96 protein-coding genes (2 of these 96 cut by a window edge) are annotated in these 115343 nt (G+C 65.2%); 44 read left to right on the forward strand and 52 right to left on the reverse strand.

Going from position 1 to position 115343, the window contains the following annotated elements:
• Positions 1 to 538, reverse strand: partial view of a tyrosine--tRNA ligase gene (gene tyrS / locus BLR66_RS14660; protein WP_093288583.1) — the start only. 671 nt of this gene lie to the left of the window's left edge; the window shows 538 of its 1209 coding nt (coding positions 1-538); it begins with the start codon at positions 536 to 538; the stop codon falls past the left edge of the window.
• Positions 539 to 723: 185 nt separating this feature from the next.
• Between tyrS and BLR66_RS14665 the strand changes: the two genes are divergently transcribed.
• Both BLR66_RS14665 and BLR66_RS14670 read left to right on the forward strand, forming a co-directional pair.
• The gene (locus BLR66_RS14665) at positions 724 to 2175 is read left to right on the forward strand and encodes a M23 family metallopeptidase (RefSeq protein ID WP_093288586.1); all 1452 of its coding nucleotides are present in this window, start codon (positions 724 to 726) and stop codon (positions 2173 to 2175) included.
• Between the two features lie 265 nt (positions 2176 to 2440).
• Positions 2441 to 3547, forward strand: a complete 1107-nt coding sequence (locus BLR66_RS14670; protein ID WP_093288589.1) for an anhydro-N-acetylmuramic acid kinase — start codon at positions 2441 to 2443, stop codon at positions 3545 to 3547.
• Between the two features lie 130 nt (positions 3548 to 3677).
• On the opposite strand, the gene BLR66_RS14675 is transcribed toward BLR66_RS14670, so the two are convergent.
• The 3 genes from BLR66_RS14675 to BLR66_RS14685 are packed head-to-tail and all read right to left on the reverse strand — an operon-like array spanning position 3678 to position 6099.
• Positions 3678 to 3905, reverse strand: a complete 228-nt coding sequence (locus tag BLR66_RS14675; RefSeq protein WP_093288592.1) for a hypothetical protein — start codon at positions 3903 to 3905, stop codon at positions 3678 to 3680.
• The gene (locus tag BLR66_RS14680; protein WP_093288595.1) at positions 3902 to 5299 is read right to left on the reverse strand and encodes an AmpG family muropeptide MFS transporter; all 1398 of its coding nucleotides are present in this window, start codon (positions 5297 to 5299) and stop codon (positions 3902 to 3904) included. The genes BLR66_RS14675 and BLR66_RS14680 overlap by 4 nt, the downstream gene beginning before the upstream one ends.
• Positions 5296 to 6099 carry an exodeoxyribonuclease III gene (locus tag BLR66_RS14685; protein WP_093288599.1) on the reverse strand — a complete coding sequence of 268 codons (804 nt, stop codon included), beginning with the start codon at positions 6097 to 6099 and terminating at the stop codon, positions 5296 to 5298. Before BLR66_RS14685 ends, BLR66_RS14680 begins: the two co-directional genes overlap by 4 nt.
• A gap of 127 nt (positions 6100 to 6226) precedes the next feature.
• On the opposite strand from BLR66_RS14685, the gene pyrE reads away from it, so the two are divergent.
• Positions 6227 to 6901, forward strand: a complete 675-nt coding sequence (gene pyrE, locus BLR66_RS14690) for an orotate phosphoribosyltransferase (protein WP_093288604.1) — start codon at positions 6227 to 6229, stop codon at positions 6899 to 6901.
• Positions 6902 to 6977: 76 nt separating this feature from the next.
• Positions 6978 to 7604: a hypothetical protein gene (locus BLR66_RS14695; RefSeq protein ID WP_176943944.1), complete on the forward strand. Its 627-nt coding sequence runs from the start codon at positions 6978 to 6980 to the stop codon at positions 7602 to 7604.
• 109 nt (positions 7605 to 7713) lie between these two features.
• On the opposite strand, the gene BLR66_RS14700 is transcribed toward BLR66_RS14695, so the two are convergent.
• Genes BLR66_RS14700 through coaBC form a run of 3 tightly spaced genes read right to left on the reverse strand, consistent with a single transcriptional unit; the run spans position 7714 to position 11759 of the window.
• Positions 7714 to 10044, reverse strand: a complete 2331-nt coding sequence (locus BLR66_RS14700) for a phosphomannomutase/phosphoglucomutase (RefSeq protein ID WP_093288613.1) — start codon at positions 10042 to 10044, stop codon at positions 7714 to 7716.
• 15 nt (positions 10045 to 10059) lie between these two features.
• Positions 10060 to 10545 (reverse strand): dUTP diphosphatase, encoded by a 486-nt coding sequence (gene dut / locus BLR66_RS14705; RefSeq protein WP_093288618.1) that lies wholly within the window; start codon positions 10543 to 10545, stop codon positions 10060 to 10062.
• Positions 10542 to 11759, reverse strand: a complete 1218-nt coding sequence (gene coaBC, locus BLR66_RS14710) for a bifunctional phosphopantothenoylcysteine decarboxylase/phosphopantothenate--cysteine ligase CoaBC (protein ID WP_093288622.1) — start codon at positions 11757 to 11759, stop codon at positions 10542 to 10544. Before coaBC ends, dut begins: the two co-directional genes overlap by 4 nt.
• 96 nt (positions 11760 to 11855) lie before the next feature.
• Here coaBC and radC point away from each other — a divergent pair, with 96 nt between their 5' ends.
• The 6 genes from radC (at position 11856) to BLR66_RS14740 (ending at position 17227) form a co-directional block, all read left to right on the forward strand.
• Positions 11856 to 12530: a RadC family protein gene (gene radC / locus BLR66_RS14715; protein WP_093288627.1), complete on the forward strand. Its 675-nt coding sequence runs from the start codon at positions 11856 to 11858 to the stop codon at positions 12528 to 12530.
• Positions 12531 to 12683: 153 nt separating this feature from the next.
• Positions 12684 to 14372: an arginine--tRNA ligase gene (gene argS / locus BLR66_RS14720; RefSeq protein ID WP_093288632.1), complete on the forward strand. Its 1689-nt coding sequence runs from the start codon at positions 12684 to 12686 to the stop codon at positions 14370 to 14372.
• A 15-nt stretch (positions 14373 to 14387) separates the two neighbouring features.
• Entirely contained in the window at positions 14388 to 15179 is a 792-nt protein-coding gene (locus tag BLR66_RS14725) for an SPOR domain-containing protein (protein WP_093288637.1), read from the forward strand.
• Positions 15176 to 15598: a hypothetical protein gene (locus BLR66_RS14730; protein ID WP_093288641.1), complete on the forward strand. Its 423-nt coding sequence runs from the start codon at positions 15176 to 15178 to the stop codon at positions 15596 to 15598. The genes BLR66_RS14725 and BLR66_RS14730 overlap by 4 nt, the downstream gene beginning before the upstream one ends.
• Before the next feature lie 19 nt (positions 15599 to 15617).
• On the forward strand, positions 15618 to 16205 hold the full coding sequence (locus tag BLR66_RS14735; RefSeq protein WP_255402637.1) for a methyltransferase family protein: 588 nt from the start codon (positions 15618 to 15620) through the stop codon (positions 16203 to 16205).
• Positions 16206 to 16477: 272 nt separating this feature from the next.
• Positions 16478 to 17227 (forward strand): SDR family NAD(P)-dependent oxidoreductase, encoded by a 750-nt coding sequence (locus BLR66_RS14740; RefSeq protein ID WP_093288646.1) that lies wholly within the window; start codon positions 16478 to 16480, stop codon positions 17225 to 17227.
• A gap of 3 nt (positions 17228 to 17230) precedes the next feature.
• Here the strand turns inward: BLR66_RS14740 and BLR66_RS14745 are convergent, their stop codons facing one another.
• Positions 17231 to 17977: a type 1 glutamine amidotransferase domain-containing protein gene (locus BLR66_RS14745; RefSeq protein WP_255402638.1), complete on the reverse strand. Its 747-nt coding sequence runs from the start codon at positions 17975 to 17977 to the stop codon at positions 17231 to 17233.
• Positions 17978 to 18101: 124 nt separating this feature from the next.
• Here BLR66_RS14745 and BLR66_RS14750 point away from each other — a divergent pair, with 124 nt between their 5' ends.
• Entirely contained in the window at positions 18102 to 19004 is a 903-nt protein-coding gene (locus tag BLR66_RS14750) for a LysR family transcriptional regulator (protein WP_093288649.1), read from the forward strand.
• A gap of 6 nt (positions 19005 to 19010) precedes the next feature.
• Here the strand turns inward: BLR66_RS14750 and speA are convergent, their stop codons facing one another.
• Positions 19011 to 20900 carry an arginine decarboxylase gene (gene speA / locus BLR66_RS14755; RefSeq protein ID WP_093288653.1) on the reverse strand — a complete coding sequence of 630 codons (1890 nt, stop codon included), beginning with the start codon at positions 20898 to 20900 and terminating at the stop codon, positions 19011 to 19013.
• Positions 20901 to 20961: 61 nt separating this feature from the next.
• Positions 20962 to 22818, reverse strand: a complete 1857-nt coding sequence (locus BLR66_RS14760) for a M48 family metallopeptidase (RefSeq protein ID WP_176943899.1) — start codon at positions 22816 to 22818, stop codon at positions 20962 to 20964.
• A gap of 103 nt (positions 22819 to 22921) precedes the next feature.
• On the opposite strand from BLR66_RS14760, the gene speE reads away from it, so the two are divergent.
• Together speE and BLR66_RS14770 are read left to right on the forward strand one after the other, a co-directional pair.
• The gene (gene speE / locus BLR66_RS14765; RefSeq protein WP_093289881.1) at positions 22922 to 23773 is read left to right on the forward strand and encodes a polyamine aminopropyltransferase; all 852 of its coding nucleotides are present in this window, start codon (positions 22922 to 22924) and stop codon (positions 23771 to 23773) included.
• Positions 23774 to 23941: 168 nt separating this feature from the next.
• Positions 23942 to 24211, forward strand: coding sequence for a DUF7710 domain-containing protein (locus BLR66_RS14770; protein WP_093288663.1), 270 nt, complete (start codon positions 23942 to 23944; stop codon positions 24209 to 24211).
• A gap of 193 nt (positions 24212 to 24404) precedes the next feature.
• Here the strand turns inward: BLR66_RS14770 and BLR66_RS14775 are convergent, their stop codons facing one another.
• Complete coding sequence (locus BLR66_RS14775) at positions 24405 to 24743, reverse strand: P-II family nitrogen regulator (protein WP_093288668.1); 339 nt, start codon at positions 24741 to 24743, stop codon at positions 24405 to 24407.
• A gap of 206 nt (positions 24744 to 24949) precedes the next feature.
• On the opposite strand from BLR66_RS14775, the gene BLR66_RS14780 reads away from it, so the two are divergent.
• The 4 genes from BLR66_RS14780 to BLR66_RS14795 all read left to right on the forward strand — a co-directional run bounded on the left by BLR66_RS14780 (position 24950) and on the right by BLR66_RS14795 (position 29571).
• A complete protein-coding gene (locus tag BLR66_RS14780) occupies positions 24950 to 25225 on the forward strand; it encodes a ubiquinone biosynthesis accessory factor UbiK (protein WP_093288673.1) in 276 nt (91 codons plus the stop codon).
• 12 nt (positions 25226 to 25237) lie between these two features.
• Positions 25238 to 26752, forward strand: a complete 1515-nt coding sequence (locus BLR66_RS14785; protein WP_093288676.1) for a YifB family Mg chelatase-like AAA ATPase — start codon at positions 25238 to 25240, stop codon at positions 26750 to 26752.
• Between the two features lie 186 nt (positions 26753 to 26938).
• Complete coding sequence (locus BLR66_RS14790) at positions 26939 to 29023, forward strand: S9 family peptidase (protein ID WP_093288679.1); 2085 nt, start codon at positions 26939 to 26941, stop codon at positions 29021 to 29023.
• Positions 29024 to 29160: 137 nt separating this feature from the next.
• On the forward strand, positions 29161 to 29571 hold the full coding sequence (locus tag BLR66_RS14795; RefSeq protein WP_093288683.1) for a GFA family protein: 411 nt from the start codon (positions 29161 to 29163) through the stop codon (positions 29569 to 29571).
• Positions 29572 to 29638: 67 nt separating this feature from the next.
• On the opposite strand, the gene BLR66_RS14800 is transcribed toward BLR66_RS14795, so the two are convergent.
• Positions 29639 to 30811: a putative peptide maturation dehydrogenase gene (locus BLR66_RS14800; protein ID WP_093288686.1), complete on the reverse strand. Its 1173-nt coding sequence runs from the start codon at positions 30809 to 30811 to the stop codon at positions 29639 to 29641.
• 114 nt (positions 30812 to 30925) lie between these two features.
• Between BLR66_RS14800 and BLR66_RS14805 the strand changes: the two genes are divergently transcribed.
• The gene (locus BLR66_RS14805; RefSeq protein ID WP_093288689.1) at positions 30926 to 31255 is read left to right on the forward strand and encodes an NHLP-related RiPP peptide; all 330 of its coding nucleotides are present in this window, start codon (positions 30926 to 30928) and stop codon (positions 31253 to 31255) included.
• Here BLR66_RS14805 and BLR66_RS14810 read toward each other — a convergent pair.
• From BLR66_RS14810 to aceB, 4 genes are all read right to left on the reverse strand, one after another.
• Entirely contained in the window at positions 31210 to 33816 is a 2607-nt protein-coding gene (locus BLR66_RS14810) for a putative peptide modification system cyclase (protein ID WP_093288694.1), read from the reverse strand. The two genes, BLR66_RS14805 and BLR66_RS14810, sit on opposite strands and share 46 nt — an antisense overlap.
• A 19-nt stretch (positions 33817 to 33835) precedes the next feature.
• Positions 33836 to 34867: a GGDEF domain-containing protein gene (locus BLR66_RS14815; protein ID WP_093288699.1), complete on the reverse strand. Its 1032-nt coding sequence runs from the start codon at positions 34865 to 34867 to the stop codon at positions 33836 to 33838.
• 117 nt (positions 34868 to 34984) lie between these two features.
• Positions 34985 to 36277 (reverse strand): isocitrate lyase, encoded by a 1293-nt coding sequence (gene aceA, locus BLR66_RS14820; protein WP_093288705.1) that lies wholly within the window; start codon positions 36275 to 36277, stop codon positions 34985 to 34987.
• Between the two features lie 115 nt (positions 36278 to 36392).
• Positions 36393 to 38000: a malate synthase A gene (gene aceB, locus BLR66_RS14825; protein WP_093288710.1), complete on the reverse strand. Its 1608-nt coding sequence runs from the start codon at positions 37998 to 38000 to the stop codon at positions 36393 to 36395.
• Between the two features lie 243 nt (positions 38001 to 38243).
• On the opposite strand from aceB, the gene BLR66_RS14830 reads away from it, so the two are divergent.
• The gene (locus tag BLR66_RS14830; protein WP_093288714.1) at positions 38244 to 39212 is read left to right on the forward strand and encodes a LysR family transcriptional regulator; all 969 of its coding nucleotides are present in this window, start codon (positions 38244 to 38246) and stop codon (positions 39210 to 39212) included.
• Positions 39213 to 39466: 254 nt separating this feature from the next.
• On the opposite strand, the gene BLR66_RS14835 is transcribed toward BLR66_RS14830, so the two are convergent.
• The 4 genes from BLR66_RS14835 to BLR66_RS14850 form a co-directional block, all read right to left on the reverse strand.
• The gene (locus tag BLR66_RS14835; RefSeq protein ID WP_093288719.1) at positions 39467 to 39688 is read right to left on the reverse strand and encodes a hypothetical protein; all 222 of its coding nucleotides are present in this window, start codon (positions 39686 to 39688) and stop codon (positions 39467 to 39469) included.
• 19 nt (positions 39689 to 39707) lie between these two features.
• Positions 39708 to 40070, reverse strand: coding sequence for a VOC family protein (locus BLR66_RS14840; protein ID WP_176943900.1), 363 nt, complete (start codon positions 40068 to 40070; stop codon positions 39708 to 39710).
• 88 nt (positions 40071 to 40158) lie between these two features.
• The gene (locus BLR66_RS14845) at positions 40159 to 40536 is read right to left on the reverse strand and encodes a hypothetical protein (protein WP_093288727.1); all 378 of its coding nucleotides are present in this window, start codon (positions 40534 to 40536) and stop codon (positions 40159 to 40161) included.
• 157 nt (positions 40537 to 40693) lie between these two features.
• Entirely contained in the window at positions 40694 to 41302 is a 609-nt protein-coding gene (locus tag BLR66_RS14850) for a GyrI-like domain-containing protein (RefSeq protein WP_093288731.1), read from the reverse strand.
• 366 nt (positions 41303 to 41668) lie between these two features.
• Here BLR66_RS14850 and BLR66_RS14855 point away from each other — a divergent pair, with 366 nt between their 5' ends.
• From BLR66_RS14855 to BLR66_RS14870, 4 genes are all read left to right on the forward strand, one after another.
• Positions 41669 to 50275, forward strand: a complete 8607-nt coding sequence (locus BLR66_RS14855) for a GH36-type glycosyl hydrolase domain-containing protein (RefSeq protein ID WP_176943945.1) — start codon at positions 41669 to 41671, stop codon at positions 50273 to 50275.
• Positions 50276 to 50331: 56 nt separating this feature from the next.
• Entirely contained in the window at positions 50332 to 50502 is a 171-nt protein-coding gene (locus BLR66_RS14860) for a hypothetical protein (RefSeq protein ID WP_255402642.1), read from the forward strand.
• Positions 50503 to 50639: 137 nt separating this feature from the next.
• Complete coding sequence (locus BLR66_RS14865; RefSeq protein WP_143014663.1) at positions 50640 to 51104, forward strand: hypothetical protein; 465 nt, start codon at positions 50640 to 50642, stop codon at positions 51102 to 51104.
• 1 nt (position 51105) lies between these two features.
• A complete protein-coding gene (locus BLR66_RS14870) occupies positions 51106 to 52332 on the forward strand; it encodes a M64 family metallopeptidase (RefSeq protein WP_176943901.1) in 1227 nt (408 codons plus the stop codon).
• 92 nt (positions 52333 to 52424) lie between these two features.
• Here BLR66_RS14870 and BLR66_RS14875 read toward each other — a convergent pair whose 3' ends face one another.
• From BLR66_RS14875 to arfB, 7 genes are all read right to left on the reverse strand, one after another.
• The gene (locus BLR66_RS14875) at positions 52425 to 55634 is read right to left on the reverse strand and encodes an efflux RND transporter permease subunit (protein ID WP_093288747.1); all 3210 of its coding nucleotides are present in this window, start codon (positions 55632 to 55634) and stop codon (positions 52425 to 52427) included.
• Complete coding sequence (locus BLR66_RS14880) at positions 55624 to 56877, reverse strand: efflux RND transporter periplasmic adaptor subunit (protein ID WP_093288750.1); 1254 nt, start codon at positions 56875 to 56877, stop codon at positions 55624 to 55626. Before BLR66_RS14880 ends, BLR66_RS14875 begins: the two co-directional genes overlap by 11 nt.
• The gene (locus BLR66_RS14885) at positions 56874 to 58154 is read right to left on the reverse strand and encodes a TolC family protein (protein WP_093288752.1); all 1281 of its coding nucleotides are present in this window, start codon (positions 58152 to 58154) and stop codon (positions 56874 to 56876) included. The genes BLR66_RS14880 and BLR66_RS14885 overlap by 4 nt, the downstream gene beginning before the upstream one ends.
• A gap of 53 nt (positions 58155 to 58207) precedes the next feature.
• Positions 58208 to 58585: a DUF2946 family protein gene (locus BLR66_RS14890; RefSeq protein WP_093288755.1), complete on the reverse strand. Its 378-nt coding sequence runs from the start codon at positions 58583 to 58585 to the stop codon at positions 58208 to 58210.
• A 276-nt stretch (positions 58586 to 58861) separates the two neighbouring features.
• Positions 58862 to 61009, reverse strand: a complete 2148-nt coding sequence (dcp, locus tag BLR66_RS14895) for a peptidyl-dipeptidase Dcp (RefSeq protein WP_093288758.1) — start codon at positions 61007 to 61009, stop codon at positions 58862 to 58864.
• 211 nt (positions 61010 to 61220) lie between these two features.
• Positions 61221 to 61823 (reverse strand): lysophospholipid acyltransferase family protein, encoded by a 603-nt coding sequence (locus BLR66_RS14900; protein WP_093288760.1) that lies wholly within the window; start codon positions 61821 to 61823, stop codon positions 61221 to 61223.
• Positions 61820 to 62254 (reverse strand): alternative ribosome rescue aminoacyl-tRNA hydrolase ArfB, encoded by a 435-nt coding sequence (gene arfB / locus BLR66_RS14905; RefSeq protein ID WP_093288763.1) that lies wholly within the window; start codon positions 62252 to 62254, stop codon positions 61820 to 61822. Before arfB ends, BLR66_RS14900 begins: the two co-directional genes overlap by 4 nt.
• 117 nt (positions 62255 to 62371) lie before the next feature.
• On the opposite strand from arfB, the gene BLR66_RS14910 reads away from it, so the two are divergent.
• Positions 62372 to 62920: a DUF2059 domain-containing protein gene (locus BLR66_RS14910; RefSeq protein WP_093288766.1), complete on the forward strand. Its 549-nt coding sequence runs from the start codon at positions 62372 to 62374 to the stop codon at positions 62918 to 62920.
• An 88-nt stretch (positions 62921 to 63008) separates the two neighbouring features.
• On the opposite strand, the gene ung is transcribed toward BLR66_RS14910, so the two are convergent.
• The 5 genes from ung to rhlB form a co-directional block, all read right to left on the reverse strand.
• On the reverse strand, positions 63009 to 63716 hold the full coding sequence (gene ung, locus BLR66_RS14915; RefSeq protein ID WP_093288769.1) for a uracil-DNA glycosylase: 708 nt from the start codon (positions 63714 to 63716) through the stop codon (positions 63009 to 63011).
• 80 nt (positions 63717 to 63796) lie between these two features.
• Entirely contained in the window at positions 63797 to 64639 is an 843-nt protein-coding gene (locus tag BLR66_RS14920) for a response regulator (RefSeq protein ID WP_176943902.1), read from the reverse strand.
• 5 nt (positions 64640 to 64644) lie between these two features.
• The gene (gene ftsX, locus BLR66_RS14925) at positions 64645 to 65598 is read right to left on the reverse strand and encodes a permease-like cell division protein FtsX (protein WP_093288773.1); all 954 of its coding nucleotides are present in this window, start codon (positions 65596 to 65598) and stop codon (positions 64645 to 64647) included.
• A complete protein-coding gene (gene ftsE / locus BLR66_RS14930) occupies positions 65595 to 66281 on the reverse strand; it encodes a cell division ATP-binding protein FtsE (protein ID WP_093288777.1) in 687 nt (228 codons plus the stop codon). Before ftsE ends, ftsX begins: the two co-directional genes overlap by 4 nt.
• 104 nt (positions 66282 to 66385) lie before the next feature.
• Positions 66386 to 68071: an ATP-dependent RNA helicase RhlB gene (rhlB, locus tag BLR66_RS14935; protein WP_093288780.1), complete on the reverse strand. Its 1686-nt coding sequence runs from the start codon at positions 68069 to 68071 to the stop codon at positions 66386 to 66388.
• A gap of 217 nt (positions 68072 to 68288) precedes the next feature.
• On the opposite strand from rhlB, the gene trxA reads away from it, so the two are divergent.
• Both trxA and rho read left to right on the forward strand, forming a co-directional pair.
• The gene (gene trxA / locus BLR66_RS14940) at positions 68289 to 68636 is read left to right on the forward strand and encodes a thioredoxin TrxA (protein ID WP_093288782.1); all 348 of its coding nucleotides are present in this window, start codon (positions 68289 to 68291) and stop codon (positions 68634 to 68636) included.
• A gap of 260 nt (positions 68637 to 68896) precedes the next feature.
• Positions 68897 to 70672 (forward strand): transcription termination factor Rho, encoded by a 1776-nt coding sequence (gene rho / locus BLR66_RS14945; RefSeq protein WP_093288785.1) that lies wholly within the window; start codon positions 68897 to 68899, stop codon positions 70670 to 70672.
• A gap of 64 nt (positions 70673 to 70736) precedes the next feature.
• Here rho and BLR66_RS14950 read toward each other — a convergent pair whose 3' ends face one another.
• The gene (locus BLR66_RS14950) at positions 70737 to 71600 is read right to left on the reverse strand and encodes an energy transducer TonB (protein WP_093288788.1); all 864 of its coding nucleotides are present in this window, start codon (positions 71598 to 71600) and stop codon (positions 70737 to 70739) included.
• Positions 71601 to 71727: 127 nt separating this feature from the next.
• Complete coding sequence (locus tag BLR66_RS14955) at positions 71728 to 72576, reverse strand: energy transducer TonB (RefSeq protein WP_093288790.1); 849 nt, start codon at positions 72574 to 72576, stop codon at positions 71728 to 71730.
• 127 nt (positions 72577 to 72703) lie between these two features.
• Between BLR66_RS14955 and BLR66_RS14960 the strand changes: the two genes are divergently transcribed.
• Positions 72704 to 74521, forward strand: a complete 1818-nt coding sequence (locus BLR66_RS14960; RefSeq protein ID WP_093288792.1) for a monovalent cation:proton antiporter-2 (CPA2) family protein — start codon at positions 72704 to 72706, stop codon at positions 74519 to 74521.
• Between the two features lie 144 nt (positions 74522 to 74665).
• Here the strand turns inward: BLR66_RS14960 and BLR66_RS14965 are convergent, their stop codons facing one another.
• Both BLR66_RS14965 and BLR66_RS14970 read right to left on the reverse strand, forming a co-directional pair.
• Positions 74666 to 77911, reverse strand: a complete 3246-nt coding sequence (locus BLR66_RS14965) for an ankyrin repeat domain-containing protein (RefSeq protein WP_093289884.1) — start codon at positions 77909 to 77911, stop codon at positions 74666 to 74668.
• 49 nt (positions 77912 to 77960) lie between these two features.
• On the reverse strand, positions 77961 to 78233 hold the full coding sequence (locus tag BLR66_RS14970) for a YcgL domain-containing protein (protein WP_093288794.1): 273 nt from the start codon (positions 78231 to 78233) through the stop codon (positions 77961 to 77963).
• A gap of 281 nt (positions 78234 to 78514) precedes the next feature.
• Between BLR66_RS14970 and BLR66_RS14975 the strand changes: the two genes are divergently transcribed.
• Genes BLR66_RS14975 through BLR66_RS14995 form a run of 5 tightly spaced genes read left to right on the forward strand, consistent with a single transcriptional unit; the run spans position 78515 to position 83325 of the window.
• Complete coding sequence (locus BLR66_RS14975; RefSeq protein ID WP_093288796.1) at positions 78515 to 79717, forward strand: beta-ketoacyl-[acyl-carrier-protein] synthase family protein; 1203 nt, start codon at positions 78515 to 78517, stop codon at positions 79715 to 79717.
• 11 nt (positions 79718 to 79728) lie between these two features.
• Positions 79729 to 80541: a beta-ketoacyl synthase chain length factor gene (locus BLR66_RS14980; protein ID WP_093289885.1), complete on the forward strand. Its 813-nt coding sequence runs from the start codon at positions 79729 to 79731 to the stop codon at positions 80539 to 80541.
• Positions 80534 to 81361 (forward strand): glycosyltransferase family 2 protein, encoded by an 828-nt coding sequence (locus BLR66_RS14985; RefSeq protein ID WP_093288800.1) that lies wholly within the window; start codon positions 80534 to 80536, stop codon positions 81359 to 81361. Before BLR66_RS14980 ends, BLR66_RS14985 begins: the two co-directional genes overlap by 8 nt.
• Complete coding sequence (locus tag BLR66_RS14990) at positions 81358 to 82977, forward strand: NAD(P)/FAD-dependent oxidoreductase (protein ID WP_093288803.1); 1620 nt, start codon at positions 81358 to 81360, stop codon at positions 82975 to 82977. Before BLR66_RS14985 ends, BLR66_RS14990 begins: the two co-directional genes overlap by 4 nt.
• Positions 82978 to 83037: 60 nt before the next feature.
• A complete protein-coding gene (locus BLR66_RS14995) occupies positions 83038 to 83325 on the forward strand; it encodes a GIY-YIG nuclease family protein (protein ID WP_093288806.1) in 288 nt (95 codons plus the stop codon).
• Between the two features lie 91 nt (positions 83326 to 83416).
• Here the strand turns inward: BLR66_RS14995 and fabG are convergent, their stop codons facing one another.
• From fabG to BLR66_RS15035, 8 genes are all read right to left on the reverse strand, one after another.
• Positions 83417 to 84151, reverse strand: coding sequence for a 3-oxoacyl-ACP reductase FabG (gene fabG, locus BLR66_RS15000; RefSeq protein ID WP_093288809.1), 735 nt, complete (start codon positions 84149 to 84151; stop codon positions 83417 to 83419).
• A gap of 132 nt (positions 84152 to 84283) precedes the next feature.
• Positions 84284 to 84712: a hotdog family protein gene (locus BLR66_RS15005; RefSeq protein ID WP_093288812.1), complete on the reverse strand. Its 429-nt coding sequence runs from the start codon at positions 84710 to 84712 to the stop codon at positions 84284 to 84286.
• Complete coding sequence (locus BLR66_RS15010; RefSeq protein ID WP_093289886.1) at positions 84699 to 87038, reverse strand: MMPL family transporter; 2340 nt, start codon at positions 87036 to 87038, stop codon at positions 84699 to 84701. Before BLR66_RS15010 ends, BLR66_RS15005 begins: the two co-directional genes overlap by 14 nt.
• Positions 87038 to 87697 carry a LolA-related protein gene (locus tag BLR66_RS15015; protein ID WP_176943903.1) on the reverse strand — a complete coding sequence of 220 codons (660 nt, stop codon included), beginning with the start codon at positions 87695 to 87697 and terminating at the stop codon, positions 87038 to 87040. Before BLR66_RS15015 ends, BLR66_RS15010 begins: the two co-directional genes overlap by 1 nt.
• Positions 87642 to 88649 (reverse strand): LpxL/LpxP family acyltransferase, encoded by a 1008-nt coding sequence (locus BLR66_RS15020; protein ID WP_093288815.1) that lies wholly within the window; start codon positions 88647 to 88649, stop codon positions 87642 to 87644. The genes BLR66_RS15015 and BLR66_RS15020 overlap by 56 nt, the downstream gene beginning before the upstream one ends.
• Positions 88646 to 88939 (reverse strand): ApeI family dehydratase, encoded by a 294-nt coding sequence (locus BLR66_RS15025; protein ID WP_093288818.1) that lies wholly within the window; start codon positions 88937 to 88939, stop codon positions 88646 to 88648. Before BLR66_RS15025 ends, BLR66_RS15020 begins: the two co-directional genes overlap by 4 nt.
• 492 nt (positions 88940 to 89431) lie before the next feature.
• The gene (locus BLR66_RS15030; protein ID WP_176943947.1) at positions 89432 to 90115 is read right to left on the reverse strand and encodes a COG4648 family protein; all 684 of its coding nucleotides are present in this window, start codon (positions 90113 to 90115) and stop codon (positions 89432 to 89434) included.
• Between the two features lie 34 nt (positions 90116 to 90149).
• Positions 90150 to 90419 carry a phosphopantetheine-binding protein gene (locus tag BLR66_RS15035; RefSeq protein ID WP_093288824.1) on the reverse strand — a complete coding sequence of 90 codons (270 nt, stop codon included), beginning with the start codon at positions 90417 to 90419 and terminating at the stop codon, positions 90150 to 90152.
• Between the two features lie 143 nt (positions 90420 to 90562).
• Between BLR66_RS15035 and BLR66_RS15040 the strand changes: the two genes are divergently transcribed.
• Complete coding sequence (locus tag BLR66_RS15040) at positions 90563 to 91957, forward strand: NAD(P)/FAD-dependent oxidoreductase (protein ID WP_093288827.1); 1395 nt, start codon at positions 90563 to 90565, stop codon at positions 91955 to 91957.
• Complete coding sequence (locus tag BLR66_RS15045; RefSeq protein WP_176943904.1) at positions 91954 to 92961, forward strand: chorismate transformation FkbO/Hyg5 family protein; 1008 nt, start codon at positions 91954 to 91956, stop codon at positions 92959 to 92961. Before BLR66_RS15040 ends, BLR66_RS15045 begins: the two co-directional genes overlap by 4 nt.
• 63 nt (positions 92962 to 93024) lie before the next feature.
• On the opposite strand, the gene BLR66_RS15050 is transcribed toward BLR66_RS15045, so the two are convergent.
• Positions 93025 to 94392, reverse strand: a complete 1368-nt coding sequence (locus tag BLR66_RS15050) for an AMP-binding protein (protein WP_093288829.1) — start codon at positions 94390 to 94392, stop codon at positions 93025 to 93027.
• A 206-nt stretch (positions 94393 to 94598) separates the two neighbouring features.
• Here BLR66_RS15050 and BLR66_RS15055 point away from each other — a divergent pair, with 206 nt between their 5' ends.
• From BLR66_RS15055 to hemF, 5 genes are all read left to right on the forward strand, one after another.
• A complete protein-coding gene (locus tag BLR66_RS15055) occupies positions 94599 to 96977 on the forward strand; it encodes a S9 family peptidase (protein ID WP_093288831.1) in 2379 nt (792 codons plus the stop codon).
• A complete protein-coding gene (locus tag BLR66_RS15060; RefSeq protein ID WP_093288833.1) occupies positions 96974 to 97576 on the forward strand; it encodes a hypothetical protein in 603 nt (200 codons plus the stop codon). The genes BLR66_RS15055 and BLR66_RS15060 overlap by 4 nt, the downstream gene beginning before the upstream one ends.
• The gene (locus BLR66_RS15065) at positions 97573 to 97881 is read left to right on the forward strand and encodes a putative quinol monooxygenase (protein WP_093288836.1); all 309 of its coding nucleotides are present in this window, start codon (positions 97573 to 97575) and stop codon (positions 97879 to 97881) included. Before BLR66_RS15060 ends, BLR66_RS15065 begins: the two co-directional genes overlap by 4 nt.
• A gap of 171 nt (positions 97882 to 98052) precedes the next feature.
• A complete protein-coding gene (locus BLR66_RS15070; protein ID WP_143014664.1) occupies positions 98053 to 99618 on the forward strand; it encodes a hypothetical protein in 1566 nt (521 codons plus the stop codon).
• 235 nt (positions 99619 to 99853) lie between these two features.
• Positions 99854 to 100765: an oxygen-dependent coproporphyrinogen oxidase gene (gene hemF, locus BLR66_RS15075; protein ID WP_093288842.1), complete on the forward strand. Its 912-nt coding sequence runs from the start codon at positions 99854 to 99856 to the stop codon at positions 100763 to 100765.
• Between the two features lie 121 nt (positions 100766 to 100886).
• On the opposite strand, the gene BLR66_RS15080 is transcribed toward hemF, so the two are convergent.
• Both BLR66_RS15080 and polA read right to left on the reverse strand, forming a co-directional pair.
• Positions 100887 to 101381, reverse strand: a complete 495-nt coding sequence (locus tag BLR66_RS15080; protein WP_093288845.1) for a DUF421 domain-containing protein — start codon at positions 101379 to 101381, stop codon at positions 100887 to 100889.
• A 379-nt stretch (positions 101382 to 101760) separates the two neighbouring features.
• Entirely contained in the window at positions 101761 to 104520 is a 2760-nt protein-coding gene (gene polA / locus BLR66_RS15085) for a DNA polymerase I (RefSeq protein ID WP_093288847.1), read from the reverse strand.
• A gap of 118 nt (positions 104521 to 104638) precedes the next feature.
• Here polA and BLR66_RS15090 point away from each other — a divergent pair, with 118 nt between their 5' ends.
• Complete coding sequence (locus BLR66_RS15090) at positions 104639 to 104938, forward strand: DUF2782 domain-containing protein (protein WP_093288850.1); 300 nt, start codon at positions 104639 to 104641, stop codon at positions 104936 to 104938.
• A 95-nt stretch (positions 104939 to 105033) separates the two neighbouring features.
• Here the strand turns inward: BLR66_RS15090 and BLR66_RS15095 are convergent, their stop codons facing one another.
• Positions 105034 to 106581, reverse strand: coding sequence for a hypothetical protein (locus tag BLR66_RS15095; protein ID WP_143014665.1), 1548 nt, complete (start codon positions 106579 to 106581; stop codon positions 105034 to 105036).
• Positions 106582 to 106817: 236 nt separating this feature from the next.
• Here BLR66_RS15095 and BLR66_RS15100 point away from each other — a divergent pair, with 236 nt between their 5' ends.
• The 4 genes from BLR66_RS15100 to BLR66_RS15115 are packed head-to-tail and all read left to right on the forward strand — an operon-like array spanning position 106818 to position 112054.
• A complete protein-coding gene (locus BLR66_RS15100) occupies positions 106818 to 108305 on the forward strand; it encodes a trypsin-like serine peptidase (RefSeq protein WP_176943905.1) in 1488 nt (495 codons plus the stop codon).
• Positions 108306 to 108315: 10 nt separating this feature from the next.
• Positions 108316 to 110010, forward strand: a complete 1695-nt coding sequence (locus tag BLR66_RS15105; protein ID WP_093288858.1) for a S8 family peptidase — start codon at positions 108316 to 108318, stop codon at positions 110008 to 110010.
• Positions 110007 to 110666, forward strand: coding sequence for a hypothetical protein (locus tag BLR66_RS19015; RefSeq protein ID WP_143014666.1), 660 nt, complete (start codon positions 110007 to 110009; stop codon positions 110664 to 110666). The genes BLR66_RS15105 and BLR66_RS19015 overlap by 4 nt, the downstream gene beginning before the upstream one ends.
• 5 nt (positions 110667 to 110671) lie before the next feature.
• The gene (locus tag BLR66_RS15115) at positions 110672 to 112054 is read left to right on the forward strand and encodes a matrixin family metalloprotease (RefSeq protein WP_093288864.1); all 1383 of its coding nucleotides are present in this window, start codon (positions 110672 to 110674) and stop codon (positions 112052 to 112054) included.
• A 70-nt stretch (positions 112055 to 112124) separates the two neighbouring features.
• On the opposite strand, the gene lepB is transcribed toward BLR66_RS15115, so the two are convergent.
• From lepB to BLR66_RS15135, 4 genes are all read right to left on the reverse strand, one after another.
• Positions 112125 to 112754 carry a signal peptidase I gene (gene lepB, locus BLR66_RS15120; protein ID WP_093288867.1) on the reverse strand — a complete coding sequence of 210 codons (630 nt, stop codon included), beginning with the start codon at positions 112752 to 112754 and terminating at the stop codon, positions 112125 to 112127.
• 154 nt (positions 112755 to 112908) lie between these two features.
• The gene (locus BLR66_RS15125) at positions 112909 to 113922 is read right to left on the reverse strand and encodes an aromatic ring-hydroxylating oxygenase subunit alpha (RefSeq protein ID WP_093288870.1); all 1014 of its coding nucleotides are present in this window, start codon (positions 113920 to 113922) and stop codon (positions 112909 to 112911) included.
• Positions 113919 to 115043 carry a GNAT family N-acetyltransferase gene (locus BLR66_RS15130; RefSeq protein ID WP_255402661.1) on the reverse strand — a complete coding sequence of 375 codons (1125 nt, stop codon included), beginning with the start codon at positions 115041 to 115043 and terminating at the stop codon, positions 113919 to 113921. The genes BLR66_RS15125 and BLR66_RS15130 overlap by 4 nt, the downstream gene beginning before the upstream one ends.
• Positions 115025 to 115343, reverse strand: the final stretch of a protein-coding gene (locus tag BLR66_RS15135; RefSeq protein ID WP_093288876.1) for an ATP-grasp domain-containing protein. 839 nt of this gene lie beyond the right edge of the window; 319 of the gene's 1158 nt are visible here — the last part of the coding sequence; the start codon falls outside the window, past its right edge; it ends in the stop codon at positions 115025 to 115027. Before BLR66_RS15135 ends, BLR66_RS15130 begins: the two co-directional genes overlap by 19 nt.

Below are 115343 nucleotides of genomic sequence, written 5' to 3' on the forward strand. Positions count from 1 at the left end.
TCAACGCCACCGAGTCGTAGCCCTGGACCAGCGGATAGAGGAATTCATGGATGGCGATGGACTGCTGGGCGGCATAGCGCTTGGCGAAGTCGTCGCGCTCCAACATGCGCGCCACGGTGTGCTGGCCCGCCAGCTTGATCAGATCGGCGGCCGACATCTGCCCGAACCATTCGGAATTGAAGCGCAGCTCGGTCTTTTCCCGGTCCAGCACCTTGAACACCTGATCTGCGTAGGTGCGGGCGTTGGCCTCGACGTCTTCGCGGGTCAGCGGCTTGCGGGTGACGTTCTTGCCGCTGGGGTCGCCGATCATGCCGGTGAAGTCGCCAATCAGGAAAATCGCCTGGTGACCCAGGTCCTGGAACTGGCGCATCTTGTTCAGCAGCACGGTGTGGCCGATGTGCAGATCCGGGGCGGTGGGGTCGAACCCGGCTTTGATGCGCAAGGGCCGGCCCAGCTTGAGTCTGGCTTCCAGTTCCTCGCGCTTGAGGATTTCGTCGGCGCCGCGGCCGATCAGTTCGAGTGCTGCTGCATGTGGCAAGAGAGGGCTTCCGATTAATGAACAGGCGCGAGGGCCTGCTGACAAAGGTGAATCTAAAGTTAAACCAAAGTTAATCGTGACGCCAGTCAAAAAAGTCAATTGACTCAAGGGTTTGACGCAGACAATTCGCGTGATTATGGTACCCCGATTGGACTCGCCGTCTTGGGTCCGGGGGAAGTCGATAGATGCACACTCACGGTGACGGCCCCGGCCGCAATCAGCGTTTCAAAGAACGCTTGGAAATACTTCGCGACTCGGCTTTGCATCATCAAGTGAGAGAGCACCTTTCGGCAAGGCGCTGGACGCGGCGGCAGTGGATCCACGCCAGCCTGTTCACCGCTATCGGCGTCATGGTCGCCACCATCGTGCCGGGCTTCTCCACTGTCGTGCAGACTCCGGCGGCCGCTCCGCATGCGGTGCTTGCGCTGGACCTGCCCGAGCTCTCCAAGGAGCGGCAGGAAGGCACCGCCGGCGACAGCTGGCAGATCGTCAAGGTCAGGCCGGGGCAGACCCTGGGTTCGCTGTTCAAGGAACTGGGCATTCCCCGCGAGACCATGCAGCGCATTCTCAAGAACGCCGACGCCAAAGCCACGCTGACCAAACTCAAGCCCGGCACGGAGCTGGCTTTCGACCTTCCCGTCAGCGGCAGCCTGCGCACGCTGCGCTACGACCGCGACGCCGACCATCGCGTCGAGCTGTCGCTGGCCGGCGATACCCTGAAGGAAAAAGTGGTGGCGCGCGAAAGCACCACCCGCACTGTCGTGCTCAGCGGCAAAGTGGGGCGCTCGCTCAACCGTTCGGCGCGCAAGGCCGGGCTGACTTCGGCCAATATCAACTCGCTGACCGACGAGATCTTCAAGTACGACATCGACTTCGATTCGGACCTGGACGCAGACGACCGCTTCAGCGTGGTGGTCGACCAGACTTGGCGCGAAGGCGAACTCATCAGCACCAGTCCGGTGCTTGCCGCCACCTTCACCGTCGACGGCAAGCTGCATTCGGGCTTCCGCTTTTCGCGTCCGAACAGCAAGCCCGAGTACTTCACCGCGCAGGGCCGGCCGCTGAAGAAGACCTTCATCCGCATGCCGATTCCCTACGCGCGCCTCAGCTCCAAGTTCGGCGCGCGCAAACATCCGGTGCTGGGCACCATGCGCATGCACAAGGGCGTGGATTACGCCGCCTCCACCGGTACGCCGATCATGGCCGCGGGCGATTCGCGGGTGGAATTCATCGGCTGGCAGCGCGGCTACGGCAACGTGGTGATTCTCAACCACGGCCGCGGCTACACCACCCTTTACGGACACATGTCGCGTACCGCCAAGCTGCGCAGGGGCCAGTCGGTTCCGCAAGGCACGGTGATCGGCTACGTGGGCTCCACCGGCCTGGCCACCGGCCCGCACCTGCATTACGAATTCCGCGTCAACGGCGTGCACCGCAATCCGCTGTCCATCACCATGCCGCCGCCGGAACCGCTGGCGGGCGCGCAACTGGCTGCATACCGCACCTACACGGCCAACGCGCTGGCCCGCATCCGCACGGTGGAAAACATCATCTACGCCGATGTGGAGCCGACACCGGCCGCGGCCAAACCGGTGATGGTCGCAGCGAAGCCGAAAGCCACTGCGAAGAAAGGCTGATGGGAATCTTGATTGGCGATTTCCGCCGATCATGATAATGCGGCAGTGCTCTCCAAACGACGCGTAAACCCGTAACCGTTCGTGGTGAGCTTGTCGAACCACGCTGTTCGCGGGAATCAGGATCGCCTCGAATGGGATGCCCATGCCAAGAGCGTGGTTCGACAAGCTCACCACGAACGGGAATCTAGACGGACTCACCATGAGCCAACCCCCTGGACCGGGAGTTCGTGCAAACTTGCGGAGTCTTCCTGGCCACTCTCACTCCATGTCCTCACCCGATCTCTATCTGGGTCTCATTTCCGGCACCAGCGCCGATGGCATCGATGCGGCGCTGGTCCGTTTCGAGCCGCACTGCGAACTGGTGTTCGGCCGTACCTATCCCTGGGACGAAACGCTGCGCGCGCGTCTGATCGCGCTGGGGCAAGGCGGCGAAGCGACTTCTCTGGACGAGCTGGGCGAGCTGGACACCACCTTGGCCCGCGCCTTCGCCGATGCGGCGACGCAGGCGATCGCCGATTCGGGAACCGACCGGAACCAGGTGCGCGCGATCGGTTCGCACGGGCAGACGGTGCGCCACCGGCCCGAGTCGTCCGCGGCCTTCACCTGGCAGATGGGCGACGGCAATGTCATCGCCGAACGCAGCGGCATTACCACCGTCGCCGATTTCCGCCGTCGCGATGTGGCGGCCGGCGGCCACGGCGCGCCGCTGATGCCTGCCTTTCACGCGGCGATGCTGCGCTCGCCGGACGAAGATCGGGCGGTGCTGAATCTGGGCGGCATCGCCAATTTCACCCTGCTGCCGCGCGCCGGCGAAGTCCGCGGCTTCGATACGGGCCCGGCCAACGCGCTGATGGATGCCTGGTACGAGCGCCATACCGGCCAGGCCTTCGATGCCGGCGGCGCATTCGCCGCCAGCGGCACGGTCGATACGGGCTTGCTGACACAGTTGCTGGAAGATCCCTGGTTCGCGCTGCCGCCGCCGAAGAGCACGGGGCGGGAACAGTTCCACCTTCGCTGGGTCGAATCGCAGTTGGGTGCCGTGACGGTATCGCCCGCGAATGTGCAGGCGACCTTGCTTGAGCTGAGCGCGATCACCATAGCGGACGCATTGCGCGCCACCCAACCCGGCACGGCACGCGTGCTGGGGTGCGGCGGCGGTGTGCGCAACGCGGCGCTGATGGCGCGGATCTCGGCGAATCTACCCGGTGTGGTGGTGGAGTCCACTGCGGCGCATGGGCTGGACCCAGACTACGTGGAAGCGATGGGCTTCGCCTGGCTGGCGCGGGAAACGCTGGCCGGACGGCCGGGCAATCTGCCCAGCGTCACCGGAGCGAAAGGCCCCCGGATACTGGGAACGGTCTATCCAGCCTGACGTAGGTCGGGGCTACGCCCCCGACGCACGCGAACCCGGAAAGAATTCGCGAATCTGATGGCACGGATTCCCGGACACATTATGTCGGCCACGCAGAGCCTGCCCCGTACTTGATACGGGAGCCGACCTACTAGAATCCGTGTCCCTGCGGTACGTCTTTTAAAGCGGTGATGGCGGCCGACAGCACGTCCACTTCACGGTCGTTGAAGCCGCTGCGCACTTCGGCCTCGGTGGCGAACAGGCCCTGTTCCAGCAGGTGGAACAAGGTGTCGTGCATGTTCCAGCCGCGCGCCTCGGCCACGCGGCGGATGCGGTCGGCCAGAACCGGGTCTATGTCCTTCATCACGATGTCGGTCATGTCGCTCTTTGGGACCCCGTCCCGCCATCCTCCGGCCCATATTTACGCGTGACCAGACGAATGCACAACAGCAGGGCCGGAATGCCTATCACGGCCGTCCCCACAAAAAACAAGGAATAAGCCTGCAGCAAGGTGCGTCCCGTCTCGAGATGCTCCACCGCCACGCCCGAGAATCCCTTGAATACCTTGCCAAGCAACGCATAGAACGAGCTCAACAACGCGTATTGGGTTGCGGTATAGCCCACGCTGGTCAGGCTGGACATGTAGCCCACCAGTGCCACACCAGCGAATCCGTTGCAGAAGTTATCGATAACCATCGCAGCAGTGAATACGCCGGCGTCGGCGCCGTGCAGGGCGAGGTAGGCGAAAGCCAGATTGGAGCCTGGACCAAGCACTGCGCCAGCCAGCAGCGTGGGAACGAAGCCGAAGCGCACCGCGCACAGTCCCGCCACCGCGATGCCGACGATGGTCGCGATCAATCCGACCGAGCCGCGCACCGCACCGACGGTTTCCTTGGCGATGCCGAGGTCGGCGTAGAACGGATTAGCCATCGGCCCCATCACGAAGTCGGGCAGGCGATACAGGCTGATCGTCAGCAGCATCAGCAGCGCCCAGCTGCCGTGCTGGCGGAAGAACGCCAGGAACGGCCCGATCACCGCATCGAACAAACCCTGCGGAGTGAACAGCGCCGGATGCGGCGTTGTCGCCGCCATCACCGTCGCCACCGGTTCGCGCGCCAACAGCGTGGCGACGACGCCAACGCCCAGCAGCAGCGCCATCACTTGATACGAGAGCGACCACCCTATGCTGGCGGCGAAGATAAGAATCAGCGAATCGGTGACCAGCAGCGCACCGCGATAGCCCAGCGTCGAGGTCGAAGTCAGCAGGCCCTGCTGCTCATTGCTATCGGCGCTTTCGATGCGCCAAGCGTCGATCACGATGTCCTGTGTGGATGAAGAGAACGCCACAATCAGCGCCAAAATTCCGAACACCACCAACTGGTCGAGCGCAAAGCCGGCGAGCATGAGCTGCCCTTCGACCGGTTGCACCAGGGCCATGCCGATCAAACCGGCGGCGGCGACAAGTTGCGAAAGCAGCATCCAGCCGCGGCGGCGCCCCAGCCAGCGGCCCAGTAGCGGCGCATCGAGCTTGTCGACCAGCGGCGCCCACAGGAATTTCAGCGAGTAAGCCAGACCCACCCACGACAGGAAACCGATGGTGGACAGCTCAATACCGTTCTCCCGCATCCAGAAGCCCAGCGTGTTGCCTACCAGGTAGATCGGGATGCCCGAGCTGAAGCCCAGTAACAACATCACCAGCACTTTGGGCTGGCGCAGGTTGATCAGGACTTGCCGCCAGCCCGGATGCTTGGGTTTCGTAGTGACTTCGCTCACAGCGCGTAGTCCACAATAAACGGCGCATGATCGGAGAATCGCGTGGCGTTGTAGATCGAGCACGCCTTCAGCTTCTCGCGCAACGACGGCGTGACGATCTGGTAGTCGATGCGCCAACCCACATTGTTGGCGCGCGCAGCGCCGCGATTGCTCCACCAGGTGTAGTCCTGGCCTTCGGCATGCAGCGCGCGGTAGGCGTCGACCCAGCCGCGGCTTCCGTCGGGGTTGCTGTCGATGCACAGGCCGTTGAGCCAGTCGCGCTCGGCCGGCAGGCAGCCGGAGTTCTTCTGGTTCGAGGTCCAGTTCTTGATGTCCAGCCGCGAGCGCACGATGTTCCAGTCGCCGCACAGCACGTAATCGCGCCCGCTGTTGCGCCACTCCTCCAGGATCGGCGCCAGCCAGTCCATGACCTTGAACTTGAAGCCCTGGCGCAGCTCGCCCGAAGAGCCCGACGGAATATAGAAAGACACCACGCTCAGATTGCCGAAGCGCGCCTCCAGGTAACGTCCTTCCTCGTCGAACTCCTCCCAGCCCAGCGCGGTGCGGATTTCATCCGGTTCGCGCTTGCTGTAGATCGCCACGCCGCTGTAGCCCTTCTTGGTGCTGGCGTCGCGGAACCAGGCCTTGTAGCCCTTGGGCAGGAATTCTTCGTTCAAGCCAGCGGGGCCGGCCAGCTGATGCTCCTGGGCCTTGGTCTCCTGTACGCACAACACATCGGCCTTCTGCGCCGCGAACCAATCGAAGAAACCCTTGCTGGCCGCCGAGCGCAACCCATTGGCGTTGAAACTGATGATTCTCATTAAAACGGTTGCCCGCAGATCAAAACCGGATTGTGCCCGAACTGCGCCCATCCGGTGGCCGGGCGCGGCAGCGATGGGCTAGGCTTGCAGGCATTCCACCGCAGAACACGCACATCAGAGCACGCACATGAGCGATCACAGAAGCCGCTTCCTGCAATTGGCCCTGCATTCCCAGGCCCTGCGCTTCGGCGAATTCACCCTGAAATCCGGACGTCTCAGCCCGTATTTCTTCAATGCGGGCCGTTTCGACAGCGGCGCCAAGCTGGCGGACCTGGCTGCCTGTTATGCCGACGCGGTGGAAGCGTCAGGCGTGCACTTCGACCTGCTGTTCGGCCCGGCCTACAAAGGCATTCCGCTGGCGACGGCGCTGGCCTGCGAATTCGCGCGCCGCGGCCGCGATCTGCCGGTGGCCTTCAATCGCAAGGAAGCCAAGGCCCACGGCGAGGGCGGCATGCTGATCGGCGCGCCGCTGGAAGACCGGCAGGTGCTGATCGTCGATGACGTGATCACCGCCGGGACGGCGATCCGCGAAGCCCTGGCGATGATCCAGGCCGGCGGCGGCCGCGTGGCCGGAATAGTGGTAGCGCTGGACCGGCAGGAAGTGCTGGGCGAGATTGCCGAGGCCGGCGCGGCGCGGCGTTCGGCTGCACAATCGGTGGCGGCGGAAACGGGGGCGCCCGTGATTGCGGTCGCAAACCTGCACGACCTGCTTGCTTTCGCCGGCGAAAGCGCTGAACTTGTATCCCACCGCGACCGCCTGCTCGCCTACCGTGCCAGCTATGGCAGCAGCGCGTCCGATTAAGGCTTGGGGGCCTGCGACGATGCCGAAACGCAAATTACTGCTGCTAGCCCTGTGCGCGGCGCTGGCGCCTTTGGCCATGGCACAAAAGGCCGAGGGTCCCGCCAAGAAACTCTATTGCTGGAACGAGAACGGCCAGCGCGTGTGCAGCGATGCGCTGCCGGCCGAGGCGGTCAACCGTGCGCGCGAAGAGATCAGCGCACGCAGCGGGCTGCGCACGGGTGGCGTGGACCGCGCGATGACCGAGGAAGAACGCGCGCTGGCGGCCTCGGACGAACAGCAACGCCAGGTCGACCAGGCCGCCGCCGACACCCGCCGGCGCACCGAGCAGGCCCTGCTGTCGTCCTACCAGAGCGAGGAAGAACTGCGCCGCGTGTTCAACGAGCGCACCGGCATCGTCGACAACAGCATTCGGACCGCACGCTACAACGTGACCAGCCTGCGCGAGGGTCTGGTCAGCCTGCTGCGGACCGCCAGCGACCAGGAACTGGCGGGCAAGCCGGTGGCGCCGAAGATCGCCGACAGCATCGGCAGCCGCCATCGCGAGCTTCAGCGGCAACGGCTGCTGCAGGCCAGCTTCGAGCGCCAACGCGTGGAACTGGATACGGAAATCGCCGATATCCTGCGCCGTTACCGGGAATTGAAAGGCACCCAAGCCGTGGCTGCGGACCCAGCGGCGACTGTTGCCAGCGCTCCCGCAAAATAGACGTTGCAAGCGTGGGAGCGGCGTCCCGCCGCGAGCTTCTGACTTTGCTCGACTACCTGAGCTAAAAGCTCGCGGCGGGACGCCGCTCCCACATAATTTCAACTAGCAATTAGAACGTTGCAGTGATTTCCGGCGCCACTTTCGACAGATGCGCGCGGAATTCGTCCTTGATGCGGGCCAGCGCTTCCTTGTTGTCGGCCTCGAAACGCAGCACCAGGATCGGCGTGGTGTTTGACGCGCGCACCAGCCCCCAGCCGTCTTCCCAGTCGGCGCGCAGGCCATCGATGGTGGTCAGGCGCGCGCCCTCGAACTGCGCGCTGGCGACGAACCGCGCCACGACCTCATGCGGACTGCCGGACACCGGCACCTTGATCTCCGGCGTGGACAGCGCGTTGGGCAACGCGTTGAGCACTTCGCTGGGCGTCTCGGCACGGGCGGCGAGGATTTCCAGCAATCGCGCGGCCGAATACAGGCCGTCGTCGAATCCGTACCAGCGTTCCTGGAAGAAGAAGTGCCCGCTCATCTCGCCGGCCAGCTCTGCGCCGGTTTCGCGCATCTTGGCCTTGATCAGCGAGTGCCCGGTCTGCCACATCAGCGGCGTGCCGCCATGGCTCAGGATCCAGCCCTGCAGCTTGCCGGTGCACTTGACGTCGTAAATGACCAGCGCGCCCGGGTTGCGCTCCAGCACGTCTGCGGCGAACAGCATCAGCAAGCGGTCCGGGAAGATGATCTCGCCTTCCTTGGTCACCACGCCCAACCGGTCGCCGTCGCCATCGAACGCCAGGCCGAGGTCCGCATCGAAGCGCTTCACGGTCTGGATCAGATCTTCCAGATTGTGCGGTTCGCTGGGATCGGGATGGTGGTTGGGGAAGGTGCCGTCCACTTCGCAATACAGCGGGATGACCTCGGCGCCGATGGCTTCCAGCAAGCGTGGGGCGATATCGCCGGCCACGCCGTTGCCGGCATCGACGACGACTTTGAGCGGGCGATCCATCTGCACGTCGTCGGCGATGCGTTGCACGTAGTCGTTGTCCACTTCGCGCTGCTGCAGCGTGCCGGGCGTGGCGGCCTGGTGCAGGCGGTTTTCGCTGATGCGCGTATACAAATCGGTGATGGCGTCGCCGGACAAGGTCTGTCCGCCGACCACGATCTTGAAGCCGTTGTAATCCGGCGGATTGTGGCTGCCGGTGACCGCCACGCTGCTGCCGGTGCGCAGGTGGTAAGCGGCGAAATAGGCGACCGGCGTGGGCGCCATGCCGATGTCGATCACGTTGCGGCCGGCCTTGCGCAGCCCCTCGATCAAGCCCGCGGAAAGCTCGGGACCGGACAAACGCCCGTCGCGGCCAACCACTATGTCGGTCAGTCCCTGCTCTTCCAGCACGGTGCCGATGGCCTGGCCGATGCGTTCGGCCACCTCCACGCTCAGCGTTTCTCCCACCACGCCGCGGATGTCGTAGGCGCGGAAAATGCCGGGGTCGATTTCGATGTGCTTGTTGTTGCTGGTGGTCACTGCATCTGGGTCCTTGTCGGGAGCGGTCTGCCGGGCCGGCGTGCTTGGCAACGGCTCGCGTTGCAGGGCCTGGACCAACGTGGGCTCGTTGTCGTCGGCAGCGCCGGCGTGCTTGGCACGCGGGTTCAAATTCAACCTGCCACGCGCGACCAGCAGCATCAATACTGCCAGCACTCCGCTTAACGCTGCCGCGACCAGACTGGGAATCGCGCCCAGGCCCAGAGGGCCTTCCGTACCATCCGGCGTGGCCGCGACCACCCGCATGCCGGTTTCCCCTATCGGCCGGGCCAGACTCTCGGCTCCGCCGGTCAGATTGCGGTCGCCGGCTTCGCTTATGGTGTAGTCGCCTTGCCTTATCGCGACATAGGCCTGCGTCGGAACCGCTGCCTGATCCAGGCTGCCGGTCAGCAAAGTCAGCGGGACCACCAGGTAGGCGACTCCATCGCCGGCAGGCGCGGCCAGGCCGAGCTGGCTTTGCTTGCCTTCGCGTACCACGCGCGCCACCGGCTTGTTTTCGCTGAGCGCCGCTTCCAGCAGGGCCAGCTTGCTGAAGCCGAACTCCGCCGGCGCTGCATACGCAGCCTCAAGGCCGGCAGGCAATACCTGCGCAGCGCTGGCTTCTTTCCAGCCTTCGCCGATAGCCCGGGCCGCGGCCGCGCTATCGCCGGCCCGCAGCGCCGTCTGCACTGGCGCCGCGGCAACCCTGTCGGCCAGCTGCTTGAGCTGTCCAGCAAGAGTCTGCTGACTGACCGACAGCACCGAATCGCGCGCCCGCTGCAGGTCTTCTTCCAGACGCGCATCGCGCCATTGCTGCACTCCGCCCCATCCCAGCCAGAGAGCGAGTAAGGCGAACAACGCCGCCAGCATCGGCAGCGCGCGCTTCAGGTCCGCAGTCGATGATTGCGACTTGCGTGGTTTTTTCTCAGCCATGGTGTATCGCCTTTTTCAGCGGACGCCTGTGTGGCCGAAGCCCCCTTCGCCACGCGCGCTGTCCGCAAAAGTATCCACTACCTGCAAGCTTACGCGCGTGATGGGCAACACAACTAGCTGAGCGATGCGGTCGCCAGGCTGGATGGTGAAGCTTTCCTGGCTGCGGTTCCACACGCTGATCAGCAAGGGTCCTTGATAATCCGCATCGATCAGGCCGGTGCCGTTGCCCAGCACGATGCCGTGGCGGTGGCCAAGGCCCGAACGCGGCAATACCACCGCGCACAGATGCGGATCAGCCAGGTGGATCGAGATGCCGCTGGGAATCAGGGCGGTATCGCCCGGCGCCAGGGCAAGCGGCGCCTCCAGCGCGGCGCGCAGGTCCATGCCGGCGCTGGCTTCGGTGGCATAGGCCGGCAGCGGCCATTCATCGCCGAAACGCGGATCCAGCAGTTTCACCTCAATGGTTTGCAGGGAAGCGGACTTCGCGGAAGTTGGGCTCATGCGTTCAGACGCTCCACTATCAGTTCGATCAGGTCGTCGGCCAGCCTGGTTTTGGCGCCCGGGTTGAACACACGCTCGCCGTCCTGCCAATAAGCGGTCATCGCGTTCTGGTCGCTCTCGAAGCCTCCGTCGGCCACGCCGACCCGGTTGGCCACGATCAGGTCCAGGTGTTTGGCCACCAGCTTGCCGCGCGCGTAACCGGCGACGTTCTCGGTTTCGGCGGCAAAACCGACCACCAGCTTCAGCCCCTGGGTCTGCGCGGCGACCTCGGACAGGATGTCCGGCGTACGCACTAGGTCCAGCGCCAGCGATTCGTTCGACTTTTTGATCTTGTTGGCCGCCGGTGCGCGCGGCGTGTAGTCGGCTACGGCCGCCGCGCCTATGTAAATGTCGGCCGGAAACGCGGCGAACACCGCCTCACGCATCTGCGCGGCCGAACGCACGTCCACCCGCTTCACCCCCGCCGGAGTGGCCAGATGCACGGGGCCGGCGATCAGCACGACTTCGGCGCCCCGCCTTCTTGCGCTGTCGGCAACTGCAAAGCCCATCTTGCCGCTGCTGCGGTTACCCAGGTAGCGCACCGGATCCAGATCTTCATAGGTGGGCCCGGCGCTCACCACGACTTTCAGCCCTTTCAAAGCCTGGTCGATGGCCACCGCAGATTCCGCCTGCGGTGACAGCGCCGCCACGATCGCACCGGGTTCGCTCAGACGCCCGGGACCCGATTCGCCTTCGGCCAGCGGGCCGTCCTCGGGCCCGATCACCTGCACTCCGCGCGCGCGCAGGGTCGCTATATTGGCCTGCGTGGCCGGGTGGCCCCACATCCGATGGTTCATGGCCGGCGCCACCGTGATCGGTGCGGTCGTGGCCAGGCACAGGGTGGTGACCAGATCGTCGGCGAAACCGTGCGCCAGCTTGGCCAGCAGGTCGGCGGTGGCCGGGGCGATCAGGATCCGGTCGGCCCAGCGCGCCAGTTCGATATGGCCCATCGAGGCCTCGGCCGCGCTGTCCCACAGGGTGGTGCGGGTCGGGCTGCCGGACAGCGCCTGGAAGCTCAGCGGAGTGACGAAATGCTGGGCGCCCGCGGTCATCGCCACCTGCACCTGCGCCCCCGCCTCGCGCAGCCGGCGCACCAGTTCCAGTGCCTTGTAGGCGGCGATGCCGCCGCCGACGCACAGCAATACGCGCTGGCCCTTCAAGTTATCGTCCGCCACGTCGGGGAATTCCTATCGCCGTACAGGCACTTAGCTTACCCGATGCATATGCCTCGCCTTATGCCCGGCAGGCATGAGCCAAGGCAAGCTGGTCCTATGCACATACGCGACTGGCCCTTGGAAGAACGACCCCGTGAAAAGCTGCTGGCCCGCGGCGCCGGCGCACTGTCGGACGCCGAACTGCTGGCGATCTTCCTGGGTTCTGGCCTGCGCGGGCAGGATGCAGTGCAGACTTCCCGCGAACTGCTGGCCGCCCATGGCCCGCTGCGCACCCTGCTGGAAAACGACGCGACCCAGATGGCGAAACTGCCAGGCCTGGGTCCGGCCCGGGCCTGCAAATTGACGGCGGCGCTGGAGCTGGGCCACCGCCACTTGGCCGCAGCGCTGGAACGCGGCGAAGCGCTGACCGACCCCACCTCCGCCGGCCGCTATTTCGCCCAGCGCCTGCGTGGACGCGGAAGCGAGGTCTTCGCCGCCCTGTTTCTGGACACCCGCCATCGCGCGCTGGCATTCGAGGAGCTGTTCCAGGGCACGGTCGATTGCACCGAGGTGCACCCGCGCGAAATCGTGCGCCGGGCCCTGGCCCACAACGCCTCGGCTGTGATCGTCGGCCACAACCATCCCTCGGGAGATGCCGAGCCCTCTTCCGCTGATCGTGCCGTCACCGCGCGCTTGAAGCAGGCCCTGGCCTTGATGGAGGTCCGGCTGCTGGATCACTTCGTGGTGGGCGACGGGCCGCCGGTATCGCTGGCGTCGCGGGGCTGGGTGTAGGTCGGGGCAACGCCCCCGACACACGGAAATCCCGTTTCCCGCATGTCGGGGGCGTAGCCCCGACCTACGTGATTTTGCCGAGTCGGGGACGTAGCCCCGACCTACGGGCCGCGGTCGGTTAAAATCGCCGACCCGCATCGCCAGCAGAACTCCGTGAAATCCCAACTCCGCGCCCTGATCGCCCAAGGCATCGACGCCTTGCGTAGCGCCGGCACCTTGCCGGCCGATACCGCCACCCCGGATTTCGTGGTCGAACGCCCCAAGACCCGCGAGCATGGCGACTTCGCCAGCAATGCGGCGATGCTGCTGGCGAAACCTGCGCGCAGCAATCCGCGCGCGCTGGCCCAGGCGCTGGTCGCCGCGCTTCCCGCCAGCGACGACATCGCCAAAGTCGAGATCGCCGGACCGGGCTTCATCAATTTCCACCTGGCCCCGGCCGCCTATCAACGCGAAGTCGCAACCGCCCTGCAGGAGGGCGCCGCTTACGGCCTCAACACTTCCGGTGAAGGGAAGATGGCCGGTGTGGAGTACGTCTCGGCCAATCCCACCGGCCCGCTGCATGTCGGCCACGGACGCGCCGCCGCCATCGGCGACTGCATCGCCCGCGTGCTGCAGGCCAACGGCTGGAACACGCGCCGCGAGTTCTACTACAACGATGCCGGCGTGCAGATCGAAAACCTCGCGTTGTCCGTGCAAGCGCGCGCCAAAGGCCTGAAGCCCGATGAAGCGGGCTGGCCGGAAGCCGGCTACCGCGGCGACTACATCCAGGACGTCGCCGACGCATATCTGCGGGGCGAGACCGTGGAATCCGACGGCCACGCCATCGTCGGCGCCAAGGACGCGGACGACCTGGACGCGATCCGCCGCTTCGCCGTGGCCGCTTTGCGTCGCGAGCAGAACGGCGACCTGGCCGCTTTCGACGTGTCCTTCGATACCTACTTCCTGGAAAGCTCGCTGTACGACGACGGCAAGGTGACCGAAACCGTGCAGCGTCTGGGCGCCACCGGCCATACCTACGAGGAAGGCGGCGCGTTGTGGCTCAGGACTACCGACTTCGGCGACGACAAAGACCGCGTCATGCGCAAGTCCGACGGCACCTTCACCTATTTCCTGCCGGACGTGGCCTACCACCTGTCCAAGTGGCAGCGCGGCTACAAGCGCGCCATCACCGAGCTGGGCGCCGACCACCATGGCTCGCTGGCGCGCGTGCGCGCCGGTCTGCAGGCGCTGGATGTGGGCATTCCGCAAGGCTGGCCCGAGTACGTGCTGCACCAGATGGTCACGGTGATGCGCGGCGGCGAGGAAGTGAAGCTTTCCAAGCGCGCCGGCAGCTACTTCACCTTGCGCGACCTGATCGAAGAGGCCGGGCGCGACGCCACCCGATGGTTCCTGATCGCGCGCAAGCCCGATTCGCAACTCACTTTCGACATCGACCTGGCGCGCCAGCAGAGCAACGACAATCCGGTGTTCTACGTGCAGTACGCGCACGCCCGCGTCTGCAGCCTGCTGCGCCAGGCGGTGGAAAAGGGCTACGCCTACGACCAGGCCAATGGACTGGACCATCTCGTTTTGCTGAGCGACGAGAACTCACAATTGCTGATGGTCGAGCTGTCGCGTTTTCCGGAAGTGGTGGAGAACGCCGGACAGCTGCTGGAACCGCACCTTATCGCGCAATACCTGCGCGAACTGGCCTATGCTTTCCACACTTGGTACCACGCCACGCCGGTGCTGGTGGAAGAGGCCGCCACGCGCGATGCGCGCTTGGCGCTGGCCTGCGCGGCGCGGCAAGTGCTGATCAACGGGTTGGCATTGTTGGGCGTCAGCGCCCCTGAAAAGATGTAACTGGAGAGTAGTTAGATGGCGGCAAGACGCAACAAGTCGCAGGCGCGGCGCAACTCGGGCAACGGTACGCCCGGCTGGGTGTGGCTGATCGCCGGCCTGGTGCTGGGCGCGGCGGCGTTCTTCATCGTGCCGGGGCTGATGAAGAAGGACGGCGACGGCTTCTTCCGCCCGCAGCCCAATCCCGATGCGTTGCCAGCGCAGGTGGCCGATGCCGACAGCAACGGCGACGACATCGCCCCGGAAACCTCCACCGCCACCTCGCAACCCGACGCCAAGACCGGCGACGACGCGGCCAAGGAAACGCAATACGACTTCTACACCCTGCTGCCCGGCAAGGAAGTGCAGATGTCCGACGCCGAGCTGGCCGCCAGCGCGCGCGAGGAAAAAGCGCGGGAAGCGCGCGCGCAGCAGGCGGCTGCGGCGACGGCAGCAGCGACACCGACCGTAAGCACCGCGACCGATAATCCGAAACCTGTTTCGGAAACACCAGCCAATACAGACACGACGACGGCCGCCGTGGCCGCCAGCGCAACCACGACGGCACCGGCAGCCTCCAGCGCACCGGCCAGCAAGGATGCGCGCTACATTCTGCAGGCAGGCGCATTCGGCGCATCCGGCGATGCCGAATCCACCAAGGCCAAGATCGCAATGTTGGGCCTGTCGGCGCGCGTGGAATCGGCGCAGATCGGCAGCAAGACCGTCTACCGCGTGCGCATGGGTCCCTACGGCAGCGCCAGCGAATTGGCCGAAGCCAAGCAGAAACTCGCCAGCGGCGGCTTGCCGGCTATGGCTATCAAAGCGCAATGAAAAGAACCGACCTCGCCGCCCCGAAGCGCTTGCTGGTCGCCACACTGGCCGCCACCCTGCTGTTGTGGCTACTTGGTTTTTTGACCTCCCTGATCACCGGACCCGGTGGAACCAACCTGGGGACATTCCTGGGATACCTGGACCCCCTGAATCTGCTGGTGACCGCAATCGCCATGGGTGTCGGCGGCTATCTGGAAGGCAAAAGGTTCATCGGCATGGCGCTGTTGATCATGGTGGTCTTCTGGATAGTCACCGTGGCCATACTGCTGCAGATCGCAAAACCCCTGCAGGATGCGCCGCTTGTACCGATCCTCGCCTTCAACCGCATGCAGATGGCGTTCTCCGCACTGGCCGCCTGCGCGGGCGCGGCGATCGGCGCCTGGCTGCGGATGAAACGGCCGCCGCGCGCTTTTACGTGAAGCTCTCGCTGCCCGGCGCATGATCGATATCGCTACCCTGCCGGGGCAGCTGTTCGGCGCGCTCATCGCGGTCTGGGCATGCAGCGAACTCTGGCTGGGATGGTCGCGCCGCTCGCAGGACCGCTCGCGCATGCGCGACCGCGGCACGTTGCGGCTGCTATTGGCGACCGTCTACCTGTGCATCGGTCTGGCGGTGTGGCTGTCGTACCAGGCGGCCGGGCGCATCGGAAATGAAGACCTTCGCATTGCCCTGCTCTGGGCCGGCCTTGCGCTGATGGCTGGCGGTTTGGCCCTGCGATTCTGGGCGATCCGCGTGCTGGCGCGCTTCTTCACCGTGGATGTGAATATCCAGGAAGGGCACGAGCTGATCCGTCGCGGCCCCTATCGCCTGCTTCGCCATCCTTCCTATACCGGTTCGCTGATGACCTTTCTGGGTTTCGGACTGGCGCTGGGCAATGTGTGGTCGTTGCTGGTGCTTTTGGCGCCGGTGATCCTGGCATTCGTCTGGCGGATGCGCGTGGAGGAGCGGGTGCTGGCCGAGGCGTTTCCTACGCAATATCCCGACTATGCGCGGCAGACCAAACGGCTGATTCCGTTCGTTTGGTGAGGGTGTGCGAACGCCCCGCTCGTGGCGGATTTGTCAAAGATCCCGTTCGTGGTGAGCTTGTCGAACCACGCTTTTCGCGAATCAGTTCAATGTGCTGCTTACAGACTGCGCCAACAACGTGGTTCGACAGGCTCACCACGAACGGGATCTAGGGCGAGCTCGCCGCGAACAGCATTTAGGGCCGGCTCGCCACGAACAGGATTTTAGACAGGCTCGTCGCTAACAAGACTAAAGTAAACGTCCCCACTCACTCTCACCACCGAAAAGCCCCCATGACCAAAACCGTTCTCATCACCGGCGCCACCTCCGGCTTCGGCGCCGCCGCCGTCGAGCGTTTCGCCGGTGCGGGCTGGCGCGTGATCGCCACCGGCCGCCGTGCCGAGCGCCTGCAGCCTCTCGTCGAGCGGTTCGGCGCCGACAAGGTGCATGCCGCCGCCTTCGACGTGCGCGACGAAGCCGCAATGGAAGCCGCGCTGTCCGCGCTGCCGGAAGACTTCCGCGGCATCGACGTGCTGATCAACAACGCCGGCCTGGCGCTGGGCACCGCGCCCGCGCAGAACGCCAGCCTGCAGGACTGGCGCACCATGATCGACACCAACATCACCGCACTGGTGACGCTGACCCACCGCCTGTTGCCCGGCCTGATAGAGCGCAAGGGCGCGATCATCAACATGAGTTCGGTGGCGGCCAGCTATCCGTACCCGGGCGGCAACACCTACGGCGGCAGCAAGGCCTTCGTGAAGCAGTTCTCGCTGGGACTGCGCTCGGACCTGCACGGTACCGGCGTGCGCGTGACTTCGATCGAGCCCGGCATGGCCGAAACCGAATTCACCCTGGTGCGCACGCATGGCGACCAGTCCGCATCGGACAAAATGTACGGCGGCGCCAATCCGATGACCGCCGAAGACATCGCCGAACAGCTGTACTACATCGCCACCCTGCCGCCGCACCTCAACATCAACCGGCTGGAGATCATGCCGGTGACGCAGTCGTTCGCGGGTTTCCAGGTCGATCGCCGATAGCCTTCAAGGACTCAGCAGCAGATCGCGCACCGCTTCGGCGGTGCCCGTGGCCGATTGTGGATTCTGGCCCGTCACCAGACGGCCATCCACCACGACCTTGGGCGTCCAGTCGGGTGCGGCCTGGTGTTGCGCGCCGCGCTGGGTCAGGGTGGTGGCCAGCAGGAACGGCACTACGCTCTCCAGCTTCACCGCACGCTCTTCATCGTCGGTGAAGGCGCTGACCCGCTTGTCCGCGACGAGATAGCGGCCATCGCTCAGGGTGACATTCACCAACGCCGCAGGGCCATGGCACACCGCTGCCACCACGCCGCCCGCTTCGTAGAGTTGGCGAGTCAGTCGCTGCACCGCCGGGCTGTTCGGAAAATCCCAGACCGCGCCATGGCCGCCGGCATAGAACACGGCCGAATACCGGCCCGCATCCACTTGATCCAGCGCCGGCGTGGTGCGGATCGCCTCACGAAAAGCCGGATCCTTCCAGTAGCGCGCATTGGTCGCGTCGTTCAAATCCAATCCGTCCACCGGCGCTTCGCCGCCCTGGATGGAGGCGAATTCGACTGGAATGCCCGCAGCGTCGAATACCGCCAGCGGATGGGTGACTTCGCCCAGGTAGAACCCGGTCGGCTCGCCGGTGGTTCCCTTCACGGCATGGCTGGTCAGCACAATCAGTACGGGCTTGATGTTGTCCGGTGCGACGTGGTCGGTGGGCGCGGCGGCGGACATGCCCATGACCGCGGCAAGCAGAAGATTCATTTCTCACTCCAAATGTGGGTAGCGCCGCCGGACACCTTGCCCAACGGCAGGACGCCACTGTATTTTCCTTGTTCCCGGCGATAAACCGGTCTTAAAACAAAACAATTTTGCTAAACAGGCATCAATGCCGCGCCGATTCGATCACCTCGATGATGTCGAAGCCTTCGTCCAGACCCTGGAGCGCGGGTCGCTGACTGCGGCCGCGGCAGCACTGGAGACCACGCCCTCGGTGATCAGTCGCGCCATTTCCCGGCTGGAACAACGCCTGGGCGTGCAACTGCTGCGACGGACCACGCGTCGGCTGGGCCTCACCGATGCGGGGCGTTTGTATCTGGAACAGGCGCGCCAGGCTTTCGGATTGATCGACGACGCCGAGCGCGCCATCCAGGGCCACGGAGATCACCTGAGAGGAAAAGTGCGGCTTAGCGCACCCACCACTTACGGGCACTACCGTCTACCGGCATTACTGCAGGGCTTCCTGCGCGCGCACCCGCAGGTGGAAGTGGAGCTGAGCATCGCCAACCGCAACGTGGACCTGGTGGCGGGAGACTACGACTTGGCCATTCGTGGCGGCGAACTGCCGGACAGCGGACTGGTCGCCCACACTCTGGAAGACGCGTCGCTGTGCCTGGTGGCGGCGCCAGGCTACCTCGAGCAAGCGGGCACGCCGCAAACCCTCGCCGAACTGGCGCAGCACGCCTGCCTTTCTTTCCTGATGCCAAGCACCGGTCGGATTGCTCCGTGGGCGCTATTTGCCGACGGCAAGGAGGTGCAATGGACGCCTTCCGCAGCGATCCGCATGTCCGACGACGTACTGGGCGTGGTGTCGCTGGCCGAAGCCGGTATCGGCATCTGCCAGACCTACGACTTCATCGTTGCCCAGCGCGTGCAACAGGGCGCACTGGTGGAGGTGCTGCCGCAGACACGCGGACGCTCGCGCAGGTTCTCGGTGGTGTACTCGCCGCACCGGCGGATGTCCGCAGCGTCGCGCGCCCTGATCGAAGCCTTGCGCGGCAATCCGCGCTGACAGGCTTCAGGCCAGAGGTTCGTCCGAAAGGTAGGTGTAGCCGGTAAGCCCTGCTTCCAGCGCTTCGGCCAGCAATTTCGATTCTTCCGCAGGCAGTTGGGCCTTCGCCACTCGTTCGGCATAGGCCGCGCGCAAATCGGCCAGTCCGTAACCCACATAATCCAGCATCACGTCGGTGGTATCGCCGCTGCGTTGCTGGCTGATGCTGAAACCATCGCCAGCGCGCTTCACTTCGATCGTGTCGGTGTCGCCGAACAGGTTGTGGATGTCGCCCAGGATCTCCTGGTAGGCGCCGACCAGGAAGAAACCCAGCCGGTAGCTCTCGCCCGCGTTCAACCCATGCAGCGGCAACGAGGAGTCCAGGCCTTCGTTCTCCACGTAAGTCTTGACCATGCCATCCGAATCGCAGGTCATGTCGGCGATCACGCCGCGGCGTAGCGGCGCTTCGTTCAAGCGTTCGATAGGCAGGATCGGGAACACCTGGTCGATGGCCCACACATCGGGAATCGATTCGAACACGCTGAAATTGACGAAATATTTATCGACCAGGCGCTCGTTGAGTTCGTCCAGCAGATCGCGGTGATTACGCTCGTCGCTGCTCAGTCGCGCACGCACGGCGTGGGCGATGGCGTAGAACAGATCGTCGATGCGCGCGCGGTGGGTCAGGTCGATCTGGCCCAGCGCGTACAGGGAAAGGCCTTCGCTGTGGTGGTGCTGGGCGTCGTGGAAAAGCTCCACCGCCGGACGCGAATCCAGTTCGTCGTGGATCTCGCGCAAGTGGCGGATCACGGCCGGCTCGTCCGCGTGCGCAGGCGGCACGCGGCCTTCGGGGGCCTGTTCGACTTCGGACACATTGGCGATCAGCACCGCGTGATGGGCGGTCATCGCACGGCCGCATTCGGTGACGATGCGCGGCGGCGCCAGCTTGTGCTCTTCGCAGGCTTCGGCCAGCGGCTGCACGATATTGGAGGCGTACTGGTTCAAGCCGTAATTGATCGAGCAGTAGCTGCGCGAACGGGTACCTTCGTAATCGATGCCCAGGCCGCCGCCGACATCGACATGGCTGATGGTCGCGCCCAGCTTGGACAGTTCGACGAAGTAACGCGTGGCCTCGCGCATGCCGTTGGCGATGTCGCGCACGTTGGAAATCTGCGAACCCATGTGGAAATGCAACAGACCCAGCGAGTCCTGCAGGCCGTTGTCGCGCAACTCCTTCCACAGATCCAGCACCTGGCGCGGCGACAGGCCGAACTTGGCCTTGTCGCCGCCGCTGTTCTGCCACTTGCCGGCGCCCAGCGAGGCCAGGCGCATGCGCACGCCCAGGCCAGGCTTCACGTTCAGCGCCTTGGCTTCCTCGATCACCAGCGCCAGCTCGGACGGCTTCTCGATGACGATGAAGGTCTGCAGGCCCAGCTTGCGGCCGATCAGCGCCAGGCGGATGTATTCGCGATCCTTGTAGCCGTTGCACACGATCAGCCCGCCCGGCCGCGACAGCGCCAGCACCGCCATCAGTTCGGGCTTGCTGCCCGCTTCCAGGCCGAAGCCTTCGCCGGCGTGCGAAGCCAGCGTACCGGCGACGCCGCGATGCTGGTTGACCTTGATCGGATACACCGCCGTATAGCCGCCGGCGTATTCCCATTCCCGCATGGCCTGGCCGAATGCAGCCTGCAGCTTGCCCAGGCGATCGCCCAGGATGTCGGGGAAGCGCACCAGCAGCGGCATGCGCGCACCGTTGGCGCGTGCGCTGTCCACCACCTGGGGCAGCGAGATCGAAGGGCCATCGGCGCCCTTCGGACTGACCACCACATGGCCGGCCGCATCCACGTCGAAATACCCTTCCGCCCAATGCGGGATGGAATAGGTCTTGCGGGCTTGGTCTTGGGACCAGCTGGACATGGGGCGGGCTCTGGTGGCGAAAACGGACGCGCATTCTAACGCCGTCGTTGTGCCGCTCCGGTTACGGCCGCCGGTAGGCCGGCTCGCCCATGGCTTGCCTGATCCGCCGCGCCAGCGCCGCTTCGCTGCTGAAGGTGAGTACGGTGCAGGTGCCGGACAACGCCAGCTGGCCGGCGATACGCGGCAACGCCGCCCGCTCGCTGGCTATCGAGCCCGCCCAGTCCAGCACGATCAGGTAGTGCGGCATCACCTCTGTACCCTGCAGCCGCTTGCGCGCTATCCAGGCGCCGCGGACTTTGTCGTAGCCTCTCAGCGTTCGCGCCAGATCGCGCAGCTGCGCGGCCTCCAGGGCATGCGGAAGCAGATCCTCATCGCCGACCGACGCGTTGCGGCTCTCGGGCGCGTGCGCCTGCGGCAGATAGCGTGCGCGCAGGGCTTCGACCGTTGCGACGACCGCCGATTCCGCCGGCAAACCGCGCGTGTAGTCGTCCAGGCAGCGCAATGCGGGCGGTATCAGCGACGCATCCAGCTCCATGGCCCGCTGAAGGCGTTCGATGCCTTCGGCTTCGCGCTCGCGCTTGAGCAGCAGCGCGCCGAGCCGGTATTGGCCACGGGCATCGGAGGGTGCGCGCTCCAGCGCGGACAGGTACAGCGGCAAGGCATCGACGCCTAGCCGGTGGTCTTCCGAAAGGCAGGCCAGTTCCATTGCCTCGGCGGGCGTATGGGTAGGGTGCGCCTCCAGTTCGGCCAGGCGATTGCGTTCGATCTCCGACTGGCGATACAGCGCCTGCCATTCGGGCTTGGCGGCGGTCTGCCATTCGCGGCTGAAGCGTTCCCTGAGCGGAACCAGACGGTCGCCCAGCAGCGTGGCTGCCGATTCCGTCGCGATCCGTTCGAGGGGCAGGGAGTTGTCGATCCCCAGCGCCGTCAAACGTTTTTCCAGGGTTGGATGGGTGTCGTCCGGTCCCGATTCGCGGCTGAGCAAGCGGGCGGGAATGCGCGCGTGTTGCGGCAGATTCCGTTCCAGGCGCTCGGCAAGCCGTTCCTGCACTTCCATCGGCGGATAGGACTGCATGCGCGCCGAACGCTCCACCTCCGGCCAGAACTCGCCATGCAACCAGTCCGACGCCAGCTCCGTCCGCACCAGCGCGCTGGCCATCGCATCCGCACCGGCCACTTGCGCGCCCACCGCATCGGCGGCGTATTCGTGGCGGCGCGCCAGCACGTAACTGTAGGCGTCGAAGTACGGCGCGTACCAGCGGAAGAACAGCCATAGCAGCTGTCCACCTCCGCCCATGCCACCGTGCGCCATGCCTTCCATCAGCCGATGCCAGCTGCTGCGCAGCCGGTAGATCCAGCTGGTGAAGCGTTCGTGCCGGCCGTGGAAGTGGCCGAACTCGTGCGCGATGACCGCCGCCAGCTCGCGCCGGTCCAGCGCCTGCAACAGCGGCAGCCCCAGGATCAGGTAATGCTTGTGCCGCCAGAGCGCCAACCCATCCGGCACATAGGCCGCCGCGGCGTTGAACTCGGCGTTGATGACGATGCCGTGCAGCGGCCTGGCGCCCACCGCGTTGCGAACCCGCTCCACTTCGGCACGCAGTTCCGGCGCCTCGCCCGGTTGCAGGTGGTGGCCTTCCGGCGGCACGAACTTGATCCACACCGCGCGCAACACGACCGTGCCGGCCATGCCCAGCACGATGATCGGGATGGCGATATAGGGATCGGCCGGCGGGCGCACGATCAGCATGTACAGCACGATGAACGCCAGCAAGCCCAGCGTGAGCGCCAGCGCACCCGCCAGCACTGCGTAACCCAGCGCGGCCAGCAGCGACAACTTGAAACGGTACCGGGCCGGCGCCTCTTCGGCCTCCCGCTCCAGCCGTTCCACCAGCTTTCGTCGCGCTTCCACTGAATGCATTCGCGGTTCCCTGTGCCGTCGTGCCGGAATGCTAAGCCATCGCAGCCGGGCTGTAACGCGGCATCCGGTACAATTCGCGCCCCCTGACCGTTGAGCCCCGGCGATGACGAACGACAGCAACTGGTACATCGAACACTTCCAGCCCACCGGCTCGGCCATCGGCTTCCGCACTACCGGCAAGCTGGACGAGGTGCAGTCGCCGTTCCAGAAGATCGAGATCTACGGCACCACCGATTGGGGCAACCTGATGCTGATCGACGGCGCGGTGATGCTGACCACGCGCGACAACTTCTTCTATCACGAAATGATTTCGCATCCCGCCCTGTACACCCATGCCGATCCCAGGCGCGTGGTGATCATCGGCGGCGGCGATTGCGGCACGCTGCGCGAGGTGCTCAAGCACCCCGGCGTGCAGAGCGCGACCCAGTGCGATATCGACGAGCAGGTCACGCGCGTGTCCGAGAAGTATTTCCCCGAGCTGTGCGACAGCAACAGCGACCCGCGCGCCGAGCTGCTGTTCGACGACGGCGTGGCCTACATGGCCAACTGCCCGGCCGGCAGCGTGGACGTGGTGATCGTGGATTCCACCGACCCGGTCGGCCCGGCCGAGGGCCTGTTCAACAAGGCCTTCTACGAATCCTGCTTCCGCGCGCTTAAGGACGACGGCATCCTGGTGCAGCAGTCGGAGTCGCCGTTGGCGCTGCTGGACCTGATCAACGAGATGCGCGGCGAAATGCGCAAGGCCGGCTTCAGCACGTTCAAGACGCTGCCGTTCCCGCAACCGTGCTACCCGACCGGCTGGTGGAGCGTCACCCTGGCGCGCAAAGGCGGCAATTTCGATTTCCGCGAAGGCGATGCCAGCAGCAAATCGTTCGAGACGCTGTACTACAGCGCGCACCTGCACACCGGTGTGTTGGTGGCGCCGCCGTTCGTGGCCAAAGCGTTGGGCGAGTAACGTAGGTCGGGGCTACGCCCCCGACGTGCGTCAAGCTCAACCGCCGCGCATTCGTAGGGCGGGTCTTGACCCGCCTTATGGAATCTCGCGATGGACCGGAAGGCGGGTCAAGACCCGCCCTACGGGATCTACGGTATTGGCGGTTAAAGAACTTCTGCAGGGGAATTCATGAAAGAAGTTTGGGTCTTCAATGGCGCGGAAGGGCGGTTTCCTTCGGCAGTATTCGAGGAGCGAGCCGATGCGGAATCGTGGATAAAGAGGAATGCTTTAACCGGAGTACTCACGAAATACCCCATAGGCGTCTCCGTCTACGAATGGGCGATAAAAGAAGGCCACTTTTGCGTCAAGAACCAGCAGGAGAAGTCTGCGACTTTCATCCAGAACTTCTCCTCCGCTGCACAAGAGCATCTCCACTTCGAAAATGGTAGTTGCGACTAAGATTCATCTGGTTCCAGTGCGCAGAGCGCATCTGGACCCGCCTTCTGAAATCCCGCGATGATCCGGGAGGCGGATCAAGACCCGCCCTGCGGATATCTAATCTTTCGAACAAAAAAGCCCCGCGGCGCAGGGCTTTCTGTGTCGCTCCGGAGCTGGGTTGCTTGATGTCGGGGGCGTAGCCCCGACCTACGGATCACAGCGCGTCCGAATCCAGTTCGCCCGTGCGTATCCGCACCACCCGGTCCAGCGCATAAACGAACACCTTGCCGTCGCCGATCTTGCCGGTGCCGGCGGCCTTGACGATGGATTCGACGACTTTGTCGACCTGATCGTCGGTCACCGCGACCTCGATCTTCACTTTGGGCAGGAAATCCACCACGTACTCGGCGCCGCGGTAGAGCTCGGTATGGCCCTTCTGCCGGCCGAAACCCTTCACCTCGGTCACCGTGATGCCGGTGATGCCCGCCTCGGCCAAAGCCTCGCGCACATCGTCCAGCTTGAAGGGCTTGATGATGGCCATGATCATTTTCATGCGTGATTCCCTCAAGATGTCTGACCGAAGGATATCCCGGTTCGGCGGGCCACGCTTGCGGGCCGCGGGGCGGTCGGGTTCAATGCGGTCCCCACACGGCGTCGGGATAAACTGACGCCGCGCCGCAGACAAAGCCGATGGCGCGGTCGCTGCGATACGTTCAGGCTGCCTCCACAGCCGGATGGCATACCAATTGAGAGCCTCACATGATCGACCTCAACCACATCGACGACCTCGCCCGCCGCCTCAGCGACCTGGTGCCGCCCGGCCTGCGTGAATCGCAGGAAGAATTGCAGCAGACCTTCAAGAGCGCGCTGCAATCGGGCCTGTCCAAGCTGGACCTGGTGACGCGCGAGGAATTCGACGTGCAGCGCGCGGTGCTGCTGCGCACCCGCGAGAAGCTGGAAGCGCTGGAGCGCGCGGTCGCCGCACTGGAGGCCCCCGCTTCATCACCCCCTCCTCCGCAAACACCGCAGCACTAAGGCGCCGCCGCCATGAGCCTTGCGCTGGTGCACAGCCGTGCACGGGCCGGCGTGTCCGCGCCTCCGGTAAGGGTGGAAGTGCACCTGTCAGGCGGCCTGCCACTGACTCATATCGTGGGCCTGCCCGAAGCCGCGGTACGCGAATCCCGCGATCGCGTGCGCGCCGCCATCCTCTGCTCGCAGTTTGAATTCCCGGCACGCCGCATCACCGTGAATCTGGCCCCTGCGGACCTGCCGAAAGACGGCGGGCGTTTCGACCTGCCCATCGCGCTCGGCATTCTTGCCGCCAGCGGGCAGATCGACCGCAATGCGTTGAGCGAATACGAATTCCTTGGCGAACTAGGTTTGACCGGCGAACTGCGCACGGTCGACGGCATCCTGCCGGCCGCACTGGCCGCCGCGCGCGCCGGACGCAAGTTGATCGTGCCGCTGGGCAGCGGCCCCGAAGCCGCGCTGGCGCGCGAGGTGGAGGCCTACACCGCCCGTACCTTGCTGGAGGTGTGCGCGGCGTTGAACCGCACCAAGGCTCTGCCGCTGGCCGAAGCGCCGCCACCACAGCTAACTCTGATTCCCGACATGGCCGATGTGCGCGGGCAACTGCATGCGCGCCGCGCGCTGGAAGTGGCGGCAGCGGGAAATCACCATCTGCTTCTTATCGGAACTCCAGGCTGCGGCAAGACTCTGCTCGCTTCGCGCCTACCTGGCTTGCTGCCGGAAGCCAGCGAAGACGAAGCGTTGGAAACCGCCGCCATCGCCTCGGTGAGCGGACGCGGCCTGGACCCTTCGCGCTGGCGGCAGCGTCCGTACCGTTCGCCGCATCACACCGCCAGCGCTGTCGCTCTGGTGGGCGGCGGCGCCGATCCGCGGCCCGGCGAGATTTCGCTCAGCCACAACGGAGTTCTGTTCCTCGACGAGCTGCCGGAGTGGGACCGAAAAGCCCTGGAAGTGCTGCGCGAGCCGTTGGAATCGGGCACCGTCACCGTTTCGCGCGCGGCGCGCAGTTCGGAATTTCCCGCGCGTTTCCAACTGGTCGCGGCCATGAATCCCTGCCCCTGCGGCTGGGCCGGCGATCCGTCGGGACGTTGCCGTTGCAGTCCGGAGAATGTGCGCCGCTACCGCGCGAAGATCTCAGGCCCGCTGATGGACCGCATCGATCTGCATATCGAAGTACCGCGGCTTCCGCCGCAGGACCTGCGCCCGGATGCGCCCGCGGGCGAACCCACCCTTGCGGTGCGGCTGCGCGTGGAGGCCGCGCGTGCGCTGCAGCATGCGCGTGCGGGGAAGGCCAATGCGCAGCTCGGGCAATCCGAAACCATGGCCTATTGCCGCCTGGGCGACCGCGACCAGGCTTTGCTGGAACGCGCCATCGAGCGCCTGCAGCTTTCCGCCCGCTCCATGCACCGCATCCTGCGGGTGGCGCGGACCATCGCGGATCTGGCCGGTGAAGAGAACATCGTCACTCCGCACCTGACCGAGGCGCTGGGTTACCGGCGCGTGGATCGCGGCGCAACCCAGAGCGCAGCGTAGCTCTTGCCCCCTCCCCTGCGCTGCGCGCAAGGGAGGGGGCAAAGCACACCCTGCCTTGCGTCACATGCGCCGGCCGCGGCCGCATGCTCCACTGCACTGCGTGTTGCCCATCGCCACCCCGCTTTAACCACGCCCGCCGGATGCTCGCCATCCGCGTCTCTATCCTCGCTTTTGGAGAGCCATCAGATGTCGAACCAACCCGCCCAGCGCTTGCTGTTGCCCGCTACCGCCCTGCTGCTGTCCCTCTCCATTTCCGCCGCGCTGGCCCAGGACAAGGCGACCGCCGCGCAGCGGATCGCAGGCACCGAACTGATCCCGCGCGATGCCTTGTTCGGCAACCCCGAACGCTCCAGCGTGCTGATCAGTCCCGACGGCAAGACCTTGAGCTGGCTGGCGCCGGCGGATGGCGTGATGAACGTGTGGGTCGCTCCGGCTGCCGATCCTTCCAAGGCGCATGCGGTCACCACGGACAAGGCGCGCGGCATCCGCAATTATTTCTGGTCCTACCAGCCCGATACGCTGCTGTACCTGCGCGACAGCGGCGGCGACGAGGACTTCCACCTTTTCAGCGTGGATGTCGCCAGCGGCAAGGCCACCGACCTGACGCCGTTTCCGAAAACCACCGCGCAGGTGGCCGGCGCCAGCCATGCGCATCCGGAATCGATCCTGATCGGCATGAACGACCGCGATGCGCAATGGCACGACCTGTACCGCGTGGACCTGGCCACCGGCAAGCGCACGCTGGTGGAAAAGAACGAACAGCAGATCGCCGGCTACCTGACCGATGACGATTACAACGTCCGCTACGCGACCAGATCCCGCCCCGACGGTGGCCAGGACGTGCTGCAGCCGGACGGCAAGGGCGGTTGGAAGAAATACGACGATATCCCGTTCGAAGATTCGCTTTCCACCCAGCCCGCCGGGCTGACCACCGACGGCAAGACCCTGTACATGGTCGACTCGCGCGGCCGCAACACCGCGGCGCTGTACGCCATCGACGTGGCCAGCGGCAAGAAGACGCTGGTGTTCGAGGACAAGCGTGCCGACGTGGGCAATTCGCTGTCCGATCCCAAGACCGGCGCAGTGCAGGCGGTGGCGGTGGACTATCTGCGCGAGCAATGGTCGCCGCTGGATGCCGGCATCGCCGCCGATCTGAAGAAACTGGAAGCGATCGGCCCGGGCGAAGTCGGCGTCAATGCACGCACCTACGACGACAAGACCTGGATCGTGGCGTATTCGGCGGCCGAGGCGCCGGTGGTCTATTACCGCTACGACCGCGGCAATGGCGACGGCAAGCTGACCAAACTGTTCTCCGCGCGTCCGGCGCTGGACGGCAAGCCGCTGGTCCCGCAGTGGCCGCAGGAAATCAAATCGCGCGACGGCCTTACCCTGGTCAGCTACCTGACCCTGCCCAAGAGCGCCGATACCGACAACGACGGCAAAGCCGATGCTGCGGTGCCGATGGTGCTGATGGTGCATGGCGGTCCCTGGGCGCGCGATGGTTATGGCTACGGGGGTTCTACGCAATGGCTCGCCAATCGCGGCTACGCGGTGTTGCAGGTGAACTATCGCGGCTCCACCGGCTTCGGCAAGGAGTTCACCAATGCCGGCAACGGCGAGTGGGCGGCCAAGATGCACGACGATCTGCTGGACGCGGTGCAGTGGGCGGTGAAGGAAGGCGTCACCACGCCGGACCAGGTGGCCATCATGGGCGGCAGCTATGGCGGTTACGCCACGCTGGTCGGCGTCACTTTCACGCCGGATGCGTTCAAGTGCGGCGTGGACATCGTGGGTCCGTCCAATCTCAACACGCTGTTGAGCACGGTACCGGCCTATTGGGCCAGCTTCTACGAGCAGCTGGCCAAGCGCATGGGCGATCCGCGCACCGAGGCCGGCAAGCAATGGCTGGTGGACCGTTCGCCGCTGACCCGCGCCGACAAGATCACCAAGCCGCTGCTGATCGGCCAGGGCGCCAATGACCCGCGGGTGAAACAGGCCGAGGCCGACCAGATCGTCAATGCGATGAAAGCCAAGAATATCCCCGTGACCTACGTGCTGTTCCCCGACGAAGGCCATGGCTTCGCGCGTCCGCAGAACAGCAAGGCGTTCAACGCGGTGGCCGAGGGCTTCCTCAGTCAGTGCCTGGGCGGCCGCGCGGAACCGATCGGCAACGACTTCGAAGGCTCCAGCATCAGCGTGCCGACCGGCGCCGATGACGTGCCGGGATTGGCCGACGCATTGAAGACGCATAAGCAGGAAATCAAGAAGTAGTAATTCCGACCCGCATTATTTCTACTCGTCATTCCCGCGAAGGCGGGAACCCAGCGCCTTTGCGTTGGGAGCCATAGTCGCTGGGTCCCCGCCTGCGCGGGGATGACGACCGAGTAACGCGCACGAAGGATTTGTCCATGACCATCGCCCATGCCCAATGCCTCTGCGGCGACTTGAAACTGCAAGCCACGCTGCCCAGCAAATGGGTGGCGCATTGCCATTGCAGCCTGTGCCGCCGCGCGCATGGCGCGGCGTTCGTGACATGGGTGGGAATGGACGCCACGCGATGCGTGTTCGACGATCCCAAGCAACGGCTGCGCTGGTACCCATCCACGCCCGGCGCCGAGCGCGGTTTCTGCGGCCGTTGCGGCACGATGATGTTCTTCCGCTCCAACCGCTGGCCCGGCGAACTGCATATCGCCCTGGCCCACTTCATTACGCCGGTGGACCGTGCGCCGCAGATGCATGCGTACTGGGAAGACCATGTGTCATGGGCGAATGTGGACCCCGGCGATGGCCTGCGGCGCAGCACGCCGAAGAAGCCGTAGGTCGGGGCTACGCCCCCGACGCACGGGAACTCTGAAACTCCGGGCACGTCGGGGACGTAGCCCCGACCTACGATGGATCTTCGATGCGCCAGACTTCGCCGGCCGGATCCAGCTCCATCGTCACCATCTCCTCGCCGCGCCAGCCGAAGCCGCAGATCGCCAACGCGCCTTCGCTGAGGCGATCCAGGCCCAATACCTGCTCCAGCGGCACTTCGTTGATGGCGCAGGTGATATAGGCGCCCAGACCGGCTTCAGTGGCCGACAGATACAGGGTCTGCGACAGGTGCCCCGCTTCCAGGGTAATGGCGCGATAGGCTTTGGCGTGGTTGCGGTATTTCCAGAAGGAGCGGTCGTAGCGCGGCGCCATCAGCGCCATGACGTGCGCGTTGGCGAACCAGTCCTGCTGGGCGACGGCCTGCAGGGCCAAGTCGTACAAGGGTTGTTCGGGCGAGGGCAGTGGTTCCAGCGCGTGAGTCGTGGCGTGATAGTGGTACAGGCCGGGCGCCAGTCCTTCGACGTTCTGCACGATCAGATAGGCCTCGACCGGATGCAGGCCGCCACCGGAAGGGCTGGTTTTCTTCAGGAAGACGGTGTCGTCGCTGACCCGCACGTGCGATTGAGCGGCGAATACGCGCTCGATCAGTTGCGCGAACAGGGCATACGGCAACGGCCGTTCCGCATCGAAATTGCGGCAGGTGGCGCGGCGGGCGAGCAGGTGGTCGAAGTCGGTGCGCGCGGTCCGTGGCAGCGGGATGCGCTGTTTTTCGTCGCCACGACCCATCGCTTCCACCGGCGGCGCGCCAAGGACTTGGCGCAGTTCGCCGGCGGTTTCGGTGCCGGTGTCCTGCATGGCTTGAACGGCATCGGCTTCCTGCCAACGGGTGAAGGCATGCAGGGTCGCGGCCAGAGGATGCCAGTGCACGCCGCGCAGGATCTCGTCGCATTCGCGATGGATGGCATGGCGTTTACCGGTGCCCACTATCAGGCCTTTCTTCAGCAGGCTCTTCAGTACGCCTGCATCGGCCAGCGTGCCGCTGTCGATCCACTCGTCAGGGCTCAGGCTGCCCAGCAGCTCGCATTCGGCGGCGTCGACCCTGATTTCCACCCCCAGATGCGGCGCCAGCGCGACCCAGCCGAGCTCGCGGCGCAGTCCATTGCCGCCCGCCAGCAGCATTTCCAGGTCGAAGCCCACCTCTTCCCGAGGCTCCAGGTACAGCACTTTGCAACGGCGCACCTTCATGGTGCTTTCCCCTGTTTCGACCTCGACGCGCAACCCTACGGTTGTTTGGCAACACGGACAAGGCTAGATTGTCGCGCAAGAGGCTCGTTTCGAGGCCTTTAACTGGGGAACAACATGGCAACTAAGAAGACGGGCGCGTCGGGGAAGGCCGCGCCTCTGGATCCGAAGGTCGCGGGCAAGCTGCTGGACAAGCTGAGCACGGACAACGAGTTTCGCCGGCTGTTCAAGAAGGATCCCAAGGCAGCGCTCCTGAGCGTTGGCTACAAAGAGCCGGAAAAGGGCGGAGCTGCCATATACGACTGCTGCCAAGTCCAAAGCATCGCGCCCAAGGCGGACATCATCAAGGCGCGGACTGCACTCCTGAGCTATCTGACGTCCGGCATGTCACAAGGTCCGATTCAGTTGAACGTCGCTAGTAGCGCAGCGCGACGTTCTCTCAAGTGACTGGGCAGGTTGGCCGTCGACCATTGCCGGTCGAACTCGTTCAACTCTTTCCGGGCTTCTTCTTTACGGTCCATTGATAGCAACAACTCGGCTGCCAGCAAGTGTGCGAGGGTGGTATCGGCCACATTCAGCGCTTGCTGGCACCAGCCGCAACTCATTTCGGTATAAGCGCGTCCGCGGTGGCCCATGAGCCAGATCGCCTCGTTCAGCGCTTTGCCACTGTTTCCGTTCGCCTTGTAGGCTTCCAACAAGGCTGTATGGGCCTGGAAAGGCTCATTGCCATCGACAATCGCTTCAAGCTTGGCCACCGCCTCGCCGGTCTTTCCGGCCATCCGTAGATCGTTGGCCTCCAACACGGCATACAAAGAACTCGTAGGCGAAGCGCTCCACAGGTCGCGCTTGCCCTGCAACTTGCCCCTGATCCGCTGCTGAAGACTTCTGTCGCCGATGCGCTGAGCGAGAATGCCAGCGGAAATCGCGGCATAAACATCATCTACGGCATCGGACCTAACTTTCGGGGCGAAAGCGGCGGCTAACGATTGGTCCGCTAGTTTGTTCAGGGTAGCCAGCGACGAAGCGTCCTTGCCCTGCATCCAATCCACAACCGCGCCCGGATACATCGCGGCCCGCGCACGCAACGACTGCGGACGTGCCAGCGAGAGGACCTCATCGGCTTCTTTGCGCGCCTCCTCCCATCGACCTTGGTCCAAGGAGATGCTGACCGCATCGAACGGAACACTGGAAAAGTTTCTGACCAGTAGCCATGTCTTTTGGGCTGCTGCGAACTGTCGCTTGGCGGCGTAGGTATTCGCGAGCCGGACCGCAGCCGACGTCCCCTTTCTCGCATCCGCCTTGAGAAACGCCTGCTCGGCCTCATCCAGCCGCTGCAGGGCCAGCGCGTGCCGGCCCACCAGATCCCACGAAAGCGTCGCGAACTCGTTCTTGGGTGAGGTCGCTCGCCGGGCGGACACCAATCCCTCCCCAAAGCGGTTGCGCGCAAGCATGGCAATGCTGACATTGGCCGAAGCGCGGAAAAATTCCGGATACATGCTCGCCATTTGCTGCCACTTGCCGAGCGATTGCTCGGGGTCGTCCACTTCCGCGGCCCATGCTTCCAAATACATTTGATCGCGAGGCGGCAGACTCTCGCGCAAGGCGAGAGCAGCGCGCAAGGACTGCTCGCCGCCTTCGAGGTCGTTCACTGCATTGCGCGCGCGCAACTGACCCACGTACGCCAAGGCGAACTTCGGGTCGAGCTTCGTTGCCCGACTGTAGAAACCCGCAGCCTCCTCATAGCGACTGCGGCCGAAGGACTTTTGCCCCAACGCATACGCGCGCAGAGCATCCAGGTTCCTAGTCGTCACCTGCGGCAATGGTTCTGAATCTTTTTCGATCGACGCCAGCGCCTCACCCAGTTTTCCACGCAGCGCGCCAGTGACGGCGTCGATGGAATCCAGCGCGGACCCTACGCCAACGCCATCGGCCGATTCGGCGTACACGGTGGTCTGCGTGCGTGGATCGATGATCTCCGCGCTGACCCGCACCCGCCCACCCACCTCTGACACCGTCGGCAAGATCACGGCACGCACGCCATCGCGCACGGCGATCTCCGACGCCACCGCGCGGTCCAGCAACGTCCCCGGCTGGCGCTGCATGCGCGCCAGCGTGTCCCGCGCCTTCATGTCGCTGAGCACGTTGACGTAACGCGACTGCTCCAGACTGATGCGGAACGCCTGCGACAGCGAATCGTCCAACACTTTCTCGCCGGTCAGGTTGCGCAAGTCGCCCACCACCACCCAATCGCGTTCGGCGAAGGCGATGGCCGGCTGCGGCTTGGTGACGAACCACACGCCCACGCCGATACCCACCACCAGCATCAACTCCACCGCCAGCGCCGCCGGCCGCCGCCACAACGGCGTATCGCGCCAGGCCTTGGCGATATTGGAAGGCGCGCGCAATGGCGCAATGCCGACCTCGCCTACCTCATAGACTTCCTGCGCCTCGGGCACGCCCTTGAAACGCCAGCGCCCGTACGACTTCCACAACAGGTTCTGCCCGCGTTCGCCCAGCTCGCGCGCGGCGCGGTGGGTCAGCGATTCGGCCACGGCCGAGAGCAGGATCTGGCCCGGGCGCGCCAGCGTCATCAGACGCGCGGCCATCGGCTTGGCCAGGCCTTCCACTTCCAGCGGCTTGGCCCCGACCAGCACCGCCGCATCGCTGTTCTTCCAGGTCAGCACCTCGCCCACGTGCAGTCCGGCGCGCGCCTGCAATTCCAGCCCGCGCGTCTGGCCAAGCTCGCGCAGGCCGCGGGTGTAGTCCAGCGCGAAACCCAGACCATCGATAGGCCGTTCAAACAGCAGCAGCAGGCCGTCGGAACGATCGATCAGACGCCCGCGCCATTCCTGCTGCAGTTTCAACACCAGATGATCGTGCTCGCGGAACAGCTCCGAGGCCGGCGTATCGCCAAGACGCTCCACCAGGCCCGTGGAATCGACCAGATCGGTCAGCAGCAGCGTCCGCAGCTGCGGACCTTCGAGCGGAAGACGGCCGATATCGTTCATCCCTTCGCCGCTCCGCCTTTCAATCCTGCCACTCGACGCGATCGCCGCCGGCACTCTTGGCGCGGTACAGCGCCTGGTCGGCCTGTGCATACCAGTCGTTCCAGTCGCGCGACGGATCGACCAGGCAGGCGCCGACGCTCAGGGTGGTGATCAGCGGCGGCGACGGCTGCATCTGCTGCAGCGCGCGCGCGGTGCTGACCACGAAATCGGCATAGCGGAACATCTCTTCGCGGTGCTGCGCCTTGAGCAGCAGGCAGAATTCGTCGCCGCCCAGCCGGCATGCGAAATCCTGCGAAGCGGACAGCGAGCGCAGGATGTTGGCCACGCTCTGCAGCACGCGGTCGCCGAGCAGGTGCCCGTGCATGTCGTTGACGTCCTTGAACCGGTCGCAATCGATCAACAGCAGGCCGTAGCCATGGTAGCCGCCGTTGTTGCGCCCCTGCTCGAGGAACATGGCCAGGCCGCGGCGGTTGTACAGCGAAGTCAGTTCGTCGGTGCGGTTGAGCTCTTCGCTCTTGTCCAGCCGGTGCGAAGTGACCCGCAGACTGTCCAGCGCGGCCTGCAGCTCCTGGTTGCGGCGGCGCAGGCGGTGGATCAGGCCCTGCTCGTTGGAGACCACGCGCATGATGGCCCGGCGCAGGAAATGCGAGACCAACCCGGCATTGCGGTCGACCAGCACCTGGAACTCGTGGCTCTTCAACTCCAGCAGCACGCCATCGGCGATCGCCGTAGCCGATGCGGCGCGGGCGTGATCGCCGATCAGCAGTCCCAGCTCGCCGAAGAATTCGCGCGCGCCCAGATGCTTCTCGTTGAGGTCTTCGCCGAAATCCAGCGCCACTCCGCCTTGCAGGATCACGAACATGGTGGTGCCCAGCTCGCCGCGGGTGAACAGCCTTTCGCCCACCGTTACCGGACGCACGTTTCCGACCTGCGCGAAAAGCTCGCACTCCTCCGCCGACAGCACCGCAGTGGTCGGATCGATGGGCAGTTCCTCTGCGGCCGGACGCACTGGCTCGTAGCCAGCGACCAACGCTGCGGTCTCCGGATTCATCACACGCCCCAATTCGCGAATCCGGAGGATATCACCACAATGCGCCCCCAAAGCACAGACGACAGGCCGGTTTCCCGGCCTATCGTCGGATAACGTCAACTGCGGGGCTTTCCGGCCTCAGGCGGCCTTTTCGCCGTGGAATTGCTCCTCCTCGGTAGAGCCCTTCAGTGCGGTGGTCGAGGACTGGCCCTGCTGGATGGCCTGGGTCACGGCATCGAAGTAGCCCGTCCCCACTTCGCGCTGGTGCTTGACCGCGGTGAAGCCGCGGTCGGCGGCGGCGAATTCGGCCTCCTGCAGCTCGACGAAGGCGCTCATCTGGCGGCGGGCATAGCCATGGGCCAGGTTGAACATGGAGTAGTTGAGCGCATGGAAACCGGCCAGGGTGATGAACTGGAACTTGTAGCCGTAGCCGGCGATTTCCTTTTGGAACTTGGCGATGGTGGCGTCGTCCAGGTTCTTCTTCCAGTTGAAGCTGGGCGAGCAGTTGTAGGCCAGCAGCTTGCCCGGGAACTTGGCGTGGATGGCCTCGGCGAATTTCCTGGCGAACTCCAGGTCCGGCTTGCCGGTCTCGCACCACACCAGGTCGGCATAGGGCGCGTACGCCAGGCCGCGGCTGATGGCCTGGTCCAGGCCGTTGCGGGTCTTGTAGAAGCCCTCGACCGTGCGTTCGCCGGTGATGAAGGCTTTGTCGTTGGGGTCGATATCGCTGGTCAGCAGATCGGCGGCCTCGGCGTCGGTGCGTGCGACCAGCAAAGTCGGCACGCCCATCACGTCGGCAGCCAAGCGCGCGGCGTTCAACTTCTCGATGGCCTCGCGGGTGGGCACCAGCACCTTGCCGCCCATGTGGCCGCACTTCTTCACGCTGGCCAGCTGGTCTTCGAAGTGCACGCCGGCGGCACCGGCCTCGATCATCGCCTTCATCAGCTCGAACGCATTGAGCACGCCGCCGAAACCGGCCTCGGCGTCGGCCACGATCGGCTGCAGGTAATCGACGCTGTCGTCGCCCTCGGCATGGTTCAGCTGGTCGGCGCGCAATAGCGTGTTGTTGATGCGCTTGACCACCGCCGGCACCGAATCGGCCGGGTACAGGGACTGGTCGGGGTACATCTGCCCGGCCAGATTGGCGTCGGCGGCGACCTGCCAGCCGGAAAGGTAGATGGCTTTCAAGCCGGCCTTGACCTGCTGCATGGCCTGGTTGCCGGTCAGCGCGCCCAGCGCGTTGACGAAGTCCTCTTTCTGCAGGTAGCCCCACAGCTTCTCCGCGCCCAGGCGGGCGATGGAATGCTCCACGTGCACGGTGCCGCGCAGGCGCACCACGTCGGCGGCGGTGTAGTTGCGGGTGATGCCGGCCCAGCGCGGGTTGCTGTCCCAGTCTTTCTGGATCTGTTCGGCGGTCTGCAAAGTGCTCATGGTTGTTCTCTTCCGTGGGTAAGGAGGTAATGCTTTGTAGGAGCTGCGTAAGCTGCGATCTTTGAACAGTTCGAAGAAGAGCGGTCGCAGCTCACGCAGCTCCTACAGCGGTCGGTCAGTCGAGGTATTCGTAGGCGGGCAGGGTCAGGAACTCGGCCAGTTCGTCGGCATGGCTCAGCTTCTCCAGCAGGGCCATGGCTTCGGCGATGCGCTTGCCGCCCGGCAGCGCGTCGGTGTCGCCCAGCTTCGCCGGCAGATTCAACAGCGCCCGTTCCAACAGGGCGAAATCGATCAAAGTGCCGTCGGCCAGATGCAGATTGTCCGAGTGCAGCCATTGCCACAGCTGGGTGCGGGAAATCTCGGCGGTGGCGGCGTCTTCCATCAGCCAATGGATCGGCACGCAGCCGTTGCCGTCCAGCCAGGCGGCCAGATAGCGCACGCAGACTTCCACGCTGCCTTCGAAACCGGCCGCAGTGATCGTGCCCAGCGAAGGCTTGATCAGATCGTCGCGGGCGACCTTGACGTCTTCGCGCAACACGCCGTGCTGGTTCGGCGCCGGCATGTGTTCGTCGAAGATGCCGCGCGCGATGGGGATCAGCGCCGGGTGCGCCACCCAGGTGCCATCGTGGCCGGCGCTGACTTCGCGCAGCTTGTCCGCGCGCACCCGCGCCATCGCCTGTTCGTTGGCGGCCTCGTCGCTGCTGATCGGAATCTGCGCGGCCATGCCGCCCATCGCATGCGCGCCGCGCTGGTGGCAGGTCTGGATCAACAGCTCCGAGTACGCCTTCAGGAACGGCTGGGTCATGGTGACCTGGCCGCGCTCGGGCAGAACTTTGTCGCGGTGGCGGCGGAAGGTCTTCAGGTACGAAAAGATGTAGTCCCAGCGCCCGCAGTTGAGGCCGACGATACGGCCGCGCAGCGCATGCAGGATCTCGTGCATCTCGAACACCGCCGGCAGCGTTTCGATCAGCACGGTGACCTTCATCTGGCCCTGCGGCAGGCCCAGCGTGGTTTCGATGTGCGACAGCGCGGTCTCCCACAGCGCCGCCTCTTCCATCGACTGCAGCTTGGGCAGGTAGAAATAAGGGCCGCGGTCCTTCGCAGCCAGAAGCTTGGCGTTGTGGAAGGCGTACAGGGCCAGATCGAACAGGCCGCCGGCAATCGGCGCGCCGTCGATCAGCACGTGCTTTTCGTTCAGATGCCAGCCGCGCGGACGCACGATCAGCACGGCCTGTTCCTCGAACGGCTTCAGTGCGTACTGCTTGCCATTGTCTGCAGTGAACTGCAGGGTGCCGGCCACGGCGCCGATCAACGACTGCTGGCCGGCGACCAGATTGGCCCAGGTCGGCGAGGTGGAATCCTCGAAATCGGCCATGAACACCTTGGCACCCGAATTCAGCGCATTGATGACCATCTTCGGGTCGACCGGGCCGGTGATCTCCACCCGCCGGTCCTGCAGGGCGGCCGGCAAGGGGGCGACCTTCCAGTCGCCCTCCCGGATGGCGCGGGTGTCTTCGCGGAAGTCCGGCAAGCCGCCCCCGTCGAAGAAGGCCTGTCGCTCGCGGCGGGCGGCCAGCCGGGCCTGGCGCTGAGGTTCCATCAGGCGGTGCAGCGAGGCCAGCAGCTCCAGCGCAGCCGGGGTAAGCAGGCTGGCCTGTCCGGGCGCGGTGGCGGTGATTTCGATTGCGCTGGTGGGCTGGGACTGGGCAAACACGGCAGACATTGGGCTACTCCTCGGCAATTACGGGCTACCAGCGCCATCAAAACCTGCCGTCGCCCCCGCGAAGGCGGGGATCCAGCAACTTTCGCTTCTGCGCGGAAGCCGCTGGGTTCCCGCCTTCGCGGGAATGACGGCCGTAGGTTTCAGGCCATTCAAGCTGGGCGCTCACCGTGCTCCCGCACCATTTATTTGACAACACAGTTTTATCAATGCAATTAATAAGCTTAGCTTATATGGTGCATCGCAATGCCTGACAAGCCCATCGCAACCCCCCGATTTCCTTACAAATCGGACCGGCTCAAACCCTTGCGCGCGTTCTGCCAGACGGTGCGTTTGGGGTCGGTTTCGCGCGCTTCGGAAGCTTTGTACGTGAGCCAGCCGGCCATCACCCTGCAATTGCAGGCGCTGGAGCGCGAGCTGGGGGTGGGGCTGTTCGAACGCAGCGGCAGGCGCCTGACCCCCACCCGCGAGGGCCAGCTGCTGTACGAACTGGCCCAGCCGCTGGTGGAAAGCCTGGACGGGCTGGGCAGCAGCTTCCGCGAAAAAGTCCGCGGGCTGGACGCCGGCGAACTCAACATCGCCGCCAACAGCTCCACCATCCTCTATCTGCTACCGAAGATCGTGGAGCACTTCCGCAGCCAGCATCCGGAAGTGCGCCTGACCTTGCACAACGCGGTAAGCGCCGACGGCACCGACCTGCTGCGGTCCGATGCGGTGGATCTGGCCGTGGGTTCGATGCTGGATGTACCGCAGGATCTCAGCTACGAGCCCGTTTACCGTTTCGAGCCCCTGCTGATCGCGCCGCCCGATCATCCGCTGATCAAGCAGCGCACGCTGAAGCTCGAGGACCTGTCGCCCTATGGATTGATCCTGCCGCCGAAAAGACTGGTGACCTACCGTCTGGTCGATCTGGTGTTCCAGCAGAACCGCGTGCCGTACACCGTGGCGCTGGAAGTAGGCGGCTGGGAGGTGATCAAGCAGTACGTGGCCATGGGCATGGGTATTTCCATCATCACTTCGATCTGCCTGACCGACGCCGACCGCGACCGCCTGGCCGCGCGGTCGCTAAGCCAATGGTTCCCCGCACGCAGCTATGGCGTGGTGGTGCGCAAGGGCAAGTACCTGTCGCCACAGGCGCGGGCATTCATCGAGCTGATCCAGCCGGACCTGTTCACCCGCCGCAGCTACGACGACACCGGTCATTCGGAACGTTAGAAGAATCGGCGTGGCAACAATAAACGCCTGAAATCGGCGATTGATATTGAGAGACTCGGTGATCGCTTTTGCCCCCTTTGGAAAAGGGGGCTACGGGGGATTTGCTCTTGATCTTGCTTTCCCGGCGATCAAGAGCAAAAGCAAATCCCCCTCAATCCCCCTTTTTCAAAGGGGGAGGCGACACGGGGACTCGGCCCTCAGTGCCGCAGTCCGGGAATGAGGCCGAACAGGACGAACGGTACGGACATCGAGCTTCAGAGGGCGCCCGGTTTGCTCCCAGCCAGGCGGAAGACCACGCCGGCAACCAGGCCGGCAAGACCAACGAAGAAGGCAACGGCGGCGGACGCAGGCGTCTGGCCGGTCGAATAGTAGATCGCGACGGCGATGGCCAGGCCGACGGCGAACGGAACAAGAAAGCGGCGGGCAAGCACGATGTCGATGAGGCTTCCCCCAAGGTCGAAAAGATCGAGTGCCATCGCTATCTCCCGTCGTGATTCAACTCTGTTGGCCGTCTGCTGCCGCCTGACCGATCCACAACCTGTTTCCGTCGGGATCGTCGAAGCGGAACTCGGTCATGTCGTAGAACGAAGTCTCCAGGTCGGGAACGGCCAAGCCGTGGTCGCGAAGCTGTCGGTGGTACTGCTTGACGTCGTCCGGGTACAAGTAGAGAACGGACGTGCGCGGACTCTGCGGATGGACGTTGATCGACTCATCCACCATCAGCCGGCACTCGCCGAAACACAGCATCGCCCAGCGCCAGCTGTCGTTCCTGTTTTCGACGGTGAAGCCGAGCTTCCGATAGAACTCGACGCTGGCGGGCATGCTCCTTACCGGCAGCATCGGGATGAGACGGGTCATCTTCATAAGAACCTCGCAAGGTCGGGATATAGCGCCTTCCAAGCCGGTTTTCGAAACGCTTTCGGCTTGAATGACAGCCAGAAGCAACTCAGTAATCGCACTTCAAATCTCCTTCTATGACGCTGGATCCGATGCTGAGGATGGCGCGGCCGTCGACCCCATTGAGGTTGAATGAAGGCGGCATGGCAAGATTCTTCGGGTTACGGAACTCAAGACTGACTTTCCTGGCCCTTGGACTGAAATGCTTGAGCGAATAATCCGCAGGATTGAGCGCAACCGGCTTGCCGGACCCGAATGTCGTTGAGCTGAAGACGATGACCGGGTCCGCATCGCCGTAACCGATAAACTCCAACTCGTAATAGCGGGGCGCTTCGCCGGCCGAGAATGTGCAGGCGGTTTGCGAGGCGAGAGCGGACTGACTCATGAGGGCCAGCAGCGTTGCGGCGGAAGCGAGCTTGCGGATCATGTGCCGGATTCCTCGATTGAACCGCGTCGGAAAGCGCAGTGTAGGGCGGGCCTTCTGCCGCGGTAACCATCAGTCGGTCCATCATTGCCCATTGCCGCCCCACCGCTGAACCAATCCGGGCCGCCACGCGACCTCGGTTTGGAGGAATCGCCTGCCCTCATTCCATGGGCTGGCGGATGATGGTTTTCCACTTGGCCGGATCGGCGCGGCGGATGTCGCTCAGATACACTTCATGGTGCTTTCCGGCAAGCGCCGAGCGCGCACCGATGAAATCATGGACCCGCTGGATAGTCGGACCTTCGTCGCTGAATGGGCCGATGTGAAGCGTCTGCGCGCATAGTCCTTCGGTAAAGCTCTCCAGCCTGAGCGAATCCAGCGCAGGAAGCGCTTTCTTTCGCTTCACTTCCGCAATGGCCGCATGAACAACCGCCTCCTCCAGAAGATGAGGCTGCATGATCATCATCGTCCATTTCCACTTCGACCTGTCGTCGGCGGCGAAAGAGGACATGTCGTCCGACCACCAAAGCCCTTCGAGAGGCATGACCGCATAGTCGATGCCTCTCGCTCCCTTCTTCATCATGAACTTCGCCGTGTAGGAAACGGAGAACAGCGCTTCCACCGCTTCGGCATACTTCTTCGATGTATTGGGATCGCCTTCGCCGTCCACCATCAGGAACCGGAAAGCCGGCACTTCAACCTGCACCACCACCTTTGCGGACGGCTGATAGAGATGCTTCAGTTCCTTCTTGAGATCGATTTTCTGCACTAGCGGTCCCGATGATGGCCAACGCCTGGATTGCACCGTCCCGCAGCGGATCGGCGTGGCGCGAGAGTACAACCGAAACCTGTTTTTGAGCGCGACCAAGATACCCGCTCCACTCGAAACGGACTATCGGCCAACCCAAAGGCCGCAGACCCGACACCCCGGTATTCACAAGCCACTTCCCCCGCCAATGCAATGATCGAAACCCTGTTGGGTTCATCGCGACGGTTCCATATGCCCAGTGCTTGGCGGATCTTCGGTCGTTGGCTGCGCTTGCGCAGGCGCATCCGGCGCTGGCAGCCCACCGTTTTGCAGAAGCCGCTGCTGGCCGAGGAACCGTTGCGCTCCCAGCTGCTCAGCGCCGAGCAGATGGAATGGCACGGCAAGGCGCTGGCGCGCGGGCACCGCGTGCACCTGCTCCCGCAGCCGGATCAGTTGCTGTCGCGGCTGAAGGAGAACGAAGGCCTGCTGGACGACGCCAATTCCCTGCTCACCAAGATGGTGCAGGACGGGATGCGCATCACTCCGGCCGGCGAGTGGCTGCTGGACAACTACTATCTGATCGAGGAACAGATACGCACCGCAAGGCGGCACTTGCCCAAAGGTTACAGCCGGGAACTGCCTTCCTTGAGCAAGGGCCCTTCGTCCGGACTGCCGCGCGTCTATGACCTGGCGATGGAAGCCATCGCCCATGGCGACGGCCGTATCGACGCCGAGACCCTGAGCCTGTTCGTGGCCGCCTATCAAACGGTCATGCCATTGCGGATGGGCGAGTTGTGGGCCATACCCATCATGTTGCGGCTGGCGCTGATAGAGAACCTGCGGCGCATGGCGGTGCGGGTGATGCGCGATGGCGTCGACCATCGCCTGGCCGGCGAATGGGCGGCCTTGCTCAACGAGACAGCCGACAACGCTCCCAAGAACGTGGTGCTGGTGGTGGCCGACATGGCGCGCTCCAGCCCGCCCTTGTCCGGCGCCTTCGTAGCGGAGCTGATTCGCGGCATCCACGGACGCAGCGCGGTGCTGGCCATGCCGATGAACTGGACCGAGCAGTGGGTAGCCGATAGCGGCCACAGCATCGAAGCGCTGGTGCATGCCGAGAGCCAGCAACAGGCCTCGGACCAGGTCTCGATAAGCAACAGCATCGGCAGCCTGCGCTTCCTGGCCAACATGGACTGGCGCGAGTTCGTGGAAACCATGAGCCTGGTCGACAAGACCCTGCGCGAAGACCCGGCCGGCACCTATGCCTTCATGGACTTCAACACCCGCGACGCTTACCGGCACGTGGTGGAAAAGGTGGCCCGGCTCAGCGGCGCCGATGAAATGGAAGTGGCGCGCAGCGTGCTGGCGCTGGCGCAGACGCATGCCGGCACGCGCGACATCCGCGCGCATGTGGGCTACTACCTGGTCGACGACGGCATCGCGCAGATGCGCGCGGCGGTAGCCGCGCTGGAGACCGCGCGCAAACCGGTACGTCTGCGTCCGCGCCGGATCCCGTTGCCGCTGTATCTTGCGCCCATCATCGTGGTGGCCCTGACCTTCACCTGGATCCTGGTGACCGAAGCCAGCGCAGGCCGCTTCGACTGGGCATGGCTGAGCCTGATAGGCTTGCTGGGCCTCATCGCCTTCAGCGAACTGGGCATCGCCCTGGTCAACTGGGCAGCGACGGTGCTGGTCGCTCCGCAACCGCTGCCGCGCATGGACTACTCCCACGGCCTACCCGCCAATGCGCGCACGCTGGTGGTGGTGCCCAGCATGATCGGCAGCGTCCAGGGCATCGATGCGCTGGTCGAGGGACTGGAAGTGCGTTTCCTGGCCAATCGCGACGCCCACCTGCATTTCGGCCTGCTCACCGATTTCCTGGACGCCGGCCAGCAGATGCTGCCCGGCGACCAGCCGTTGCTGGACCACGCGGCGCATCAGGTGGAACGTCTCAACGCGCGCTACGCGCCTGAGGGCAACGACCTGTTCTTCCTCTTCCACCGCCCCCGCCAATGGAATCCGCGCGAGAAGGCGTGGATGGGCTACGAACGCAAGCGCGGCAAGCTGGCCGCGTTGAACCGTCTGCTGCGCAGCGGCGCCAGCGAGGCGTTTGTGAAAATCGTGGGCAATACCGCGGTGCTGACCAACGTGCGCTACGTCATCACCCTGGATACCGACACCCGCCTGCCGCGCGATGCCGCGCGCGAATTCGTCGCCACCCTCGCCCACCCGCTCAACCATGCGCGCTTCGACGAGAAGAAACGCCGGGTAACGCGCGGCTACGGCATTCTGCAGCCCAGCGTGGGCAGCAGCATGAGCGGGCGCATCAATTCGCGCTACGCGCGCATGTACGGCAGCGAGCCGGGCATCGATCCTTACACGCGCACGGTGTCTGACGTGTACCAGGATCTGTTCGGCGAAGGCTCGTTCGTCGGCAAGGGCATTTACGATGTGTATGCGTTCGAGCATGCGCTGGAGAACCGCTTCCCCGCCAACAGCATCCTCAGCCACGACCTGCTGGAAGGCTGCTACGCGCGGGCCGGACTGGTCAGCGACGTACGTTTGTTCGAGGACTATCCGGCGCGCTACGCCGCCGATGTGAAGCGCCGCTACCGCTGGATCCGCGGCGACTGGCAGTTGCTGCCCTGGCTGTTGCCGTGGGTGCCGCGCCACGGCGGCGGATTCGAACGCAATCCCCTGTCGGCGCTGTCGCGCGGCAAGTTGCTGGACAATCTGCGCCGCAGCCTGGTGCCGGCGGCGGCTACCGCGTTACTGGTCCTCGGCTGGATCTTGCTGCCGCGGACTTTGGCCTGGACGCTGTGGGTGCTGTGCCTGCTGCTGTTGCCGATACTGGTACCTGCGCTGCGCGATGTGTTCGTCAAGCCGGTGGACATGGCGCTGGAAACGCATCTGCTGCAAGTGCTGAAATCATGCGCACGGCAGCTGCTACGCGCAGCGGTGAACCTGGCCTGCCTGCCTTACGAAGCGTTCTTCAGCCTGGGCGCGATCGTGCGCACCCTGTGGCGAATGGCGATCAGCCGCCGGCACCTGCTGCAGTGGAATCCTTCCAGCGAAGTCGAGCGCAGCCTGGGCTCCGGTTTCGGCGCGGAACTGCGCGGCATGTGGTTCGCGCCGGCGTTCGCCATCGCCGTCGCGGCGCTGTTGGCCAAATCCAATCCGATGGCGCTCTGGGTGGCCGCTCCGATCCTGGCCTTGTGGCTTTCTTCGCCAGCGCTGATGGCATGGATGGGCGGGACGCCGCGGCAGAAAAAAGCCGAACTGTCGCGCTCGCAGCTGGCCTTCCTGGGCCGCCTGTCGCGCCGCACCTGGGCCTTCTTCGAGACCTGGATCAGGGAAGAAGACCACTGGCTACCGCCCGACAATATCCAGGAACACCCTGCCCTGGTGGTGGCGCGACGCACCTCGCCCACCAATATCGGCCTGTCGCTGCTGGCCAACCTGTCGGCCTACGACTTCGGTTACCTGCAGGTGGGCGGCTTGATGGAACGGACCCAGCGCGTACTGACCACCATGGAAATGCTGCCGCGGCATCGCGGACATTTCTACAACTGGTACGACACCGAAACGCTGCAGCCACTGCCGCCGCACTACATCTCCTCTGTGGACAGCGGCAACCTGGCCGGGCATTTGCTGACCTTGCGCCAGGGTTTGCTGGCGCTGCTGGATGCGCCCATCCTGGCCCGCTCCACCTACGGCGGCCTGGCCGATACCTTCGGCGTGCTGGAAGAGGCGCGGGTAGCGGCCGGTTTCGGCGGCGGCGAACTGGATCCGGCGCTCGAAGCATTCCGCCAGCAACTGGACGCAGCGCGCGCGCAACCGCCGGTGTCGCTGCTCGACGCAGAACGCATGCTGGCCCAGCTTGCGAACCAGGCCGCGGCGATCGTTTCGGCGTGGCCGCTGCCCGCGCCGGCGGAGTTCGACGGCGAGCCGCACTGGCCTACCTCGCTGGCCGACGCATGCCGTTCCGCGCACGAGGAACTGCTGTTCTTCGCACCCTGGCTTACCTCTTCGGAGCAGGCGATGGGCGAAGTGCTGGAAGCGGTGACTGCCGGGCCTGTGCCGACCCTGCGTGAACTGAGTTCGCAAACCTACAGCCCTCTGGCGCAGGGACGCGCACGCACGCGCATCAACGACCTGGAGCGGCTGGCGCATCTGGCCGGCCAGTATTCGCTGATGGAATACGAGTTCCTGTACGACCGCGGCCGCCATCTGCTGTCGATCGGCTACAACGTCGACGAACGGCGCCTGGATCCCGGCCACTACGACCTGCTGGCTTCGGAAGCCAGGCTGTGCAGTTTCGTGGCCATCGCCCAGGGCCAACTGCCGCAGGAAACCTGGTTCGCGCTGGGACGGTTGCTGACCGAAGTGGACGGCGATGCCACGCTGCTGTCGTGGAGCGGTTCGATGTTCGAATACCTGATGCCGCAGCTGGTGATGCCCAGCTATCCGGACACCTTGCTGGACCAGACCTCCAAGCATGCGGTCGATGCGCAGATCCATTTCGGCGCTCGGCGCAACGTGCCCTGGGGCATTTCCGAATCCGGCTACAACACCGTCGATGCGCGCATGAATTACCAGTACCGCGCGTTCGGCGTGCCCGGCCTGGGCTTGAAGCGCGGACTGGGACAGGACCTGGTGATTGCGCCCTACGCCACCATGATGGCGCTGATGATCGCGCCGGAAGCGGCGTGCCAGAATCTGCAGCGCCTCACCGAGCTCGGCTTCAGCGGGCGCTACGGCATGTACGAGGCCATCGACTACACGCCCAGCCGGGTGCCGCGCGGGCAGGACCATGCGTTGGTCCGTTCGTTCATGGCCCACCATCAGGGCATGGGTTTCCTGGCCCTGGATTACCTGCTGCACGACCAGCCCATGCAGAAGCGCTTCATGGACGATGCCGAATTCCAGGCGACCCTGCTGCTGCTGCAGGAACGCATTCCGCACATCGGCGTGTTCCACCCGCACGAGGCCGAAGCTACCGGCATGCGCAGCGCGCCGACCGCCACGGAAACCCAATTGCGCGTGTTCCGCGATCCCAACACCGCCAGGCCCGCAGTGCAGATGCTGTCCAACGGCCGCTATCACGGCCTGTTGACCAGCGCCGGCGGCGGCTACAGCCGCCTGCGCGACATGGCGGTGACGCGCTGGCGCGAAGACGGCACCCGCGACCACTGGGGCAGCTTCTGCTATCTGCGCGACGTCTACAGCGGCGAGTTCTGGTCGGCGGCCTACCAGCCGACCTGCGTACCGGTGGATCAGTACGAAGCGATATTCTCCGACGCCAAAGCCGAGTTCCGCGGACGCAAACGCGGTTACGACTCGCATCTTGAAATCGCGATCTCGGCCGAGGACGACATCGAGCTGCGCCGCCTGACCGTCAGCAACCGTTCGCGCCGCGCGCGCACCATCGAGATCACCACCTACGCCGAAGTGGTGCTGGCGCCCTCGATTTCCGATGAAATGCATCCGGCTTTCAGCAACCTGTTCGTGCAGACGCAGATCGTGCGAGACAAGCAGGCGCTGCTGTGCACGCGCCGGCCGCGCGCGCACGACGAAGTTCCGCCGTGGATGCTGCACCTGGTGGCGGTGCACGACGCCGACATCGACAGCATTTCCTACGAAACCGACCGCGCGCGCTTCCTGGGCCGCGGCAACACTCCACGCGCGCCGCAGGCGTTGACGTCGCTGGAGGCTTTGTCGGACTCGGAAGGCTCGGTGCTGGATCCCATCGTCGCCATCCGCTGCCGGATCACTCTGGCGCCCGACCAGACCGCCATCGTCGACATGGTCACCGGCGTCGGCGCCGACCGCCAGGCGTGTGCGGCGCTGATCGACAAATACCGCGACCGCCGCTTGGCCGATCGCGTGTTCGACCTGGCGTGGACGCACAGCCAGGTGGTGCGCCGGCAGATCAACGCCTCGCAAGGCGACGCACGGCTGTACGAACGCCTGGCCGGACTGATGGTGTACGCGCATCCGTTCCTGCGCGCGGACAACGCGGTGCTGATGCAGAACCGGCGCGGGCAATCGGGGTTGTGGGGACATTCCATTTCCGGCGACCTTCCCATCGTGCTGGTACAGATCGCCGAAGCGGCCAACATCGAACTGGTCCGGCAGATGGTGCAAGCGCATGCGTACTGGCGCTTGAAAGGCCTGAACGTGGATCTGGTGATCTGGAACGAAGACCAGGCCGGCTACCGGCAACAGCTGCAGGAGCAGATCCTGGGCCTGGTTTCGGCCGGTCCGGAAGGCAATGTGCTGGATCGGCCGGGCGGCATCTTCGTGCGTCCCGCGCAGCAGATCTCGCAGGAAGACCGCATCCTGCTGCAAACCGTGTCGCGGGTGATCATCAGCGACCAGCGCGGCACGCTGGCCGCGCAGGTCAGCCGCCATATGGCGCTGGAACGCAACATGCCGCTGTTGTTCGCCGACGGCACACCGCCCTTGCCGGAGGCGCCATCCGACGAAGAATCCCTGTCGGGCCTGCCTCCTGCGAGCGCATCGAGCGAAGACGATCCCTGGCCGTTCGAAGCGATGGCCCGGGAATTCCTGTTCGACAACGGCACCGGCGCTTTCTCCGCCGACGGACGCGAATACGTGATCACCTTGCGCGAAGGCGACGCCACGCCCGCGCCCTGGTCCAATGTGATGGCCAACACCAAGCTCGGCACGGTGGTCAGCGAAAGCGCGCCGGGCTACACCTGGTTCGAGAACGCGCACGAGTTCCGGCTGACGCCCTGGAACAACGATCCGGTCGCCGATGCCGGCGGCGAAGCTTTTTATCTGCGCGATGAAGAGACCGGACGGGTGTGGTCGCCCATGCCCTTGCCTCGCCGCGGCAAAGGCGCCTACCGGACCCGCCACGGTTTCGGCTACAGCGTGTACGAACACATGGAAGACGGCATCGCCAGCGAACTATGGGTGTACGTGGCGCTGGAAGAGCCGGTGAAATTCTCGGTACTGAAACTGCGCAACCTTTCCGGACGCGCGCGCAAACTGTCGGCCACTGGCTATGTGGAATGGATACTGGGCGATATCCGGGCCAAATCGCAGATGCACGTGGTCAGCGAACTGGACAGCGCCAGCAACGTGCTGACCGCACGCAATCCTTACAACACCGAATTCGCCGGACGCGTGGCGTTCTTCGACGTCGACGGCCCGGCTTCCGATGGAGCTCGCAGCCGCAGCTTCACCGCCGACCGCAGAGAATTCCTGGGCCGCAACGGCAGCCTTGGCGATCCGGCGGCGATGCTGCGCGAGAAACTTTCCGGGAAACTGGGAGTGGGACTGGACCCCTGCGCCGCGTTGCAGGTACCGATCCGCCTGGCCCCTGACGAATCCCACGAAACCGTATTCCGCCTGGGCGTCGGCAGCGACTACCGCAACGCCATCCAGCTGGCACAACGCAGCAAAGGCCCGGGCGTCGCGCACGATGCGCTGGACAGCGTGCGCATCCACTGGCTGGACACTTTGAATGCACTGCGCGTGAAAACACCGGATCCCAGCGTCGACGCGCTCGCCAACGGTTGGTTGCTGTACCAGACCCTGGCCTGCCGCTATGTGGCGCGCAGCGGTTACTACCAGTCCGGCGGCGCGTTCGGCTTCCGCGACCAGCTGCAGGACACCATGGCCACGGTGCACGCCAAGCCCGCATTGACCCGCGAGCATCTGTTGCTCAGCGCCGCCCACCAGTTCCCGCAAGGCGACGTGATGCATTGGTGGCATCCGCCGCAGGGCCGCGGCGTGCGCACACGCTGTTCGGACGATTACCTGTGGCTGCCGCTGGCGGCATGCCGCTACCTGCAAGTCACCGGCGATGCGAGCGTACTCGACGAACGCGTGCATTTCATCGAGGGAAGACTGGTGAACGCCGACGAAGAGTCGTACTACGACCTGCCCTCGCAATCGGGAATCCAGCAATCCTTCTACGACCACTGCGCGCTGGCGCTCAAGCGCGGCACCGAGCTATTGGGCGAACGCGGCCTGCCACTGATCGGCACCGGCGACTGGAACGACGGCATGAACCGGGTCGGCGAAGCGGGCAAGGGCGAGAGCGTGTGGCTGGGCTTCTTCCTGTACGACGTGCTGGTGCGCTTCGGCGACGTGGCGCTGGCGCGCGGCGACGAAGCCTTTGCGACTTTCTGCGCGGAATCGGCCGCGCGCCTGCAGACCAATCTGGAAAAGCACGCCTGGGACGGCGATTGGTATCGCCGCGCCTGGTTCGACGACGGCACGCCGCTGGGCTCGGCGCAGAGCGACGAGTGCCGCATCGATTCCATTTCGCAAAGCTGGTCGGTGCTGTCCGGCGCCGCCGATCCGGCACGCGCGCGGCAAGCGATGGCGTCGCTGGACCGGCATCTGGTCAAGCGCGATGCGGGCTTGATCCAGCTGCTGGATCCGCCGTTCGACAAGACCCCGCACGACCCCGGCTATATCCGCGGCTACGTGCCTGGCGTGCGCGAGAACGGCGGCCAGTACACGCATGCCGCGGTGTGGTCGGCGATGGCGTTCGCGCATCTGGGCGATCGCGAAAAGGCCTGGGAGCTGGCGGGCATGATCAACCCCATCCATCATGCCGAAGATGCGGAAGCCAGCGCGATCTACAAAGTAGAACCCTACGTGCTCGCCGCCGACGTCTACGGCGTGGCGCCCCACATCGGCCGCGGCGGCTGGACCTGGTACACCGGTTCGGCCGGCTGGATGTACCGGCTGCTGACCGAATCGCTGCTCGGACTGCACCGCGAAGGCGACCGCTTGTCGTTGAAGCCCTGCATTCCCGCCGACTGGAAAGAATACAAGCTGCACTATCGCTATGGCGAGAGCATGTATCTGATCAACGTCACCCAGATCGACAAAGGCGAGGCGACATTGAGCGTGGATGGCTTCGACCAGAAGGGCCTGCGCTTCCAGCTGGTGGACGACGAATCCATCCACCATGTGGAAGCTACCTGGCCGCGCCCGACCGCGCAGTGAACCACATGCCGAGCGAGCGCGACAGATTGGAGGCGGACTTGGAAAACCTGGAACGCATGCTGCCGGTCTGGCGCGAAAAACTGCGCCACGAGGCGCAGTTCTGGCCGCAGTTCGATGCGCTCGCGCAGGAAATCCTGGCGCGCGCCGATCCGCAAGACCGCCGATACGCGCAACTGCGCATCGACACGATGTTAACGAAAAACGCGCCGACAAGGCCCGGTGCATAACGCAGCATCCGATCGATAGTTCGTGAAATGCACTGAATTGCACATCGAGGCCGCGTAAATATTTACGTCAGGAACGATGTCCGGAACGTCCGATTGCCGGCGTTTGATCGGATAACACCGAACAACGGAGCGGACACGTGGACAAATGCGGAGCATCGGGTGCGACAGGCGATCACCGGCGGCAACAACGCGCCCTGCGTCTTATTTTCGAACAACGCGGCGACGAAATGAAGCTCGTCTCCAGCCAGCGATTGAACATGGTCGTGCCGCCTCCGCAAGCGCTGGTGCCCAAGCGCGACACGCGCGGTTCGTGGTTCGAGCTGCGCGACCGCGAAGACCGACCGGTCTACCGCCGCACCATCGACAACCCGCAGCAAGGCATGGAAGTGGTGGCCGACGGACCGGGAGATGCCTTGCGAAGGATCGACGACGACAAGGGCGTTCACGCTTTCTTCGTGATCGTGCCGGACATCGCCGGCGCCCGCAAGTTCGTGGTGCACGCGGAACCGCGACGGACGAGCCGCGACGATGCGGCCAAGGTGGCGGCCACCGCCGCCACCCACGAATTCGATCTTTCCGACATCGACAAGGGAGCGCAGTGACATGGGCGTTGCAGACGGCACAGTGATCGGCGCGGTCAAGATCGTCGACAACGGCGACCCCGCCGAACGTTTCAACCTGGTGCTGGTCGCCGAAGGCTATCGCGAAAGCGAATTGGGCAAGTTCGCCGAGGACGCCCAGCATTTCGCCAACGGCCTGTTCGGCGTCGCGCCGTTCGACGATCACCGTTGCGCCATCAACATCTGGCGTCTGGACGTGGCTTCCGACGAAAGCGGCGCCGACGACCCTGCCGCCTGCGGAGGCACCGGGGCCACGCCGGACACCTATTTCGATGCGCGCTTCTGCAACGGCGGCATCAGGCGGGCGTTGGTGTGCGACAGCTCATTGGTGTTGAGCACCGTGGCTGCCCATGTTCCGCAATTCCATTCGGCGCAGGTGATCGTCAATTCGGATGTGTACGGCGGAACCGGCGGCAGTGTCGGCGTCAGTTCTACGGCGACCAAGAATTCGCTGGGCAACGACATCGACTGGCGCGAGATCATCATCCACGAGATGGGGCATTCGATCTTCGGCCTGGCCGACGAGTATTTCTACTACGCCGGTTGCGGCATCGACGGACCGTCGCAGAACCAGCACAGCGACTTCGAACCTTCGCAGCCCAACGTCACGATCTCGCCGACCGCCACCGGAAAGTGGGACGACCTGATAAACGTTTCCACATTGCCGACCCAATCCAATCCCAACTGCAGCCAATGCCCGCCGGACCTGGTTCCCGAACCGCCTAATTTCGTCGTGGGCACCTACGAAGGCGCCCATTACACGCATTGCGGCGCCTACCGGCCTTCCTACAACTGCAAGATGCGCGTGCTGGGCGAGCCTTTCTGCGCGGTCTGCCAGCGCGAGATCCACGAATTCCTGACGCCGTTCGACCCCGATTTCTGCTTCAAGTTCGACAGGCTGGACCTGTCGCGCTGGGTCGCGGTGGCGACGATATTGTTCGGAGTGATACAAGACGGCGGCGGTGTCATCATCGTCGGGGGCAAACCCATTCCCATCGATCCATGGGGACCCTTGCGCCACAGCCTGTGGGCGGCGATGGCCAACCCGCACGACGCCTCGCCCGCCATGCGCGACACCATCGTCGGCCTGGCCATGGACCATCTGTCTTCGCTGGTGTCCTCGGACGCGCACCGCAAGCAACTGCAGACGCAGACGCGGGCGCTGCTTGAGGAGGCAGCCGCGGAGCTTCCGGCTTACGTGATCCGTTGATGTCCGCGTAACCAGGGTTGCCCCTTTCTTCGCGTATTCCCTATCCCTCTTGCAGAGCCGAGCTTGCTCGACTCCGCAAGAATGCCTACCTGCTATGCCTTGGTCCGCATCGTTCTTTCACCATGCAGCCAGCGGTACAGCACCGGCAGCACCACTAGGGTGAGGAAGGTGGAGGAAACGATGCCGCCGATCACCACGGTCGCCAGCGGCCGCTGCACTTCCGAACCGGCGCCCACGTTGAGCGCCATCGGCACGAAACCGAGCGAGGCCACCAATGCGGTCATCAGCACCGGACGCAGCCGGGCCAGCGCGCCATCGACGATGGCATCGTCCAGCGCGTCGCCTTGTTCGCGCAGCTTGCGGATGAAGGCGATCATCACCAGTCCGTTGAGCACCGCCACGCCCGACAACGCGATGAAGCCGACCCCTGCGGAAATGGACAAGGGAATGCCGCGCAGGGCCAGTGCGATCACTCCGCCTGTCAGCGCCAGCGGCACTCCGCTGAACACGATCGCCGCATCCTTGGCCGAACCGAAGGCCATGAACAGCAGCGCGAAGATGATGACCAGAGTCACCGGCACCACCACGGACAACCGCTGGCTGGCGGAGATCAGCTGCTCGAACGTACCGCCGTAATCGATCCAGTAACCGGTCGGCACTTCGACTCCGGCATCGACCCGCTGCCGCAGTTCGCCGACGAAGCCGCCCAGGTCGCGGCCGCGCACATTGGCCGTCACCACCACGCGTCGTTTGCCGTTCTCGCGGTTGATCTGATTGGGGCCTTGCAGGGTTTCGATCCTGGCCACCTCGCGCAAAGGCACGGTGCGCGGCGCGCCTGCGCTGAAACCGCCGCTGCGGCTGGATTCGTCGGCGTTGTCGCTGCCGCCCAGCGGAATGGGAAGGTCGGCCAATGCCGCGGGATCCTGGCGCAGGCGTTCGGGCAGGCGCACGACGATGTCGAAACGGCGATCGCCTTCGAACAACTGGCCGGACACTTCACCTCCGACCGCAGTGGCGACGGTTTCCTGCACCACGCCAGGATTCAGGCCGTAGCGCACCAGTGCGTTGCGATCCGGCGTCACCGTGAGCAAGGGCAATCCCGTGGCCTGCTCGAGCTTTACGTCGGCAGCTCCGGAGACCGATTTAGCCACCTCCTCGATGCGCTTGCCGACCTCCACGAGGGTGTCCAGATCGTCGCCATACAGCTTGATCGCCACATCGGCGCGCACGCCGGAGATCAGTTCGTTCATGCGCATCTGGATGGGCTGGGTGAACTCGTAGTTGTTGCCCGGCAACTGCTTCACCGCAGTTTCTATTTCTGCCACCAGTTCATCGCGTGGTTTGCGCGGATCCGGCCATTGCGAACGCGGCTTCATCATCAGGAAGGTGTCCGCCACCGAGGGCGGCATGGGATCGGTGGCGACTTCGGCGGTACCCAGCTTGCCGAACACGCGCTCGACCTCCGGAAACTTCTTGATGCGCGCCTCCAGCGTGGATTGCATCTTCACCGCCTGGTCCAGGCTGGTGCCGGGAATGCGCAATGCGTGCAGGGCGATATCGCCCTCATCCAGATTGGGAATGAACTCGTTGCCCAGTCGCGTGGCCAGCAGCGCGCACAGCGCCATCAATGCCAGCGCACCGCCCATGACCCACTTGCCGCGCCGCAACGACCAGGCGAGCAACGGCTCATAGCGACGCCTGGCCCATTGCATTACCCGGTTTTCCTTCTCGTCCACGCGGCCACCCAGGAACACCGCGATGGCCGCGGGAACGAAAGTGAGCGACAGCAGCATGGCGCCCGTCAGCGCGAGTACCACGGTGATCGCCATGGGGTGGAACATCTTTCCCTCGATGCCGGTCAGCGCGAAGATCGGCAGGTACACGGCGGCGATGATGCCCAGGCCGAACAGGCTGGGCCGGATCACTTCCGCCGTCGCCGATGCAGTCGCATCATGCCGCTCTTCCTCGGTCATCACCCTGCCCAGCCGGTGCTGCATTTCGCCGAAGCGGCGCAGGCAGTTCTCGATGATGATCACCGCGCCATCGACGATCAGACCGAAGTCGAGCGCGCCCAGGCTCATCAGGTTGCCGGAAACGCCGCCGCGGACCATGCCGAATACGGTGAACAGCATGGCCAGCGGGATCACCGCCGCGGTGATCAGCGCGGCGCGGAAATTGCCGAGCAGCAGGAACAGCACCACGATCACCAGCAGGGCGCCTTCCACCAGATTCTTCGACACGGTGGCGATGGTGCGGTCCACCAGGGCGGTACGGTCGTACACGGGCATCGCCTGCACGCCGGCAGGCAGGCTGGCATTGGCTTCCTTGAGCTTGGCCGCGGATGCTTGGGCGACTTGGCGGCTGTTGGCGCCGACCAGCATGAACACCGTACCCAGCACCACTTCCTTGCCGTTCTGGGTGGCGGCACCGGTGCGCAGTTCCGGGCCCTCGCCCACTTCGGCCACATCGCGCACGCGGATCGGCACGCCTTCGCGGCGATCCAGCACGATATCGCGGATGGCATCCAGGTCTGCGACCTGTCCGGGCACGCGCACCAGGAACTGCTGCCCGCTGCGCTCGATATAACCCGCGCCGATATTCTGGTTGTTGGCGGCGACGGCGGCGACCACGTCGTGCAGAGTGAAGCCCAACGCGACCAGCTTCGACGGTTCCGGGGTGATGTGGATCTGCCGCGCGAAGCCGCCGATGGTGTTGACCTCGGTCACGCCCGGCGTATTGCGCAACTGCGGCCGCACCACCCAGTCCTGCAGGGTGCGCAGATCGGTGGATGTCCACGGCGTGCCGTCCTTTTTCACCGCATCGGCCTTGGCCTCGACGGTGTACATGAAGATTTCGCCCAGCCCGGTCGCAATGGGTCCCATCTCAGGTTCCAGGCCGTCGGGCAGTTGCGATTTCGCCTGTTGCAACCGTTCGCTGACCTGCTGGCGCGCGAAGTACAGATCGGTGCCGTCCTTGAAGGCGACCGTCACTTGCGACAATCCATAGCGCGAGATCGAGCGCGAGTAGTCCAGTCCCGGCAATCCCGCCATCGCAGTCTCGATGGGGAAGGTGACCCGTTGTTCGGATTCCAGCGGCGAGTAGCCGGCGGCTTCGGTATTGATCTGTACCTGCACGTTGGTGATGTCGGGTGTGGCGTCGATGGGCAGCTTGGTGAAACTCCATGCGCCCAGTGCGACCAGCGCGAGGGTCAGCGCCAGCATCAGCCAACGATGGGCGATGGCGAAGCGGACGACGCCTTCGAGCGCGCCGCGGGCTTCTTGCTTGCGGTCGTCAATGGTCATGGGAAGCTCCGGACTTTTCGATGTCGGCTTTGATCAGGTAGCTCTGTTCGGTCACCACGGCATCGCCGACCTTCAGGCCCGACAGCACCTCCACCTGGTTGGCATCGCGCTTGCCGAGTTCCACCGGACGCACTTCGTACGTGTCGCCGACGCGGATGAAGACGACTTCCCAGTCGCGAAAGTTCTGCAGCGCCGAGATCGGCACTACCAGCGCGGCGGGCTGCTGCTCGACCGTGATGCGCGCCTTCACCGCCGAACCCGGGCGCCACAGGCCGTCGGCGTTGGCGATGGTCGCGCGCGCCACGGTGCTCTGGCTTGCCGTCGCGGTGCCAGGCAGCACTCTTTCGAGTACGGTCTCGACGGTGGCGCCATCGCTCATGCGCGTGACTTTGACCTGCACGCCGGGACGGATGTGCTGGGCGTCGGAACCGAAGATGTGCAGGTCCACCCATAGCGAAGACAGGTCGGCGATCTCGAACAGTGGCGAGCCTTCGCTGGCGACCGAACCCACCGAGGCATTGCGCGCCAGCACCACCCCGGAAATCGGCGCGCTGACGGTGTAGGCGGTCAGGCTGAGATTGCTTTCCACCGTGGCCAGCGCCCGGCCCGCGCGCACCTGGTCGCCGACGTTGGCGTGCAACGTGCGGATAGGCCCCGGAAAGCGCGCCATCACGTTGGCGACGCGGCCTTCCATCGGCGTGAGCAGGCCCTGCACTTCATGTTCGTCCGCGATAACGCCGGGACCGGCCGGGGCTACGCGGATGCCGGAATCGGCCGCGATGCCAGCGGTGATTTCCGTGCGCCCTTCATAGCTGGGATATTCCCAACGCAGAGCCTTGCCTCCGATCTTCGCCAGCACTTCGACGTCGAACGAATGCGGTTCGCCGACGATGCTGGAGGCCATCAGGCTGCCGTCGGTCTGCGGCTTGAGAATGTGGTTCTCGGCGATACCGCCGAGGCGCTTCAGTCTGACTTCCACCACGCCCGCGGACGCGGACAAAGGCTTGTCTCTTTCGTACATCCAGGCCTGGTACTTCGGCGGCGTTCCGTCCTCGGCGATGGCCAGCTCTACCGTATAGCCGCTCTGCTCCAGCAATCTGCCGCCGTGCTCTCCTTTTCTCGCTTCCTCCGCTTCCGCGTGCTCGCCGCCTTCCTCATGGCTATGCTCTTCGGTCGCGTCCTTTCCGCAAGCGCCCAGCAGTAACGCCAATGCCAGTGCGCCGATCAAGTTCTTCGCTTTCATGGTGTCGTTTCCTGTTGGGTCTGCGGCGCAGGGCCGGCGACGAACGCCTGGCCGGTGAGCCGTTGGATTTCGATCAGTGCGCGCTGGGCTTCCAGTGCCGCTTCGAGTTGTTGCTTGCGTGCGTTGGTGCGCTCGGACTGCAACTGCGCCCATTCGAGATAGCTGATCGCACCGCCACGGTAAGCGCGCTCTGCCGCGCTCTCGGCCCTGGCGAGCTTGGGCAGTACCTCCGATTGCAATCGGGCTACTTCCAGCTGGGCGACGCGGTAGCGGCCATGCGCTTCGGACAGGGTGGAATACAGCGACAACCCTTGCGCCTCGCGTTCTATCTCGACCAGCGCCAGCTCCGCTTCCGCGACACGGATGTCGGGCTGGGCGCGGCGCGAACTTCCCAACGGCATGGAAACACTGCCGATCAGCGCGAAATCATCCGTAGCCTGCAGGCGGCGCACGCCGACCTGCCAATCCAGATCTGGCACGGCCTGGCTCCGCGCCAGTTGCAGCCGCGCTTCGCCGATGCGTCGCTCGTCGGCGAACCGCGATAGCTCCGGCGTGCTGACGAGCAGTTCATCCAGCGCCGCGAAGTCGGCGATATCCGGCAAAAGCAAAGGGTCGCCCGCGACTACGCCGAATGCAGGTTTGCGCTCGCCCCACAAGGCAGCGAGATGCTGGCGCGCGGCCGCACTGCGTTGCCCGGCGCGGTCGCGTTCCATTTCCGCGCGCGCCAACGCGGCCTGCGCGGTCAGTACGACCGACTCGGGCGATGCGCCCGCTGCCAGACGCTGTCTTGCGCCCACGACGGTGCGCTGCCGCTGGGCGACATCCAGATCGGCGATGCGGTGCTGTTCCTGCGCTGCGTTGATGGCGAGATAACGGCGCGCGACTTCGGCCAGCAGGTCGAGCCGCTTGGTTTCCCGTTGCAGCGCCAGCGAATCGATGCGCGTCTGCGCGAGCACGCGGCGTGCATCCAGCTTGCCGCCACGCTCCAGTACGCCAGCCAGGGTCAGGCTGATTTCCGCTTGCTTGAAACCGCCGGCGTCGCCGGTGCCGAGCGCATTTTCGATCTGCAGGCCAGCAACCCAGGCCGGTTTTAGCGCAGCGCGTTCGGCTTCTGCCGACAATACGTTGCGCTGGCCGTCGATCAGGCGCAGGTCGGGATGGGATTGGGCGACGCGTGCGAACGCATCGTCCAGGGTCAATGTTTCAGGCGGCTGCGCCCATGCCGGCAAGCACGACGCGGCCGCGAAGACGGCCAGTGCCGTCGAACGCAACCACATGGGAATTCTCCAAAAAGATCGATGACGAAGGACCGGCGTATCGCCGGGAAACGTCAGATCGCTATCGGAGGCCGGAAATGATCGGTACGCGGAGGCGAATGCGGGGCCGCGAATGCCGGTGCCGGCGCCTCGACGGAAAACAGCGGCGCGTGCGCCAGGAAAGGAGTCGATAGGATCGCCGTGAGATGGCCGCAGCAATGCGCCGCGTGCATCAGGGCGTGCAGCAGGTCTGTGCCTTCTTGTTGCGTGCCAGCCTCGTCGGCATGGTCGTGCGAGTCCGACGCTTGCGCATGGTCCGCACCGCCACGACTGAATTCATGCAGATCGCCTACCGCGGCGAATACGGGGTTCACCAGCACCGCAAGCACAAGCAATGCCAACGCGGGAAGGCGCAGCAACCTGGCAATGCGGTGGCGAAGCATGCGGATCATCGAGTCCGCATGCTACGGGACGCCTGGCCTGTTAAGCAATTACAGCCAAGGCACTAGCGGGCCAAGAGGCAGTCAATGAGGGTGGGAGCGGCGTCCCGCCGCGAGCTTCTATGCTTGCGGATGAAGGAAGGTGGATCAAAGGTGGATCAAAGGTGGATCAAGAGCTCGCGGCGGGACGCCGCTCCCACGCCGCCGCTCCCACCAATCCTGCGTGCATGAAAAACGGGATGGCCGCGAAGCCATCCCGTTTCCCGATTCCGGCACTTCCGCTGGCGCTTACTTCAAGCCGCGATTCTCCAGCAGCGGTTCCACGCTGGGATCCTTGCCGCGGAAATCGCGGTACAGGGTGGCCAGGTCGACCGTGTTGCCGCGAGAGAGGATCTTGTCGCGGAAGACCTGGCCGTTCTCGGCGGTCATGCCGCCGTGTTCCTTGAACCATTCGAACGCATCGTCGTCCAGTACTTCCGACCAGAAATAGGCGTAGTAGCCGGCCGAATAGCCGCCGCCCCAGATGTGGTCGAAATAGCTGGTGCGGTAGCGCGGCGGCACTTCGGCCAGATCGACCTTGAACTTCTTCAGCGCGTCGGCTTCGAACTTGTCCACGTCCTGCAGCGGCGCGTCGGCCGGCAGCGTGTGCCAGGCCAGATCGAGCAGCGCGGCCGACAGGTATTCGGTGGTGGCGTAGCCGCTGTTGAACTTGCCGGCTTTCTTGATCTTGTCGACCAGCGCCTGCGGCATCGGCTCGCCGGTCTTGTAGTGCTTGGCGTAGTTGGCGAACACCTTGGGATCCGAAGCCCAGTGCTCGTTGAACTGCGACGGGAACTCGACGAAGTCGCGCGAGGTGCTGGTGCCGGCGATGGAGGGGTACTTCACCTTCGAGAACATGCCGTGCAGCGCATGGCCGAACTCGTGGAACATGGTGGTGACGTCGTCGAAACTCAGCAGCGCCGGCTGGCCGGCGGCGGGTTTGGTGAAGTTGCAGACGTTATAGACCACCGGCTTGGCGCCGGTCAGGCCGTCCTGTTCGACGAACACGTCCATCCACGCGCCGCCGGACTTGCTGTCGCGCTTGAAGTAGTCGGTGTAGAACAGCGCCAGCGAGCTGCCGTCCTTGTCGAAGACTTCATACACCTTCATGTCGGGGTTGTAGACCGGGATGTCCTTGCGTTCCTTGAAGGTGATGCCGTACATCTGCGTGGCGGCGTAGAACACGCCGTTGTGCAGCACGTTGTCCATTTCGAAGTACGGCTTGATCTGCGATTCGTCCAGATCGAATTCGGCCTTGCGCACCTGTTCGGCGTAGAAGTCCCAATCCGAGGCGGCCAGCTTGAAGCCGCCCTGCTGCTGGTCGATCACCGCCTGCATCTTGACGATCTCGCTACGCGCTTTGGCGGTGGCGGCCGGCACGGTGTCGGTCAGCAGCTTGAGCGCCTTGTCCGGCGTGATGGCCATCTGGTCGGCCAGGCTGTAGGCCGCGTAAGTGTCGAAGCCGAGCAACTTGGCTTTCTGCGCGCGCAGCTGGGCCAGGCGCTGGACGATCTTGCGGGTGTCGTTGCTGTCGCCGTGCTCGGTGCGCGTTTCCGATGCCTCCAGCACCTTGGCGCGCAGTTCGCGATCCTTCAGCGAAGCCAGCACGGGCTGCTGGGTGGTGTTCTGCAAGGCCAGCAGCCACTTGCCTTCGAGCTTGCGCGCGGCTGCGTCCTGCGCGGCCGAGGCGATGTCGCCTTCGGACAGGCCGTCGAGCTTGGCCTTGTCATCGACCTGCACCGCGCCGGCGGCTGCAGCGGCGACCAGCTTGTTGTGGAACTCGGTGGACAGGGTGGTCTCTTCCACGTTGAGCTTGCGCATCACGTCCTTGTCGGCGTCGGACAGCTGCGCGCCGGCGCGGACCATTTCCTGGTAATCGCGTTCGACCAGGCGCAGTTGTTCTGGATCCAGCTTGAGCGTGGCGCGCGCGTCGTAAACCGCCTTCACGCGGGCGAAGAGTTTGGGATCCAGTGCGATCTCGTCCTGGTGCGCGGCCAGCTTGGGCGCGACTTCTTCCTGGATCTTCTGCCGCGCTTCATTGGTATCGGCCTGGACCAGGCCGAAGAAAATGCGGCTGACGCGGTTCAAGGTCTCGCCGGTGCGTTCCATCGCTTCGATGGTGTTTCCGAAAGTAGCCGGCTCGGCGTTGTCGGCGATCTTGCGCATCTCGGCCAGGTGCTGCTTCATGCCCTCTTCGAAGGCGGGCAGATAGTCGGCATCCTTGATCTTGTCGAACACCGGCGCGCCGAACGGCAGCGTGCTGGGGGTCAGCAGCGGGTTTTCGGCGGCGGCGGGTGTGGCGGTGGGGGTGGTTTCAGTCACGGTTTCGGGCGATTTTCCGGTGCAGGCCGCAAGGGCCAGGCTGATGGCGGCGGCGAGGACTACGGTACGCGACATGGAGCGCTTCCAGGGTCAGGGAACAAGCCGGCTACCCTAGCGCGCCGGACCGTCCGGCGCATGTGTCGAAGGTGCGGCGCAAAGCCCCGGTTCAGTGGAAACGGCGACGTGAACAACGGGGTGGGAGCGGCGTCCCGCCGCGAGCTTTTGCTTTTCCAGGCTGCGAAGCGAAGAGCTCGCGGCGGGACGCCGCTCCCACGGCCATATAACGTCAGACGGTGCCGCGGTTCTTGCCCTGCCACGGGCGGTAGTACTCGCGGATACGCGCCATGTCCTGCTGCAGGTTGTCGGTGGGCTGGAAGACCCGGTCGATGCCGATGATCTTCTCCGGGTAGTGGAAATAGGCCATGACGATGGGAACATCCGCCGCGCGCGCGATTTTCCAGAACCCCGTCTTCCACTTCTCCACGCGCTTGCGCGTGCCTTCCGGGGTCAGGGTGAACCAGATGCGGTCGAAGTCGCGGATGATCGCGATCGCCTGCTCGATGGTTCCCTGCGGCGAACTGCGGTTCACTGGTATGGCCCCCAATCGCCGCAGCAGCGGCCCCAGCGGCCACCAGAACAGTTGCGTCTTGCCCAGCACCCGCACCTCCAGGCCCAACGCTATTTTCGCCGCCATTCCCCAGTACCCGTCCCAATTGGACGAGTGCGGGGCCACGATCAGCACCGCCTTGGCCAGATCAGGAATCGGCCCGACGATGCGCCAGCCTCCCAGCCTCAAGGCCGTACGGCCCAGCCACCGGGTGAACCGATTGGGCTTCACTTGCGGCATGAGGGGCGGGATGGCGGGAATCAGATCCGTCGCATCGCTCAATCGATCACTCCCTTGTTCGAACGTCCGCGCTTGATTTCGCCGCGGCCACGCTTGGCGTCCAGGCGCCGCGCTTTTGCGGCGCGCGAAGGTTTGGTGGCGATGCGCTTCTTCGGCGCAGCCAGGCCGGTGGCGATGAAGGCGGCCAGGCGCTCGCGCGCATCCTGGCGGTTGCGCTCCTGGGTGCGGAAGCGCTGCGCATCGATCACCAGCACGCCCTCATCGGTGATGCGGCGGTCACGCTTGGCCAGCAGGCGCTCGCGCACCGGTTCGGGCAGCGACGGCGAAGCGGCCAGGTCGAAGCGCAGTTCCACCGCAGTGGAAACCTTGTTGACGTTCTGCCCGCCCGCGCCGCTGGCGCGCACGAAGCGTTCTACCAGTTCGGTCTCGGGTATCGCCAAGGTAGGCGTGATTTCGAGTGCGTCGCTCCCCATCGGTCAATTGTAGGCATGATGCGGCGCCGCTGGAATCCGACGGCTCCGGCTTAACCGGTCGTTTACTTTGCGCTGGGCACTATGCGTCTCCCTTCATCCGTTCCAGGAACCACCGGCATGCCGATTCCACGCCTGTTTCCGCGCCTGCTGGCTGCCGCCTGTCTTGCCTTGTGCGCCGCCACCGCGCTGGCCGCCCCGCCGACCGATGCCGACATCGAGCGCCTGCTCAAGGCCTCGCGCGCCCAAAGCATGCTCAACGCGATCCTGCCGCAGATGGAGGAGATGCAGCGCCAGCAGTTCGAGCAGATCACCAGCGGCAAGGACCTGAGCGCCGAACAGAAAGCCGAGGTCGAACGCATCCAGTCGCGCACCAACCAGATCGTGCGCAAGGCCCTGTCCTGGGACGAGATGCGACCCCTGTACATCGATGTTTACAAGCAGACCTTCAGCAGCGAAGACGTCCGGGCCATGGCCAAGTTCTACGAAAGTCCGGCCGGCAAGAACCTGCTGGACAAGACTCCGGCGCTGATGCAGAACCTGATGGGCGCGATCCAGAAGAAGATCATCCCGATGATGGAAGAACTGCAGACCGAGCTGAAGGAATCGACCAAGGAAACGCCGGCGCCGGAAGTCACTCCGCCTGCGAAGAAGAAAAAGAAAAGGTAACCAGAGACCTCGTAGGAGCGGGCCCTGCCCGCGACGCTTTTGGGCGGCCTCCGGGCGATATTCAAAGCGTCGCGGGCAGGGCCCGCTCCTACAGCTTCAGGTCCGCCCTGGGCGGCAGCCGCCAGTCGATCGGCGTTTTGCCCTTCTGCGCCAGGAACTGGTTGGTCGAGGAGAAGTGCTGGCAGCCCAGGAAGCCGCGATGCGCCGATAGCGGCGAGGGGTGCGGCGCGCGCAGCACGCGGTGGCGGCGCGCATCGATCACCTTGCCCTTGGCCTGCGCATAGCTTCCCCACAGCAGGAACACGATGTCCTCGCGTTCGCGGGCCAGCGTTTCGATGGCGTGGTCGGTGAATCCTTCCCAACCCTTGCCCTGATGGGCGCCCGCGCGGCCTTCTTCGACGGTCAGCACCGCGTTCAACAGCAGCACGCCCTGCCGCGCCCAAGGCAACAGGCAGCCGTGGTCCGGCCGCGGGATGCCCAGGTCGCTGTTGATTTCCTTGAAAATGTTGTCCAGCGACGGCGGCACAGGAATGCCCGGCAGCACCGAAAAGCACAAGCCGTGCGCCTGTCCGGCGCCGTGGTACGGGTCCTGGCCCAGGATCACGACTTTCACTTCCTCGAAAGGCGTCGCATCGAAGGCTGCGAAGATCTGCGGACCCGGCGGAAAGATGTGCGCCCCGGCTTGCTTGCGCTGGCGCAGGAACGCCGACAGCTCGCGCATCTCGGGACGTTGCAGCCAGTCGCCGACTTTCGCCTTCCAGGAGGGTTCTAGTTTGATGTTGTCGTTGTCGGGCATGAGGGGAGAATGAAATTCGGGCGCGATGATTGATTGGAATCGTCAAGAAAATTGACGCCGCCAGAGAGCATCACGCATGTTCACACCAGCGAACGAGCCTCGCCCATGCTCGACACGCGCAGCTGGAACAGCACCTTGGTGATCAGCAAGCGTTCCTCGATGGGCTTGAGCACCAGATCGTTGGCGCCGGCCTGCAGCAGTTCGGACTGGTTGTTGCGGTTGTCGTCGCCGGTCATCACCAGGATCGGCAGGCGGCGCTTGCCGTAGGCGAAATCGATGCGCACACGCTGCACCACATCGCGGCCGCTGAGCTCGCCCTTGAGGGTCACGTCGGTCAGCACCAGGTCGAAACGGTGGGTGGAATGGCCCAGCGATTCGGCGGTGAGCAGGGCGAAGGCGTCTTCGGCCTTGAGCACATGGACGACCTTGAGATCGTGGCGTTCCAGCATGCGCTTGGTGGTTTCGGCCACCACGCGGCTGTCTTCCACGTACAGCACGGTGGCGCCGGCGACCGGTTCGGGCTGCACGTAGCCACGGATGAAGGCCGCCAGCGCCTCGTGGCCCAGCGACTTGTCGAAATAGTCGGTGACGTATTCGGTGAAACGGCGTTCGACCAGATGTTGCTGCGCGTCGCCCGACACCACGATCACCGGCACATAGGCCTGCCCGGCGGATTCGCGCACCGCACGCGCGATCTCAAGCCCGTCGCCGTCCTTCAGCGCCAGCGAGGTGGTGACCAGGTGCACCGCGCCGCCCTCCAATGCCTTGCGCGCTTCGGCCACGCTGGCGCAGCCGATGACTTCGACGCCCGGCAGCTCTCGGGTAAGCACGTCGGCGATCATCTTGCGCACCATCTTCGAACCGTCGACCACCATCACCCGCGGGGTGTCGCTGATCAGATGTCGAAGCTCTTGCGAATGCATAGGGCCTAGGTTTCCGTCGGTCGGGTTTGACGCAGGAAATGTCCGGTCACCAGCCACGCACCCAGCCAACCGATCGCCGTGGCGGCCAGCAGAAAACCTGCGGCACGCAAGGGGTCCAGTCCGCTGAGTGCGAAACCGCTACCGTAGCTTTGCGCCAATGCATGCAGCGGCGCGCGCAGAGCATACGCTGCCGCGGCCAGCAGACCCAAGGCCAGCGCGCCAGCGGCCAGTCCGTACCACGCGCCGAGGTAGATGAAAGGACGGCGGATGAAGCCGTCGGTGGCGCCCAGTAGCTGCAGTACGCCGATTTCCTCCCGCCGCGACTGGATGTCCAGGCGCACGGTGTTGCCCACCACCAGCAGCGCGCCCAGGCCGAACAGCGCCGCCAGCACCCAGGCCAGGCGTTCGCCGAAACCCAGCCAGCCTTGCAGGCGCTGGCGCCAGGCCGCGTCGTGCTGCAGCAGACCGGTTTCCGGCAGGCGCTCCAGCGCCGCCACCAGGCCGGCGTCGTCTTTGCCTGGGGTCACGATCAGCAGGCTGGGCAACGGATTCTCTTCCAGTGCGCCGATCGCATCGCCCAGACCGCTACGCGCGCGGAACTCGGCCAGTCCCTGCTCCGGCGTGCGCACTTCCACCTTGGCCACGTCGCCGCGTCCGCGCAGTTCCGCCGCCAGCGCCTGCGCGCGCGCGACTTCGATCTCGGGTTTCAGGAACACGTCGATCTCGCGCGACTGCTCCACGCTGCCGGCGAAATGCTGCAGGTTCTCCAGCGCCAGCCCCAGGCCCAGCGGCAAGGCCAGCGCCACTCCCATCACTCCGATGGTCAGCAGCGTGGCCCATGGCCGGCGCAGCACGCGGCCCAGGCTGGCGACGAAACTGTAGAGATGTTGGTCCAGCCAGATGCCCACGCCCGAGCGCGGGCCGGCGGCGACTTTGGCGTTCTCGCTGGCACCACTCATTCGGCCAGGTCCGCCGGGGAGATATCGTCCATCAGCTTGCCGTGGTCCAGGATCAGCACGCGCTTCTTCATGCGCTTGATCAGGGCCAGATCGTGGCTGACCACCAGCACGCTGGTGCCGCGTTGGGGCATGGAAGCGAACAGCGACATGATTTCGGCCGCCAGCGTGGGGTCGAGGTTGCCGGTGGGTTCGTCGGCCACCAGCAGGCGCGGCTCGGCGACGATGGCCCGGGCGATGCCCACGCGCTGCTGCTCGCCCGCCGAAAGCTGCGAAGGCAACGCCTTCTCTCGATGGCCCAGACCCATGCGCGCCAGTACTTCGCGCACGCGCTTGCCGATGTCGGCACGGCGGTCGCCGCGCAGGATCAGCGGCAGGGCGACGTTCTCGGCCACGCTGCGCTCGGCCAGCAACCGATGGTCCTGGTGGACGGCGCCGACTTCGCGGCGATGCAGCGGAATACGCCCGCCGCGGACTTTCAACAGATTGCGTCCACCGAACACCACCGCACCGCGGGTGGGCCGCTCGCTGAGATGGATGAGTTTGAGCAACGTGCTCTTGCCCGCACCGGAGTGTCCGGTGACGAAGAGCATCTCGCCTTGGGCGACTTCGAAACTGACATCGGACAGGGCTTCGTGCCCGCCGGGATATTGCTTGCTGACGTTTTCGAATCGCAGAACACTCATGCCGCGATTATGCCCTGTTCCCTTTCCACTAGTAGGTCGGGGTTACATCCCCGACGCGCGCGGTGTTTGGTGCATTGAGGGTCGGGGGCGTAGCCCCGACCCTACTAGCCGCCGGAGACCAGCGACTTGAGCTTGCGTCCCAACTTGGTCAGGAACGAAGAATTGTCGGCGGGCGCCGCAGCCTTGGAGGCCGGTGCGGCCTGTACCTGCTGCGGACCCGGGTTCGCGACCGCGCCTTCCAGCGGCACGCCATGACGGCGACGCCGGCGCTTGCGCGGCGGACGCGTGGCGTCGGTTGCGGCCGCCGGGACCGGCCCGGCATTGGCGGCCGGCGCTGCGGCAGCCGGTACCGAAGCGGTGAGGTTCTCGCTGCGCGGTGGACGCGGCGGGCGCGGACCGCGGTCGCCAGTAGCGCCGGCCGAACCGCTGCGCGGACGCGAAGGACCGCTGCCGCTGCGGCCGGAACCGCTGCCGCCGCTGCGGCCGCCACCACGACGCTGCTCGTCGGCGATGCGCTGTTCGCGTGCTTCCTTGAAGATCGTGCCGATGCTTTCGCCAGCGTCTTCGTCCACTTCATCGCCCGGTTGCGGTGCAGCGCGCGGCGGACGCGGAAGGGCGGTCAGCAGTTCGGCGGTCACCGATTCCACCGGCAGCTTCTGCTCGATGTAGGCCTCGATGTCGGGCAGGCTCTGCGCGTAGATCTCGCAAGCGAAGCTGATCGCGTCGCCCTCGGCGCCCAGACGCGCAGTGCGGCCGATGCGGTGCACGTAGTCTTCGGCGTCGAACGGCAGATCGTAGTTGTACACGTGCGACACGCCATCGATGTGCAAGCCGCGCGCGGCCACGTCGGTGGCCACCAGGATCTCGAGCTGGCCTTTCTGGAAGCGGTTGAGCAGCGACTCGCGTTTCTTCTGCGGCACATCGCCCGACAGCACGCCGACACGGTAGCCGGCCCGCTCCAGCGAACGCGCCACGCGCTCCACCCACACCTTGGTGTTGACGAAGATCATGGTGCGCGCGCCTTCGCTGCGCGACAGCAGACCGATCAGCAGCGGGATCTTTTCCTCGTTGGCCGGGAAATAGACCTTCTGGCGCACCTTGGCTGCGGTGATGAATTCGGTCTCCACCACCAGCTTCTGCGGCTCGTTCATGTGCTCGTACGCCAGCTCCAGCACCCGGTGGCTGAGCGTGGCGCTGAACAGCAGCGTCTGCCGTGTGGTGCGTTCGGGCATCTTGCGCAGCAGGAAGCGGATGTCCTTGATGAAACCCAGATCGAACATGCGGTCGGCTTCGTCCAGCACGCAGATCTCGCAGGCATGCAGCGAAACGACCTTGCTCTGCTTCACGTAGTCGATCAGGCGGCCCGGCGTGGCGATGATGACGTCCACGCCCTGGGTCAGCAGTTCGCGTTGCTTGTCGTAATCGACGCCGCCGTAGATGAGCGCGAAACGCAAACCCAGGTCGGCGCCGAACTTCACTGCGTCCTTGTGGATTTGAATGGCCAGTTCGCGAGTCGGCGCGAGGATGAGCGCGCGCGGATCCTCCAGCTTGCGGTCGGCCAGCGCCGGACGGGTGAGCAGACGGTTCATGACCGTGACCAGGAAGGCCAGGGTCTTGCCGGTGCCGGTCTGCGCCTGGCCGGCGACATCGCCGCCCGGCAACGCGACCGGAAGCGTCATCGCCTGGATCGGCGTGGTGCGCGAAAATCCGGCGGCTTCCAGTCCGGCGAGCAGGGCCGGATGCAGGTCGAACGAGGAAAAGGTGATATCGGTTAACGGCTTATCGCTCATGCTTTCTTCTTTGGGCTTTCTTCGCGCATTGCGCGGGTCGATGCGCTTGCATCGTCGTCACCGGCGTCGCACACTGCGTTCCATGCCGGTGTACGCGAATCCAGGGGCAAACCCTTGAACGGAATCGCGGAACGCCCCAGTTTACAGCAATGCGGAGGCCGGCATTTCGGCCCACAACCGGGCCCCGCCCTCCGCGGACCCCGCAGGAGACCCCAAAGTGAGCGATAAGGTGACACACGTCGGCGATGCCGATTTCGAGACCGCCGTGCTGCAGTCCGACGAACCGGTATTGGTGGATTTCTGGGCCGAATGGTGCGGTCCCTGCAAGATGATCGCCCCGGTCCTGGACGAGCTGGCCCAGACCTACGAGGGCAAGCTGAAGGTGGTCAAGCTCAATGTGGACGAGAACCGCGCCACCGCCATCAAGTACCACGTGCGCAACATCCCGCTGCTGCTGCTGTTCAAGGACGGCCAGGTCCAGGCCACCCAGGTCGGCGCCGTGGGCAAGGGCCAGCTGACCCAGATGATCGAAAAGGGCATCGGCTCGACCGCCTCGGCGGCCTGATCAGTTTTCCGTGGGTCGGGGCTACGCCCCCGACCCACGCAGCCTCCCCATAAGACCGGGTCAGGGGCCTGCGAAGCCCTCCAGCTGAACGGCTTGGTCGCGCGGCGCTTGCCGCCGCCGCTTCCCGGTGCTAGTTTCAGCAGTATCCGGCGCGGGGTCTGCGCCGCACCCATCTGACCGCACTCATTACGAGAGCCCACCCTTTCACCGTCCCGCCCGCATTCCGCTGGCGCTCGCAACCGTAGCGAGGAATCGCAACTTTGTCCGATAACACCCCTGAAGCCGGCGACGCCGGCGCTCCTGCCGAGAAGCGTGTGCGCAAGCCGCGCGTCGCCAAGGCCCTCCCCGCCTCCGAAGCACCCGCCGCCCCGGCGCCTGCTCCCAGCACCCCTCCTCCGGCTCCCGCCGCGCCTCCGGCGCCGCGACCCGAACCTTCCGCGCAGCCTGCCGCCGTGCAGCCGCAGCCGGCGCTTTCGCAACCGCAATCCCAAGGCGGCAACGCCCAGGGCGGCGGCCAGGAAAGCAGCGGCCAACCCTCCCAGAATCCGCAAGGCCAGGCCCAGGGCGGCCAGCAGCAGGACGGCGAGCCGCGCGACCAGAACCAGAACCGCTTCCAGAACGGCGGCGGCGGCAACAACAACCGTCGCGACCGTTTCCGCAACCGCCGCGATCGCGACCAGCGTCCGCGCAACGACGGCCTGCCCAGCGACAACGGCGCCAACGAGCCCTTCGTGCCGCGCGGCCCCGCTCCGGGCGTCCCCGAAGGCTTCCCGCAGTATTCGCTGAGCGACCTCAAGCGCATGCCGGCGCAGAAGCTGCTCGACATCGCCGAGCAGCTGAGCATCCACGAAGGCGTGGCCCGCGCGCGCAAGCAGGACGTGATCTTCGCCCTCTTGAAAGTGCTGACCCGCCACGGCGAAGGCGTGGCCGCCGACGGCGTGCTGGAAATCCTGCCCGACGGCTTCGGCTTCCTGCGCGCGGCCGAGGCCAGCTACCTGGCCGGCCCGGACGATACCTACATTTCGCCCAGCCAGATCCGCCGCTTCAACCTGCGCACCGGCGACCACCTGAGCGGCCGCATCCGTTTCCCGAAAGACGGCGAACGCTATTTCGCGCTGTCGGTGGTGGACACCATCAACGGCGAGCCGATCGAAGCCAGCAAGGGCAAGGTGCTGTTCGAGAACCTGACCGCGCTGTTCCCGCGCCGCCGCTTCACTCTGGAACGCGGCAACGGCTCCAGCGAAGACATCTCCGGCCGCATCATGGATCTGATGGCGCCGCAGGGCAAAGGCCAGCGCGCGCTGATCGTGTCGCCGCCGAAAGCCGGCAAGACCATCCTGATGCAGCAGATCGCCACCGCGATCACCACCAACCATCCCGACGTGCACATGATCGTGCTGCTGATCGACGAGCGTCCGGAAGAAGTCACCGAAATGCAGCGCACGGTGCGCGGCGAAGTCATCAGCTCCACCTTCGACGAACCGGCCGCGCGCCACGTGCAGGTCGCCGAAATGGTGATCGAGCGCGCCAAGCGCCTGGTCGAGCACAAGAAGGACGTGGTGATCCTGCTGGACTCCATCACCCGCCTGGCCCGCGCCTACAACAACGTGGTGCCCAGCTCGGGCAAGGTGCTCAGCGGCGGCGTCGACGCCAATGCCCTGCACCGCCCGAAGCGTTTCTTCGGCGCGGCGCGCAACGTGGAAGAAGGCGGTTCGCTCACCATCATCGCCACGGCTCTGGTCGAGACCGGTAGCAAGATGGATGAAGTGATCTACGAAGAGTTCAAGGGCACCGGCAACAGCGAAGTGCATCTGAACCGCCGCATCGCCGAGAAGCGCGTGTACCCGGCCATCGACATCAACCGCTCCGGCACGCGCCGCGAGGATTTGCTGATCGAACCGGAACTGCTGCAGAAGATCTGGATCCTGCGCAAGCTGCTGCATCCCATGGACGAGATCACGGCGATGGAATTCCTGTTGGACAAGATGAAGAACACCAAGTCCAACGACGAGTTCTTCAGTTCGATGAAGCGCTGAATTACGCAACTCGACACAAACAAAAAAGCCCCGCATCGCGGGGCTTTTTTTCATGGCCGGATACTCAACCCGGCTGCAACGGCGTCAACAGGCGCAAGCTGTTGCGGGCGTCGTACAAGATGCCCGCAATCATGGCATCCGGCGCCTGCTCGCCGATCGCATTGGTGTCCCATGGTGCCCGCTGGGTGGGGCCCGGCACGTAGGAATCCCATTGGCCGTAAGTGGGACGCTCATAGCCGTAGAACTGGAACTCCACCGGCACCCGCACCACCCAGCCCGTCTCGTTCGGACTGCCGCCGGCGACCGGCGGCTGGAACGTCCACTTCTTCGCAGCGCTCAAAGCGGCCTTGGAGAAGATCGTGCGCATGCTGGCCATCTGGTTCTCGCTGCCGATGACCTGCAGGTTGACCTGTTCGGCGAACGACTCCTGCACCGAGCCGTCGCGAGCGATCTTCAGCACCACGTACACGGTTCCGCGGCCACCCATGCGCGCCGCGTTTTCGGGGTAGGACGGCGGCTTCATCGCCAACGGCTTGATCGCATCCGGACGCGCAATGTACTCCTCGGGCGTCTGCGCCTCTTCGCCGAAGTAGCCGCTACGGATGCTCAGCTGGTAGAGATCGGCATCGATTTTCTTGGCAACCACGCGCAGGCTCATCCGCGCCTTGGCTTTGCGTGCCACGCCATCGATCAGCACCGGCTCGAAACGCCAGCTCGCGCCGCCTTGTTCGACAAGCTTGACCACGCTCGCCGGAAGCTTTTCCTGCTCGTCGATTTCCAGCTTGGTCACGCTGCCGCCCGGAGCGATCAATGCCCACCCGGTCACCAGCATGCTGGACTCGATCTGTTTGCGCACCGCGCCAGGGCCGGCCGCATGGCTGGCGAGGGAGAGCAGCAATCCCAGCAGCAACACCATGATTCGATTCATCACGCCATTCCTTGCGAAGTTGTCGAGTAGGCAGCCTAGAGGGTGAGCCTGAGCTTGCCAAGCATTGCCGCGTAGTTATGCAGAGCGCTAGATCCGCGCTAGAGCCATCTTGGGCCCATCGCCGCAATCAACCGCCTTGCAGCGGGGTCAGCAGGCGCAGGCCTTTGCCTGTTTGGTACACGCTGCCATCGGCCACCATCGTATCGGGCGAGAAGCTGGGCATATCGCGCAATCCTTCCCAGGGAATCGACTGCCGTGGCCCCGGCACATAGGCCTCCCATTCGCCATAGCCGGCTTTGCGGCCGCCTATTATGTAGTCGACCGGGACCCGTACCGTCCAATACGATTCATCCACGTCCTCGCCCTTTGCCGGTGGCGTGAATTTCCACTGCTCCGCGGCTTTGATCGAAGCGTCCGTAAAAACCTTGCGCGCCTGAGCCATGACGCTTTCGTTGGCGAGGTACTGCAGGTTGACCTGCTCTGCAACCACATCCTGCACCTCGCCATCCTTGCCGACCTTGATCGCCAGGTAGACCGTCGCCCCCGCGCCGGCACGGGCCGCGCCTACCGGATAGCGCGGCGGGGTCAGTCTGGTCGATGAAACCTCCGTCCCCTCTTCCACTTTGAACGGCGAGAAATTCACGCCGCCCATGCGAAAGGCGAAGTCGCCGTTCTCCAGCTTGTTGCCGATGACCCGCATACTCATCTTGTTGCGCATCGCAACTGGCGCGCCATCGAGCAACGGAGACTCGAATGTCCACTGGTCGATATTGCTTTTCACCAGGCTCAATACGCCGCGCTCGATTTTTTCCGGTTGATCGATGGCGAACTCTTCGACCTTCCCCCCCGGCCCGACCAGGATGGTGCCGGTCACCAACATGCTGGCTTCGATAGTCTTGCGTACCTCGCCCCGCCCCGCAGCCGTTGCCGGCAACGACAACAACAGAAAAAGCGCGCCAAACATGATGCGTTTCATGGTCCGCTCCGTTTCCCCGTGGACTGCAGGCTAACGCAGGTCCTGAACCCTTTCAATGCGTTTTGGCCTGATGGAATCGGGCCACTGGCATCGGCGTGACCCATAATGCAGCCAAGGAGGTGCGCGCATGCACGGTAGCGGTCTGGAACTTGCCCTGGTCTTCCTGCTGGCCGCAACGCTGGCGGTGCCGCTGTTCAAGAAATTCGGCCTGGGCGCGGTGCTGGCCTACCTAGTGACCGGTGCGGTGCTGGGGCCGTACGGGCTGAGCCTGGTGAGCGACGCCGACCGCATCCTCAACGCCGCCGAGATCGGTGTGGTGATGATGCTGTTCGTGATCGGCCTGGAACTTTCGCCGCAGCGCTTGAAGGTGATGCGCAAGCCGGTGTTCGGCGCGGGCGGCCTGCAGGTGCTGCTGAGCGCGGTGGCGCTGGGTGGCCTGGCTCTGACCGTGATGGACATGCACTGGAAGACCGCGCTGGTGGTGGGGTTGGGCCTGGCGCTGTCGTCCACGGCGGTAAGCCTGCAGCTGTTGTCCGAGCGCAAGGAACTGACCACCGATTACGGCCGCCTCGGTTTCGCGATCCTGTTGTTCCAGGACCTGGCGGCGATTCCTCTATTGGCCGCGATTCCGCTGCTGGCCGGCGCCAAGAACGAAACCCTGAGCTGGACCATGGTGTTCCAGGCCGTGGGCGCGATTGCCATCGTAGTGTTCGGCGGACGCTTGCTGCTGCGGCAGATCTTCCGCGTGGTCGCGCGCACGCGCATGCCCGAGGTGTTCACCGCCAGCGCGCTGCTGGTGGTGCTGGGCACCGCCTGGTTCATGCAGTTGGCGGGATTGAGCGCGGGACTGGGCGCTTTCCTGGCCGGCGTGATCCTATCGGATTCGGAATTCCGGCACGAGCTGGAATCGCAGATTGAACCGTTCAAGGGACTGCTGCTGGGCCTGTTCTTCATTGCGGTCGGCATGGACATCGACCTGGACCGCGTGGCCGCCGAGCCGCAGATCATCGCCGCGGGCGTGGCGGTGTTGCTGGCGGTGAAATTCTCGATCCTGTACCTGCTCGGCCTGCGTCCCGGCAAGCTGGCGCCGCGCGCTGCGCTGATGCTGGCGGGCGTACTGTGGCTGGGCGGCGAATTCGCCTTCGTGGTGTTCAGCGAAGCGGTGCGCGTGGGTCTGCTGGACGACCCCACCCGCGACCGGCTGGTGGCGGTAGTGGGTGTGTCGATGGCGATGACGCCGCTGTTGCTGATCGCCATGTCCAAGCTGCTGGCGCGGGTGAAGAAGCCGGTGGTCAAGCCCGAGTTCGACAAGATCGAGGAAATCGATGCGCAGCAGCCACAGGTGCTGATCGCGGGCATGGGCCGTTTCGGCCAGATCGTGGCGCGCCTGCTGACGGCGCAGCGCATTCCGTTCGTGGCGCTGGAACACAGTCCGGAACAGGTGGAAGACATGCGCCGTTTCGGCAGCCGCATCTATTACGGCGATCCCACCCGCCCCGAGTTGCTGCGGGCTGCCGGCGCGCAGCACGTCAAGGTGTTCGTGATCGCCGTCGACGATACCGAAACCAATATCAAGGCCACGCGCCTGATCCGGCGCATGTATCCGAAGGCGCTGATCCTGGCGCGTGCGCGCAACCGGCGGCATGCGTGGCGGTTGATGGATCTGGGGGCCGAAGCTTTCAGGGAGACCTTTGGCACCAGCCTGGAGCTGGGAGAAAAAGTGCTGGTCGCACTGGGATTACCGCCCGAAACGGCGGCCGACCACACCAAGCGCTTCCGCACCCACGACGAGAAACTGCTGCGCGCGCAGCACCTGATCTACGACGACGATGTCGCCGTGGTGCAGACCGCACGCGATGCGCGCGCCGATCTGGAGAAGCTGTTCGAGGCCGATGTCAGCGACAGCGACACGGTGGAGCAACCCAAGTCATCCGAGCAGGCTTGATGCGGGGAATGTAGGGCGGGTCTTGACCCGCCATTACCATCGATCCGCACACGCCGACAATGATCGAAACCGTGGCTAGGTCGTCCTGGTTTCGCTACCCGCCGATGCGAATTGATCCTCTGCAATGGCGGGTCAAGACCCGCCCTACCGCGGTTCGCGCAGGAACCTGGCCATCGATGCGCCGGAAACCGCCGGCGAGAACTCCGCGGCCACGTCTACGAAACCGCGCATCACCGCGATCTCGCGCGGCGTGCGGTTGAGTGCATCGCGCAGGTCGGGATCGGCGCCGGTGCGCAGCAACCGCTGGACCACGCGCAACAATCCGTGCAAGGCGGCCAGGTGCAGCGGGCCGAAGCCGCGCGGGTCCTGCACGTCCAGCGAAACTTCTTCGTCCAGCAGGCGCTCCAGCGCGGCGAGCACCACTTCTTCGTCGCAGGCAGTGCCGGGTTCGGCGCGCGCGCCCAGCAACAGCAGCAGCGGCGTGACCGCGCCGGCGGCGATCTGTTCGGGTTCGGCACCAGCCAATAGCAAGGTATCGAACAATGCGACCAGGCGCGGCTTGTCGCGTGCGATGAAGCCGAACAGCGCGGCGCAGTGCAGCGGCGTCAGTCCCTGCGCATCGCTGGCATGGACGTTGGCGCCGGCAGTGAGCAAACGCGCAGCGATATCCGGCAGGCCCAGCGCCGAAGCCAGCATCAATACGGTGACGCCGCCCGGCAGGCGATGTTCGATCTGCGCGCCGGCGGCGAGCAGATCGTTGACGATATCGGCCTGGCGCATGCTGACCGCTGCCGACAGCGGCGTGGCGCCGGTGTTGGCGGCGTGCTGCGGATCGGCGCCATGGCCGATCAGCAGGTCGACGGTGGCGCGATGGCCGCCGCCCGCTGCGCGCAGCAAGGCGGTGCAACCTTGCGCGTCGGGCGAGTCGACAGCGAAACCCAGGTCCAGCAGGCGGCGTACCGCGTCGGCGTCGCCGGCCATCGCCGCGGCGGGCAAGTCGGCGGCGCGCAAGGCGCGCTTGGGCAGGGGCCAGCCGCGCCAATCCAGCCAATCGGCAAGATCGCGGCGGCCACTGGCCAACGCCACTCCGAGCGGGGTCTGCCCGTCGGCGGCGCGCGCCTCCGGTGAAGCGCCCTTGGCGATCAACTGCTTCAGCAGCGCTTCACGGCCCAGCGCCGTGGCCAGGTGCAGGGCGGACATGCCGTGGCCATCGCGCGCTTCGCGATTGAGGCCCAGATCCAGCAGGCGATCGAGCAGGCGGCTCCACCCCAGGCGCACCGCCAGCGACAGCGGCGGATCGCCGTTGCGCGACGGGGCGAAAGGATCGGCGCCGCGCTCCAGCAATTCCAGCGCAAAAGCTTCGGCGCCGCGCACCGAAGGATTGCCCTGCAGACAAGCCGACAGAAAGCGGGACAAGCCGCCGGCACCGGCGGGCGACAGGCCACGCTGCAGCAACAGCCGCAGCAGCGGCAGCGTTTCGGGTCCGCGCGCCAGCAGTGCGAATACCGCCACATCGCCCTGGCTGTCGCGCGCTTCGCCATCGGCACCCTGTCGCAGCAACCATTCGACGCGCGCGGGCGAAGCGACGATGTCCGGGTCGTGCAGCAAGGTGCCCAGTTCCTGTGCCGAACAAAGTCTGGCCAGAGCTTCGAGACCCTCGCGCCGCTCGGCCTGCAGACCATCGCGGACCAAGCCCAAAGGCGCGCGATCGGGCGGCGCCTGGTCTTCCTCACTCTCGGCTACGGCGGCAGGCAAGGCATAGGCGGGATCAAGCGCGGACACGATGGCCCAGCGCCCGGCCTCGGCCGCCAGATCGACCGCGCGCCTGCCATTGCGATCTGCGTGGTCCGGATCGACACCGAGCTCCAGCAAGCGACGCACCAGCGTTGCGGGTACCGATTCGCCGGCGCAAGCCAGATTCAAGGCGTTGCGGCCGTCGCTGTCCTCGTCGCCGGGAAGCGAACCCGCTTCGGCCAGCACATCCAAAACGGAGACATGGCCGCCACGCGCCGCTTCCAGCCATGGCGTACGGCCAGCCTGGTCGCGGCTTTGCACATCCGCACCGGCGTCGAGCAGCGCGGCGGTGATGTCGGCGTGGCCGGCGAAGGCCGCTTCGTGCAGCGCGCTGCGGCCACGGCTGTCGCGCGTGTCGATCTTGGCCTTGTGCTTGAGCAGCAGCGATACGCCGGCCGAATCGTCTTCCTCGGTAGCCGCTGCGGCCAGCAGCACCGGTTGTCCGCCAAGCGGTTCGGGTTTGGCTCCGCGCTCGAGCAGGAACTTGGCCAGGCGCCAGTTGCCGGCAACGCAAGCCACCGCCAGCGGGGTCATGCCCTCTCCGTTCAACGCGTCGATTTCCGCTGCGGCGTCGCGCAGCAATGCAGCCACGCCGGGATCGGAGCTGCGCGCGGCATGGTGCAGGGGGGTGTTGCCTTCGCTGTCGGCGGCGCGTGGATCGGCCCCGTTGGCCAGCAGGGTAGTCACCGCATCGGGCCTTCCATGCCAGCTGTCGCGGGTGGCAGCCAGCAGAGGCGTCATGCCCGCCTGTGCCTGGTTCAGGTCGATGCCGCGGCCGATCAGGGCGCGCAACAGGCGCAGATCGGGCAGCACCGCCGCCAGCGTGGCCAGGCTGCGCTGGTCGCGGGTGTCGGAAGACACGGCGCGCGGGTTGGCGCCGGCTTCCAGCAGCTCCAATGCGCGTTCCACTCTTCCTGCGCGTGCCGCAGCGAACAGCGCCGTATCCAGATCCTCTTCGGCCGCGGGCGATACGGCGACGGGAACGGCGCTTGCGCCGGCCGTGGACGGCGCCATCACCAGCACCGGCAGGGTCCGGGCGGCGGCGGCGCGCTGTAAAGCCCAATGCAGCACCGGCAGCAGCAGCGCGTAGGCCAGCGCAAAAAACATCCGCAGGTGCGCGGGCACCAGGCCCGGCCAGGCCAGTACGCCGCCAAAGCCGATGGCCACCGCCACCAGGGCCGCCACGCCCAGTCCATGCCAGGCATGGATATCGCGTTCGGACAGGCCGCGCCAATGTTCGGCAAGCGAACCGCCCTCGCGTTCCAGCAGGTGCCACAGCGGCCAGGTCCGCCACAACCCGATCAACAACGCGCCCACTACCGCGCTCAGGCCCAGCGCCGCAGGCAGGCTGCCGCTCTGGCGCAAAGCGCTCAGCGGCCATGCCACCAGCAGTGCGGAGGCGAGAAAACCCACCGCCCACAGCGACAGCAACGCCAGCGCCTCGCCGCGCCAAGCGAAACCGGAAGGACGGACGCGGGTCTGGCGTTGCCACGACACCGCCAGGGCCAGCGCCGGTTGCGCCAGCAGCGCGCCCAGGGCGGCGAACACGCCGCCGCCCTTATCGGTGGTGAGCCCGGTGAGCGCAGCCAGCAGCATGCCTAGCGTCAGGGCGATCCAGGGCGCGGCGCGGGACAGGGATGCTTTCCTAGCCATTCGCGCGGCCGGCATCGCCGTCCTGCAGGTCGAATATCCGCGGCGGAAACTGCAGATGGAAGCCGTGCGAGGCCAGATTCTGGCGGACCGTCTCGCTGTTTTCCCGCGCCAGTTTGCGCCCGGGCGTCAGCGCCACCTCCAGCACGAAGGTCAACTCGCCCAGCGGTGTGCGCAGGGACTCGGGAATGCGTTCGAAATCGTCGCGTGCGGCAAGGTAGACGAAAGTGTCGGCCTTGCGCTGGCTTTTGTAGACGTAGGCTTGCATCCGCGCGTGACGCGTCCTGCGTTTGGGGGTGGGAGGATTGTGGAGGAAACGCGGGCATAGCGAAACCCGCGACGGCGCGCGCGAACGTGCGGGAGGGCTCGAAACAGCGGTATTTCCGGGACAAGAATGAATGCCCGGCGCGGTTTGTCTCACAAGGCTGAATCCGGAACACGGCGCCGCGCGCCATTAAGGCCGTGCGAATTTTCCCGCCGCCGCCACTGGCTATACTTCGGCCACGTTAGTTCACGGAATACCGCGTGCAGTCATCGCCGTTGTCACCCATGCCTGCCCTGGCGATTACCGCCTACACCGCCACCACCGCCCTGGGCCGCGGCCGCGACGCGCAGACCGAAGCCTTGCATGGCCGCCGCAGCGGACTACGCCGCAACGATTTCGGCGGCGACGGACGCCTGAACTGCTGGATCGGCCGGGTGGACGGACTGGAACACTCGCCGCTGCCGTCCGCCCTGTCGGAGTGGGAATGCCGCAACAACCGGTTGGCGTGGCTGGCGCTGCAACAGGATGGGCTGCTCGAAGCGGTCGCCGAAGCGGTCGCGCGTCATGGCGCCGACCGCGTGGCGTTGGTGGTGGGAACCTCCACTTCCAGCATCGGCGCCACCGAAGAAGCCTATACGCGGCTGTCGGGCGGATTGCCGGGTGAAAGCAGCCATTTTCCGGCCGACCTGAATCGGCCAATGGTGCACACGCCGCATTCGCTCGGAGATTTCGTGCGCCACGCCACCGGCTTGCGCGGTCCGTGCATCACCGTGGCGACCGCCTGTTCCTCCAGCGCCAAGGTGTTCGCCCAGGCCGCGCGACTGATCCAGGCCGGCCTGGCCGATGCGGCCCTGGTCGGCGGCGTGGATACCTTGTGCGGCAGCGTGCTGTTCGGCTTCAACGCCTTGCAGCTGGTATCGCCTGAACCGTGCAGGCCCTTCGATGCGAACCGGATCGGCCTGTCGCTCGGCGAAGCCGGCGGTTTCGCGGTGCTGGAGCGTCCGGCGAAAGGGGAAACCGAAGGCCTGCGACTGCGCGGCTACGGCGAATCCAGCGACGCCCACCACATGTCCGCACCGCATCCCGAAGGGCTGGGCGCGCAACTGGCCATGCGCGATGCGCTGGCGCGCGCCGGCATCGGCGCCGGCGAAGTGGATTACCTCAACCTGCATGGCACCGCTACGCCCGCGAACGACTCGGTCGAAGCCCGCGCGGTCGCCGGCATGTTCCCCGACCGCCTGCACGCCAGCTCCACCAAGGGCTGGACCGGACACACGCTGGGCGCAGCGGGCATCGTCGAATCGGTGATCGCGCTGCTGGCGCTGGAAAGCGGATTGCTGCCAGGCACGCTCAACAGCGTTGTTCCCGACCCGGCCTGCGGTCCGCAGATCCGCTTCGACAACGCACGGCGCAGCATCGGTTTCGCCATGAACAACTCGTTCGGCTTCGGCGGCAACAACGCGTCCCTGGTCTTCGGCCGCGCATGATCCAGCCACGCATGACCTCGCCGGTTCTTTCGGCCGGCATCGCCGGCATCGGTTTCTGGACCCGCGGCCTGCCTTCGTGGGCGGCGGCGTGCGCCTATCTGGCCGATGGCCCGCCCGCCAATGGCATGCCGCCCGACGACGCACCGGCCAAGCCTTCGCCCCAGCTGCTGGCGCCCAACGAGCGTCGGCGCGCGCCGGAAACGGTGGCGGTCGCGCTGGAGGTGGCGTTGGCCGCCTGCACCGCCGCAGGCTGCGATCCGGCCACGCTGTCCTCGGTGTTCGCTTCCACCCATGGCGACCTGGCCATCACCGACTACATGTGCCAAACCCTGGCCAGCGACCCGCATAGCCTTTCGCCCACCCGCTTCCACAACTCGGTGCACAACGCGGCGGCCGGCTACTGGACCATCGGCGCCGGCGCCATGGCCCCGGCCACGGCCATCAGCGCTTACGACGCCAGTTTCGCGCAGGGCCTGCTGGAAGCGCTGGCGCAACTGGCCACCGGCACCGAGGCCGTATTGCTGGTCGGCTACGACAGCTCCTCGGCAGGACCGTTGGCCGAGGTTTCCCGCAGCCAGGGCCTGCTGGGCGGCGCTCTGCTGCTGGTCGCCGATCCGCGGCCTGGTATGCCGCGACTGCGTGTGGGCATTCGGGAAGCGACGGAGCGTGCCGTCGAAAATGACGGCGCGCTTTCGCGATTGGCCGCCGGCAACGCCATGCTGCCGATGCTGCCGCTGTTCGAAGCCTTGGCCTTGTCGCGCCCACACGCGGCGATAACGGCCGGATCAGGGAAGATTCTGGAGATGGAGATCGCTTATGACTGAGTCGCATCGGCTCGAACGCAACCAGGTCGCGGTGCTGATTCCGGCATTGAACGAATCGCTGCGTATCCGCGAAGTAGTGGAAGGCGCGCTGGCGCAGTGCCCTAACGTGATCGTGGTCGACGACGGCTCCACCGACGGCACCGGCCAATGCATCGCCGACCTGCCGGTGATCGTGCTGCGGCACGAGCAACGCATGGGCAAGGGACAGTCGCTGCGCGATGGCTTCGGCGAAGCGCGGCGGCGCGGCTTCAAGGGCGTGCTGACCATGGATGGCGACGGCCAGCACTCGGCCAGCGACTTGCCGCGCTTGCTGGACGCAGCCAATCGCCATCCCGGCTGCATCGTGATCGGCGCGCGCCTGCGCAAACGCGCCTCGCAGCCGACCTATCGCCGGCTGGCCAACGAGTTCGGCGACTGGGGCATCGCCTGGGGCACCGGTTATCAGGTAGCCGACAGCCAGAGCGGCCAGCGTTTCTATCCGGCCGAAGTGCTGGCGCTGGACGACATCCCTGGCGAGAATTTCGTATTCGAAGCGCAGATCGTTATTTCCGCGGCGCGCACCTTGGGTACGCGTTGCGTGTCGGTGCCGATCGAATCGCGCTACCGCCGCGCCGGCAGCGAGGAGCAATTCCGGCCCAGCCACTTCCGGCCGCTCACCGATCTTTACCGCATCACCAGCCACATCGTGAGGCAGGCGCTGCGCTACGGCGGCATCCCCGCGGTCTACCGCAGCATCCAGGCCAACCCGCCGATCATCGACGATCCCAGCGGGGAATTCGGTGCTCCACCGGTCACCTCCGAGGTCAGGAAACCCGCATGAACTCCACCGCCACCGATGTCGTGATACTGGGTGGCGGACTGGCGGGATTGAGTTTGGCGATACAGCTGAAGCAGCGCGAGCCGGCGATCGGCGTCACCGTGCTGGAGCGGCGCGCGCATCCGGTGCGCGAGGCCGCATTCAAAGTCGGCGAATCGACGGTGGAGATCGGGGCGCACTACTTCGCCAATGTGCTCGGTTTCCGCGAGCACCTGGAGAACGAACAGATACGCAAGTTCGGCTTCCGGTTCTTCTTTTCCGAAGGCCGCAACGACATCGACCGCTGCACCGAGCTGGGCGTAAGCGAACTGCTGCCCGCGCCCTCCTGGCAGCTCGACCGCGGGCGTTTCGAAAATTTTCTCGGCGAACAGGCACGTGCGCTCGGCGTGGATTTCCGCGATGGCGCAGTGGTACGCGGAATCGAGCTGGACGAGAAAGACCAGCCGCATGCGGTGACGTTCGATCACGCAGGAGCGCAGGCGATCTTGAGCGCGCGCTGGGTGGTCGATGCGGCAGGCCGCGCAGGACTGATCAAACGCAAGCGTGGGCTTGAGCAATCCAACGACCATGACGCCAATGCGGTGTGGTGGCGGGTGGACGGTTTCGTCGATCCCGACCAATGGTCCGACGACCCGCAGTGGCTGGCGCGTTGCGCGCCGCCGGACCGCTGGCGCTCGACCAACCACATGTGCGGACCTGGTTACTGGTTCTGGCTGATTCCGCTGGCCTCGGGCGCGCATTCCCTGGGCATCGTCTGCGACGCGAAGATGCACCCGCTGGTAACCATGAACACCTTCGACAAGGCGATGGCCTGGCTGCATGAGCACCAGCCGCAGGTGGCGCGTTCTCTGGAAAAGCCCGAACACCGGCTGCAGGACTTCCTGTTCCTGCGCCACTTTTCCTATGGCTGCAAACAGGTGTTCAGCGGCGACCGCTGGGCGCTGACCGGCGAGGCGGGCCTATTTCTGGATCCGTTCTATTCGCCGGGCAGCGATTTCATCGCCATGAGCAACACCTTCATTTGCGATCTGATCGGCAAGGACCGCGCCGGCCGGTCGTTCGCGCCCTATGCCGAGATCTACCAGCAGATGTACTTCTCGTTCTACGAAAATACGTTGACGTTGTACCAGGATCAGTATCCGCTGTTCGGCGATGCGCAGGTGATGCCGGTCAAGGTGATCTGGGACTACACCTACTACTGGGCGTTGCTGGCGCCGTTGTTCTTCGGCCAGCGGCTTACCGAGATTTCGCTGATAGGCAAACTACGGCCGCAATTCCTGCGTGGCCGCCAGCTGAACCTGTCGATGCAGGCGCTGCTGCGCGAATGGGGTCGGCGCAATAGCGCGCCGCTGCGCCCGGACGACCGCTTCCTCAACCAGTACGAGGTCGACTGGTTCCATGAAATGAATCGGGCGCTGCTGGATGAACTGGACGATGCCGCGTTTATGCAACGCATAGGCGACAACGTGGCGCGGATGGAGTGGCTGGCGCGGGAGATACTGGGGCGGGCCAGGGCCGAACATGGACAGATCGATGGGTATGGGTTGGATGAGTTGCTTGCGGGTTCCGAAAGTGCGGAGATTTCGCTGGCCTCGTTCTGGTATGCCGACGCCGCCTAGTTAAAATAGTGCCGTCATCCCGGCGCATGCCGGGATCCATCCATCAGGACAAGGAAGTCCATGAAGCAACCCTGCGTATACCTGCTTGCCAGCCGCCACTACGGGACGCTGTACACGGGCGTCACTTCCGATCTGCTCCGGCGCGTTTCACAACACCGCGAAGGCATCGTCGACGGCTTCATAAAAAAGTATCGCGTGCATAGATTGGTCTGGTTCGAACACCACGCCACCATGCCCGAAGCGATAGCGCGGGAAAAGTCGATAAAGGAATGGAAACGTGCCCATAAGATCGCGCTGATAGAAGCTTGCAATCCTCACTGGTCGGACCTGTTTCCGCGGCTGTTTTGATGACCTTCGGAAACACTCCTTCACTTAGGGATGGATCCCGGCATCCGCCGGGATGACGACCGGAAGAAAACGGGCCCGGAATATTTTTTGGCTAACCCATCCCTCCATTGACCCCAATCACCTGCCCATTGATATACGCCGCCTGTTCCCCGCACAAGAATCCCACCAGCGCCGCAACCTCTTCCGGCTTGCCCACCCGCCCCGCCGGCACTATCTGCTTTACCACCTCAGGCGGAAAAGCATCGCCCGCCATGCTGCCTTCGATCACCCCGGGCGCCACCACGTTGACGGTGATGTTGCGCGCGGCCATCTCGCGCGCCAGCGATTTCGATGCGCCATGCAGGGCGGCCTTGGCGGCGGCGTAGTTGGTCTGGCCGCGGTTGCCCAGCACCGCGGCGACCGAGGACACGCTGACGATGCGCCCCCAGCGCGTACGCGCCATCGGCAGCAGCAACGGCTGGGTGACATGGAAAAAACCATGTAGCGAGACGTCGATCACCCGCTTCCACTGCGCTTCGGACATGCCGGCCATCGGGGCGTCGTCATGGATGCCGGCGTTGTTGACGATCACCTGGATGGGGCCGCTCTGCAACAGCGCGTCGATAGCCATGCGCGTCGCATCGCCATCGGCTACATCGAAGGCGACGGCATCCGCGCTGCCGCCAGCCGCGCGGATCTCCGCGACCACCGTCTCGGCGCGCGCAAGATTGCCGTTGGCGTGGACGATGACATGCAACCCGTCCGCAGCGAGCCGCTTGCTGATGGCGCCGCCAAGGTCGCCGCTACCGCCGGTGACCAGCGCGCGCTTCATGGTTTCCTGTTGCATCTCGGATTCTCCCTTCGTTCGTTGAACAGCTGCGCTCCCACGTTTTTGTAGGAGCTGCGTAAGCTGCGACCGTAAGAACCGGGTCGCGCACGCATGCGATCGGAAAGACCACGGTCGCAGCTTACGCAGCTCCTACAGCTGAAGCATGACTGCGGCGCGGCCTTCGACAAGAAGATGGTCCCCATGGTGGATGCGGAACGCATACTGCTGACTGCCCTCGCCTTCGGCCAGCACCTCGGCTTCGCACTCGAGCACGCCGGGCAACTGGTCGATGTAGGACACGTGCAGCCGTACGCCACGCAAGGCGACCAGCAGACCTGGACCCGCATCGCCGCCGCGCGCACGCGCGCGCAGCCCGCCGTGCACGGCCATGGCTTGGGCGCCGTATTCGCACAGATGCACGGCGCGCAGTTTGTCGCCGGACCGCAGCGGGTGCGCAACATCACGATGGTTGCTGGCGCGCAGGACGATCCGATGCGCGTCCCACTCCACCACCTGGTCCCACAGGCACATGCTGCCCTTGTGCGGAATCATCGCTTCGATCTGCTCACGCGGCAACATCGGGGTTCTCCTGCACCGGCTGCCGCGACACCAGCAGCGCCAGCACGAAATTGGCGAACACCCCGATGGCCACGGTGCTGCCGATCGCGCGCAGCACGGGGATGGAGGACAACGCGAGCAGACTGAACACCAGCAACGTCATCAGACTGCACACGATCAACGCGTGCAAAGTGCGCAGCTGATCGGCGCGGTCGTCGCCGGCATGGTCGAAAAACAGGGCGTAGTCCAGGCCCAGGCCGGCGGCGAGAATCAATGCAACCAGATGGAACAGATTCAACTCGACTCCCAGGCCACGCAACACGGCCAGGATCAGCAGGGTCGTCAGCGCCATCGGCAACAACACCCGCAGCACGCGCCGCGGCTGGCGCAACGCGATCCACACCGTGGCCGTGAGCAACAGCGCGGCGACGGCCAGCGCCGCCAGCACGCGGCCACGGTAGGCGGCCACCAGCGATTCGGAGGCTTCCTTCAAGTCCAGCAATCGCGCGCCGTTGGCCGCTGCCGTTGTCGCGACCGCGGCAGGATCCTGCAGGCCGTTCAACGACACCAGCGCGGTGACGTGATCGCTGCCGGACAGCAGCAACCCGGCAACGCTCGCCGCCAGCGGCGTGCCCTGCAGGTCGGCCTGGGAAAGCGCGGGCGCGCGCTTGGCGGCCTCGATGTCGGCGACGAAGGGATCGAACGCATCCGCGTTGAAGGGCGAATCCTCCAACACCGTTGCCAGCATGGCTTGAAGGCGATCGCGCGCAGGCAACGCCTGCTGGCGCGCATGCTGCACTTGCGCGCTGGGCAGGTAGCGCGCAGCCAGGTCGTAACCGGCCAGCGCACCGTCGACCACCAGCCGATCCAGCGCCGGACGCAAACGTTCCGAGGCCTGCAGCACCTGGTCTTCGGTCTTTCCCTCAACCGTCAGCACGTAGCGCACATCCGGCGCGCCCAGCTCGTCGCGCAGCACCGCATCCTGCGCCAGCGCATCGGCGGGCACTGGCGTGAGTTTGGATAGGTCGTTCTGCCAGAACACGCCGGGCGCGAACGCGATGATGCACAGCGCGACCAGGGCCAGCATTGCCAGCGACCCCTTCGGTCGCGGCAAACGCGCGATGCCCCGCCACATTTTCGCCAGCGCCCGCGAATCGGCGAAGTCGCGCGGTGCGGGGTCTATCAGCGCAGGAAGCAGGAAACGCGTACTGATCGCGGCAGCGCCCAGCCCGGCAATGGTGAATACCGCCAACTGTTTCAACCCGTCCACGCCGGAGAACAGAAAAGTGACGTAGGCGATGCAAGTGGAGGCTACGCCGGTGGCCAGCGTCGGCCACAACGAACGCGCGTTGGTCCACGGCGACATGCCCGGACGCTGATGGCTGAAGAGGTGGATCGGGTAATCCTGCACCACGCCGATCAGAGTGAAACCGAAAGCGACGGTGATGCCGTGCACGCCGTCGAACAGCAACGCCACCGCGCCCAGCCCGGCCAATCCGGCGGTGGCCAATGGCAATGCGCCCAGGATCGGCATCTTCCAACTGCGGTAGGCGATTCCCAGCAACAGGATCAGGCCGATGGTATCGACCATGCCGATCCATTGCGCCTCGGCGGCGGTGCGCCCGCCGATCTCCACCGAGAACGCACCCGGGCCGGTCAGGACCAATTCGCTGCGCGTGCCGGCGGCGATCTTCTTGAAACCGGAATGGATGGCGTCGACCGCCGCCTGCTGGCCGGTGGGATCGAAACCCGCCGCCCGCGTCTGCGCCACCAGCAGGGCTTTGTCGCCGGCGCGGTCGAACCAGACTTCTTGCAAGCGTTGCGGCGCGTTGGCCGGTTGCCAGCGCTCGGCCAGTTTCAGCGTTTCAAGGGTGGGGTCGGCAGGCAGCAGCGGCTCGATCAGCGAGGCCGCCGGCGAGCCGAGGTCCTGCACGCGCGCATCGAGTTCTTCGCGCAGCATCGCTTCATCGAACGGCCGCGTATCGAAAGTGTCGGTCAGCAGGTAGCGGTAGGGACGCAGCCGCTCCGGAATGGAATCCAGGCTGGCATCGCCGCCATTGGCGACCAGTGCGAACTCCGGTCGCGCCGCCAGCGCACTGCGCAAAGCCTGCGATTGCGCGGCCAGGGTCGGCGCATCGGCGCCGGAGATCGACATCAGCAACAGACGCGAGCCCGGGCCCTCGCCCAGCTCGTCGATCAGCAGTTTCTGCGCCGGGGTTTCGGCGGCCGGCATGAACTTGCGCAGGTCGCCGCTGAGTTGCAGCCGCTGGGTGATCGCCCATGCGGCCAGGGCCAGCACGGCAAGCCACAGCAGGGCCAGCGCGATGCGGCTGCGCGCCGACAGCATCAGCGCGTGGCGCCCGCGCGGCACAATGCGGCCAATGCCTCGGCGGAGCTTGCCTTTCCAGAGCCGGCTTTGGCGGCATCGTTAGCGGCGCCCGCGAGCAACGTGCGTTGCAGGTCGCCTTTGAGCGGACGGGTTTCGATGCAGCGCAACTCGGCGCCGCGTCCGTACAGGATGATGTCGCGCACGCTGCTCTTCATCTGCGCGTCGAGAGGCGCGAGCAGCAGCGTCCATTGCTGGCGCGTACCTTGCGGCGTGAGCCGATAGTGCTTTTCCAGCAAAGCGCGGTCGCCCGAAAGCAACGCGCCGAAACTGGCCTGCAAACCCGCAAGTTCCGGCACCCGCGACAGCGCGAACTTGCGCGGCGTCTTGCCGGCGCGGGCGATGATCGCCTCGCCGTTGCGCAGGGTGGTGGTTTCCACGTACGGCGAGCGCACCGCGCGCACCAGCGTGTCCTGGTCGGGGCGCTGGTATTCGCCCTCTATGCGCAGCGGCGCCTTCAGCATCGCCGATCCGCGCAGCTCCACGAAGGCGGTGCGCACCGGCGCGGGCCGCGCCAGCTTCTGCAGAATCCAGTCCGCATCGACCGCTGCGGCCGCACCGGCTTCAGGGGCTGCGACGCACGGCCACGCGGCGCTGCACAGCAGCATCAGCGTCGGCATGATCGATCGCCACGATGCGCGGCGCATCGGCCGTGGACGACGTGCTGGCTTCATCTTGGTTACCCCAGAAATCATAGAAATTGAACCAGTTGTAAGGTGCGGCACGGGCGTGATGCTCCAGCCTGGCGGCGTAACGCTGGATGAGCGAGAGCACCGCCTGGGCGCGCTGCTGACGCGGAACGGCGATGCCGTCGCTGAAACGCTCGAACGCCAGGTGGTAGCGGCAGCCATCCAGATACAGCCCGAAAGCCAGCACCACCGGCACCTTGAGCGCCGAGGCGATCAACCAGGGCGCCGTCGGGAAGGGCGCTTCGCGACCCAGGAACCGCGTATTCAATGCGGGCTCGCCGGCGCGCGCACGATCCACCAGCAGCGCGACCAGCGCGCCTTCGTCGGTGGCCTGCTTGATGGCCATGGCGATCGACGGCCCGTCCTGGCCGGCATCGATCACGCCGGCGGCGATCTCCGGATTCAACGCATCCAGCAACTGCGTCATCGCCGGATTGTGCGCTTTGTCCAATACCACCCGGATCTTGTAGTCGGAGCGTTGCTGGGCCAGCACGCGCATTACTTCGAAACTGCCCAGATGAGAACCGAACAATAGAACGCCCTGGCGGCGGTCCAGTACCTCATGCAGTTCCGGCAGGCCGGTGATGCGCACGTCGAAACCGCCGAAGCGCCCGCCCAGCAGAAAAACCCGGTCCAGGATGGTCGCAGCGAAAGTATGGATATGCCGGGCCACCGCCCACAGCCCCACCTTGCGGCCCAGCACACGCGTCAGGTAGGTACGCGAGGCGCGCCGTTCCGGACCGCGCACCAGCAGAAAATAAAGCGTGATGGGATACAGGCACATGCGGGCGACGCTGCGCCCGCCGTAGCGCGCGATGCTGCGGATCAGCCAGATGGCGAAACGCCCTCCGCCTTCCGGACGCTGTTTCCAGTTGGCGCTCATGCCGTGGCCTGCGCTTCGGCCACGATCTCGCCGCTGGCCAGCACTTCCGGACCGCACAACACCCGGAAACGCCAGCGCGGCGCTTCGCCCGACAACTCCACCGAAGCGGATTGGCCGGGCAGCAAGGGTTTGAGGAATTTCACTTGTGGCAAACGCAATGGCGGCAGCGGCCCGCAATCGGATTCGATGGCCTCGATCACCCGGTCCAGAAGAACCACGCCCGGGACAATCGGCCGACCGGGAAAATGCCCCGGCAAGCTCGGGTGATCCGCTGGAATGATGAACCGCATACCGCATTTTCCTGACTGTCCCCTGCACACAAGGATACCGGAGGCTTGGGTGAACGCACCGCATTTGCCGGCTCGTCAGGAGAATTACTGTCCGCATACCCTCCGACCGTCATCCCAGCGAACGCTGGGATCCATTTTGATCTTGCTATGGCCCTAGCTTTTGCTCGTGCTTTTGCCTCCTCCCTTGCGCGCAGCGCAGGGGAGGATTGAGGAGGGGTGCTCTTGATCTTTGCTTTTGCCTCGAAGCAAAAAGCGTTTCGCGCGTTGCGCGAGTCACTTTTCTTTGCACGGCAAAGAAAAGTAACCAAAAGAAAGCCGCCCTACGGCGCGCCCAGCGATGAAGCCGCTGGGTTCGCAAATGAGCCGGGAATTTCCGGAAGGCGCCTCCTGCGCCTCCGGAAACGGCGCACATCCTTGTGCGCCGCCCCTGCGGGGTTTGTCCCGCCTCATTTGCCGCGCCTCACGGGGTTTGGGCAAAAAAGCACAGCACCTTCACCGCATCAATTCATTCCAGAACCGCGGCCCCAACCGCGCCATCTGCTGAATAAACTCGCCCACATTGCGATACGGCCGATGCGGAAACCGACGCTTGCGCAGCCAGTATTCGACGACAAAGAACCCTCCGACGATGCCGTAATTGAGCACATTCGCGAACAGCGACCACTGCTCGTCCGTCACCGCCAGCACCGGCGTATGGCCGAACTGGTGCAACACGCCACTGGGCACCGCGCACAACGCCAACAGCAGGTTCAACACCGCCAACACCGCCAGCATCGCCGCCCAGGCCACCGTCAACTGGCGAGTGTAGAGATACAGCGCCGGGCTCACCGGCATGGACGCCTGCGCATACAGCCCTTCCACGATGCGTGTGATCAGCGGAACCCTGCCCGCATACAACGTGCGCCCGAACAGCCACGCCACCAGCGCGATGAACACCACCGGCGGCGCCAACAGCGGCATCAACGCATAACGCGATTGTGAGACCACCCACAGTGCCAGCAGGCACATTCCCAGCAGCGACAGCGCCCACAGCCGGCGCTTGAGCAACGGCTCCAGCAGTAACAGCAGCACGATGTCGGCCAGCGCCAGCGCCGCCCAGCCGCCATCGCTACGGGCGCTGGCCAGATGGGCGAACACCGGATAGGCCAGCGCAAGCAGCACCCGCAGCCCCATCAGCAGCCCCCCGGAAACCTCCGGAGCGGCGGCGGGGTCAGGCGGCCTTGTTGGTTTCGACATGCGCCGACAGTGCGCGCAGCGACGCGAAAATGCGACGGTTCTCGTCGTTGTCCGAACGCAGCTGGAAGCCGTACTTCTTGCTGATCGCCAATGCCAGCTCCAGCGCGTCGATGGAATCCAGGCCCAGACCGGTGTTGAACAACGGCGCCTCCGGATCGATCGCACCGGCCTCGACATCCTCCAGGTTCAGGCTTTCGACCAGCAGATCGGCGAGCTCGCGTTCAGCGGCGGTTTGCGTGGACATCCAGTGACTTCCCTAAGTGGCAGGGGCGACACGATCCGGCATCCGCGTCCGCTTGGCAACCGGCGCGGACCATGGCCGCCCGCAACGCCCGAGTTATCATGCGCGCCTGCTTCTACCGCGAACACCGAGATGGTTCAGCCAGGATGACCCAAGCCGACCCCGCAAGCGCACAGCCCCGTACGGAGGATCCGCCGGCCGCGTCCGCACCGGATCCGGTCCCGGCGGCGGTCGATGTCCTGGTGATCGGCGGCGGACCGGCCGGCACCACCGCCGCCACCCTGCTGGCGCGCAAGGGCTGGCGGGTGGTATTGCTGGAAAAAGGCGAGCACCCCCGCTTCCATATCGGCGAATCGCTGCTGCCGATGAACCTGCCCATTCTGCAGCGCCTGGGCGTGCTGGAGCAGGTGAAGGAAATCGGCGTGTTCAAGCCCGGGGCCGACTTTCCGCTGCAGGACAAGGCCAACAGCGTCAATGTGTTCAGGTTCGAACGCGCGCTCAACCCCGTTTTCCCGCATGCCTATCAGGTCAAGCGCGAAGAATTCGACCACCTGCTGTTCCAGAACTCGCTGGACAACGGCGTGGACGCGCGCATGCGCACGACCGTGGAGAAGGTGGAATTCGGCTCCGATGGCCGGCCAGGCACGGTGCTGGCGCGTACCGCCGCAGGAGAAGCGCTGGCGTTCGCACCGCGCTATCTGGTCGATGCCAGCGGCCGCGACACTTTCATGGGCGGCAAGCTGAAACTGAAAAAGAAGAATTCGCTGCATCAATCGGCAGCCATCTTCAGCCACTTCCGCGGCGTGACCCGCCGCGAGGGCGCCGATGCGGGCAACATCACCGTCGAACGTTTCCCGCACGGCTGGATGTGGCTGATTCCGCTGCGCGACGATGTGATGAGCGTGGGCGCGGTGTGTTTCCCCGAGTACCTCAAGCAGCGCCGCGGCGACAACGAAGGCTTCCTGATGCAGACCCTGCAAGCCACGCCGTCGGTGTGGTCGCGCATGCAACAGGCCGAGCGCGTGGCGCCTGTGCACGTCACCGGCAACTATTCCTACACCTGCACGCGGATGACCGGGCCGGGCTGGGTGATGGTGGGCGACGCCTACGCCTTCATCGACCCGGTGTTTTCGTCGGGCGTGTACCTGGGCATGAACAGCGGCGAGCATGCCGCCAGCGTGGTCGATGGCGCGTTGCGCGATCCGGCCAGCGAAGCGGCGTTGCAACGGGCCATGGAAAAACGCCTGAAGCGCGGCCTGAAGCATTTCTCCTGGTTCATCTACCGCTTCACCACCCCGGTGATGCAGCGCCTGTTCGCCCAGCCGCGCAACGATTTCCAGATCGAACAGGCGGTCATTTCGATGCTGGCCGGCGATGTGTTCGACAACCGTCCGGTGCTGCGGCGCCTGCGCCTGTTCCGTCTGATCTACGCGTTCAACGCGCTGCAGCTGGCGCCGCGCGCGTTCCGGGGCTGGCTGCGCCGCAAGCGGCAGGTAGGCGAGAATTTCGGCGGCGACACTTTGCAGGAAGGCAATCCATGAGCCGGCCGATGACCTCGATGCCCGTGGCGGCCGCCCACGCGCGGCTGGAAGTGGACTATGTCGGCGCCGACTCGCCCGCTGCGCTGCTGGCCAGCGACGACGTCCTGGCGGTACTCGGTTTCGGCAACGATGCGCCGTACAGCGACGATCCGCGTTACCTGCGCATACCGCTGCAGCCGCATGGCGCGGCGCCGTTCGAGGTGTGGCGGGCCAACGCGCCGGTCACCTGCGGGCGCGATGGAGACATCGCCTGGTCGACCGACGGGCAATTGCTGTTCGGCGCGATCGAGATCGACGAGAGCGTGATCGGCATCGAGGCAGCGGCCGATGTGGCCTACGCGCAGCTGATCGAGTTCGTGCGCCGCAGCGACACCCCGCAACTGCTGCGCATGTGGAACTACCTGGACGCCATCACTTTGGGCGACGGCGATGCGGAACGCTACCGCCAGTTCTGCGTCGGACGCGCGCGCGGCATGGGCGATTTCGACGCCTCGCGCCTGCCAGCCGCCACCGCGATCGGCCGCTGCGACGACAAACGCATCATCCAGATCTACTGGTTGGCCGCACGCGAAGCCGGTACGCCGGTGGAGAATCCGCGCCAGGTCAGCGCTTATCGCTACCCGCGCCAGTACGGCCGGCAGTCGCCCAGTTTCGCGCGCGCCATGCTGCCGCCGCCGGGCGGGACGATGCCGCTGCTGTTGTCGGGCACGGCCAGCGTGGTCGGGCATGCCTCGCAGCACGTTGGCGAATTGCTGGCGCAGATCGAGGAGACTCTGGCCAACTTCGATGCGTTGCTGTCGGCGGCGCGCGTGCGCGCGCCGTCGTTGCCGGCGCAGTTCGGCGCCGGTACGCGGTTGAAGGTTTACGTGCGCGACCGCGCCGATCTGCCGGTAGTTGCGCAAGCGCTGGACCAGCGTTTCGGCGACCGCGTGCCCAGGCTGCTGCTGCACGCCGCGATCTGCCGGCGCGAACTCAGCATGGAAATCGACGGCGTGCACGGGTAGGTCGGGGCTACGCCCCCGACGCGAAGAATCCGGATATCCGTGGGTCGGGGGCGTAGCCCCGACCTACAGGCCAAGCATCCGCAACAACTCCGCGCGCGGCAACTTGCCGGTTTCGCTGCGCGGCAGCGCCGGCACCCGCTTCAACGGCCGCGGCAGGAACACCGGATCGATGCTCTCGCGCAATGCCGCCAGGATCGCGGCTTCCTCCAGGTCGGGCGCGACCACCAGCGCGGCGATGCGCGCCACGCCGCGGTGGCCACAGTCGTCCAGTTGCAGCATCACTCCGTCGGCCACCCCAGGGATGGCGAGCAGCCGTCGGGTCAGGTCGCCCAGCGAAGCACGCTTGCCCGCGATTTCCAGCAAATCGGCCTGACGGCCGCGCAGATGGAAACGGCCGTCGCTTTCCACTTCCACCAGGTCGGCCAGCGCCACCGGCACCGGCAGGTGGGCCGCATGAACCAGGGTGCCGTCCGGCTTGGGATGCAGGTGCACGCCGGGCAACGGCGTCCACGCGGCTTCGCAGGCGGTACGGCGACGGGCGATCACGCAGGTCTCGGTGGAACCGAAGACTTCGCGCACTTCGCAACCGAAACGCTCCTCGGCCGCAGCCGCCAGCTCCTGCGAAAGCGGCGCGGTGGCCGAAACGATTCCGCATAGCGCCGGCAAGCGCACGCCCGATTCGACCAGCGCGCGCAGGTGCACGGGCGTGGTGGCCAGCAGTCGCGGCTCCGGCGTTTCCGCCAGCGCGCGCGCTACGTCCTCGGGAAAGAACGGGCGCCCGGCATGCAATCCGGCCGGGCCCAGTAACGGCAGCAGCACCGACAGCTCCATGCCGTACATATGCTGCGGCGGCACCGTGGCCAGCACATGGGGCATCGCATGCCCCTGCCACAGGCTTTCCAGTGCGGCCAGGTTCTGTGCGGTACTGGCGCGGAAAGCGGACCAGGTCTTGGGATTGGCTTTGGGCGTGCCGGTGCTGCCCGAAGTGAAGCCGATGGCCACCACCGCGGCGCCATCGATCATCGGCGTGCCGTCCATCGATGCGTCGCCCTGCAACTCCGGCAGCACGTCCGGCAACAACCAATGCCCCGGCGGCACCGCCGCCAGCAAACCGTCGCCCAGGCTGTAGCTTTCCGGATACTGCGCCAGCACGTCGGTCACCACTTCCGGCGCCCGCGACGGCGGCAGCAGGGTGATCTGCCCACGCAAGGCGACCGCGCAGAACGCCACCAGGAAACGGTAGCGGTCTTCGCACAGATTCACCGCATGGCGTCCCGCCGGCAGCTCCGCTGCGACTCCGCGCACCTGGGCCAGGAACGTGTCCAGACTTATGCGCTGCCCGTCATCCAGAGCCACGGTGCGATCCGCATGGCCTACGGCCAGCGGTTGCGAGGCGGCAGATCCGAGTGGAGCGTTGACGACTGCCGACATGGTGTTGCGATCTCCCTGGTAGCGGTACGGCTTCCCTGATGCGGTTCGCCCTGCTTGCATGCGCATCGATCGACGGCAGGCAGTCCGATTGTGTCGGAAATCACGGTATTAAGGAATTGCGCGCCGGGCCGGGCATGACCACTGGCCGGCTCGTCCGCCTTGGGCCGCTGGTAACCTTGCCGATTCGCGTATGCCACGGAAACCCTATGCGTCCCCGCCTGAACGCCCTGTTGCTTGCCCTTCCCTTTGCTTTTGCCGGCGCCGGCGCCGCCTCCGCGCAGGACGCCAGCGCCCTGACCATCGAACAGGTCATGGCCGACCCCGACTGGATCGGACCGCCCGTGGAAACCGCCTGGTGGGCCTGGGATGGCAAGCAGGTGCAGTATCATCTCAAGCGCCAGGGCAGCCCCATCCGCGACACCTTCCAGCAATCCATCGCCGGCACGGCCGCCCAGCGCGTGGGCGATGGCGAACGCGACACGCTGGATGCGGCCAATCCCGTCTACGACCAGCAGCGCCGGCGCATGGTCTTCGTGCGCAACGGCGATGTGTTCCTGCGCGATCTGCGCAGCGGCGCGCTGGCCCAACTGACGCGTAGCAACGATGAGGAAACGCAACCGCAGTTCGCCACCGACGGCGGGGTGGTCTGGCGCGTGGCCAACCAGTGGTACCGGTGGACCCCGGCCGGCGGGGTGGCCCAGGCGGCGCTGGTGAAAGCCGAAAAGGATCCCAACGCCAAGCCCAAGCCCGACGCGCTGCGCGAACAGCAGTTGCGCACGTTGGAAACGCTGGCGCGCGACAAGGCCCAGCGCGATGCGCTGCAGGCGCAGAACGACAGCTGGCGCAAATCCGACCCCAGCCGCGCACCGGCACCGGTTTATCTGGGCGATGAAGTACAGATCGTGGAAAGCGCGCTGTCCCCGGACGCGCGCTGGCTGTTGGTGGTGACGCAGAAGAAAGGCGCCGATGCCGGCCAGTCCGGCAAGCTGCCGCGCTACGTGACCGAATCGGGCTACGAGGAATTCCAGGAAGTCCGCACCCGGGTGGGCCGCAACGCGCCGTTACCGCAAACCCTGTGGTTGGTGGATCTGGCCAGCGCGAGCGCACGTGAAGTGAAGTTCGACGCGCTGCCCGGCATCGCCGACGATCCTCTGGCGGCATTGCGCAAGTCCGCGGGTAAAGAGCCGTTGAAAGGCAACCGCGACGTGCAGGTGGCCACCAGCGGCGACAACGGCGACGGCGCCACCATGCGCTGGAGCGCCGATGGCCGCAACGTGGCAGTGATGGTACGCGCCATCGACAACAAGGACCGCTGGATCGCCAGCGTGGACCTGGCTGGCGGCAAACTGCAGCCGCGCCACCGTCTGACCGACCCGGCCTGGATCAACTGGAGTTTCAACGAATTCGGCTGGCTGGCCGACAATCGCACCTTGTGGTTCCTGTCCGAGCAATCGGGCTACTCGCACCTCTATACGCAGCACGATTCCGGCAAGCCGGTGCAACTCACCTCGGGCCAATGGGAAGTTTCTTCGCCGGTTCCGGCCGCCGATGGCGGCTTCTTCTTCCTGTGCAACCGCAAGACGCCCGGCGCATACGAGATCTGCCGTGCCGACGACGGCAAAGTGCGCGAGCTGACCACGCTGGGCGGAGTCGAGGATTTCACTCTCTCGCCGGATGGATCGAAATTGCTGCTGCATCGTTCCGGCAGCTATCTGCCCTCGCAGCTTGCCGTCATCGACAGCAAGGGCGGCGATGCGAAGACTTTGACCGATACGCGCACCCCGGCGTTCAAATCGCGCGACTGGATCGAGCCGGAGTTGGTGCAGGTGCCTTCGCAGCACGGCGCCGGCAAGGTGTGGGCGAAGTACTACGGGCCGGCAACGCTGGAACCGGGAAAGAAGTATCCGATCGCGATGTTCGTGCATGGCGCCGGCTATCTGCAGAACGTGCACCGGCGTTACCCGGCTTATTTCCGCGAGCAGATGTTCCACAACTTGCTGGTGCAGCGCGGCTACTTGGTCCTGGACATGGACTACCGCGGCAGCGAAGGCTACGGCCGCGACTGGCGCACCGCCATCTACCGCAACATGGGCCACCCGGAGCTGGACGATTACCTGGATGGCCTGGACTGGCTGGTGGCCAGCAAGCAAGGCGACCGCGATCATGCCGGCATCTACGGCGGCTCCTACGGCGGCTTCATGACTTTCATGGCGTTGTTCCGCGAACCCGGCAAGTTCAAGGCCGGCGCGGCGCTGCGACCGGTAGTGGACTGGACCCAGTACAACCACGAGTACACCAGCAACATCCTCAACACGCCGGAACTCGACCCCGAGGCCTACCGTAAATCCTCGCCCATCGAATACGCGGCCGGCCTGCAGGACCACCTGCTGATCGCCCACGGCATGATCGACGATAACGTGTTCTTCCGCGATTCGGTGGTGTTGACCCAGAAGCTGATCGAACTGCACAAGGACAACTGGGAAATCGCGCCCTATCCGCTGGAACGCCACAGCTTCACCCGAGCCGATTCCTGGCTGGACGAATACAAGCGCGTGCTGAAGCTGTTCGAGGAGAACCTGAAATGAGCGCCGCACCGAACCTGCCGCCTCCGATCCCCGCCAGCGCGCGGCCGGTCAGCAATTTCGTTACCGTACTGGCCTGGATTTCCATTGCGCTGGCACTGCTCGGTCTTCTGTACGGCCTGATGCAGACAGTCATGGGCCTGGTGCTGCCGGCGGATTTCTACCTGCGCATGCTCAACCCCTACGGCGGCGAACCGCCGCGGCTGCCGCCGCTGATGCACTGGATCTACACCAACACGCTATTGATGGGCGTGCTGATGTTGGTGCTTTCGGCGATCTTCCTGTGGGTGTCGTGGGCGGTACTGAAACGCCGCGAATGGGGCCGCAAGGGTTTCATCGCCGTGCTGGTGCTCGGCACCTTGTGGCAGTTCGCCTGCATCTTCGCCCTGCCGCAGTTCATCGAGGGCATGCTGGCCGTCCAGGCCGGCGCGCTTCCGCAGGGACAAACCATGCCGCCGGAACTGGAAGGCTTCATGACCGCCGCCATGCTGATGGGCGGGGTGGTAGCCGTGGTGTTCGCTGCGCTGCATCTCTGGATAGTCTGGAAACTGTGTACGCCCGCGGTGCGGGCGGAGTTCTATCCCTGCAAGGAACCTCAATGACCTCTCACGCACTCATCATCAAGCACAAGACTCAAGCCGGGAAACGGGACGAAGTCAGGAAAGTATGGGAGCGGCACATGGCACCGGCCGTTTCGGCCAACCCCGGCCACATCGCTTACTTCTATTGCTTCGACAATGCCGATCCGGATGCGATCGTTGCGTTCCAACAGTATGTCAGCGCCGAAGCGGCCGGCCAATTCCTGAAGACGGACAGCTACGCCGCCTACCTGCAGGAAGTCGAACCGCTGCTGTCCGGTCCGCCGCAAGTCACGACACTGACCCCGATGTGGTCGAAAGGAAGCTGAAAAACCTCCAGGCTTCCCGTTTGTAGAGCCGAGCTTGCTCGGCTGCTCTTGAGTTCGAGACACAGCAGCCGAGCAAGCTCGGCTCTACAAAATTCATCTTGGAAACCATCGGGCTCGGCAATCGGGGATAATAAATCCCCCCCTGTTAGCTGATTGCCCCGGAGTTCTTCAATGCCAAACGGAATTGGAAGGCTCGGCCTTTTGGCCGCGCTATTGTTCCTCGCCGACTCTGCGGACGCCGCGGCGCTCGCCTGCGGCGTCTACCAGGATCAGAAGAACGAAAACTCCCGGCTGGTGATAGAAAGCGGCGCGCAGGCGCTGGAACTGTCCGCCGGCAGCGCGCCGCGCCGCTTCGAATACCGCCGCGCCGGTGCCGAATTGCAAATGGCGGACCTGGAGGCGGGTCATGTCTCCAAGTACAAGGTCGACGCCGGCAACCGGATTAGCGACGACCTCGATTTCCACGAGTACGTGCTGTCCGAATCCGCCGCCTGCAAGCCATTGCCGCAAGCGGCAGCCGCCGGCACCTGCCGCGCCGATCTGCCGCAGTGCCTGGACAACGCCTACAACGCCGACGAGACCACACTGCGCCGATGGTGCGAGGCGGAAGCGCTGCCTTTCGCCTGCGACAAACTGATCGATCTGTATCAGACGCAGGCCAAGGAGTCCGCCCCCCCCGAACCGGAGATCGAAAAACCGCCCGTCTGTCAGGAAGGCACTCCGGCTTTTTCGGAGGAAGGATGCATAGCCGCAGCCAAGCAAATCCTCAGCGAGCAGATCGCCAAGAGCCTGGTGGGAGCGCTCGGCTCGATGTACGCCGATGCCGTGGCTTTGTCCCCCTCGCACCTGGATCAGAGCATCGCCATGTGCGACCGCACACGCTCGGCGAAAGTCTGCAACAACGCCGCCGGAAAACTATGGACCGCCGGCCGCTACCTGCAGGCGCGCAGCGCATTGCAGACCGCATGCAGCGAAGCCGGCGACCCGGATGCCTGCAAGAAGGCTGAACCTCTGCAAAGCTTGACCGACGCAGATCAGCGCTTCGCCCCGGCCACGCAGCTGCCCTGCGGCGACTACGCGGCCGCCACCGGTTTGATGTCGGAACTGAAGTTCGGCGATCGCGGCATGGTCGAAGGCGGTTTCGGCAGCCGCATGCGCGCGCGCCTGGAGAACGGGCTGGTGCGCATCCGCCACGACAAGGGCGGCGATTTCGTATTCCGCGTACTCGATGCGCAGCGCCTGCTGGGTATCGACAGCTGGAATGAGTTCGCCCTGTACGAACGCCAGGGCGGCGCCGACCGCTGCAGCGCGCCAGTGGCCTATGTCGAAAAACCATTGGAGCAGGACTGTCCGGCGATCATGGAGGAAGGCGGCGCCAAGGCTTGTTGCGACGCAGGCAAGCTGCAGGGCTGCAACGCCCTGGGCAACCAACGCGCGCTGCAGGGCGATTGGACCGGCGCCAAGGTCTATTACCAGCAGGTCTGCGCGCAGGGCGTGCGCGCCGGTTGCGAGAACCTGACCCAGGTGTATGCCAATGCCGGCGACGAATCGGTGATCGATTCGCTGGACCGGTTGTGCGAGAAGGATTCGAAGCATGTCGCCTGCGACGTGCGCGAAACCAGCAATTGGGAAATGCTGAAAGCGGTCAATGCCCTGCAGCAGCTGGGCGATTCGCTGGAGGCGGAGTTGCCCGCCGAAGACGATAGCGGCGGCGAGAGCAATCCCAACAAGGATTGATGCGAAGGCATACCCAATTCAAAGGCACCGACGCGCCTCCCCCCTTTGCAAAAGGGGGTCGCCCGGCTTCGCCGGGCGGGGGGGATTTGCTCTTGATCTTGTTTGGAAGCAGCCGAGCAAAGTCAAAAGCAAATCCCCCTCAATCCCCCTTTTTCAAAGGGGGAGGTACTGCAATGCTCCCGCAGCATTGATTCCGATCAAGGCAGCTGTATCTACGCGCCGCTAGAATAGGTGCATGAACAATATCGCCGACGTCCGCAACTACCTGACCGGCCTGCAGGACCGCATCTGCGCCGCCATCGAAACCGCCGATGGCGGCGCGCGCTTCGCCGAAGACAACTGGACGCGTGCCGAAGGCGGTGGCGGACGCACCCGCATCCTGCGCGAGGGTTCGGTGTTCGAGCAGGCCGGCGTGGGTTTTTCGGACGTTTCGGGAACCAAGCTGCCGCCTTCGGCCAGCGCCGCGCGCCCCGAACTCGCCGGTGCGTCCTGGCGCGCGGTCGGCGTCTCGCTGGTGTTCCATCCCCGCAACCCCTACCTGCCCACCACCCACGCCAACGTGCGCCACTTCCGCGCCGAGCGCGGCGGCGAAACCGTAGCCTGGTGGTTCGGCGGCGGCTTCGACCTGACCCCGTTCTATCCTTTCGACGAAGACGTGCTGCACTGGCACCGTACCGCGCGCGGGTTGTGCGAACCCTTTGGCGGGGATGAGCGCTACCAAACGCACAAGCGCTGGTGCGACGACTATTTCTTCCTCAAGCACCGCAACGAAACGCGCGGCGTCGGCGGCTTGTTTTTCGACGACCTGGGCAGCGATTTCGAACGCGACTTCGCCTACCAGCGCGCGGTCGGCGATGGCTTCCTGGACGCCTACCTGCCCCTGGTCGAGCGCCGCAAGGACACGCCCTATGGCGAACGCGAGCGCGAATTCCAGCTGTACCGCCGTGGACGCTATGTGGAATTCAATCTGGTCTACGACCGCGGCACCCTGTTCGGCCTGCAGAGCGGCGGCCGCAGCGAAAGCATTCTGATGAGCCTGCCGCCACGCGTACGCTGGGAATACGGCTTCGCGCCGGAAGCGGGAAGCCCGGAATCGCGGCTGGCCGATTACCTGCGGCCACGCGACTGGCTGGCCGAGCTGGCCTGACCTTGTAGGAGCGGGCCCTGCCCGCGACCGCTCTTGAGAGGCGTTCCGGCAAGGCGCTACAGGCGGTGGCGATCACCGTGCCAAGAGCGGTCGCGGGCAGGGCCCGCTCCTACAGGATTGGCTACGCGGCAGAATCCTGTTTAACGATGGTGATGTGGCCGTTGGTTTCCAGCACCGCCGACTGGATGTCGTCGATGGCGATGCATCCGGCCTCGCGCAGGGCGCGGTCGAAATCCGCGCGGCTGATCAACTCCTTGCGCAGCACGTCCTTGTAGACGGTGCCGTCGCGCGCCAGCAGCACCGGCGAGCCTTCGATCAGCGATTCCACTTTCGCGCTGCGTGCCGATATCAGGCCCACGGTCCAGTTGAGCGCGATCAGAGTCACCGCCAGCAGCAGCCCGCCGCCGACAGAGGTGTCCTGGCCCAGCAGCGCGTTCTGCACCGCATTGCCCAGCAGCACCACCAACAGCATGTCGAACGGAGTGAACTGGCCCATGGTGCGTTTGCCGGAAGCGCGGATCATCACCAGCAGTACGAAGTACACGACGCACGCGCGCAACACGAAGGCCCACCACGGCATGGCCAGTTCGAACATCTCTGCAAACACTTGCGGCATGGTCCGATTCCGGTACGGGGATACGCGCACAGTAACGCAGAGCACCGACCGTTCCGCGGAATGCCATCGCGCAAAATAAAAAGCCCCACCGACCAGGGGGGGGTCAGCGGGGCCAGGGAACTAGGCCTGGGGAGGGGCCTTCGTTCCGGAGATCACTCCAGGGGATGGGAGAGATCCAGTGACAGACCTTGCATCTGTCACGGGCTATATGACCAGACCGCGCATGGATAGTTCGTGAAGATTCCGGTTAAAAAACCGTAAGGTTTAAGACATATTCAGTTTATTGAACTAGCCAGTATTGAATTAGAAACGCGAGCGCCCGCACAGATACCGGCCGTAACTACCCGCTTTGTCACGGATTTGGGCCTGAATATCCGGGTCAATGCGCCTCATCCCAGTTATCGCCCACTCCGCTGTCGACCACCAGGGGAACCGAGAGCTTTGCGGCACCCGACATTCGCGCGGTGACCTCGTTGAGCAGCGTTTCGACAAAATCCTGTTCAGTTTCGAACACCAGTTCGTCGTGCACCTGCAGGATCATCAGCGCGCGCGCGGCGTGATCGACCAGCCAGGCATCCACCGCGACCATCGCGCGCTTGATGATGTCGGCAGCGGTGCCCTGCATGGGCGCATTGATCGCGGCACGTTCGGCGCCCGCGCGCTGGCCCTGGGTGCCCTTGTTGATGTAATCCAGGTACAGGCGGCGGCCGAATACGGTTTCCACATAGCCCTGCTCGCGCGCCTGCTGGCGCGTGCGCTCCATGTAATCGCGCACGCCCGGATAGCGGCTGAAGTACAAGGCGATGTAGTCCTGCGCTTCGCCGCGGCCGATGCCCAGCTGACGCGCCAGCCCGAAGGCGCTCATGCCGTACATCAGGCCGAAATTGATGGCCTTGGCGGCGCGGCGCTCGTTGCCGGTGACTTCTTCGAGCTTGCGGCCGAACACTTCCGCCGCGGTGGCCTTGTGCACATCGACGCCGGATTCGAACGCGCGCACCAGGCCGGGGTCTTCGGACAGGTGCGCCATGATCCGCAGCTCGATCTGCGAATAGTCGCAGGCCACCAGCTTGCGCCCGGGCGGCGCCACGAAGGCGCGGCGGATGCGGCGGCCGTCGTCGGTGCGGATCGGGATGTTCTGCAGGTTGGGATCGGACGAAGACAGGCGGCCAGTGGCGGCACCGGCCTGGTGGTAGCTGGTGTGCACGCGGCCGGTTTGCGGGTTGACCATTTCCGGCAGCTTGTCGGTGTAGGTGCTGCGCAGCTTCGCCAGCCCGCGGTATTCCAGGATCACGCGCGGCAGTTCGTGCTGGTCGGCAATGGCCTCCAGTGCTTCTTCGTTGGTGGAAGGCTGCCCGGTCGGGGTCTTCAGCACCGCGGGCAGTTTCAGTTCTTCGAACAGCAAGGCCTGCAGTTGCTTGGGCGAATCCAGGTTGAAGGTACGCCCGGCCAGCTCGGTCGCCTTCTGCTGGGCGGCGAGCATGCGCTTGGACAGGTCGGCGGACTGGCGGCGCAGTTCGTCGGCGTCGATCATCACGCCGTTGGCTTCGATGCGCTCCAGCACCGGCACCAGCGGCATTTCTATTTCGCGATACACGCTTTCCAGCCCCGGCTCGGCGGCCAGCCTGGACGACAGTGTGCGGTGCAGGCGCAGGGTGATGTCGGCGTCCTCGGCCGCGTAGCGCGTGGCGTCGTCCAGTGCGACCTGCGAGAACAGGATCTGCTTGGCGCCCTTGCCGGCCACCTGTTCGTACTTGATGGTGTCGTAGCCCAGGTAGCGCTTGGCCAGGCTGTCCATGTCGTGGCGGCTGCTGCCCGAGTTCAACACGAAGCTTTCCAGCATGGTGTCATCGGCGTAGCCGGCCACTACCACGCCATGGCGGCGCAGGACGTGCAGATCGTATTTTCCGTGCTGTCCGAGCTTCTTCTTGTTCGCGTCGGCGAACAGGGGCGAAAGCGCGGCCAGCGTCGCGGCGCGGTCGAGCTGTGCGGGCGCGCCGGGATACTCGTGCGCCAGCGGAAGGTAGACGGCCTTGCCGGGTTCGACCGCAAAACTCAATCCCACCAGGTTGGCCTGCATGGGATCCAGGCTGTCGGTTTCGCTGTCGAAGGCGAACTCGTCGGCTTTGCGCAGCGTGCCTATCAGCGCATCGAGCTGTTCGGCGCTGAGCACGGTTTCGTATTCGCCCTGCACCGACAGCGCGGGATCGATAGCCGAGGTCTCCATTGCGGCAGCGGCCACGAAACCAGTACCGCGCGCGCGGCCCGGCTCCTTTTCCGCGACCGCGCCGGCGGCTTCGCCGCCCAACTCCTTCAGCGCCTGGTTGAATCCGTAACGCTGGTACAGCTGCCGCAGCGAATCCACATCGCGTTCGCGCATGCCCAGGCTTTGCGCATCGCCGTCCAGCGCGACGTCGGTCTTGATGGTGACCAGCTGGCGATTCAGCGGCAGGCGTTCCAGCGCAGCGCGCAGGTTGTCGCCGATCTTGCCCTTGATGTCGCCGGCGTGCGCCATCACCCCGTCCAGCGTGCCGTACTCGGCCAGCCATTTGGCCGCCGTCTTGGGGCCGCACTTCTCCACGCCGGGCACGTTGTCCACGGCGTCGCCCATCAGCGCGAGCAGGTCGACGATCTGCGCGGGCTTCACTCCGAACTTCTCGAACACGTTTTCGTCCGAATCCATGCGGCTGCCGCTCATGGTGTTGACCAGCGCCAGCCCGGGCCGCACCAGCTGCGCGAAATCCTTGTCGCCGGTGGAAATGGTCACATCAATCCCGTCGGCATTGGCCTGCAGGGCCAACGTGCCGATCACATCGTCGGCTTCCACGCCGTCGATGCGCAGGATGGGCATGCCCAGCGCCTGCACGATCTCGCACATCGGCAGCACCTGCGCGCGCAGGTCGTCCGGCATGGCGGCGCGGTTGGCCTTGTACAGCGGATACAGTTCGTCGCGGAAGGTCTTGCCGGGCGCGTCGACCACGAAGGCGACGTACTCGGGATTCTCCTTCAAGGTCGCGCGCAGCATGTTGACCACGCCGAACAGCGCGCCGGTGGGCTCGCCCGCGGCATTGGTCAGCGGAGGAAGCGCATGGAAGGCGCGGTAGAGGTAACTGGAACCGTCGATCAGTACGAGTCTGGGCATGCGCCAATTCTAACCCCGGGGCTTGCGCGGCCGTGCTTCTACCGTTCTCACGCACGCTTAGCGTTGCCGGCGCATAATCGCAGCCCCGGCATCGTAGAGACCCCCCATGAGAATCACCATGAAAGCCCTGTTGAGCGCGCCTCTGCTGGCGCTTGCCGGCTGCGCTTCCCTGGGGTCGGCGCAAAACAATCCTGGCGTGGACCTGGCCGATGCCCAGGTGGCCGTGCGCACCGAGCCCAACGGCGATGTCATCGAGGAATACCGCGTGGCCAACCAGCTGCGCATGGTCAAAGTCACGCCTTCGCGAGGCGCGGCCTACTACCTGATGGACGAAAACGGCGACGGCCGCCTGGACCACAGCAAGGGTGCTGGCGAGAAAGACATCTCGCCGGTGTATTGGAAGCTCTACGGTTGGTGAGTGATTCCGGCATGCGGTCGGGGACGTAGCCCCGACCTACGTAGGTCGGGGCTACGTCCCCGACGCTCTGCAATTACCCCGCGCGTGACCGCTTCTCAGGGATCGCGCGTGACTTCGTACTGTTCGATGTCCTGCTGCTGCAACCGCGCCGCCTGCGGCGAAAGCGCGACCAGCGCCGAAGGCGGCGGCGCATTTTCGTTCCAGGTGCAGGGGTTGAAGGTCTGTCCGCCGGTTGCGGTGGGCAAGGCGCGCGCCACCGTCGCCGACAGCTGCAGTGAGTAGTCCGCAGCGGTGACGGTCACGCCGGACGGCAGATTCGTCAGACAGGTCTGCCCCGAGGCCTGACGACGGCCGAAAGCGATGGTGCCGCGCAGATTGCGGAACCAGTCGGCGCGGAACGGCTCCTGCGCGCATGCGCCGGTGGGCAGCATTCCCGCCAGCGAAGGCGCCTGCGCGGTGCTGTGGCAGCTCATGCAGGCCGAAGCGGGATTGTCCACCGGTCCGTTGAGGCGGCCGCCCACACCCAGGTGCGCCAATGCATAAGCCGGCGCCGCGGTATTGATCCAGGATTCGGTGATCGGCGCACCGTCGGGGTCGTTGCCCCACATCAGTCCGACCGGTGCCATCTTCTTCCACGGCGACGCGCCGGACTGCGAGGCATCGTAGGCATAAGTGGCGAAGTACCAGCCGGTGTCGCTGGCCCGTCGATCCTTGACCGCGATGTCGATCTGCATCAACCGCACCGGCACTGGAGCTGCGCCCGGATTGGGCAGAATGTCGACCTTGAGCGATCCAGCCAGCAGATCCTGGGGGAAAGCGCCCGGCGCGGCGGCGCTGTACAACAGCTTGAACACGAAACTGCCTTCGCTGAACTTCATTCCGCTGAGCTTGGGTTGATCGACACCCGGCGTGGTGGTCTTCCACAAACGCTGGAACACACGCCCGCCGCGCGCATCGTAATAGGCGACCGCGTAATTCTGGAAGGCGGCGGTATTGCCGCCGAGTTCGCCGACCCGCACGGTGCGTTCCAGGGTCATGCCATGGGCCGCTTCGCGCGTGCCGGGCGAATTGGTGGGCCCGTAGAACATGCGCGGTGCGGGGTACCACTTCTGGTTGCGCTGCGCCGCCGTCACCGTGCCGCCTGCGGCATCGCGATAATCGGCGTCGGCAGTCAGTTGCGGAGTCAGGCCACGCACGACTGCACTGCTGAACGCGTAATTGCGCAGCGCCAGCGCATAAGCCAGCCGTTCATCGGGATCGCGGGGATCGAAGGCGAGCCACGGGCGCGAACCGCTCGGCACGCCGGTAGAAGCCTGTTCCAGCAGATTCGGCTGGAACCAGGGCCCCGCATAGGCGCCGGGCAGCGTCGTCTTCGGCACGATGAAATCGGCGAACTTGCCGCGGCATTGCGCAACAAAGGTTCCGCTGGCCAAGGGTCTTCCGGTGCCGGTGACCGAAAGGCAGCGGGTGCCCGGCGCGCAACCGGTGGCCGCAGGCAGAAGCGCCGCGGACATCGAAGTTGCGTCGGCATCGCCGGCCAAAGCGGCCGGCTCTTGCGAACGCACGCGTGCGTCCTGCGTGCAGGTGACCAGCGCCAAAGGCGCCAGCAATGAAAACGAAAGTCGAGCGATGCGGATATCCACGGGCAATCTCCATTCCTGTCGCTGCGCTTGCGCGCGCATAGCCGTTGCTTCGGCGTCATCGCGACGCGCCCACCCCACGCCGTTAGTTCTTCCCAACGCAGCATCGCAACAGGGCCGGACACCTTGCGATGCGATGGCCCGAAGTCGCGTGCAACCGCGTTGGTACTGTTACGCAGCGTATTGCGCAACGTAAAAAATTCACATCGCACGATCTTTCCCCCGGGAGATCCCACGCAATGAAATACTCTGGTTTCGGCACCAGTCTTGCCCTGTTCCTATGTTGCATGCCGCCATTTACGGCCTTGGCCCAGGACGCGCCACGCGCGCAGCGCATCAGCACCAGCGAACTGCGCGAGCAGGTACGGCGGCGTCCGCAGGGCGTGGTGGTGCCTGTCGAAATCACCAAGCAGGGCGGCAAAGTGGTGCTGCAGACGGCCGATTCGGCGGTGGCGGTTTCCAATGCCGATGCGGTGGCCCAGCAGGTGCGGCAGATGCCGGTGCAGGCCGCCGTGATCGACGGCCCCGGCGATTCGGTGCAGTTGCAGAACGTGCAGCTGCAGGCCACCAAACGCTGGAACGATCTCGCACCGACACAGCGCGCCAAGTACCGCAATGTCGATGCCGCGCAACGGCGCATGAGCAACATCGCCGAGACCGCGCTCGGCGCCGATGCGACCGAAGCCGATCTGCTGCAGCTCAAGCGCAGCGCCGAAAACACCGAGCGGCAACTCGTGCAGGCCTACAAGGCGCTGGACGGCAGCCAGCGCGCCGAACAGCGCGAACTGGTGGAACAGCACGCGGAAGTCCGCCGTCTCAGCAAGTCGCTGTACGGACTGGACCACGACGACCGCTACCCGCCGCAGACCTATCAGCGCATCTACGCGAACTCGCGCGGCGCTTTCGCGCTCAGGGCGCGGCTGGAAGAAAAACCGCGCTGCAGCGCGGTGCTGATCGGCGAGAGGCTGGCATTGACCAACAATCACTGCATCCTCGAGGAGACTCCGGAGGAATTCGAAGCCGTTTTCGACTACGAGGACGATCTGGCCGGCAACCATCTCGCCAGGCAGGTATTCCCCGTGAGCGCGATCCGGTTGAGCGACGAGGACGAACGCGGGAACCTGGATTTCGTGCTGCTCGAACTCGGCGTCAACGCCGACGGCGTGCTACCGGGCGCGGCCTACCCGCCGCAATGCCTGTCGCTGGCGCAGGTGAAACGCGACGACCCGCTGTACGTCATCGGCTATCCGCTGGGAGAACCGCGCACGGTGCACGACAACAGCTTCGTGTACTTCCCGTTCCGGGTCACGCCGGACGAATACATCGCCATGAAACTGCTGGTCAGTGCGGAATTCGATTCCATCGAAGCCGAAGATCTGTCCTACCGTGAAGGAAAGCTCAAGGAATTCGTCGACAGCTACCAGCTGCGCGAAAGCGACGGCGCGCCCTATTACGAGTACATCAGCGTGCGCTTCGACCAGCAGCCGACCATCGGTGCCGACAGCGACACTTACCGCGGCAATTCCGGATCTCCGGTCTATCACCGGCGTTCGCATGCGGTGATCGGGTTGCTCTTCGACGGACAGGAAGATCTGTCCGAACCCTGGGCCGCCGGCTGGCGCGCGCACGAAGCGGTGCTGCCCATCACCAAGGTGGTCGAACGCCTGGACATCGCCGCGCCGGCCTGGCGCGAGGATCCGCGCGTCTGCGTACTGCCCGCCACTTGAGGACAACGTCATGCGTCTAGCGTTCCTGCTGTTCCTGTTGCTGATGGTCGCAGCGTGCAAACGCGATCAGCCCGCTGCCCCGGCAACGCCGGCTGCGACTGCGCCCGTAGCGACGCCGGTCGCCACGCCCGCTTACACCCAGGGTTACGTGGTGGAGCTTGCACCTGCGCAAACGCCTGCCGATCTGCGCACGGCCGCCGAAGCGGTGTTCGCCAACGTGGTCAGCATCGAACCCTTGTTTCCCGATGCGCCGGCGACCGACGACCCCGAAGGGCTGTCGCGCATCCACCGCCTGCGCGTGTCCGACCCGCCGCAGGGCAATCCCTGGGATTCGGCCAACGCCTTGCGCGAGCGCGGCGGTTTCCTTCAGGTGGAACCGGACAGCGAGGACACGCTGGTCGAAGCGCAGAAACGTTCTGCGGTAGCCGCCTGCCTGGGCGACAACGGCATCGCCGCCCCCACCAATCCGGCATGGTCGCTGGATGCGCAACACATGGCGGTCGAGGCGGCACGCAAGCTCACGCCGCCTGCCGGCGGCAAGACACTGGGCGAAGGCGTGCGAATCTGCCACCCGGACAGTGGCTGGACCGATCACGTCGATCTGGACTCCGGACGCATCGACCGCAGCTTCACCCTCAACCTGATGGAAGGCGGCAGCGACGCACGCGATCCGCTGGGTTATTCCGGCAATCCGGGCCACGGCACCAAGACCGGCAGCGTGCTGATCAGCGACGGCGGTTTCGACGCCAGCGGCAACACCACCGCGCCCGGCCGCATCGACGGCCTGGCGCCCAAGGCGACCTTGGTGCCCATCCGCACCTTCAACAGCGTGATCCGCGTGCTGGATTCCAACACCGCGCGGGCCGTGCGCCATGCGACCAAGGCGCAGTGCGACGTGATCTCGATGAGCCTGGGCGGGCGGGCGTTCTTCGGCCTGGAGCGCGCCATCAACGACGCCGTGCGCCGCGACATCATCGTGGTCAACGCCGCCGGCAACTGCATCGGCATGGTGGTGGCGCCGGCCAGTTACGACAACGCCATCGCGGTGGGCGCCACCAATGCCGACAACAAACCGTGGAAGGGTTCCTCGAAGGGACGCGCGGTCGATATCTCCGCACCGGGCGAAGACGTTTACGTGGCCGATGCGGTAGCCGGCGCCACCGGCATCGAGTCCAGCCCGGGCAACGGCACCTCGTTCGCCACCGCAGCGGTGGCCGGCGCGGCCGCCAGCTGGATCGCGTTCCATGGACGCGACCGCATCAAGGCCGCGCAGGGAAGCCTGACCCGGCGCGATCTGTTCGTGCAGGCGATGCAAGCCAGCGCGCGCGTGCCGCAGGGATGGGATGCGCAGCGCTATGGCGCCGGCATCCTCAATCTGGACAAGCTGCTGCGGCAACCGCTGGGATCGCCGCGCACGCAACTGCGCGCGCCGCCCAAGGACGACACCGTCAGCCTGATGTCGCGCACGCTGGACCGCGAGCCGGCCGATCTGCGCGCGGGATTGCAGCGCATGCTCGGCCAGCCCGCGGACCTGGAGGCGGAGCTCAAGCGTTTCGGTCCGGAGCTGCTGGATTTGGCGATGCGCGACCCGGAGGCGTTCCAGCGCGCGCTCGAGGCGCCGCAGCCCGGCCAACTGCAGGCGCCCAATACGGTGAAACCGAAAGCTTCGCGCGCGCTCGCTGCACGCATGCCGGGCACGCCATGAACGCAACGCGCATTCCATACGCAGTGTCGCGCACATTACTGACGCTGCTGACTTTGGCTTGCGCCTGCACGGCCTGCAGCGCGCCTGCGCCACCGGCAGGCGACGCCGACCGCACGGTTGCCGAACCTGCGCCCGCACCCGGCGCTCCGAGCGCCGATGCACCGGTTGCCGATACGCCTGCGGCCGCGATATCCGATGCAAAGGAGCCGGAAGCGGACTCGCCGCCAGCGGTGTCGCCGGAACCTGCCGCACCGCCCGCACCAATCGATTCGCCACCAGCGTCGCCAACACCCACGCTCCCCATCATCAAGGCACCGGTGAAACCCATGCCTACCCAGACCTCGCCCGGCACCGGCGGCAAGGCTGAGACGCCTGTGCACATCACCATCGACGCGCTTTCGCGCGGGAAAGGCGTTCCCGCCGAAACACGCGATGCCTTCAAGCAAATACGCGCGCTGCTGGAACGGCAGCAAGCGACCTCCGCCGTCGCCGCCGTGCGCTACCAACGCATCGGCCTCGAAGGCGAATCACGGCTTTGCGTGGAATTCCGCAATGCCAGCGACGCGCAGGCCGCGCTTACCGAGATCCGCAAGATCGCGGCCGGCACCGACCTGCTCAACGTCGTCGAAGCACCCTGCCCCTCCAACAAGGAATAGAACCCATGAGCGCACCCACTTCCCCCCTCGCGCGTCCGTTGCTGACGCTGGCCATGGCATTGGCGCTTGCAGGCTGCAAGCAGGACACGCCCACCGCCGGTCCCACGCCGCCGGCTGGACCCACTCCCACGCCCACACCCGCCGACAGCGACATCAAGCCAGCCACGGGCGCTGTCGCGGCGACCGACGAGAACATCGCCGCCGCGCAGAAATCCATCGAGGAGGCGGCCGACGCCGCGCGCAGGAAATGGATCGGCAAGACGTTCGAGGAATTCGAAGCGTCGGTCTACAAGGAGCCGGGCGAAGGCGGCAAGTACATCGTCAATGGCGACATCGCCATTCCCGACCGCAAGTTGCTGCAGGAATTCTTCGAGAAAATGCAGAAGGAAGCCGATGGCGTGGCCAACGGCAAGCTGACAGTGGCGCTGGCCGCCGCCAAGGGCGCCACCGGCGGCGTCGATATCTGGACCAGCGCCAAGAAGAAGCAGCTCACCTACTGCGTCAGCAACGCGTTCGGCACGCACAAGGCCGCGGTCATCGCCGACATGGAAGCGGCCGCGCGCGCCTGGGAAGAAGCGGCGCAGGTGGATTTCATCCATCTCCCTGCCCAGGACGGCGGCTGCAATGCGAGCAATCCGAATGTGCTGTTCGATGTGCGGCCAGTCGATGTGGGCGGCGAATATCTGGCGCGCGCGTTCTTCCCCAGCGATCAGCGCAGCGACCGCAACGTGCTGATCGACAATTCCTCCTTCGATCTGCCCGCCGACGAGCCGCTGCAGCTGGTCGGCATCCTGCGCCATGAATTGGGCCACACGCTCGGCCTGCGCCACGAACATACGCGCCCGGAGGCTGGCATCTGCTTCGAGGACGATCAGTTCGAGCCATTGACCGCCTACGACAAGTTCTCGGTCATGCATTATCCGCAATGCAACGGCGGCGGCGACTGGTCGCTGGTGCTCACCGGCCTGGACAAGGCGGGTTCGGCCTGCCTGTATGGAAAAGGCAGCAACAACCCGGAAAACCTGGCGCAGTGCGTCTATCACGCTCCCGAGGCGCCGGCGACAGGCACTACCGAGACGAAGGTGTTCGACAATCAATCCGTAGCCAAGAACGCCAAGAAGCAGTACGGACCGTTCGCGGTCAAACCCGGCTCGATCGCCCAAGTGAAGATGCAGGGAACCGGCGGCAATGCGGGCGATCCCGATCTGTACGTGCGCTATGTCGGGCCACCGGACACCTCAAGCTGGATCTGCCGCCCTTACCTGAGCCACGCCAACGAAACCTGCGAACTGGAAGTGCCGGCCAACCGCAACAAGATCTACGTGATGGTGCGTGGCTATGCGGCGGGCAATTACAAACTTGAGGTGACTTACATCAAACCGAACTGACGGCGTATCCGGGTCCTGGTCCGTTGCCGCAGCGGAGCCATGCGGCAACGGCAACGGCCGGTTGCGCGATCTAAAGCCTGTGCCACGAGAAGCCTTCTCCGCGCCGGTAATAAATGGCGACAGCACGTCCGTACAATTCGCCCACCGGCACCAGCCCGAAGAAGCGCCCATCGATGCTGTTGCCGCGCGCATCGCCCAGCATCAGCACCTGGCCATCGGGAACGGTCAACCCATGGATGTCCGGTCCGCCACCGTGCGACAGGTCGAGCATGGCGCGATGGTCGCGGAATATCTCGGTATCGGTAGCGCCGATCGCTTCCAGGGCGACGCCGTTGACGCTCAGCCTGCCGTCGATCAGTTCCACTTCGTCGCCCGCCACCGCAGCCACACGCTTGATCAGGCGCGTACCGTCCTGCGGCGAATCGAACACCGCGATGTCGCCGCGCTCGGGCTTGCCGGTGGCGATGAGCCGCACGTCGGTGAACGGCAGGCGCACGCCGTAGGCCCGCATGTCGACCGCCACGCGGTCGCCGATCTCCAGCGTATGCTCCATCGAGCCCGACGGCACGTAGTAGTGATTGGCGAACGAATCGCGCGCCGCCGCCAGCAACACCAGCATCAGTACGATCTGCGGCAGTTCGCTGCGCAACCAGCGCCACGCCCTTTCCGGCTTGTTCGAGGAGTCGGCCTGGGTCTGCATGCGTCGATAGCTCCGGTCGGTACGATCGCGAGTAACTCACGCATCCCGCCCTGCCGCATATGCCATGGGTCATGCGACCGGATTTTCCAGGTGCCGGCCGCCGATCCGGACAAGCCCGAACAAGGCGTCGCCTGCTTTTCTGTCGCGCATCGATTCAAAGCATGATTTCGATCTCGCGGAATTCATCCGCCTGCGGCAGGCCGTTCCCCGACCAGAATTGCTCCAGGCTGGCCCGCACCACATCCAGCCGGGTCGAAGCTCCGCGCTGCAGGGGGAAACGTTTCAGGTTCTCCGATTGCAGCTGCAGGATGCGTCTGTCCTGCTCGCTGACCTGCCGTAGGAACGGCCAAACCAGAAGACGTACGGCCCATGCGGGCGCCCAGCGGCCTTCGACGTGCAGCGTGGCGAACACGTCGGTCTCTTCGCTGGTCCGTGGAGTGAAATGCAAGGTGATGCGGACGATGCCGCCTTTGGCATAGCGATACTCGATTTGCGCACTGCCCGGGGCCGCGAAATGCGCACGCTCCAGCGTGCGTCGCGATTCGAAAAGGCGATACAGCAGCCCCGATTGCCGGTCCTGACCGGAATAGTCCACGCTGAATCCTTCGGCGGTTCCGCTGAAGCGAACCTTGGTGCGCGTTCTCTCCCCGTTGCGACGCACCAGTCCCGGGTGGATGGCATGGGTGTGCATGGGATCCAGAAAGTTTTCCGTCGCATCGACCACATGCGCCCGCCAGCGGGTCTGCCATAGGAAGCGGCGGTAGACGGGTTGCGAGCTGTTCACCAGTTCGCCTGGTCCGGCGGCACCGGTATCGGCGGGGCGCAGCCAGATCAGGCCATCGTGCTCCAGCAAGGGAAACGCGCGCGCGCGCACGCCCGGCAACGGCGATTCCGGCGGCATTCCAGGAACGGCTTGAAGCGCACCGTCGCTGCCAAACTCCCAGCCGTGGTAGGGGCAGGCGATACCCGTGGGTGTCCGGCAGCCGGCCGAAAGCGGAGCCTGCCGATGCGGGCACCGATCCTCCAGTGCAAGCAGTTGGCCCGTTTCCAGACGCGCAAGGACGATCGGCGAGCCAAGGACGGTGACGGCGATGGGCCGGCGCCGCAATTGGTCGCTGCGCGCGACCGCATACCAATAGGTGAAGAGCGAGGGATGCCAGGGCTTCATAGTTTGTACTTCGTCAGCAATGGAGCGCCTACGCGCCGTGTCGCCAAGGAGAGAATTCCGATCGCGTTGCGAAGCTTTCGCGGCAGGTGCCGTGCATAGACTGCGCTGTACTCGATAGCCGGCACGCCGCCGCGCAAACGTTTGAACTGGGCGGCGCCGGCGCTGAAGTTCAGGCGACCTCCCTTTTCCATCGTCGCCTCATACGCGCAAGCGGTCAGCAGTCGGTACAGGCCCAGCTGCCGTGGCAGCGAGGTGTCGTAACCCACGATGGGCGAGGTGAAAGTAGCGCCTTGCCGGAACAGACCGACCACGCACTGCAGAACACCCGATGCATCGCGGAACCCGTGGAACTCCAGCAGCCCGGCCTTGTGCCAGCAGCGCATGAATTCGGCGCTGTAGTGAGGATTGAAGCGGGAGTATTTTTCAATGTAGAGCAGCTCGTAGAGCCTGACGATGCGCGGGTAGTCGTCGTCGGCGATGCCGTCATCGCGTACGCGGTGCAAGCTGGTGCGTCCGAGCTGCTGAAGATCCCGTTTCAGATTGGCATGCCGGGCCGACAGCGCGGCCAGGTTCTCGTAAAGATAGACCTGACGGCTGACTACGAACTGGAAGCCAAGTTCGCCCAGGGCAGCGATCCAGTCGGCATTGTCGATGGTGTTCAGCGAGCGGAACCAGATCGCATGGTCGGGCCAGCGTTCGCGCGCGGCCCGGATCGTCGTTGCCAGCGGAACCGTCCGCAACGGCGGATAAAGATTGGTCGATAGCAGCCAGTTGTTGATGGCTGCGACGCGGTCGATGCCGGCGCCCGTCAGCCAATCGCCGAGTCCCTTGCTCAAGCCGCGGCTGCCACGGGCCATCCACGCGGGAAGATAGCGCTCGGCTTCCTCGGCTGCGCAATCGGCGTAAGTGGCCCGCGGCGAACACACCCAAGCATCGCCGGGCCCGCCATCGCTTAGGGTGACCGGCATGGTGATTTCGCCCGCCTGCAGCGTCTCGACCCTGGCGCTCAGGTTCGCCGCAAAGGTCTTCGGCGGTTCGCCGGCATGAATCCGCGCGAAAGCACGGGCACGTTCGGAGAAATCATGGTCCGTGGCGGACGCGCTCATGTCTGCGAGAGGCATTCGCCATCCCATTCGATATCCCGTGTCGCCGCTTCCCGGAGATTGCAGCCTTGCCGGATAGCCAGCCGCGAGTAGGAGCACAGATCCAGCAAGGCTCCCGCAAGAGGCAGCCGGTCACCCGGCGCTGTAACCACGTCCCTGGCGCGCCGATAGTCGTGTCGCCAGCGCTGCAGGGTCGAATTGGCCGTTGCCTGATACAGACCCGCCGAGAGCATGAGAGCGGCGATCATGGCGGGCTGCTCGTTGTGCGGCTCCACGCACTGGCCGATCTCGCCGGCCAGTGCCGCCGGCAGCCCATCG

The organism is Pseudoxanthomonas sp. CF125 (assembly GCF_900104085.1).
Taxonomy (GTDB): Bacteria; Pseudomonadota; Gammaproteobacteria; order Xanthomonadales; family Xanthomonadaceae; genus Pseudoxanthomonas_A.

Excerpts from the sequence above, each read along its gene's own strand:
- BLR66_RS14665 (WP_093288586.1), top strand. The coding sequence starts at position 724 with ATGCACACTCACGGTGACGGCCCCGGCCGCAATCAGCGTTTCAAAGAA.
- BLR66_RS14670 (WP_093288589.1), top strand. The coding sequence starts at position 2,441 with ATGTCCTCACCCGATCTCTATCTGGGTCTCATTTCCGGCACCAGCGCC.
- BLR66_RS14675 (WP_093288592.1), bottom strand. The coding sequence starts at position 3,905 with ATGACCGACATCGTGATGAAGGACATAGACCCGGTTCTGGCCGACCGC.
- BLR66_RS14685 (WP_093288599.1), bottom strand. The coding sequence starts at position 6,099 with ATGAGAATCATCAGTTTCAACGCCAATGGGTTGCGCTCGGCGGCCAGC.
- pyrE (WP_093288604.1), top strand. The coding sequence starts at position 6,227 with ATGAGCGATCACAGAAGCCGCTTCCTGCAATTGGCCCTGCATTCCCAG.
- BLR66_RS14695 (WP_176943944.1), top strand. The coding sequence starts at position 6,978 with ATGGCACAAAAGGCCGAGGGTCCCGCCAAGAAACTCTATTGCTGGAAC.
- BLR66_RS14700 (WP_093288613.1), bottom strand. The coding sequence starts at position 10,044 with ATGGCTGAGAAAAAACCACGCAAGTCGCAATCATCGACTGCGGACCTG.
- dut (WP_093288618.1), bottom strand. The coding sequence starts at position 10,545 with ATGAGCCCAACTTCCGCGAAGTCCGCTTCCCTGCAAACCATTGAGGTG.
- radC (WP_093288627.1), top strand. The coding sequence starts at position 11,856 with ATGCACATACGCGACTGGCCCTTGGAAGAACGACCCCGTGAAAAGCTG.
- BLR66_RS14725 (WP_093288637.1), top strand. The coding sequence starts at position 14,388 with ATGGCGGCAAGACGCAACAAGTCGCAGGCGCGGCGCAACTCGGGCAAC.
- BLR66_RS14730 (WP_093288641.1), top strand. The coding sequence starts at position 15,176 with ATGAAAAGAACCGACCTCGCCGCCCCGAAGCGCTTGCTGGTCGCCACA.
- BLR66_RS14735 (WP_255402637.1), top strand. The coding sequence starts at position 15,618 with ATGATCGATATCGCTACCCTGCCGGGGCAGCTGTTCGGCGCGCTCATC.
- BLR66_RS14740 (WP_093288646.1), top strand. The coding sequence starts at position 16,478 with ATGACCAAAACCGTTCTCATCACCGGCGCCACCTCCGGCTTCGGCGCC.
- BLR66_RS14745 (WP_255402638.1), bottom strand. The coding sequence starts at position 17,977 with ATGAATCTTCTGCTTGCCGCGGTCATGGGCATGTCCGCCGCCGCGCCC.
- BLR66_RS14750 (WP_093288649.1), top strand. The coding sequence starts at position 18,102 with ATGCCGCGCCGATTCGATCACCTCGATGATGTCGAAGCCTTCGTCCAG.
- speA (WP_093288653.1), bottom strand. The coding sequence starts at position 20,900 with ATGTCCAGCTGGTCCCAAGACCAAGCCCGCAAGACCTATTCCATCCCG.
- BLR66_RS14760 (WP_176943899.1), bottom strand. The coding sequence starts at position 22,818 with ATGCATTCAGTGGAAGCGCGACGAAAGCTGGTGGAACGGCTGGAGCGG.
- speE (WP_093289881.1), top strand. The coding sequence starts at position 22,922 with ATGACGAACGACAGCAACTGGTACATCGAACACTTCCAGCCCACCGGC.
- BLR66_RS14770 (WP_093288663.1), top strand. The coding sequence starts at position 23,942 with ATGAAAGAAGTTTGGGTCTTCAATGGCGCGGAAGGGCGGTTTCCTTCG.
- BLR66_RS14775 (WP_093288668.1), bottom strand. The coding sequence starts at position 24,743 with ATGAAAATGATCATGGCCATCATCAAGCCCTTCAAGCTGGACGATGTG.
- BLR66_RS14780 (WP_093288673.1), top strand. The coding sequence starts at position 24,950 with ATGATCGACCTCAACCACATCGACGACCTCGCCCGCCGCCTCAGCGAC.
- BLR66_RS14785 (WP_093288676.1), top strand. The coding sequence starts at position 25,238 with ATGAGCCTTGCGCTGGTGCACAGCCGTGCACGGGCCGGCGTGTCCGCG.
- BLR66_RS14790 (WP_093288679.1), top strand. The coding sequence starts at position 26,939 with ATGTCGAACCAACCCGCCCAGCGCTTGCTGTTGCCCGCTACCGCCCTG.
- BLR66_RS14795 (WP_093288683.1), top strand. The coding sequence starts at position 29,161 with ATGACCATCGCCCATGCCCAATGCCTCTGCGGCGACTTGAAACTGCAA.
- BLR66_RS14800 (WP_093288686.1), bottom strand. The coding sequence starts at position 30,811 with ATGAAGGTGCGCCGTTGCAAAGTGCTGTACCTGGAGCCTCGGGAAGAG.
- BLR66_RS14805 (WP_093288689.1), top strand. The coding sequence starts at position 30,926 with ATGGCAACTAAGAAGACGGGCGCGTCGGGGAAGGCCGCGCCTCTGGAT.
- BLR66_RS14810 (WP_093288694.1), bottom strand. The coding sequence starts at position 33,816 with ATGAACGATATCGGCCGTCTTCCGCTCGAAGGTCCGCAGCTGCGGACG.
- BLR66_RS14815 (WP_093288699.1), bottom strand. The coding sequence starts at position 34,867 with ATGAATCCGGAGACCGCAGCGTTGGTCGCTGGCTACGAGCCAGTGCGT.
- aceA (WP_093288705.1), bottom strand. The coding sequence starts at position 36,277 with ATGAGCACTTTGCAGACCGCCGAACAGATCCAGAAAGACTGGGACAGC.
- aceB (WP_093288710.1), bottom strand. The coding sequence starts at position 38,000 with ATGTCTGCCGTGTTTGCCCAGTCCCAGCCCACCAGCGCAATCGAAATC.
- BLR66_RS14830 (WP_093288714.1), top strand. The coding sequence starts at position 38,244 with ATGCCTGACAAGCCCATCGCAACCCCCCGATTTCCTTACAAATCGGAC.
- BLR66_RS14835 (WP_093288719.1), bottom strand. The coding sequence starts at position 39,688 with ATGGCACTCGATCTTTTCGACCTTGGGGGAAGCCTCATCGACATCGTG.
- BLR66_RS14840 (WP_176943900.1), bottom strand. The coding sequence starts at position 40,070 with ATGACCCGTCTCATCCCGATGCTGCCGGTAAGGAGCATGCCCGCCAGC.
- BLR66_RS14845 (WP_093288727.1), bottom strand. The coding sequence starts at position 40,536 with ATGATCCGCAAGCTCGCTTCCGCCGCAACGCTGCTGGCCCTCATGAGT.
- BLR66_RS14855 (WP_176943945.1), top strand. The coding sequence starts at position 41,669 with ATGGAATGGCACGGCAAGGCGCTGGCGCGCGGGCACCGCGTGCACCTG.
- BLR66_RS14860 (WP_255402642.1), top strand. The coding sequence starts at position 50,332 with ATGCTGCCGGTCTGGCGCGAAAAACTGCGCCACGAGGCGCAGTTCTGG.
- BLR66_RS14870 (WP_176943901.1), top strand. The coding sequence starts at position 51,106 with ATGGGCGTTGCAGACGGCACAGTGATCGGCGCGGTCAAGATCGTCGAC.
- BLR66_RS14875 (WP_093288747.1), bottom strand. The coding sequence starts at position 55,634 with ATGACCATTGACGACCGCAAGCAAGAAGCCCGCGGCGCGCTCGAAGGC.
- BLR66_RS14880 (WP_093288750.1), bottom strand. The coding sequence starts at position 56,877 with ATGAAAGCGAAGAACTTGATCGGCGCACTGGCATTGGCGTTACTGCTG.
- BLR66_RS14885 (WP_093288752.1), bottom strand. The coding sequence starts at position 58,154 with ATGTGGTTGCGTTCGACGGCACTGGCCGTCTTCGCGGCCGCGTCGTGC.
- BLR66_RS14890 (WP_093288755.1), bottom strand. The coding sequence starts at position 58,585 with ATGATCCGCATGCTTCGCCACCGCATTGCCAGGTTGCTGCGCCTTCCC.
- dcp (WP_093288758.1), bottom strand. The coding sequence starts at position 61,009 with ATGTCGCGTACCGTAGTCCTCGCCGCCGCCATCAGCCTGGCCCTTGCG.
- arfB (WP_093288763.1), bottom strand. The coding sequence starts at position 62,254 with ATGGGGAGCGACGCACTCGAAATCACGCCTACCTTGGCGATACCCGAG.
- BLR66_RS14910 (WP_093288766.1), top strand. The coding sequence starts at position 62,372 with ATGCCGATTCCACGCCTGTTTCCGCGCCTGCTGGCTGCCGCCTGTCTT.
- ung (WP_093288769.1), bottom strand. The coding sequence starts at position 63,716 with ATGCCCGACAACGACAACATCAAACTAGAACCCTCCTGGAAGGCGAAA.
- BLR66_RS14920 (WP_176943902.1), bottom strand. The coding sequence starts at position 64,639 with ATGCATTCGCAAGAGCTTCGACATCTGATCAGCGACACCCCGCGGGTG.
- ftsX (WP_093288773.1), bottom strand. The coding sequence starts at position 65,598 with ATGAGTGGTGCCAGCGAGAACGCCAAAGTCGCCGCCGGCCCGCGCTCG.
- ftsE (WP_093288777.1), bottom strand. The coding sequence starts at position 66,281 with ATGAGTGTTCTGCGATTCGAAAACGTCAGCAAGCAATATCCCGGCGGG.
- rhlB (WP_093288780.1), bottom strand. The coding sequence starts at position 68,071 with ATGAGCGATAAGCCGTTAACCGATATCACCTTTTCCTCGTTCGACCTG.
- BLR66_RS14950 (WP_093288788.1), bottom strand. The coding sequence starts at position 71,600 with ATGAATCGAATCATGGTGTTGCTGCTGGGATTGCTGCTCTCCCTCGCC.
- BLR66_RS14955 (WP_093288790.1), bottom strand. The coding sequence starts at position 72,576 with ATGAAACGCATCATGTTTGGCGCGCTTTTTCTGTTGTTGTCGTTGCCG.
- BLR66_RS14960 (WP_093288792.1), top strand. The coding sequence starts at position 72,704 with ATGCACGGTAGCGGTCTGGAACTTGCCCTGGTCTTCCTGCTGGCCGCA.
- BLR66_RS14965 (WP_093289884.1), bottom strand. The coding sequence starts at position 77,911 with ATGCTGCTGGCTGCGCTCACCGGGCTCACCACCGATAAGGGCGGCGGC.
- BLR66_RS14970 (WP_093288794.1), bottom strand. The coding sequence starts at position 78,233 with ATGCAAGCCTACGTCTACAAAAGCCAGCGCAAGGCCGACACTTTCGTC.
- BLR66_RS14975 (WP_093288796.1), top strand. The coding sequence starts at position 78,515 with ATGCCTGCCCTGGCGATTACCGCCTACACCGCCACCACCGCCCTGGGC.
- BLR66_RS14980 (WP_093289885.1), top strand. The coding sequence starts at position 79,729 with ATGACCTCGCCGGTTCTTTCGGCCGGCATCGCCGGCATCGGTTTCTGG.
- BLR66_RS14985 (WP_093288800.1), top strand. The coding sequence starts at position 80,534 with ATGACTGAGTCGCATCGGCTCGAACGCAACCAGGTCGCGGTGCTGATT.
- BLR66_RS14990 (WP_093288803.1), top strand. The coding sequence starts at position 81,358 with ATGAACTCCACCGCCACCGATGTCGTGATACTGGGTGGCGGACTGGCG.
- BLR66_RS14995 (WP_093288806.1), top strand. The coding sequence starts at position 83,038 with ATGAAGCAACCCTGCGTATACCTGCTTGCCAGCCGCCACTACGGGACG.
- fabG (WP_093288809.1), bottom strand. The coding sequence starts at position 84,151 with ATGCAACAGGAAACCATGAAGCGCGCGCTGGTCACCGGCGGTAGCGGC.
- BLR66_RS15005 (WP_093288812.1), bottom strand. The coding sequence starts at position 84,712 with ATGTTGCCGCGTGAGCAGATCGAAGCGATGATTCCGCACAAGGGCAGC.
- BLR66_RS15010 (WP_093289886.1), bottom strand. The coding sequence starts at position 87,038 with ATGCTGTCGGCGCGCAGCCGCATCGCGCTGGCCCTGCTGTGGCTTGCC.
- BLR66_RS15015 (WP_176943903.1), bottom strand. The coding sequence starts at position 87,697 with ATGCCGACGCTGATGCTGCTGTGCAGCGCCGCGTGGCCGTGCGTCGCA.
- BLR66_RS15020 (WP_093288815.1), bottom strand. The coding sequence starts at position 88,649 with ATGAGCGCCAACTGGAAACAGCGTCCGGAAGGCGGAGGGCGTTTCGCC.
- BLR66_RS15025 (WP_093288818.1), bottom strand. The coding sequence starts at position 88,939 with ATGCGGTTCATCATTCCAGCGGATCACCCGAGCTTGCCGGGGCATTTT.
- BLR66_RS15035 (WP_093288824.1), bottom strand. The coding sequence starts at position 90,419 with ATGTCCACGCAAACCGCCGCTGAACGCGAGCTCGCCGATCTGCTGGTC.
- BLR66_RS15040 (WP_093288827.1), top strand. The coding sequence starts at position 90,563 with ATGACCCAAGCCGACCCCGCAAGCGCACAGCCCCGTACGGAGGATCCG.
- BLR66_RS15045 (WP_176943904.1), top strand. The coding sequence starts at position 91,954 with ATGAGCCGGCCGATGACCTCGATGCCCGTGGCGGCCGCCCACGCGCGG.
- BLR66_RS15050 (WP_093288829.1), bottom strand. The coding sequence starts at position 94,392 with ATGTCGGCAGTCGTCAACGCTCCACTCGGATCTGCCGCCTCGCAACCG.
- BLR66_RS15055 (WP_093288831.1), top strand. The coding sequence starts at position 94,599 with ATGCGTCCCCGCCTGAACGCCCTGTTGCTTGCCCTTCCCTTTGCTTTT.
- BLR66_RS15060 (WP_093288833.1), top strand. The coding sequence starts at position 96,974 with ATGAGCGCCGCACCGAACCTGCCGCCTCCGATCCCCGCCAGCGCGCGG.
- BLR66_RS15065 (WP_093288836.1), top strand. The coding sequence starts at position 97,573 with ATGACCTCTCACGCACTCATCATCAAGCACAAGACTCAAGCCGGGAAA.
- BLR66_RS15070 (WP_143014664.1), top strand. The coding sequence starts at position 98,053 with ATGCCAAACGGAATTGGAAGGCTCGGCCTTTTGGCCGCGCTATTGTTC.
- hemF (WP_093288842.1), top strand. The coding sequence starts at position 99,854 with ATGAACAATATCGCCGACGTCCGCAACTACCTGACCGGCCTGCAGGAC.
- BLR66_RS15080 (WP_093288845.1), bottom strand. The coding sequence starts at position 101,381 with ATGCCGCAAGTGTTTGCAGAGATGTTCGAACTGGCCATGCCGTGGTGG.
- polA (WP_093288847.1), bottom strand. The coding sequence starts at position 104,520 with ATGCCCAGACTCGTACTGATCGACGGTTCCAGTTACCTCTACCGCGCC.
- BLR66_RS15090 (WP_093288850.1), top strand. The coding sequence starts at position 104,639 with ATGAAAGCCCTGTTGAGCGCGCCTCTGCTGGCGCTTGCCGGCTGCGCT.
- BLR66_RS15100 (WP_176943905.1), top strand. The coding sequence starts at position 106,818 with ATGAAATACTCTGGTTTCGGCACCAGTCTTGCCCTGTTCCTATGTTGC.
- BLR66_RS15105 (WP_093288858.1), top strand. The coding sequence starts at position 108,316 with ATGCGTCTAGCGTTCCTGCTGTTCCTGTTGCTGATGGTCGCAGCGTGC.
- BLR66_RS19015 (WP_143014666.1), top strand. The coding sequence starts at position 110,007 with ATGAACGCAACGCGCATTCCATACGCAGTGTCGCGCACATTACTGACG.
- BLR66_RS15115 (WP_093288864.1), top strand. The coding sequence starts at position 110,672 with ATGAGCGCACCCACTTCCCCCCTCGCGCGTCCGTTGCTGACGCTGGCC.
- lepB (WP_093288867.1), bottom strand. The coding sequence starts at position 112,754 with ATGCAGACCCAGGCCGACTCCTCGAACAAGCCGGAAAGGGCGTGGCGC.
- BLR66_RS15125 (WP_093288870.1), bottom strand. The coding sequence starts at position 113,922 with ATGAAGCCCTGGCATCCCTCGCTCTTCACCTATTGGTATGCGGTCGCG.
- BLR66_RS15130 (WP_255402661.1), bottom strand. The coding sequence starts at position 115,043 with ATGCCTCTCGCAGACATGAGCGCGTCCGCCACGGACCATGATTTCTCC.